This window comes from Pseudomonas sp. PLMAX (assembly GCF_046042685.1).
In the GTDB taxonomy this organism is placed as follows: Bacteria; Pseudomonadota; Gammaproteobacteria; order Pseudomonadales; family Pseudomonadaceae; genus Aquipseudomonas; species Aquipseudomonas putida_AE.
Window position 1 is genome coordinate 3,517,239 of sequence record NZ_CP064949.1, and the last position, 115,343, is coordinate 3,632,581.

91 protein-coding genes, 1 tRNA gene and 5 pseudogenes (2 of these 97 cut by a window edge) are annotated in these 115,343 nt (G+C 60.7%); 45 read left to right on the plus strand and 52 right to left on the minus strand.

Translation table 11 applies throughout. The features are described 5' to 3' along the window. The 4 genes in view from DKB71_RS16220 to glgA are tightly spaced (at most 12 nt apart) and all read right to left on the minus strand, a layout consistent with a single transcriptional unit that may run on beyond the window. Window positions 1-1,670: the 5' portion of a malto-oligosyltrehalose synthase gene (locus tag DKB71_RS16220; protein WP_408601040.1), read on the minus strand. The gene continues 1,105 nt to the left of window position 1, outside the view; only the first 1,670 of its 2,775 coding nucleotides appear in the window; its start codon is at window positions 1,668-1,670; the stop codon falls past the left edge of the window. Then, entirely contained in the window at window positions 1,667-3,745 is a 2,079-nt protein-coding gene (gene malQ / locus DKB71_RS16225) for a 4-alpha-glucanotransferase (RefSeq protein ID WP_323607150.1), read from the minus strand. The genes DKB71_RS16220 and malQ overlap by 4 nt, the downstream gene beginning before the upstream one ends. Continuing rightward, window positions 3,742-5,538 carry a malto-oligosyltrehalose trehalohydrolase gene (gene treZ, locus DKB71_RS16230; protein WP_408601041.1) on the minus strand — a complete coding sequence of 599 codons (1,797 nt, stop codon included), beginning with the start codon at window positions 5,536-5,538 and terminating at the stop codon, window positions 3,742-3,744. Before treZ ends, malQ begins: the two co-directional genes overlap by 4 nt. A 12-nt stretch (window positions 5,539-5,550) precedes the next feature. Then, window positions 5,551-7,137 carry a glycogen synthase GlgA gene (gene glgA, locus DKB71_RS16235; protein WP_274077310.1) on the minus strand — a complete coding sequence of 529 codons (1,587 nt, stop codon included), beginning with the start codon at window positions 7,135-7,137 and terminating at the stop codon, window positions 5,551-5,553. 559 nt (window positions 7,138-7,696) lie between these two features. On the opposite strand from glgA, the gene DKB71_RS16240 reads away from it, so the two are divergent. Together DKB71_RS16240 and nudC are read left to right on the plus strand one after the other, a co-directional pair. Further along, window positions 7,697-8,509, plus strand: a complete 813-nt coding sequence (locus DKB71_RS16240) for a crotonase/enoyl-CoA hydratase family protein (RefSeq protein ID WP_408601042.1) — start codon at window positions 7,697-7,699, stop codon at window positions 8,507-8,509. A gap of 7 nt (window positions 8,510-8,516) precedes the next feature. Continuing rightward, complete coding sequence (gene nudC, locus DKB71_RS16245; RefSeq protein ID WP_408601043.1) at window positions 8,517-9,347, plus strand: NAD(+) diphosphatase; 831 nt, start codon at window positions 8,517-8,519, stop codon at window positions 9,345-9,347. On the opposite strand, the gene DKB71_RS16250 is transcribed toward nudC, so the two are convergent. Genes DKB71_RS16250 through DKB71_RS16265 form a run of 4 tightly spaced genes read right to left on the minus strand, consistent with a single transcriptional unit; the run spans window position 9,315 to window position 11,463 of the window. Next, window positions 9,315-10,094, minus strand: coding sequence for a TSUP family transporter (locus DKB71_RS16250; RefSeq protein WP_274077307.1), 780 nt, complete (start codon window positions 10,092-10,094; stop codon window positions 9,315-9,317). The two genes, nudC and DKB71_RS16250, sit on opposite strands and share 33 nt — an antisense overlap. Window positions 10,095-10,154: 60 nt before the next feature. Next, window positions 10,155-10,331 (minus strand): hypothetical protein, encoded by a 177-nt coding sequence (locus DKB71_RS16255; protein ID WP_408601044.1) that lies wholly within the window; start codon window positions 10,329-10,331, stop codon window positions 10,155-10,157. A 35-nt stretch (window positions 10,332-10,366) separates the two neighbouring features. After that, window positions 10,367-10,843 carry a nuclear transport factor 2 family protein gene (locus DKB71_RS16260; RefSeq protein WP_274077305.1) on the minus strand — a complete coding sequence of 159 codons (477 nt, stop codon included), beginning with the start codon at window positions 10,841-10,843 and terminating at the stop codon, window positions 10,367-10,369. Window positions 10,844-10,899: 56 nt separating this feature from the next. After that, window positions 10,900-11,463 (minus strand): TetR/AcrR family transcriptional regulator, encoded by a 564-nt coding sequence (locus tag DKB71_RS16265; RefSeq protein ID WP_408601045.1) that lies wholly within the window; start codon window positions 11,461-11,463, stop codon window positions 10,900-10,902. A gap of 217 nt (window positions 11,464-11,680) precedes the next feature. Here DKB71_RS16265 and pssA point away from each other — a divergent pair, with 217 nt between their 5' ends. Further along, window positions 11,681-13,024: a CDP-diacylglycerol--serine O-phosphatidyltransferase gene (gene pssA, locus DKB71_RS16270; RefSeq protein WP_274077303.1), complete on the plus strand. Its 1,344-nt coding sequence runs from the start codon at window positions 11,681-11,683 to the stop codon at window positions 13,022-13,024. 120 nt (window positions 13,025-13,144) lie between these two features. Here the strand turns inward: pssA and efeO (DKB71_RS16275) are convergent, their stop codons facing one another. From efeO (DKB71_RS16275) to DKB71_RS16295, 5 genes are all read right to left on the minus strand, one after another. After that, window positions 13,145-13,969 carry an iron uptake system protein EfeO gene (efeO, locus tag DKB71_RS16275; protein ID WP_408601046.1) on the minus strand — a complete coding sequence of 275 codons (825 nt, stop codon included), beginning with the start codon at window positions 13,967-13,969 and terminating at the stop codon, window positions 13,145-13,147. Between the two features lie 27 nt (window positions 13,970-13,996). Then, window positions 13,997-15,295 (minus strand): iron uptake transporter deferrochelatase/peroxidase subunit, encoded by a 1,299-nt coding sequence (gene efeB / locus DKB71_RS16280; protein WP_408601047.1) that lies wholly within the window; start codon window positions 15,293-15,295, stop codon window positions 13,997-13,999. A gap of 18 nt (window positions 15,296-15,313) precedes the next feature. After that, entirely contained in the window at window positions 15,314-16,519 is a 1,206-nt protein-coding gene (efeO, locus tag DKB71_RS16285; protein WP_408601048.1) for an iron uptake system protein EfeO, read from the minus strand. A gap of 102 nt (window positions 16,520-16,621) precedes the next feature. After that, window positions 16,622-17,467 (minus strand): iron uptake transporter permease EfeU, encoded by an 846-nt coding sequence (gene efeU / locus DKB71_RS16290; RefSeq protein WP_408601049.1) that lies wholly within the window; start codon window positions 17,465-17,467, stop codon window positions 16,622-16,624. A 279-nt stretch (window positions 17,468-17,746) separates the two neighbouring features. Continuing rightward, window positions 17,747-18,901 (minus strand): MalY/PatB family protein, encoded by a 1,155-nt coding sequence (locus DKB71_RS16295; protein ID WP_408595844.1) that lies wholly within the window; start codon window positions 18,899-18,901, stop codon window positions 17,747-17,749. A 308-nt stretch (window positions 18,902-19,209) separates the two neighbouring features. Here DKB71_RS16295 and fdnG point away from each other — a divergent pair, with 308 nt between their 5' ends. The 7 genes from fdnG to DKB71_RS16330 all read left to right on the plus strand — a co-directional run bounded on the left by fdnG (window position 19,210) and on the right by DKB71_RS16330 (window position 28,276). Further along, window positions 19,210-22,275 (plus strand): formate dehydrogenase-N subunit alpha, encoded by a 3,066-nt coding sequence (gene fdnG / locus DKB71_RS16300; RefSeq protein ID WP_408595846.1) that lies wholly within the window; start codon window positions 19,210-19,212, stop codon window positions 22,273-22,275. Then, window positions 22,276-23,211, plus strand: a complete 936-nt coding sequence (fdxH, locus tag DKB71_RS16305; RefSeq protein ID WP_408595848.1) for a formate dehydrogenase subunit beta — start codon at window positions 22,276-22,278, stop codon at window positions 23,209-23,211. It begins immediately after the preceding gene. After that, a complete protein-coding gene (locus tag DKB71_RS16310; RefSeq protein WP_274077294.1) occupies window positions 23,208-23,870 on the plus strand; it encodes a formate dehydrogenase subunit gamma in 663 nt (220 codons plus the stop codon). The genes fdxH and DKB71_RS16310 overlap by 4 nt, the downstream gene beginning before the upstream one ends. 4 nt (window positions 23,871-23,874) lie before the next feature. Next, window positions 23,875-24,801, plus strand: a complete 927-nt coding sequence (gene fdhE / locus DKB71_RS16315; protein ID WP_408595851.1) for a formate dehydrogenase accessory protein FdhE — start codon at window positions 23,875-23,877, stop codon at window positions 24,799-24,801. A 45-nt stretch (window positions 24,802-24,846) separates the two neighbouring features. Next, on the plus strand, window positions 24,847-26,265 hold the full coding sequence (gene selA, locus DKB71_RS16320) for an L-seryl-tRNA(Sec) selenium transferase (RefSeq protein WP_408595853.1): 1,419 nt from the start codon (window positions 24,847-24,849) through the stop codon (window positions 26,263-26,265). Between the two features lies 1 nt (window position 26,266). After that, a complete protein-coding gene (gene selB, locus DKB71_RS16325) occupies window positions 26,267-28,174 on the plus strand; it encodes a selenocysteine-specific translation elongation factor (protein WP_408595855.1) in 1,908 nt (635 codons plus the stop codon). Window positions 28,175-28,180: 6 nt separating this feature from the next. Beyond that, window positions 28,181-28,276 (plus strand) — tRNA-Sec (locus DKB71_RS16330). Between the two features lie 42 nt (window positions 28,277-28,318). Here the strand turns inward: DKB71_RS16330 and DKB71_RS16335 are convergent. Further along, entirely contained in the window at window positions 28,319-29,515 is a 1,197-nt protein-coding gene (locus DKB71_RS16335; protein WP_408595857.1) for a sensor histidine kinase, read from the minus strand. Then, on the minus strand, window positions 29,499-30,179 hold the full coding sequence (locus DKB71_RS16340; RefSeq protein WP_408595859.1) for a response regulator transcription factor: 681 nt from the start codon (window positions 30,177-30,179) through the stop codon (window positions 29,499-29,501). The genes DKB71_RS16335 and DKB71_RS16340 overlap by 17 nt, the downstream gene beginning before the upstream one ends. A 104-nt stretch (window positions 30,180-30,283) precedes the next feature. Here DKB71_RS16340 and DKB71_RS16345 point away from each other — a divergent pair, with 104 nt between their 5' ends. From DKB71_RS16345 to DKB71_RS16355, 3 genes are read left to right on the plus strand one after another with little or no spacing between them, the layout of a single operon-like run. Continuing rightward, complete coding sequence (locus DKB71_RS16345) at window positions 30,284-30,658, plus strand: GtrA family protein (protein WP_408595861.1); 375 nt, start codon at window positions 30,284-30,286, stop codon at window positions 30,656-30,658. After that, window positions 30,636-31,598, plus strand: coding sequence for a glycosyltransferase family 2 protein (locus DKB71_RS16350; protein ID WP_408595863.1), 963 nt, complete (start codon window positions 30,636-30,638; stop codon window positions 31,596-31,598). The genes DKB71_RS16345 and DKB71_RS16350 overlap by 23 nt, the downstream gene beginning before the upstream one ends. Beyond that, a complete protein-coding gene (locus DKB71_RS16355; RefSeq protein WP_408595865.1) occupies window positions 31,595-32,980 on the plus strand; it encodes an ArnT family glycosyltransferase in 1,386 nt (461 codons plus the stop codon). The genes DKB71_RS16350 and DKB71_RS16355 overlap by 4 nt, the downstream gene beginning before the upstream one ends. Before the next feature lie 18 nt (window positions 32,981-32,998). Here the strand turns inward: DKB71_RS16355 and phaC are convergent, their stop codons facing one another. Continuing rightward, window positions 32,999-34,702, minus strand: coding sequence for a class I poly(R)-hydroxyalkanoic acid synthase (gene phaC / locus DKB71_RS16360; protein WP_408595867.1), 1,704 nt, complete (start codon window positions 34,700-34,702; stop codon window positions 32,999-33,001). Between the two features lie 273 nt (window positions 34,703-34,975). On the opposite strand from phaC, the gene DKB71_RS16365 reads away from it, so the two are divergent. After that, window positions 34,976-36,034, plus strand: a complete 1,059-nt coding sequence (locus DKB71_RS16365; RefSeq protein WP_408595869.1) for an AraC family transcriptional regulator — start codon at window positions 34,976-34,978, stop codon at window positions 36,032-36,034. Here the strand turns inward: DKB71_RS16365 and DKB71_RS16370 are convergent. Beyond that, window positions 36,024-37,809 (minus strand): annotated as a pseudogene (locus tag DKB71_RS16370) (DUF3141 domain-containing protein). The gene DKB71_RS16365 and the pseudogene DKB71_RS16370 sit on opposite strands and share 11 nt — an antisense overlap. A gap of 256 nt (window positions 37,810-38,065) precedes the next feature. On the opposite strand from DKB71_RS16370, the gene phaP reads away from it, so the two are divergent. Continuing rightward, complete coding sequence (phaP, locus tag DKB71_RS16375) at window positions 38,066-38,647, plus strand: TIGR01841 family phasin (protein WP_408595871.1); 582 nt, start codon at window positions 38,066-38,068, stop codon at window positions 38,645-38,647. 35 nt (window positions 38,648-38,682) lie between these two features. On the opposite strand, the gene phaR is transcribed toward phaP, so the two are convergent. The 6 genes from phaR to DKB71_RS16405 all read right to left on the minus strand — a co-directional run bounded on the left by phaR (window position 38,683) and on the right by DKB71_RS16405 (window position 46,681). Beyond that, on the minus strand, window positions 38,683-39,231 hold the full coding sequence (gene phaR, locus DKB71_RS16380) for a polyhydroxyalkanoate synthesis repressor PhaR (RefSeq protein WP_408595873.1): 549 nt from the start codon (window positions 39,229-39,231) through the stop codon (window positions 38,683-38,685). A 480-nt stretch (window positions 39,232-39,711) separates the two neighbouring features. Then, window positions 39,712-40,980 carry an OprD family porin gene (locus DKB71_RS16385; protein ID WP_408595875.1) on the minus strand — a complete coding sequence of 423 codons (1,269 nt, stop codon included), beginning with the start codon at window positions 40,978-40,980 and terminating at the stop codon, window positions 39,712-39,714. Window positions 40,981-41,106: 126 nt separating this feature from the next. Beyond that, window positions 41,107-42,879, minus strand: a complete 1,773-nt coding sequence (locus DKB71_RS16390) for an acyl-CoA dehydrogenase C-terminal domain-containing protein (RefSeq protein WP_408595877.1) — start codon at window positions 42,877-42,879, stop codon at window positions 41,107-41,109. A 62-nt stretch (window positions 42,880-42,941) separates the two neighbouring features. Continuing rightward, a complete protein-coding gene (locus DKB71_RS16395; protein WP_274075347.1) occupies window positions 42,942-44,612 on the minus strand; it encodes a cation acetate symporter in 1,671 nt (556 codons plus the stop codon). After that, on the minus strand, window positions 44,612-44,938 hold the full coding sequence (locus DKB71_RS16400; protein WP_274075346.1) for a DUF485 domain-containing protein: 327 nt from the start codon (window positions 44,936-44,938) through the stop codon (window positions 44,612-44,614). The genes DKB71_RS16395 and DKB71_RS16400 overlap by 1 nt, the downstream gene beginning before the upstream one ends. Before the next feature lie 120 nt (window positions 44,939-45,058). Further along, window positions 45,059-46,681: an acyl-CoA synthetase gene (locus DKB71_RS16405; RefSeq protein ID WP_274075345.1), complete on the minus strand. Its 1,623-nt coding sequence runs from the start codon at window positions 46,679-46,681 to the stop codon at window positions 45,059-45,061. A gap of 233 nt (window positions 46,682-46,914) precedes the next feature. Between DKB71_RS16405 and DKB71_RS16410 the strand changes: the two genes are divergently transcribed. The 3 genes from DKB71_RS16410 (at window position 46,915) to DKB71_RS16420 (ending at window position 51,001) form a co-directional block, all read left to right on the plus strand. Continuing rightward, window positions 46,915-49,191, plus strand: a complete 2,277-nt coding sequence (locus tag DKB71_RS16410; RefSeq protein WP_408595880.1) for a PAS domain S-box protein — start codon at window positions 46,915-46,917, stop codon at window positions 49,189-49,191. A 4-nt stretch (window positions 49,192-49,195) separates the two neighbouring features. Further along, window positions 49,196-49,831 carry a response regulator transcription factor gene (locus DKB71_RS16415; protein ID WP_274075343.1) on the plus strand — a complete coding sequence of 212 codons (636 nt, stop codon included), beginning with the start codon at window positions 49,196-49,198 and terminating at the stop codon, window positions 49,829-49,831. 75 nt (window positions 49,832-49,906) lie between these two features. Then, window positions 49,907-51,001, plus strand: a complete 1,095-nt coding sequence (locus DKB71_RS16420) for an AI-2E family transporter (RefSeq protein ID WP_274075342.1) — start codon at window positions 49,907-49,909, stop codon at window positions 50,999-51,001. A gap of 44 nt (window positions 51,002-51,045) precedes the next feature. Here the strand turns inward: DKB71_RS16420 and DKB71_RS16425 are convergent, their stop codons facing one another. The 5 genes and pseudogenes from DKB71_RS16425 to DKB71_RS16445 all read right to left on the minus strand — a co-directional run bounded on the left by DKB71_RS16425 (window position 51,046) and on the right by DKB71_RS16445 (window position 56,787). After that, complete coding sequence (locus DKB71_RS16425; protein WP_408595882.1) at window positions 51,046-51,630, minus strand: hypothetical protein; 585 nt, start codon at window positions 51,628-51,630, stop codon at window positions 51,046-51,048. A gap of 131 nt (window positions 51,631-51,761) precedes the next feature. Further along, entirely contained in the window at window positions 51,762-52,205 is a 444-nt protein-coding gene (locus tag DKB71_RS16430; RefSeq protein ID WP_274075340.1) for a hypothetical protein, read from the minus strand. A gap of 140 nt (window positions 52,206-52,345) precedes the next feature. After that, on the minus strand, window positions 52,346-53,926 hold the full coding sequence (locus DKB71_RS16435; RefSeq protein ID WP_408595884.1) for a diguanylate cyclase: 1,581 nt from the start codon (window positions 53,924-53,926) through the stop codon (window positions 52,346-52,348). A gap of 217 nt (window positions 53,927-54,143) precedes the next feature. Continuing rightward, window positions 54,144-54,581 carry a potassium channel family protein gene (locus DKB71_RS16440; RefSeq protein ID WP_408595886.1) on the minus strand — a complete coding sequence of 146 codons (438 nt, stop codon included), beginning with the start codon at window positions 54,579-54,581 and terminating at the stop codon, window positions 54,144-54,146. A gap of 1,320 nt (window positions 54,582-55,901) precedes the next feature. Beyond that, window positions 55,902-56,787 (minus strand): annotated as a pseudogene (locus DKB71_RS16445) (IS110 family transposase). A 728-nt stretch (window positions 56,788-57,515) separates the two neighbouring features. Here DKB71_RS16445 and DKB71_RS16450 point away from each other — a divergent pair. Together DKB71_RS16450 and DKB71_RS16455 are read left to right on the plus strand one after the other, a co-directional pair. Further along, a complete protein-coding gene (locus tag DKB71_RS16450) occupies window positions 57,516-58,115 on the plus strand; it encodes a DUF4157 domain-containing protein (protein WP_408595888.1) in 600 nt (199 codons plus the stop codon). A 78-nt stretch (window positions 58,116-58,193) separates the two neighbouring features. After that, window positions 58,194-59,411: a DUF3422 domain-containing protein gene (locus DKB71_RS16455; protein WP_408595890.1), complete on the plus strand. Its 1,218-nt coding sequence runs from the start codon at window positions 58,194-58,196 to the stop codon at window positions 59,409-59,411. Here DKB71_RS16455 and DKB71_RS16460 read toward each other — a convergent pair. Then, on the minus strand, window positions 59,398-60,396 hold the full coding sequence (locus DKB71_RS16460) for an AraC family transcriptional regulator (protein WP_408595892.1): 999 nt from the start codon (window positions 60,394-60,396) through the stop codon (window positions 59,398-59,400). The genes DKB71_RS16455 and DKB71_RS16460 overlap by 14 nt on opposite strands. Window positions 60,397-60,518: 122 nt before the next feature. Between DKB71_RS16460 and DKB71_RS16465 the strand changes: the two genes are divergently transcribed. Continuing rightward, window positions 60,519-60,920 carry a carboxymuconolactone decarboxylase family protein gene (locus DKB71_RS16465; protein ID WP_274075326.1) on the plus strand — a complete coding sequence of 134 codons (402 nt, stop codon included), beginning with the start codon at window positions 60,519-60,521 and terminating at the stop codon, window positions 60,918-60,920. A 61-nt stretch (window positions 60,921-60,981) separates the two neighbouring features. On the opposite strand, the pseudogene DKB71_RS16470 reads toward DKB71_RS16465, so the two are convergent. From DKB71_RS16470 to DKB71_RS16490, 5 genes and pseudogenes are all read right to left on the minus strand, one after another. Continuing rightward, a pseudogene (locus tag DKB71_RS16470) lies at window positions 60,982-61,454 on the minus strand (putative sulfate exporter family transporter). Window positions 61,455-61,640: 186 nt separating this feature from the next. After that, window positions 61,641-63,338, minus strand: coding sequence for an AMP-binding protein (locus DKB71_RS16475; RefSeq protein ID WP_408595895.1), 1,698 nt, complete (start codon window positions 63,336-63,338; stop codon window positions 61,641-61,643). A 19-nt stretch (window positions 63,339-63,357) separates the two neighbouring features. Then, a complete protein-coding gene (locus DKB71_RS16480) occupies window positions 63,358-63,684 on the minus strand; it encodes a Rieske (2Fe-2S) protein (RefSeq protein WP_408595896.1) in 327 nt (108 codons plus the stop codon). Window positions 63,685-63,744: 60 nt separating this feature from the next. Continuing rightward, window positions 63,745-65,013, minus strand: coding sequence for an MFS transporter (locus DKB71_RS16485; RefSeq protein WP_408601109.1), 1,269 nt, complete (start codon window positions 65,011-65,013; stop codon window positions 63,745-63,747). Between the two features lie 130 nt (window positions 65,014-65,143). Continuing rightward, the gene (locus DKB71_RS16490; protein ID WP_274075323.1) at window positions 65,144-66,199 is read right to left on the minus strand and encodes a 3-keto-5-aminohexanoate cleavage protein; all 1,056 of its coding nucleotides are present in this window, start codon (window positions 66,197-66,199) and stop codon (window positions 65,144-65,146) included. 184 nt (window positions 66,200-66,383) lie between these two features. Here DKB71_RS16490 and DKB71_RS16495 point away from each other — a divergent pair, with 184 nt between their 5' ends. The 7 genes from DKB71_RS16495 to DKB71_RS16525 all read left to right on the plus strand — a co-directional run bounded on the left by DKB71_RS16495 (window position 66,384) and on the right by DKB71_RS16525 (window position 77,382). Continuing rightward, on the plus strand, window positions 66,384-67,406 hold the full coding sequence (locus DKB71_RS16495; RefSeq protein WP_408595898.1) for an AraC family transcriptional regulator: 1,023 nt from the start codon (window positions 66,384-66,386) through the stop codon (window positions 67,404-67,406). Between the two features lie 402 nt (window positions 67,407-67,808). Then, window positions 67,809-69,713, plus strand: a complete 1,905-nt coding sequence (locus DKB71_RS16500) for a DUF1302 domain-containing protein (protein ID WP_408595900.1) — start codon at window positions 67,809-67,811, stop codon at window positions 69,711-69,713. Between the two features lie 35 nt (window positions 69,714-69,748). Continuing rightward, on the plus strand, window positions 69,749-71,107 hold the full coding sequence (locus DKB71_RS16505) for a DUF1329 domain-containing protein (protein WP_274075320.1): 1,359 nt from the start codon (window positions 69,749-69,751) through the stop codon (window positions 71,105-71,107). Between the two features lie 95 nt (window positions 71,108-71,202). Further along, complete coding sequence (locus DKB71_RS16510; protein ID WP_408595903.1) at window positions 71,203-72,279, plus strand: WD40/YVTN/BNR-like repeat-containing protein; 1,077 nt, start codon at window positions 71,203-71,205, stop codon at window positions 72,277-72,279. A gap of 28 nt (window positions 72,280-72,307) precedes the next feature. Further along, window positions 72,308-74,815 (plus strand): efflux RND transporter permease subunit, encoded by a 2,508-nt coding sequence (locus tag DKB71_RS16515; RefSeq protein ID WP_408595905.1) that lies wholly within the window; start codon window positions 72,308-72,310, stop codon window positions 74,813-74,815. Window positions 74,816-74,852: 37 nt separating this feature from the next. Further along, window positions 74,853-76,631, plus strand: a complete 1,779-nt coding sequence (locus tag DKB71_RS16520; protein ID WP_408595907.1) for an acyl-CoA dehydrogenase C-terminal domain-containing protein — start codon at window positions 74,853-74,855, stop codon at window positions 76,629-76,631. A 37-nt stretch (window positions 76,632-76,668) separates the two neighbouring features. Continuing rightward, window positions 76,669-77,382: an NAD(P)H-dependent oxidoreductase gene (locus DKB71_RS16525; protein ID WP_274075317.1), complete on the plus strand. Its 714-nt coding sequence runs from the start codon at window positions 76,669-76,671 to the stop codon at window positions 77,380-77,382. 20 nt (window positions 77,383-77,402) lie between these two features. Here the strand turns inward: DKB71_RS16525 and DKB71_RS16530 are convergent, their stop codons facing one another. Both DKB71_RS16530 and yghU read right to left on the minus strand, forming a co-directional pair. Further along, on the minus strand, window positions 77,403-78,677 hold the full coding sequence (locus DKB71_RS16530) for a flavohemoglobin expression-modulating QEGLA motif protein (RefSeq protein WP_408595909.1): 1,275 nt from the start codon (window positions 78,675-78,677) through the stop codon (window positions 77,403-77,405). Between the two features lie 88 nt (window positions 78,678-78,765). Further along, window positions 78,766-79,605 carry a glutathione-dependent disulfide-bond oxidoreductase gene (yghU, locus tag DKB71_RS16535; RefSeq protein WP_408595911.1) on the minus strand — a complete coding sequence of 280 codons (840 nt, stop codon included), beginning with the start codon at window positions 79,603-79,605 and terminating at the stop codon, window positions 78,766-78,768. A 175-nt stretch (window positions 79,606-79,780) separates the two neighbouring features. Here yghU and DKB71_RS16540 point away from each other — a divergent pair. From DKB71_RS16540 to DKB71_RS16555, 4 genes and pseudogenes are all read left to right on the plus strand, one after another. Continuing rightward, window positions 79,781-80,080: pseudogene (locus tag DKB71_RS16540) on the plus strand (dihydrofolate reductase family protein); the annotation flags it as partial. A 187-nt stretch (window positions 80,081-80,267) separates the two neighbouring features. After that, window positions 80,268-81,584: an alpha/beta hydrolase gene (locus DKB71_RS16545; protein WP_408595913.1), complete on the plus strand. Its 1,317-nt coding sequence runs from the start codon at window positions 80,268-80,270 to the stop codon at window positions 81,582-81,584. Window positions 81,585-81,598: 14 nt separating this feature from the next. Beyond that, a complete protein-coding gene (locus tag DKB71_RS16550; RefSeq protein ID WP_408595915.1) occupies window positions 81,599-82,003 on the plus strand; it encodes a hypothetical protein in 405 nt (134 codons plus the stop codon). Then, the gene (locus DKB71_RS16555; protein ID WP_408595917.1) at window positions 81,987-83,063 is read left to right on the plus strand and encodes an alpha/beta fold hydrolase; all 1,077 of its coding nucleotides are present in this window, start codon (window positions 81,987-81,989) and stop codon (window positions 83,061-83,063) included. Before DKB71_RS16550 ends, DKB71_RS16555 begins: the two co-directional genes overlap by 17 nt. A 193-nt stretch (window positions 83,064-83,256) precedes the next feature. Here the strand turns inward: DKB71_RS16555 and DKB71_RS16560 are convergent, their stop codons facing one another. After that, entirely contained in the window at window positions 83,257-84,579 is a 1,323-nt protein-coding gene (locus DKB71_RS16560; RefSeq protein WP_408595919.1) for a DUF1329 domain-containing protein, read from the minus strand. 427 nt (window positions 84,580-85,006) lie between these two features. Here DKB71_RS16560 and DKB71_RS16565 point away from each other — a divergent pair, with 427 nt between their 5' ends. Genes DKB71_RS16565 through DKB71_RS16575 form a run of 3 tightly spaced genes read left to right on the plus strand, consistent with a single transcriptional unit; the run spans window position 85,007 to window position 86,001 of the window. Continuing rightward, window positions 85,007-85,282 (plus strand): hypothetical protein, encoded by a 276-nt coding sequence (locus DKB71_RS16565; protein ID WP_408595921.1) that lies wholly within the window; start codon window positions 85,007-85,009, stop codon window positions 85,280-85,282. Next, entirely contained in the window at window positions 85,269-85,592 is a 324-nt protein-coding gene (locus DKB71_RS16570) for a hypothetical protein (RefSeq protein ID WP_408595923.1), read from the plus strand. Before DKB71_RS16565 ends, DKB71_RS16570 begins: the two co-directional genes overlap by 14 nt. Further along, window positions 85,540-86,001 carry a zeta toxin family protein gene (locus DKB71_RS16575; RefSeq protein ID WP_408595925.1) on the plus strand — a complete coding sequence of 154 codons (462 nt, stop codon included), beginning with the start codon at window positions 85,540-85,542 and terminating at the stop codon, window positions 85,999-86,001. The genes DKB71_RS16570 and DKB71_RS16575 overlap by 53 nt, the downstream gene beginning before the upstream one ends. A gap of 87 nt (window positions 86,002-86,088) precedes the next feature. Here the strand turns inward: DKB71_RS16575 and DKB71_RS16580 are convergent, their stop codons facing one another. The 3 genes from DKB71_RS16580 to DKB71_RS16590 all read right to left on the minus strand — a co-directional run bounded on the left by DKB71_RS16580 (window position 86,089) and on the right by DKB71_RS16590 (window position 89,749). Continuing rightward, the gene (locus tag DKB71_RS16580) at window positions 86,089-88,245 is read right to left on the minus strand and encodes an ATP-binding protein (protein WP_408595927.1); all 2,157 of its coding nucleotides are present in this window, start codon (window positions 88,243-88,245) and stop codon (window positions 86,089-86,091) included. A gap of 87 nt (window positions 88,246-88,332) precedes the next feature. Next, the gene (locus DKB71_RS16585; protein ID WP_408595929.1) at window positions 88,333-89,298 is read right to left on the minus strand and encodes a ribonuclease Z; all 966 of its coding nucleotides are present in this window, start codon (window positions 89,296-89,298) and stop codon (window positions 88,333-88,335) included. A gap of 10 nt (window positions 89,299-89,308) precedes the next feature. Then, window positions 89,309-89,749 (minus strand): VOC family protein, encoded by a 441-nt coding sequence (locus DKB71_RS16590; RefSeq protein ID WP_408595931.1) that lies wholly within the window; start codon window positions 89,747-89,749, stop codon window positions 89,309-89,311. A gap of 355 nt (window positions 89,750-90,104) precedes the next feature. Here DKB71_RS16590 and DKB71_RS16595 point away from each other — a divergent pair, with 355 nt between their 5' ends. After that, a complete protein-coding gene (locus tag DKB71_RS16595; RefSeq protein WP_408595933.1) occupies window positions 90,105-90,926 on the plus strand; it encodes an SDR family oxidoreductase in 822 nt (273 codons plus the stop codon). Window positions 90,927-91,164: 238 nt separating this feature from the next. Here the strand turns inward: DKB71_RS16595 and DKB71_RS16600 are convergent, their stop codons facing one another. Both DKB71_RS16600 and DKB71_RS16605 read right to left on the minus strand, forming a co-directional pair. Then, a complete protein-coding gene (locus DKB71_RS16600) occupies window positions 91,165-92,952 on the minus strand; it encodes an IlvD/Edd family dehydratase (protein WP_408595935.1) in 1,788 nt (595 codons plus the stop codon). 48 nt (window positions 92,953-93,000) lie between these two features. Continuing rightward, window positions 93,001-94,182: a fumarylacetoacetate hydrolase family protein gene (locus DKB71_RS16605; RefSeq protein ID WP_408595937.1), complete on the minus strand. Its 1,182-nt coding sequence runs from the start codon at window positions 94,180-94,182 to the stop codon at window positions 93,001-93,003. Between the two features lie 112 nt (window positions 94,183-94,294). On the opposite strand from DKB71_RS16605, the gene DKB71_RS16610 reads away from it, so the two are divergent. From DKB71_RS16610 to DKB71_RS16635, 6 genes are all read left to right on the plus strand, one after another. After that, window positions 94,295-95,245 carry a LysR family transcriptional regulator gene (locus DKB71_RS16610; RefSeq protein ID WP_408595939.1) on the plus strand — a complete coding sequence of 317 codons (951 nt, stop codon included), beginning with the start codon at window positions 94,295-94,297 and terminating at the stop codon, window positions 95,243-95,245. A 145-nt stretch (window positions 95,246-95,390) separates the two neighbouring features. Then, window positions 95,391-96,773 carry an MFS transporter gene (locus DKB71_RS16615; protein WP_408595941.1) on the plus strand — a complete coding sequence of 461 codons (1,383 nt, stop codon included), beginning with the start codon at window positions 95,391-95,393 and terminating at the stop codon, window positions 96,771-96,773. After that, complete coding sequence (locus DKB71_RS16620; RefSeq protein WP_408595943.1) at window positions 96,770-97,510, plus strand: SDR family oxidoreductase; 741 nt, start codon at window positions 96,770-96,772, stop codon at window positions 97,508-97,510. The genes DKB71_RS16615 and DKB71_RS16620 overlap by 4 nt, the downstream gene beginning before the upstream one ends. 39 nt (window positions 97,511-97,549) lie before the next feature. Continuing rightward, on the plus strand, window positions 97,550-98,398 hold the full coding sequence (locus tag DKB71_RS16625) for an ureidoglycolate lyase (protein ID WP_408595945.1): 849 nt from the start codon (window positions 97,550-97,552) through the stop codon (window positions 98,396-98,398). A gap of 53 nt (window positions 98,399-98,451) precedes the next feature. Further along, window positions 98,452-98,784, plus strand: coding sequence for a nitroreductase family protein (locus tag DKB71_RS16630; protein ID WP_408595947.1), 333 nt, complete (start codon window positions 98,452-98,454; stop codon window positions 98,782-98,784). A gap of 132 nt (window positions 98,785-98,916) precedes the next feature. Then, window positions 98,917-99,813: a LysR family transcriptional regulator gene (locus DKB71_RS16635; protein ID WP_408595949.1), complete on the plus strand. Its 897-nt coding sequence runs from the start codon at window positions 98,917-98,919 to the stop codon at window positions 99,811-99,813. A 5-nt stretch (window positions 99,814-99,818) separates the two neighbouring features. Here DKB71_RS16635 and DKB71_RS16640 read toward each other — a convergent pair whose 3' ends face one another. The 3 genes from DKB71_RS16640 to DKB71_RS16650 are packed head-to-tail and all read right to left on the minus strand — an operon-like array spanning window position 99,819 to window position 103,975. Further along, window positions 99,819-101,252: an aldehyde dehydrogenase family protein gene (locus DKB71_RS16640; protein ID WP_408595951.1), complete on the minus strand. Its 1,434-nt coding sequence runs from the start codon at window positions 101,250-101,252 to the stop codon at window positions 99,819-99,821. After that, window positions 101,249-102,439 carry an iron-containing alcohol dehydrogenase gene (locus DKB71_RS16645; protein WP_408595953.1) on the minus strand — a complete coding sequence of 397 codons (1,191 nt, stop codon included), beginning with the start codon at window positions 102,437-102,439 and terminating at the stop codon, window positions 101,249-101,251. The genes DKB71_RS16640 and DKB71_RS16645 overlap by 4 nt, the downstream gene beginning before the upstream one ends. 60 nt (window positions 102,440-102,499) lie before the next feature. Beyond that, a complete protein-coding gene (locus tag DKB71_RS16650) occupies window positions 102,500-103,975 on the minus strand; it encodes an APC family permease (protein ID WP_274075298.1) in 1,476 nt (491 codons plus the stop codon). A 346-nt stretch (window positions 103,976-104,321) separates the two neighbouring features. Between DKB71_RS16650 and DKB71_RS16655 the strand changes: the two genes are divergently transcribed. Then, complete coding sequence (locus DKB71_RS16655; protein WP_408595956.1) at window positions 104,322-105,395, plus strand: NAD(P)-dependent alcohol dehydrogenase; 1,074 nt, start codon at window positions 104,322-104,324, stop codon at window positions 105,393-105,395. Between the two features lie 84 nt (window positions 105,396-105,479). Here DKB71_RS16655 and DKB71_RS16660 read toward each other — a convergent pair whose 3' ends face one another. The 3 genes from DKB71_RS16660 to DKB71_RS16670 all read right to left on the minus strand — a co-directional run bounded on the left by DKB71_RS16660 (window position 105,480) and on the right by DKB71_RS16670 (window position 108,172). Beyond that, a complete protein-coding gene (locus DKB71_RS16660) occupies window positions 105,480-106,217 on the minus strand; it encodes a Fic family protein (protein ID WP_408595957.1) in 738 nt (245 codons plus the stop codon). Then, a complete protein-coding gene (locus tag DKB71_RS16665; protein ID WP_408595959.1) occupies window positions 106,165-106,875 on the minus strand; it encodes a hypothetical protein in 711 nt (236 codons plus the stop codon). The genes DKB71_RS16660 and DKB71_RS16665 overlap by 53 nt, the downstream gene beginning before the upstream one ends. 394 nt (window positions 106,876-107,269) lie before the next feature. Further along, entirely contained in the window at window positions 107,270-108,172 is a 903-nt protein-coding gene (locus DKB71_RS16670) for a LysR family transcriptional regulator (RefSeq protein WP_408595961.1), read from the minus strand. Between the two features lie 322 nt (window positions 108,173-108,494). Here DKB71_RS16670 and DKB71_RS16675 point away from each other — a divergent pair, with 322 nt between their 5' ends. Further along, window positions 108,495-109,835 (plus strand): MFS transporter, encoded by a 1,341-nt coding sequence (locus tag DKB71_RS16675; RefSeq protein ID WP_408595963.1) that lies wholly within the window; start codon window positions 108,495-108,497, stop codon window positions 109,833-109,835. 167 nt (window positions 109,836-110,002) lie between these two features. After that, window positions 110,003-111,286 carry a salicylate 1-monooxygenase gene (gene salA / locus DKB71_RS16680; RefSeq protein ID WP_408595965.1) on the plus strand — a complete coding sequence of 428 codons (1,284 nt, stop codon included), beginning with the start codon at window positions 110,003-110,005 and terminating at the stop codon, window positions 111,284-111,286. A 61-nt stretch (window positions 111,287-111,347) separates the two neighbouring features. On the opposite strand, the pseudogene DKB71_RS16685 reads toward salA, so the two are convergent. The 4 genes and pseudogenes from DKB71_RS16685 to copD form a co-directional block, all read right to left on the minus strand. Further along, window positions 111,348-112,701, minus strand: a pseudogene (locus DKB71_RS16685) (OprD family porin). Between the two features lie 245 nt (window positions 112,702-112,946). Beyond that, window positions 112,947-113,588: a 3-oxoacid CoA-transferase subunit B gene (locus DKB71_RS16690; protein ID WP_274075281.1), complete on the minus strand. Its 642-nt coding sequence runs from the start codon at window positions 113,586-113,588 to the stop codon at window positions 112,947-112,949. Between the two features lie 8 nt (window positions 113,589-113,596). Next, a complete protein-coding gene (locus tag DKB71_RS16695) occupies window positions 113,597-114,289 on the minus strand; it encodes a 3-oxoacid CoA-transferase subunit A (protein WP_408595967.1) in 693 nt (230 codons plus the stop codon). A gap of 284 nt (window positions 114,290-114,573) precedes the next feature. After that, a protein-coding gene (gene copD, locus DKB71_RS16700) for a copper homeostasis membrane protein CopD (protein ID WP_408595969.1) crosses the window boundary here: on the minus strand, window positions 114,574-115,343 show its 3' portion. The gene runs 169 nt beyond the window's last position; the window shows 770 of its 939 coding nt (coding positions 170-939); the start codon falls outside the window, past its right edge — the gene reads right to left on this strand; its stop codon occupies window positions 114,574-114,576.

The window sequence follows — 115,343 nt, forward strand, 5'->3', positions numbered from 1 at the left end:
CGCGACAGCAGCACCGCCGAGCGATAGAACGCGGTATCTTCCACGGCCTTCGCCGCGGCAGGTGACGTCAACTGTTGGAATCGCACGCAAGCATGCTTGAGCCGTTTACGCAGGCGACCGGCCGGGCGTTCACGCCAGGCCTCGCCGCCCAGCCAACCTGCCAGGCACTCAAGCACTGGCCAGTCGGCTTCGCTCAGGGTCTGGCGGGCGCCTTCCATGGCCTGCTGGAAAAACACCTCGTCCTGGGTCGAACGCCCCAGGGCACCGATGTAGGTGCGATACACCGAGAAATGCACGATCAGTTCCTGCAACGCCCGACGGATCGCCCCAAGCGTCAAGTCGCGGGTCATCAGGTCATCCCGGGCCACTTGCAACAGGGCCTGGGCGACACTTTCGAAATCCCCGGCGAGCGAACCATTGAGAATCTGCTGGCGCGCCAGTTGTGCTTCCTGGCGGAAGTCAGCCGGGCGCTCGCTGTAGCGCTGCCAGAGTTCGCCAAGGTTTTTTTCACCCTCGGGGTCGTGTTGCAACAGCGACAACTGGTTCATGAATTCGTAGCCGGTGGTGCCATCCACCGACCAGTCGCGGTGCAGGCTTTCGCCTTCGCCAAGGATTTTTTCCACGTAGATCGGCAGGTGCCGGCCCGGTGCCAGGCTGTCGACCCGGCGCCGCAGTTTGCGGCAGTAGCCCCGTGGGTCGGCGAGGCCGTCGATGTGGTCGATGCGCAACCCGTCGACCAGCCCTTGCGCCACCAACTGGAAAATCTTCGCGTGGGTCGCTTCGAACACCGCCGGGCGCTCTACGCGCAAGCCACCCAGCTCGTTGATATCGAAAAAACGCCGCCAGTTGATGTCGTCCGCGGCGGTGCGCCAACTGGCGAGGCGGTAGCTCTGGCGTTCCAGCAAGTCGTGCAAGCGCTGGAAGCCCTCGCTGGTCTTTGAGTCGTAGGCTTGCAGATTGTGTTCAATGGTTTGCAGCATCGCCGGATCGCAGGCCAGTTCCCGTAGCTCCTCTTTTAACGGAATCGCCAGGCTGTAGGCGTCGGTCTGGTAACTCAAGGTGCTGAAACGGTCCGCCAGTAATTTCAGCGGCTCGGCATCGGCCTTGAGCAGTTCGCCGTATTGGCTGGGGCAGATCGGAAAGTGATGATCGTAATGCTCGACGTAAAACGTGCCGCGCTTCACATCGAAACGCAGCGCGAGGGTACCGTCCTGCAAGGCGATGCCGTAGTCGCTGCCGAGGAACGGCAACAGCAACTGACCTTCCATCAAGGGGTCGGGCGAGTGCCACTGGATATCGAAGAACTCGCCGTACGGGCTCAGGCGTCCCCACTCGAGCAAGTCCAGCCACCAGGGATTGTCATTACCGCCGACCGCCATGTGGTTGGAGACGATATCGAGGATCAACCCCATGTTCTGCGCGCGCAGGGCACTGACCAGGCGACGCAATGCCGGTTCACCGCCGAGCTCCGGGTTGACGCTGGTCGGGTCCACCACGTCATAACCGTGCATCGAACCGGCGCGGGCGCTCAGCAGCGGCGAGGCGTAGACATGGCTGATGCCGAGGCGGGCAAAATAGGGCACCAGCGGCACGGCATCGTCGAGGGTGAAGCCTTTATGAAATTGCAGTCGCAGGGTGGCCCGTAGTGGTTCGATGTTGATTTGATTCATTGGTCACGCTCGGCCGCCTGAAGTCGCGCGCAGGCGAGCAGTTCCAGGCGCCGGGCGGCGTCCGGGTCGTCGAGCAGCGCTTCGCTGTACCCGGGCAGCCGTCGCGACCAGTTGGGGTGCGTATCGATGGTGCCGGGCAGGTTGGCCTGCTGTTCGATGCCCAGCGCATCCTCCAGCGGCAGCAGCACCAGCGGCGCGCGGGTGTGGCCGAGGAAACGCACACTGGCGTCGAGCACCTGATCGGTTTCATGGGACTCTTCGCGAAAGTTCTGCGGGTCCTGGCTCAAGGTCCGGCGCAGGCCTTCGCGCTCGCGCTCGCGGTGTTGGCGCCACTCGATTTCGGCACTGGCATCGACCAGGCCGAGGCGGGCGTTCCAGTCGATATCGCGGCCATGCCACCAGCCATTGAGTGTGGGCAGGTCGTGGGTGCTGGTGGTGGCCAGGGCGTTGTCCGGCCAGTCGAGGATCGGTTTGAAGTGGGTGTTGTCCTGTTCGAACAGCAACACGCGCATCCCGAGCATGGCGCGGGCGCTGAGTTTTTCCCGCAGGCCATCGGGCACCGTGCCCAGGTCTTCACCGAGCACAATGGCCTGGTGGCGATGGGACTCGAGGGTCAACAGCCGTAGTAAGTCGTCCAGCGGGTAATACAGGTAGGCGCCATCGGCTGGCGACGCGCCATTGGGGATCACCCACAAGCGCTGCAGGCCCATGACATGGTCGATCCGCAGGCCCCCGGCGTGGGCGAAGTTGGCCCGCAGCATTTCGATGAAAGCGCGAAAGCCATTGCGCACCAGGCCTTCGGGGGAGAAGGCGGAAATGCCCCAACCCTGGCCCGTGCGGTTGAGAATGTCCGGTGGCGCGCCAACGGTGAGGGAGGCGAGCAGTTCGTCCTGGCGACTCCAGGCCTGGCTGCCACCGCCATCGGCACCCACGGCCAGGTCGGCAATCAGGCCAATGCCCATGCCGCTGCTGCGGGCGGCGGCTTGCGCGCGCTCCAGGCACCGGGTGATCAGCCACTGGCAGAAGGCGAAGAAGCCGATGCGTCCGGCATTCTCTTCGGCGAATTCGGCCAGGGCGGCGCTGCGCGGGTTGCGCCACTGCTCCGGCCATTCACGCCAATCGAGGCTTTGCCCTTGGGCCAGGCGTGCCTCTTGAATGGCTTCGAAGCGGCAATGATTTTCCAGCGCTTCACCCCCGGCATGACGAAAGCTGCTGAAGTCGGCGTGCAGCGGATGTTCGCCCTGCACGAAGCCTTCGTACAGCGCCTGTAACAGCCGATGCTTGGCTTCGGCGGCGGTCGGCCAGTCGATCAATGGTAGCTCTTCCAGGTGCTTGAGCTCGGCGGCCAGGCCCGTGGCATCGATTGCGGTGCGCATCGCGCGCTCACCAAGAATCGCTCCCGGCGCGCAATACAGGCTGTTGAGAAACAGACGGCTGGAAGGCGAATAGGGGCTATAGCGGTGGGTGTCGTTGGCGAACATGGCATGCAGTGGACTGATCGCCAGGGCTTCGGCGCCGCGTTCACCGGCCACTCGGGCCAGGTCTTCCAGCGCCTGGGTGTCGCCAAAACCGCCATCGCCGGCACGGCGCAAGGCGTACAGTTGCACGCTCAGGCCCCAGGTACGCGGGATCGGGCTGTCCACGGCATCGCCCACGCTGTAGCAGCGGGCGGGGGCCACGGCCAGGGTAAAGCTCTGACCATCGATGTCGACGTGCTGGTAACCGACCGGAATCAGCCCGGGCAGGACGGCCTCGGCATCCAGTTTCAGACTCAGGTGCGAGCCATCTTCGAGATGGACCTCGCAGGGTGTCAGCGGCTCGAAAAAGTGCGCCAGGTTGAGTCCGACCCCGACATCGGCGGTGATCAGCGGCGGCAGGTGCCGGGTTTCCTGGACCTGTTGCAATTCGACCAGGCTGGCGTCGATTTCCTGGGCGCTGCCGGCCGGGTGGCCGAGACCGGTGAGGACGTTGCGCAGCACTGCGGGGGCGACTTTTTGCGGGCGGCCATTGGCGTCGATCCAGTCGACCGCCAGGCCGGCCCGGGTAGCCAGTATTTCCAGTTGCGCATCACTCATTGGCGCTCTCCATCAAGGGGTAGCAAAGGGGCCGCGGCCGTGAGGCTGACAAGCGCGCAATACGGGGGCAAGGTGCCTTGATCCAGCTGTTGACCGGACCCAGGCGGCTGTTCGAACAGTAAAGAAGCATTGACCGGTGGCGTGTGGCGAATTGGCTTGGCGCTGAGGTTGAGGTCGATGCGCAAGTGGCTGCCATCGCCCAGGCGCCAGGACGCGCTCACCGCTGCGGTGCCGAGCACCTCGGCATCCAGCGCGTGGGTACCGGGCAAAAACGCAATGATATGCCGATGCCGGATCTGCAACAGTTGCCGATAGAAGTCATGGACCGCCGATGGCGTGGTGTAGGCAAGGGCAGGGCGCGATGCTTCGAAAGTCTGTGGTGCGTTGGGATCGGGAATCTGTTCGCGTTTATGCGGGTCGGCAAAGGCGCTGAACGCGGCAAACTCATTGCGCCGTCCTTCGCGCACCAGCCGTGCCAGTTCGCCATGGTGGCTGGTGAAAAACAGGAAGGGTTGTTCGGCGGCAAACTCATCGCCCATGAACATCAGCGGGATCATCGGCGACAGCAGCAACAGCACCGTCGCCGCTTTCAACGCTTCGGGGTGGGCCAGTTGATGCAGGCGCTCGCCAAAGGCGCGGTTGCCGATCTGGTCGTGGTTCTGCAAAAACAGCACGAACGCAGTGGGTGGCAAATGCCCGCTGGGCTCGCCGCGTGACTCGCCGTGGCGGTTGACGTGGCCCTGGAACACAAAGCCCTGGCTCAGGCAGCGGGCCAGTTGTTCGGTGGGGTTTTCGGCATAGTCGGCGTAATAGGCATCGGTCTCGCCGGTCAGCAGCACATGCAGGGCGTTGTGGCCGTCATCGTTCCACTGAGCGTCGTAGCCCTGTTCGAGCAGGCTGGCCTGGTTATGTTCGTTTTCCACCATCAGCCACACATGGCGCGACGGATCGCTCTGCTCGCGCACCCGCTGGGCCAGTTCCTGGAGAAAGTCCGGGTCTTCGATGGCGTGCACCGCGTCCAGGCGCAAGCCGTCGAAACGGTACTCCAGCAGCCACATCAAGGCGTTGTCGATGAAGAAGTCGCGCACCTCGCGCCGACGGAAATCGATGGCTGCTCCCCAAGGCGTGTGCCGGTCTTCACGGAAGAAGCCCTTGGCGTAGCGATGCAGGTAATTGCCATCGGGCCCGAAGTGGTTGTAGACCACGTCGAGAATCACCGCCAGACCGAGGCCATGGGCGGTGTCGATCAGGTGCTTGAGCTGCTCGGGAGAACCATAGGAGGCCTGGGGCGCATACAGCAGCACCCCGTCGTAGCCCCAATTACGCTCGCCGGGAAACTGCGCGATCGGCATCAACTCGATCGCGGTGATCCCAAGCGTGACCAGGTGCGCCAGCTGTTGCTCGACACCCGCGAAGCCGCCGAGCGCACCGACGTGCAGCTCGTAGATCACCGCTTCGTTCCAGGGGCGTCCCAGCCAGGTGGTGTGCCGCCATTGGTAGGCGAGCGGGTCGACCACCACGCTGTACTGGTCAATGTCCCCGGCCTGGGCGCGGGAGGCCGGGTCCGGCACCTCCAGCTCGCCATCGATGTTGTAGCGGTAGCGCGTACCGGCCGGGCAACGGGTGTTGATCACGAACCAGCCGTCGGCCTGGGGCAACAACGGCAAGGACTGTCCATTTTCCAGCTCGACACTGACGTAGAACGCATCGGGAGCCCACAACGCGAATCGCGTGTTTTGCGGGTCCAGTTTGATTGCGCCGTGGGGCCAGGTCTCAAGGGTCCGTAACGGCATCTCTAAAGCCTCTTACTGTTTGTGCGATTTCCCCAAAGCTTTGGCTACAAGCTGTTCGTAGAGTTCAGCGTAAGGTTCGACCGCCTTGCACCAGTTGAACGGTGCGGCCATGGCGCGGCAGCGCATGGCGTTCAGCAGGCCGGGGAATTCGAAGACCTTGAACGCGCGGCTCAGGGCTTCCTGATAGCTCTCCACCGTCGATTCATCGAACAGGAAGCCGGTCACGCCGTCTTCAATGGTGTCCGCCAGGCCGCCGGTATTGCGCGCCACCGGCAACGAGCCGAAGCGCTGGGCGTACATCTGGCTCAGGCCGCACGGTTCATAGCGCGACGGCATCAACAGGAAATCGCTGCCGGCAAACATCCGCCGGGCATCGGTTTCATTGAAGCCGATGCGCACGCCGATCTGCCCGGGGAAACGCAGGGCCAGTTCGCGCATGGCCTGCTCTTCTTCCGGCTCGCCACGGCCGATGATTGCGATCTGGCCACCGGATTTGACGATGTATTCGGAGACCGCTTCGGTCAGGTCGAGGCCTTTCTGGTAAACCAGGCGCGAGACCACGGCGAACAGCGGGCCTTCGCTGTCCTGAAGACCGAACAACTGGCGGACATGGGCGGCGTTGACCGCCTTGCCGTCCCAATCACCGATTTTGAAGGGGCAGAACAAGTGCGGGTCGGTGGCCGCATCCCAACTTTCATCGATGCCGTTGGGAATGCCGCTGAGCAGGCCTTGCTGGGTCTTGGCGGCGAGAAAACCGTCCAGACCGCAGCCGAAGTCCGGGGTGGTGATTTCCTGGGCGTAGGTGGCGCTGACCGTGGTGATGTGGCTCGAATAGGCCATGCCGGCCTTGAGGAACGACATCTTGCCGTAGAACTCCATGCCTTCCTGTTGCAAGGCGTGCTGCGGAATGCCCAGCTCGGGGCAGGACCCCAGGCTCGTCACGCCCTGGTACGCCAGGTTATGAATGGTGAACAGGGTAGGCGTGCGCTGGCCGCGCCAGTGCATATAGGCAGGGGCCAGGCCAGCCGGCCAGTCATGGGCGTGCACCAGGTCCGGGCACCAGTGGATTTGTGCGAGGTTGGCGGCGATATCGGCGGCCGCCAGGCCCAGGCGGGCGAAACGGATATGGTTGTCCGGCCAGTCGCGGCCGTTGTTGGCGCCATAGGGCGAACCTTCGCGCTCGTAGAGCTCAGGGCAGATCAACACATAAATGACCAGGCCGTCGGGCATGTCCATGCGCCCGATCTTGCACGGCGGGAGCGCCGCGTGACCGCCGAGTTCACCGATGATGTGAATCGGGTTTTCACTGTGCATCACCTGCGGATAGCCAGGGATCAGTACCCGCACATCGTGCAGATGCGCCATGGCCCGCGGCAGTGCGGCGGAAACGTCGCCCAGGCCACCGGTTTTCACCAGGTCGGCAATCTCGGAGGTGACGAACAACACTTTCTTCTTGTTGGGATTCTGGCTGGCCACCGGTGTCAGCGTCCTGGTCCCGGTAACGCTGATCGGTTGCGCGCTGGGAGCACTCACGGCGCTCGATTCGCCGACCTGCTGATGAGCCAGCTCTCCCTGAACATCCAAAGCCGCACTAATCATATGAATCTCCCGTGTTGTTGATCTAATTCTCAGGTCTGGCAAACGGTGTTTCGTGGCCAATGGGTGTGGCCATGCGCAAAAGCGCTACGCGTCGGCGAGCAAGCGCTCCCCAAATGCGTTGAGGCAGTATGGGTGAATTAACCATTGCAAGGATTGCACCAGTCGCAACGCACCTACCTTTCACTCGACCGGACACGTGGGGCAAAAGTTTCCACTTTTTTTTCACTTTGTGACCGACCGGTCTCCTCCGCGAAAATCAGTCTAGGCCAGAACTTAGAGCGGTAAAGCGCTGATGGCAAAATTGTTCGACAATCGGTTGATTTAGGTACGAACGTGCCGGATACCGGTGCGAACGCACCGACGAAGTGCAGGTTTTTATGCGTTTTGGCCTCAAAAAGTCACGTAGCAGTCATATGGATGTGCGTAGCGTCGCGGTGCGCAAGCACTGTTATGGTGCGCTCGCCCGCGTCCCGCTTTTGGCCGAACCACTGCCTTACCGCCAGCCGTGGTGCCTTGTTATAGTTCGGGCTCTTTTTTTGCCCGGTAAAGGATCACTAGCATGTCTCAGTACACAGCGTTCAACGTCGAACTGGTGGATAAAGTTGCCCATGTGCAGATCAACCGCCCGGAAAAGATCAACTCGATGAACGCTGCCTTCTGGACCGAGATCATCGAGATCTTCCAGTGGATCGACGACACCGACGAAGTTCGGGTGGTGGTGATCAGTGGCGCCGGCAAGCATTTCTCCTCCGGCATCGACCTGATGATGCTGGCCGGCGTAGCCAATGAGTTGGGCAAGGACGTGGGGCGCAATGCGCGCTTGCTGCGGCGCAAGATCCTCAACCTGCAGGCTTCCTTCAATGCGGTCGACCATTGCCGCAAACCGGTGCTTGCGGCCATCCAGGGTTATTGCCTGGGCGGCGCCATCGACCTGATCGCCGCTTGCGACATGCGCTATGCCGCCGAAGACGCACAATTCTCGATCAAGGAAATCGACATCGGCATGGCCGCCGACGTCGGCACGCTGCAACGCTTGCCGCGGATCATCGGGGACGGCATGCTGCGTGAACTGGCTTACACTGGTCGCACTTTCGGCGCCGAAGAAGCACGGGGCATGGGCCTGGTCAATCGCGTCTACAGCGATACCGCCAGCCTGCTCGACGGCGTCATGGGCATTGCCCGGGAGATTGCGAGCAAGTCGCCGATTGCCATTACTGGCACCAAGGAGATGATCAGCTACATGCGCGATCATCGCATCGACGACGGCCTGGAATACGTCGCCACCTGGAACGCCGCCATGCTGCAATCCACCGATCTGCGCGTGGCCATGGCCGCCCATATGAGCAAACAGAAACCCGAATTTCTGGATTGAGTGAAAAATGACTCCACGCTGGACCACGGCAGTACTGGACACCGACCAACCCGGCGGCTGGGCGGTAGCGCGCAGCCACGAAGGCTTTTTGTTCGATGACAACGGCGCACTGTTCCCGCGCGAATGGCTCAAGCGCCAGGACCTGCCGATACTCGCCGAGCACGGCATCGGCCATCTGGATGGCGAGCCGGTCTACTTGCTGGAGTTGCGCGCCCCCGGCGATGTGCCGGGCTGCGGCTGGAAAGGCTTGCGGGCGTTCATGCTCGAGGGCGATCACACGCTGTTCAAGGTACTGGGCTACGCCGCGCAGATCGGCACCTGGGCCCGCGAGCACCGTTTTTGCGGCAACTGCGGCCAGGCCATGACCCAGGTGCCGCGCGAGCGGGCGATGTATTGCCAGCCGTGTGACTTGCGCAGCTACCCGCGGATTTCCCCAAGCATGATCGTGCTGGTGACCCGTGGCGATGAAGTGCTACTGGCACGCTCGCCACGTTTTGTCGCCGGGGTCTACAGCACGTTGGCGGGGTTCGCCGAGCCTGGCGAATCGGCGGAGGATTGCCTGATTCGCGAGGTGCGTGAAGAAGTGCAGATCGAGGTGAAGAACATCCAGTACCTGGGCAGCCAGTGCTGGCCGTTCCCGCACTCGATGATGCTCGGCTTCCATGCCGAATACGCCGGTGGCGAGATCGTCTGCCAGGAGGACGAGATCGAAGACGCCCAGTGGTTCAACGTAAACGAGCTGCCGCCGTTGCCGGCGTCACGCTCGATTGCCCGTTACCTGATCGACGTCTATGTGGCGCGGCGCTTAGGCCACGCTGAACCAGTGTTGCCAGGCTAGCCGTACGGTCAGGCCCAGCACCACGGTGATGAACACCGGACGAATGAACTTCGCGCCGCCGCTGATGGCGGTGCGAGCGCCGAAGAAAGCCCCGACCATCACCGACAGGCCCATGCAGAGGCCAATGATCCAGTCCACTTGCCCGGAAAACACAAACACCGACAGCGCCGCAATGTTGCTGACAAAGTTCATGCTGCGCGCCACGCCGCTGGCCTTGACCAGATCGATCGGGTACATCAGCAGGCTGCTGACGGTCCAGAACGCTCCGGTGCCGGGGCCGGCCACGCCATCGTAGAAACCCAGGGTGAAGCCTTGGGTCGATTGCCACTTTTTCCTGATCGGCGCGTCGCTGTCCAGCGGCGCTTTCGGCGTGCCGCCAAACAACAGGTAAAGCCCGCAGGCAAACACGATCACAGGCAGCATCTTGTTCAGCCATTCCGCCGGCAGATAATGCGCGACCACAGCGCCGGTCAGCGCGCCGACCAGGGTGCCGACGATGGCGTGCATCCACTGCCGGGGGTGGAACAGCTTGCGGCGGTAGAAGGTGAAGCTGGCCGTGGCCGAGCCGAAGGTCGAGCTGAGTTTGTTGGTGCCCAGCACCAGGTGCGGTGGCAGGCCGGCGGTGAGCAAGGCCGGGGTGGTCAACAGCCCGCCACCGCCGGCGATGGCGTCGATGAAACCGGCAATGAAAGCGACAAAGGCCAGGATGGCCAGGGTGGTAAGGTCAACGCTGAGTTCGAAAGGCATGGAATCGGCTTAATCGGCGGGGGCAGCAAAGGGCTGCGGGGAAGGGCCGGTATCTTACCTTTATCCAACTCTGGCTGCGACCTGGCTGGCCCCTTTTAGCTTGAACTGTTGCTGTGCCAACAGCGCAGCAGCAAATTGCGCCTGAAACACCCAAATCGTTGTAGGAGCGAGCTTGCTCGCGATGGACTGGAAAACGCCGCGTTTAGCCAGAAAGCGCGCGTTATCGTTGACGTTCATCGCGAGCAAGCTCGCTCCTACAAGGGGGGGCGGTGTTACAGGCCGAGGTCCGACAGGCTCGGGTGATCGTCAGGCCGACGGCCCAGCGGCCAGTGGAACTTGCGCTCGCTTTCCTTGATCGGCATGTCGTTGATGCAGGCGAAGCGCCGGGCCATCAGACCGTCCTCGTTGAACTCCCAGTTTTCATTGCCGTAGGAGCGGAACCAGTTGCCCGAATCGTCGTGCCATTCATAGGCATATCGCACGGCGATGCGGTTGTCGGTGAAGGCCCAGAGTTCCTTGATCAGGCGATAGTCCAGTTCCTTCGCCCATTTGCGCGTCAGGAAGCCCTTGGCTTCTTCTCGGTTGTTGGCGAACTCGGCGCGGTTGCGCCATTTCGTGTCCAGGGTGTAGGCCAGCGATACACGTTCCGGATCGCGGGAGTTCCAGCCATCTTCGGCCAGGCGCACTTTTTCGATGGCCGATTCACGGGTAAATGGCGGCAATGGCGGACGGACTTCGGCGTTAGACATTTCATGTCTCCTGGTAAGTTAAAGTTCAAACAAGTTGTCGGTACCTGATGTTGTACTTACAGGTCCAATAACTTTCGCGCCATGCATTGCGCATTATCGGCGGCACTGTAGTCACCCATGACAAGTGCGACGGTGATGGCTCCGTCGATCAGGATCAGCAGCTGCCTGGCCAGCATCTGCGGATCCTCGGCGCCATATTCGGTACACAGCTCGCACACGTAGTCGAGCAGCTTCTGTTTGTGGTCTTTGGCGACCAGGCGAACCGGGTCTTGCGGGTCGCCGGTTTCGCCGCTGGTGTTGATGAATGCACAGCCGCGGAAGCCTTCGCAGGCGAACCAGGCCTTGAGCACGGTAAACAGGTTGAGCAAGCGCTCGGCCGGGGTGGGTGCCTGGCCGACTTCGCTTCTGTACCAGTGCATCCAGCGTTGGTCCCGGCGTTGCAGGGCAGCGACGACCAGCTCCTCCTTGTTGGCGAAGTAGCGGTAGATACTCTTTCTGGAGACGCCGGCGGTTTTCACCAGGAGATCCATGCCAGTGGCGGAAATGCCACTTTTGTAGATCAACTTTTCGGTGACATCCAGGATGATGTCGCGGGTGTCATTGCTATTGATTTCGTTCATGCGGCCAACAGTAGAACGACCGTTCTCCTTGGTCAAATGTTATTTTTGCGGTGTTCATTAAAAAGCCTTCGCTGGCAAGCCAGCTCCTACAGGGTAGTGCGACCAAACTGTAGGAGCTGGCTTGCCAGCGAAGGCGTCCGATCAGACACCAACAAGACCCAAACCGAACGATGGTGTAAGCTCTCAAGCTCTTCGGATTCGACCCATTGCGAGCCCTATGCCGTCGCTTTTCAAACGCTCCCTGCTGCCCAAACTGCGCAGTTTTCCGCTGACCGCCGATGCCGTCACCATCCTCTCTGGCGCCGCCGAGTTCCGTCGTTGCCTGCTGGAAAAAATCGCCAGCGCCACCCAGCGCATCTATATCGTCGCGCTGTACCTGCAACAGGACGAGGCCGGCCAGGAAATTCTCGATGCCTTGCACGCAGCCAAACTGGCGCGTCCGCACCTGGACGTGGTGGTGGTCGTTGACTGGCTGCGCGCCCAGCGCGGGCTGATCGGTGCCGGCAAGCAGCCGGGCAACTCGGCCTGGTATCAGGAAATGACCCGCACCCGTGAAAGCGTCGTGCCGGTGTATGGCGTACCGGTGCAGACCCGCGAGCTGTTCGGCGTGCTGCACCTGAAGGGTTTTGTCATCGATGACTGCGTGCTCTACAGCGGTGCGAGCCTGAATAACGTCTACCTGCACCAGTTCGACAAGTACCGTTACGACCGTTACCACCTGCTGCACAACCGCGCCTTGGCCGACTCGATGCATCACCTGGTGCAACACGGCCTGGTGGCCTCCAAGGCGGTGCATCGGCTGGACCTGCCAAACCTGCCGACCACCCGCAGCCTGCGCAATGACATCGGCGACCTGCGTAGCCGCCTCAAGCACGCGGCCTACGACACCACCCAGGGCTCTACGGATAAAAGTGGATTGTCGGTCAGCCCGTTACTGGGCGTCGGCAAGAACAACCCGTTGAGTCGGGTGATCATCGAGCTGATCGCCAGCGCCCGGCATCAGCTGACCATCTGCACGCCTTACTTCAACCTGCCATTGGCGGTGACCCGGGAGATCAATCGGGCGCTGGCCAGGGGGGTGAAGATCGACATCGTGGTCGGTGACAAGACCGCCAACGATTTCTACATCCCGCCGAGCGAACCGTTCAAGGTGATTTCGGCGCTGCCGTATCTGTACGAGATCAGCCTGCGCCGTTTTGCCAAGCGGCATCAGCGCAACATCGACAGCGGCCAGTTGAACCTGCACCTGTGGAAGGACGGCGACAACACTTATCACCTCAAGGGCATGTGGGTCGATCAGCGCTACACCCTTCTGACCGGCAATAACCTCAACCCGCGAGCGTTCCGTCTCGACCTGGAAAACGCCTTGCTGATCGACGATCCGCACAACGAATTGCTGGAACCGCGTCGCACGGAGCTTGCGCAGATTTTCCAGCACACCCGGCGTATCGAGCGCTACCAGGACCTGCAAACCCTGCCGGATTACCCGGCGGGGGTGGCGAAGTTTCTCAAGCGGGTGAGCAGGGTGAGGGTAGAGCGGTTGCTTTACCGCATTCTTTAAGGCCGAAAAAAGCTTCGCTGGCAAGCCAGCTCCTACAGGGTTTAATGTCGATCTCATAATTTTGCGTCGACTCGGAACCCTGTAGGAGCTGGCTTGCCAGCGAAAGCGTCCGCCCAGACGCTACAACAACCCCAACTTTCCCCGCAACGTCGACAAATCCTCAGCCAGCGTATTCACCGGCCCAACCAACGCCTTGCGATCATTTTCCTTCACCTTGTCGTAAGTCTCGAAACCGCCATCCTGGGTTTTGTACTTCGCCAGGATCTTGTCCACCGTGGCAAAGTTCTTATCGACCTTGGCCACAAACGCCGAGTCCTGCTGCTCGATCTGCGCCCGGAACAGGTCGACGATCTTCTTCGCCCCGTCGATATTGCCCTGGAAGTCATAAAGGTCGGTGTGGCTGTAGCGGTCTTCCTCGCCGGAGATCTTGGTCGCGGCGACTTCTTCAAGCAGGGCCGCGGCGCCGCCGACGACTTTTTCCGGCGGGAAGGTCAGGCCGGCGACGCGGGTTTGCAGGTCTTCGACGTCCTTGTTCAAGCCATCGGAGAGTTCCCCCAGGCCCTGGGTGCTGTTTTGCGAGAACAGCGAGTACTCGATGCGGTGGAAGCCGGTGAAGTCTTCGGCTGTCACGCCTTTTTCGTGGTCGTCGACGCGGGAGTCGATCGAGGCATCGAGGTCACTGAACAGCTCGGCGATCGGCTCGATCGACTCGTAGTAGACGCGCGTCGGCGCATAGAGTTTTTTCGCGGTCGCCAGGTCGCCTTTTTTCACCGCGTCAGTGAACTGGCGGGTGTGGCTGGCCAGTTCATCCAGTTGCTCGGTGACGTAGATCTTGTAGTCCGAAATCGGCTGCACCAACTCCAGCGGCGCCGTTGCCGCGAATGCCGAAAGCGGGGAGTTGAGCAAGCCTAGGGTCAGCAATAACGCGAGTGGCGACTTTTTCATGGGGCGGTTCCGTCGGGGTTGTGGTGGTCAGATTGTTGTTTTGGCTTGTGTGGCTTCAAGCAGCGAGCGGCCCAGGAAATCCTGGTCACCGGTGACACCCGGCAGGGTGAAGAAGTATCCGCCGCCGACTGGCTTGAGGTATTCCTCCAGCGGTTCGCCGTTGAGTCGGGTTTGCACGGCAATGAAGCCTTTCTCCAGATCGGCCTGGTAACAGATGAAGAGCAGACCCATGTCGAGTTGGCCGTTCTTGTTTACACCGTTGGAATAGTTGAACGGCCGGCGCAGGATCAGGTTGGCCTGGCTCGCGGCGGTGCGCGGGTTGGCCAGGCGGATATGCGCGTCGAGCCGGGTCAGCTTGCCTTGGGGGTCCTTGCCATAGTCGGGGACTTGCGATTCATGCTGGCCGCCCATGGGCGCACCGCTGGCCTTGACCCGGCCCAGAATGCTTTCCTGTTCCTGCAGCGGCGTACGGTCCCAGCGCTCGACGAAGTTGCGGATAATCCGCACCGCCTGATAGCTGCCATTGGCCGCCCAGGCCGGCTCGTCGCTGCCGGGCTGAACCCAGACGATGCGGTCCATGGCTTGGGCATTGTTGGAATCGGGGTTGGCCGAGCCGTCGCGAAAACCCAGGAAGTTGCGCCCGCTCTGTGCCGGCATACCCGGTTTGGCCGGGGCCTGAGGCGGCACACTGCCTTCCTGCTTCCAGCGCACCAGGAGCAAGTCCGGCAGGTTTTTCACGATGTCACGCAGGGCGTGGATGTTGGTATCGGCGGTGTTGGCGCAGAACTGGATGCTCAGGTCGCCGTGGCAGCAATCGGCTTCCAGCGCATCGTTGGGGAAGCCGACCATCCGGATCAAACGCGTGGGCTTGACGTCGCTCAGGCCGAAACGCTCGTCGAACAGCGATGCGCCCACAGACACGGTGATGGTCAGGTTATCCGGCGTGACCACCGGCCCCAGGATCCCCGAATCGACCGGGGGCAGTTTCGGATCGACCTGGGTCACCGGGCCGCCCTTCATCAAAAAAGCAATGCGTTGGTTCAGGGTGCGAAACAGCCGCTCCAGGTCCTCGCGATCGCTGGCCAGCACTTCGAAGGCCACCAGCATGCCGGACGCCGGGCGTGGGGTGACGATGCCGCTCTGGTGTTTGCCATGGAAATCATGGCGGTCATGGGTGCGCTCGCTGCTGGGCGCCTCGGTCACTTGCGCGGGGCTGGCGGCCATGGCGGGGCAGCTCAAGGCTGCACCTGCCAGTGCGACACCGGCGGCGCCCATGCTCATCAGGACCCGGCGGCGCTGAAGGTTGAATTGCTCTGGATCGTTCATCTGAAAGTCGTCTTCTGCTTACAGGCCGGAAAGGCCAAGGGCGGGGTCTATGGCATCGAGTGCGGCGGCCAGTGCCTTGGCCTTGTCGGCGATCTGTTGGCGTTGTTCGGCGCTGACGCTGTCGTAGCTGGCATAACCGCCGCCGATCTTGAAGCCGTTGAGTTCGCCATCGAAGTCGGCCAGGGCACTGTCGATGTTTGCCAGCAGTGGCGCGGCGGATTTGCCCAGCAATGGGCGCAGCAGCTCGACCACTTTGCGGCTGGCATCAAGGTTGCCGGCGAAGCCGTTGAGATCGCTGTGGCTGTAACGCTCCTCTTCGCCCGTGTTGGCTCGCACCTGTGCGATGTTGTCGAGATTGCGTACCACGATGCTCACCAGTTGCTCCGGCGCCAGGGACTGGGCCAGTAACTGTTGCTTGAGCGCCGTGACGTCCGTATGCAGGCGCTGGGCAAGCGGTGCAAGGCCGTCGAGGTTGCGTTGCTCGAACAACGCATATTCGAGGCGATGGAAGCCCACGAAACCCGGATCCTGTTCGCGCTTTTCGAAGTAGTCCGCACGGGCGTTGATCGCGTTGTCCAATTGCCCCAGGCGTTGAGCGGCGGGCGCCAGTCTCTGATATGCAGCGCGCGCGGGCAGGTACAGCGCCTGCGCCTGTTCGAGGTCGCCGGCCCCAATGGCTTGCTCCAGCGCCGCGACGGCCTTGATCAGCGCCGTACCCTGACTGCTCAGGTACACGCGGTACTCCGACAGCGGCCCGACAAACGCCAGTAAGGCAGGCCCGGCCTTGGCGGCGGCTTCCGACGCCGCCGTCGGGGTAACGTGCAGCGTGCCGCGCGGGTTGCTCAGCAGGCCGCAAGTGATGGTGTAATCGCCGGGCAGCAGGTTGGCGTTGATCACCTGGCTCAGTCCCGGCGCGATGTTTTCCCGTTCCTCGATCACCAGCACACCGTCGAGGATTTCCCATTCGACGGCGCGATCGGAACGGTTGACGATGCGAAAGCTGGAACGCCCGGCCGGCACCGTCAGGGCGTTCGGCTCGCAGCTGTGGCCGGCAATGGTCACCAGCACCTGGTCATGGTTGGCCTGGCGTTCGCGCTTGGCCGCGGCCAATTGCGCGGCATAGTAGAACAGGCCGGCGGCGGCGATCATCACGATCACCGAACCGGCCACCGCCCAGCGCAAGGCTCGGGGTGGGGAGACCTGGGGTGGAGTTTGATCTGGCATGGTTGCCCTTACTGACTGGAAGCGGGGGAATGGACTAACCCTGTAGGAGCGAGCTTGCTCGCGAAAAACCATTGGGCGCCGTTGGAAATCTGGTTTGGCGCGTTATCGTTCACGACCATCGCGAGCAAGCTCGCTCCTACAGGGGCGCGGTGCAGGCATGAAGAACATGACCGCCGCCACCAGCAGATAAATCAGATAGGCCCCGAGGGTGCTGACGGTCGGGGCGTCCTGGTAACCGAACATCCCGGCCAGCACCGAGCCCAGTGGGCCGTCCATCGGCAGCGAGGTGCTGAAATCGAAGAGCACGGTTTGCCAGTGATTCCAGATCCCGGCCTCATGCAGCGCCTGCACCGAGTTGGCCAGGATTCCCGCCGCCACCACGAGGATGAACAGCCCGGTCCAGCGGAAAAACGCACCGAGATTGAGGCGCATGCTGCCGCTGTAAATCAGGAAACCGACGACGATGGCCAGCACCAGGCCGAGCAGGGCGCCCAAGGGTGCCGCCGGGCCTTCGCTTTGCTGGAACACCGCGAGCAGGAAAAACACCGTCTCCAGGCCTTCGCGGGCCACGGCGAAAAACACCATGGCGATCAGCGCGAACACCTGGTTCCGGGTGCCGGCCAACGCGTGATCGAGGGAAACGTGCAGCGAGTGCTTGATCGAACGCGCCACTTTGCGCATCCAGAACACCATGGAACTGAGAATGCCGACCGCTACCAAGCCGACCAGACCCTCAAACAGCTCCTGCTGCTTCTGCGGAAACTCGGCGCTGACCAACTCCAGGCCACCGCCCACCAACAGCGCGAGGGCGGCGGCGAGGAACACCCCGATCCACACCGCGGGCATCCATTGGCCGCGGCCGGTCTGCTTGAGATAACTGCCGATAATGCCGACGATCAACGCGGCTTCAATGCCTTCGCGCAGCATGATCAGGAAAGGAACGAGCATTCAGCACCGTGGGGAATTAGATAGGGTGCTAAGTTGTAACATAATGACACCCATTCCCATATGGGAGTGATTGACAGTTACCTGAACCTAAGCTGAACGATCTTGAAGATCTTCACGCTGGAGGTGGAGCCTTGGGTGTTGCATCAGGTTTTAGGCGCCGCTTTGTAGGGCGAGCTTGCTCGCGATGGTCGCCAACGATAACGCGTGCTGTCGATGGACGCGTTGCCCGGACGATCATCGCGAGCAAGCTCGCTCCTACAGGGTTTTGGTGCAGCTTGATCAGCCGTTACGATGCCGCAAACTACGCTCCATCCGCGCAATCCCTTCCTCCAGCAATGACCGCGGGCAGCCGAAGTTCAGGCGCACGAACTGTTTGCAGTCATCGCCGAAATCCAGGCCGGGGCTCAGACCGACCTTGGCCTGTTCGAGGAAGAACTGTTGCGGGTTATCCAGCCCCAGCGCTGAGCAATCGAGCCAGGCCAGGTAAGTGCTTTGCGGCACGTTCAGGGTGATGCCCGGCAAACGGCTGCGCACGGCGTCGACCAGGTAATCGCGGTTGGCCTGCAGGTAGTCTTTCAATGCGGCGAGCCACGGCGCGGCTTCGCTGTAGGCGACGCGGGTGGCTTCCATGCCCAGCGGGTTGACGCTGTCGACCATGCCGCAACGGGCATGATTGACCTTCTCGCGCAGGTGGCGGTCCTGGATGATCATGAACGAGGTCTTCATGCCGGCGATGTTGTAGGCCTTGCTGGCCGACATCAACGTGATGGTGCGCTGGGCGATTTGCGGGCTCAGGGACGCCATCGGCAAGTGCTGGCGACCGTCGAAGCACAGTTCGGCGTGGATCTCGTCGGAAATGATCCAGGCCTCGTTGGCCAGGCAGATGTCGGCAATGGCCAGCAGTTCTTCGCGGTCGAACGTTTTGCCCAACGGGTTGTGCGGGTTGCTCAGCAGCAGCGCGCCGCCGCCTTGCAGGGACTCGTTCAAGGTCGACAGTGGCGTGGCGTAGGTGCCGTCCGGCTGCGGGTCGAAGGTCAGTTCGACCTTGTTCAGGCCCCAATGGCCTGGCGCGTGACGCAGGGGCGGGTAGTTCGGCACTTGCACGACCACGTTCTGTGCCGGCTGTACCAGCGCCTTGAGCGCCATGTTGAAGCCCGACTCGACGCCCGGCAGGAAGATCAGCTCCTGCGGCTCGACACGCCAGGCGTACTTGTTCCACAAATCGGCCACGATGGCTTCGCGCAAATCGTCCTTGGCCATGCTGTAGCCGAGCAGCGGGTGTTCCAGGCGCTTTTGCAGGGCCTGGACGATCACCGGCGGCGCGGCGAAATCCATGTCGGCGACCCACATCGGCAGCACGTCGGCCGGGTAGCGGCTCCATTTGGTGCTGCCAGTGTCGTGGCGATCGAACACCTGATCAAAATCGAAAGTCATGCGCAAATCTCATAAAGGCCGGGTAATCATGGTGGCCATGATAAGCGCCAATCCCTGTGGGAGCGAGCGGGACCTGTAGGAGCTGCCGCAGGCTGCGATCTTTTGATCTTGCTTTAAAAAAATCAAAAGATCGCAGCCTCGCTGCACTCGGCAGCTCCTACAGGGGGCGCGTCGCCCGACGGTCGGTTCTCATGGTGAATTCGACAGCCTTGTCTAAAATTCAAGAGGCGGTAGCCAGACTGCCGCCACCGTGATTGTCCAGAAAAACCCGCCAAAGCAGCGGATTTCCACCTGATCAGGAGTGCACGATGGACCTCAGCCGTCGTCAGTTCTTCAAGGTCGCCGGTATCGGCCTTGCAGGCTCGAGCCTGGGCGCGTTGGGCATGGCCCCGACTGCCGCCTTCGCCGAGCAGGTGCGCCACTTCAAGCTCGCCCACACCCATGAAACCCGTAACACCTGCCCGTATTGCTCGGTCGGTTGCGGGTTGATCATGTACAGCCAGGGCGATACTGCCAAGAACGTCGCGCAAAACATCATCCATATCGAAGGCGACGCCGACCACCCGGTCAACCGCGGCACCCTGTGCCCCAAAGGCGCAGGTTTGCTCGACTTCATTCACAGCCCCGGCCGCCTGCAATACCCGCAGGTGCGCAAGCCCGGCAGCAGTGAGTGGACGCGCATTTCCTGGGATGAAGCGCTCGATCGCGTCGCCGACCTGATGAAGGCCGACCGCGACGCCAACTTCATCGAGAAGAACGACCAGGGCCAGACGGTCAACCGCTGGCTCACCACGGGTTTTCTCGCGGCATCGGCGGCGTCCAACGAAGCGGGCTACATCACCCACAAGGTGGTGCGAAGCCTCGGCATGCTGGGGTTCGATAACCAGGCGCGTGTCTGACACGGCCCGACGGTGGCAAGTCTTGCCCCGACGTACGGCCGTGGAGCCATGACCAACCACTGGACCGATATCGCCAACGCGAACTTGGTCCTGGTGATGGGCGGCAACGCAGCAGAAGCGCACCCATGTGGCTTCAAATGGGTGACCGAAGCCAAGGCGCACAACAAGGCGCGGCTGATTGTGGTCGACCCGCGTTTTACCCGGACCGCCTCGGTGGCCGATTATTACGCGCCGATCCGCACCGGTACCGACATCGCCTTCATGGGCGGGTTGATCAATTACCTGCTGACCGAGGACAAGATCCAGCACGAATACGTGCGCAACTACACCGACGTATCGTTCATCGTCAAGGCCGGCTATGGCTTCGAGGACGGGATTTTCAGTGGCTATGACGCGGCCAAGCGTACGTACACGGACAAGTCCGGCTGGGGCTATGAACTCGGTGAAGACGGTTTTGCCAAAGTCGACCCGACCTTGCAGGACCCGCGCTGCGTCTATCAACTGATGAAGCAGCATTACAGCCGTTACAACATCGAACTGGCGAGCCAGATTTGCGGCATGCCGGTCGATGCGATGCAGAAAATCTGGGAGGAGATCGCCACTTGCTCGACGCCGGGCAAGACCATGACCATCCTCTATGCCCTGGGTTGGACCCAGCACTCGATTGGCGCGCAGATCATCCGCAGCGCGGCGATGGTGCAACTGTTGCTGGGCAACGTCGGCATGCCGGGCGGGGGCGTGAATGCCTTGCGCGGGCATTCCAACATTCAGGGCCTGACCGACCTGGGCCTGTTGTCCAACGCGCTGCCGGGTTATCTCACGCTGGCCGGCGATGCCGAGCAGGACTACAACGCCTACATCCTCAAGCGCACGCAGAAACCGCTGCGGCCCGGGCAACTGTCCTACTGGCAGAACTACAGCAAATTCCACGTGAGCCTGATGAAAGCCTGGTACGGCGCCAATGCCACACTGGAAAATAATTGGGCGTACGACTATCTGCCGAAACTGGACATTCCCAACTACGACATCCTCAAGGTGTTCGACCTGATGGGCCAGGGCAAGGTCAACGGCTATATGTGCCAGGGCTTCAACCCGATTGCGGCGTTGCCGGACAAGAACCGCGTGATGGCCGCGCTGGCCAAGCTCAAGTGGCTGGTGGTGATGGATCCGCTGGCCACCGAAACCTCGGAGTTCTGGCAAAAGGTCGGGCCATACAACGACGTCAACAGCGCCGACATCCAGACCGAAGTGATTCGCCTGCCCACCACCTGTTTTGCCGAGGAAGACGGCTCGCTGGTCAACAGCAGTCGCTGGTTGCAATGGCACTGGAAGGGCGCCGACGGCCCTGGGGAGGCGTACACCGACATCCGTATAATGAGCGAGCTGTTCCTGCGCCTGCGCCAGCGCTATCAGGCCGATGGCGGGGCCTATCCCGACCCGCTGCTGAAACTGTCGTGGCCGTACAAGGTGCCCGACGAACCGTCACCGGAAGAACTGGCCAAGGAGGTCAACGGCTACGCTGTCACCGACTTTACCGACGCCACGGGGGCGCTGATCAAGGGCAATACGCAACTGGCCGGGTTCGGCCAGCTCAAGGACGACGGCGGCACGGCGTCCGGTTGCTGGATTTTCTGTGGCAGCTGGACCGAAACCGGCAATCAGATGGCCCGGCGCGACAACAACGACCCCTATGGCATGCACCAGCACCAGGGTTGGGCCTGGGCCTGGCCGGCGAACCGGCGGATTCTCTACAACCGCGCTTCGGCCGACCCGCAAGGCAAGCCCTGGGACGAGAAAAAGCGCCTGGTGTGGTGGAACGGCAAAGCCTGGGCCGGTACCGATGTACCGGACTTCAAGGCTGACGTAGCGCCGGAAGCGGGGATGAATCCATTCATCATGAACCCCGAAGGCGTGGCGCGGTTCTTCGCCGTCGACAAGATGAACGAGGGCCCATTCCCCGAGCACTACGAGCCGTTCGAGACACCGATCGGCATCAACCCGCTGCACCCGCAGAACAAGAAAGCCACCAGCAACCCGGCGGCGCGGATCTTCGATTCGGTCTGGGACACCCTCGGCGTGGCCAAGGACTACCCGTACGCCGCCACCAGCTACCGGCTGACCGAGCATTTCCACTTCTGGAGCAAGCACTGCAAGCTCAACGCGATCTCCCAGCCCGAGCAGTTCGTCGAGATCGGCGAAGTGCTGGCCAGGGAAAAAGGCATCGTCGCCGGCGACCGGGTGCGGGTCAGCAGCAAGCGTGGCTTCATCGAAGCGGTGGCGGTGGTGACCAAGCGGATTCGTCCGCTGCAGGTCAACAACCAGGTGGTGCACCAGATCGGTATCCCGTTGCACTGGGGCTTCACCGGGCTCACGCGCCACGGCTACCTGACCAACACCCTGGTGCCGTTCCTCGGCGATGGCAACACCCAGACCCCGGAATCCAAGTCATTCCTGGTCAACGTGGAGAAAGTCTAAATGGCCAGCCAAGACATCATTGCCCGCTCGGCCACCACCACCGTGCCCCCATCGGTACGCGACCAGGAGGAAGTCGCCAAGCTGATCGACACCACCAAGTGCATTGGCTGCAAGGCCTGCCAGGTCGCCTGCTCGGAATGGAACGAGCTGCGCGACGAGGTCGGCCACAACCTTGGTACCTACGACAACCCCCAGGACCTGACTGCAGAAACCTGGACCCTGATGCGTTTCACCGAGCACGAAACCGACGCCGGCAACCTCGAATGGCTGATCCGCAAGGACGGCTGCATGCACTGCGCCGAACCCGGTTGCCTGGCCGCGTGCCCCAGTCCCGGGGCGATCATCAAGCACGCCAACGGCATTGTCGATTTCAACCAGGATCACTGCATCGGCTGCGGCTACTGCATCACCGGTTGCCCGTTCAACATTCCGCGCATCTCGCAAAAGGACCACAAGGCTTACAAATGCACCCTGTGCTCGGATCGGGTGGCGGTGGGGCTGGAACCGGCCTGCGTGAAAACCTGTCCGACCGGCGCCATCGTGTTCGGCTCCAAGCAGGACATGAAGGAACACGCCGCCGAACGCATCGTCGACCTCAAGAGTCGCGGCTTCGACAACGCCGGGCTGTACGACCCTGCCGGTGTCGGCGGCACTCACGTGATGTATGTGTTGCACCACGCCGACACGCCGAAGCTGTACGCCGGCCTGCCGAGCGATCCAGTGATCAGCCCGTTGGTCGATCTGTGGAAAGGTGTGAGCAAACCCCTGGGCCTGTTGGCCATGGGGCTGGCGGTCCTGGCCGGCTTTTTCCACTACGTGCGTGTCGGGCCACAAGTGGTCGAGGAGGATGAACTGCCGCCGCGGGGCGATCCTGCCGTACATGAAGTCGATCCGACGGTGCACACCTATGATCCGAAGCGGGAGGACAGGCCATGATCCGCAAACAGATCCTGCGCTATACCGCCAACCAGCGCACCAACCACTGGCTGGTGGCGATCCTGTTTTTCATGGCGGGGCTGTCCGGGCTGGCGCTGTTTCATCCGGCGCTGTTCTGGCTGAGCCACCTGTTCGGCGGCGGGCCCTGGACGCGCATCCTGCACCCGTTCATGGGCGTGGTGATGTTCGTGCTGTTCCTCGGGTTGGTGGTGCAGTTCTGGCGCGCCAACTACTTCATCGACAACGATCGCCTGTGGCTGCGGCGCATCGACCGGGTGATGAAAAACGAAGAGGAGGGCGTGCCTCCCATCGGCAAGTACAACCCCGGGCAGAAGCTGCTGTTCTGGACTTTACTGCTGTGCATGTTGGGACTGCTGTTCACGGGGCTGGTGATCTGGCGCGCGTATTTCAGCGAGTACTTCGGCATCACCACGATTCGCTGGGCGATGCTGCTGCACGCGCTGGCGGGTTTCGTGCTGATCCTCTGCATCATCGTGCACATCTACGCCGGCATCTGGATCAAGGGCTCGGTCAACGCCATGCTGCATGGCTGGGTCAGCCGCGCCTGGGCCAGGAAACATCACGAACTCTGGTACCGCGAAGTGACCCGTGACGACGAGCGTCCGCGTCCCGACCCACCGCTGGGCAAAAAAGGATAACGATTTGGCCACCATCCTGGAGCCGGGACAGATCGAAGCGGCGGCGACATCGCCGCCGTTTCTGCACCTTCCACCGCAAAACCTGTTCGCCTTGCGCGCGCTGCGCCTGGAGCGCCTTGCCGAAGGGCATCCGCTGGCCGATTACCTGCGCCTGGTCGCGGGGTTGTGCAACGTACAGCAGCAGCTGATGGACGATCCACCCGCGGCGGCAGTGCCGGACCCGCAACGCATCCGCCTGTGCCTGGAGCATGGCCTGCCGCCGTTTGCCGCCGACAGCCTGGTGCGCGAGGACGCGTGGCTGGCGTATCTGCAGGGGCTGTTGCAGCACTATCAGCCACCGCCACAACCGGCGGTGGAAAACGCCGTGGCCACCTTGCGTGAGGCCAACGTCGGGCAACTCAAGGCCTGGGCCATTGCCCTGGTCAGCGGGCAGTTCGCCTTGCTGGCGGCGGCGCTGGTGCCATTTCTGGGTGCCGCCTTGCAAGTCGCCTGGAGCCATTGGTTGCTGAGTACAAAGGACCTCACGTTGAAACCCGGCAACAGCCTCAACCAATGCCCGGCTTGCGGTTCACCGGCCATGGCCGGGGTGATCCGCCATCGCGGCAAATACAACGGCTTGCGCTACCTGGTGTGCTCGCTGTGTGCCTGCGAATGGCATGTGGTGCGGGTCAAGTGCGTGTATTGCGAGCAGAGCAAAGGCTTGCAATACGTGAGCCTCGACAGCGACCGCCACGCCGCGGACAAGGCACCGCTGCGCGCGGAAACCTGCCCTGGTTGCCACAGTTATCTCAAGCAGCTTTATCTCGAATGCGACGCCGAAGCCGAAGCCTTGTCCGCCGACCTGAGCAGCCTGATCCTCGACATGCGCCTGGAGCAGGAGGGCTTTGTGCGTCCTGCGCCCAATCTGTTGCTGGCACCCGGGGGCGACTGAAGCGAGCGTCTACACTCAGGCGGTCAACCTTTGCCGGAGCGCCTGATGTCCGCCCGATCTGCCAGCCAAGCCTTGCGATTGCCTTCGATCGACAGCCTGCTCCGCCATCCGGCCTGCCAGTCGCTGGCCGAACGTTATGGGCGCGACGCCTTGCTCGCCAGCCTGCGCCAGTTGCTCGATGATTTGCGCGAACCGGTCCTGGCAGGACTTCTCAACGAGGTCGAACTTACCCCGCACGTGTTGGCGGGCAGGGCGGGCGAGCGTCTGGCCAGCCAGCACCGCAGCCACGTGCGCCGGGTGTTCAACCTCACCGGCACGGTCCTGCACACCAACCTGGGCCGCGCTTTGTTGCCGGAGGAAGCCATCGACGCCGTGCGAATGGCCGCGCGCTATCCGTTAAACCTGGAATTCGACCTGGACAGCGGCAAGCGCGGCGACCGCGACGACCTGATCGAGGGCCTGATCCGCGAGCTGACCGGCGCCGAAGCGGTGACCGTGGTCAACAACAATGCCGCCGCGGTGCTGCTGACCCTCAACAGCCTGGGCGCCCGCAAGGAAGGCATCATCTCCCGGGGCGAGCTGATCGAAATCGGCGGCGCCTTTCGCATCCCTGACATCATGGCGCGGGCCGGAGTGAAACTGGTCGAGGTCGGCACCACCAACCGCACCCACGCCCGCGACTACGAAGCCGTCATCGGCCCGCGCAGCGGCTTGATCATGCGGGTGCATGCGAGCAACTACAGCATCGAGGGTTTCACCACCCGGGTGCCGACCGCCGAGCTGGCGCAACTGGCGCACCAACATGGCTTGCCGCTGCTCGAAGACCTCGGCAGCGGCAGCCTGCTGGACCTGACCCGCTGGGGCTTGCCGGCCGAACCAACGGTGCGCCAGGCCCTGCTCGATGGTGCGGACATCGTCACCTTCAGCGGCGACAAGTTGCTCGGTGGCCCGCAAGCCGGGTTGATTGTCGGGCGCAAGGCGTTGATCACGCGGATCAAGAAAAACCCGCTCAAACGTGCGCTGCGGGTCGACAAGCTGACTCTGGCAGCACTCGAAGCGGTGTTGGGGCTGTACCGCAACCCGGATCGACTGGCTGAGCGCCTGCCGAGCCTGCGCCTGCTGACGCGTCCGCAGGCCGACATCCTCGCCCAGGCTGAACGTCTGCAACCGTCATTGGCACGGGTGTTGGGCGCTCATTGGAGTGTCAGCGCAGTGCCGGCGCTGGGCATGATCGGCAGCGGCAGCCAACCGGTGGCGCGCTTGCCCAGTGCCGCGCTGTGCCTGCGCCCTTTAACCTCCAAACGTCTGCGCGGGCGAAGCCTGCTTGGGCTCGAAGAAGCGCTGCGCGCCTTGCCGATCCCGGTGCTCGGGCGCATCGACGACGACGCCTTGTGGCTGGACCTGCGGCAACTGGACGACGAACTGGCCTGGCTGGCGCAACTCGATCAATTGCAGGTGACCTGAGATGATCGTCGGCACTGCCGGGCACATCGACCATGGCAAGACCGCATTGCTCGAGGCACTGACCGGGCAGGCCGGTGATCGACGCCGCGAAGAGCGCGAACGCGGCATGACCATCGACCTCGGCTACCTTTACGCCGCCCTCGAGCCGGGCGCGGCCCTCACCGGTTTTATCGACGTACCCGGGCATGAACGCTTCACCCACAACATGCTCGCCGGCGCACAGGGCATCGACCTGGTGTTGCTGGTGGTAGCCGCCGACGACGGCGTGATGCCGCAGACCCGGGAACACCTGGCCATCGTCGAACTGTTGGGCATTCCCCGCGCACTCGTGGCGATCAGCAAATGCGACCGGGTCGAAGCAGATCGAGTGCAAGAGGTACGCGAGCAAATCCAGTCCTTGCTGGCGCCCGGGCCCTATGTCGATGCACCGTTGATCACGCTGTCGAGCGTGACCGGGCAGGGCATCGACACCCTGCGCCAGGCTTTGCTCGATGCCCAGCGTGAGGTGCGGCAACGCAGCCTCGCTGGTGGCTTTCGCCTGGCGATCGATCGGGCATTCAGCGTCGCAGGCGCCGGGATCGTGGTCACCGGCACGGCGCTGTCCGGCGAGGTGGCGGTGGGCGATACGCTGTTGCTCGGTCCCCTCGGCAAACCCGTGCGGGTGCGTGGCCTGCATGCACAGAATCAAGCCGCCGAACGTGCGACCGCAGGACAGCGCGTTGCCTTGAACCTGAGCGCGGATCGCCTGGCGCTGGAGCAGATTCATCGCGGCCAGTGGCTGTCGACGCAGTGGCTGTACGCACCGACGCAGCGCCTGGATATCGACCTGCGGTTGTTGCCCGGGGAGCCTCGCGCCTTCGAGCATTTTCAACCTGTGCATGTGCATATCGGCACTCAAGACGTGACCGGGCGCGTGGCCCTGCTGGAGGGCTCCAGCCTGGCGCCGGGTGAGCGGATGTTCGCGCAGATCCTGCTCAATGCGCCGGTGCAGGCCGTGAAGGGCGATCCGCTGATCCTGCGTGACCAGAGCGCGCAACGGACCCTGGGCGGCGGTCGAGTGCTCGATCCGTTCGCACCGAGCCGACAACGGCGCAGTCCCGAGCGACTGGCGCAGCTACAGGCGTTGCGGGCGAGCACTGGCCTGGAAGCCGTCATGCCGACACTGCTGGCCAACAGTGACAGCGGGCTTGACCTGCAACGCCTGGAACGCCAGTTCAACCATCCGCGGGCAAACTGGGTGCTGCCGGATGACGTGCGCCTGATCGACACCCGCCAGGGTCCGCTGTTGTTCAGCGCCGGCCGCTGGCAGGCCTTGAAAGCGCAGGTGCTGGAACATCTGGCGCGCTTTCACCAATTGGAGCCGGACCAGATGGGGCCGGACCGCGATCGCCTGCGTCGATTCAGCGGCACGGCACTCGATCGCCCGTCCTTCATCAGCCTGCTCGACGAATTGCTGGCCGATGGGGTCATCACTACCAGCGGGCCATGGCTGCATCTGCCCAGTCATCAAGTGCGTTTGAGTGAAGAGGACGAAGCCCTTTGGCAACAGTTGCAGCCGCGGTTCGACGCCGCCGGGTTCAATTCGCCGTGGGTGCGCGAACTGGGTCATGATGAGGCCACCGTGCGCTTGCTGTTGCGCAAGATGGCCCGGCTGGGGCTGCTGCATCAAGTGGTCCGCGACCTGTTTTACACCGATGCGGTGATCCGGCGATTGGCGGCTATGCTCATGCAACTGGCCGAGGATAACCCGGTGATCCAGGTGTCGGCGTTTCGCGATGCGGTGGGACTGGGGCGCAAGCGCAGTATCCAGATTCTCGAATATTTCGATCGGCTCGGGCTGACCCGGCGTTTTGGCGACAGGCGCCACATCCGCCCGGACAATGCCCTGGCCCGGTCCACGGATCATTGATTTTTTGGAAGGTAATCGCGCCCGGTGGCGCGGCCGGGCTTCAAACCCGGTTGGGGACGGCATCCGTTCCCGGGCAGGTTCGACTCCGGCTACCTTCCGCCAGTTTCCCTGGCTCGCGCAAAACTTTGGGGTGAGCATCCAGCGCTAGCCAAGTTGGCTTATTTTAGCGGAGTAAACTGTCGAGGTAGAGCGTATGTGCAAGCTCCAGCCGGCATATCGGCATATCCTCGAAACGATTTCCAGGCCGAATCCATATCCCGCAACTGATTCAACTTCAGTGAGTGTATTTGAAATAACCAGGCTGTTCTGGTTGGCGGCAATCAGCAGGCGCTGTCCGCCGTGCTGGATGGCGTTGTTGATGAGGTTGTGAATCAAGCTTTTCAGCAGTATTGGGTCGGCGCTGATCATCAGGTCCTGTTTTACCTGAAGCTGGACACTCATCGAGTCGATTTTCGGTTGGTGTCGCAGCAGTGCGTCGTTCAGCAGTTGTTGTAGATTAATGTTGGCGCATTTTTGACCGATCTTCTCGCGGCTTAGACAAAGGAACAGTTCAATCAAATCTTCCATGTCTCTTGATGCCTGCTGCAGGCGTTCAAGATTGCGCGCCTTTTTTATCTCGTCGCAGCCGGGCAATTTAATGACAGCCAGGGAGTTTCTGATAATGCTCAGCGGAGTTCTTAACTCATGGCTCACATGTCGGGTGAAGGCTTGCTCTCTATCCAGTGTATTTTCCAGGCGTTCAAGTGCTCCACTGATCACTCGGCTTAGAACACCTACTTCATCCTTGCGATGATTGCTTTCGAGCTGTTTGGTCTTGAGGGGGTGTCGGGACAGATCCTTGGCTAACTGCACAACCGGCGCGGATATGATTCGCGCCATGACAATCGCAACTACTGCGCCCGCTATTATAATGAGTCCGGCCAGTGCCCAGAGCAGACTGATTGTTGTTGGCGCAAAGCTGTCCAGGGAACTCATTTTGGACTCGTCAAGTATCATGTAGATCTTGTTGGCTGTGCCCGGCATTTTTTTGATGAGAACGTGCGTATCGCCGATTTCGTGCAGTCCCTCGCTTAGTGGTTTGGCAAAGTCTGGCAATTCGAGGCTATCCCCCCAGAACGTCTGCAGATAACTTGTATTGGGTAACGGTGTAGCGCTTGCGTCTTGCACGTACTCGCGCTCAAACGCCTCAAATTCACGCTTCAGGTAATGTTTGACGATGTAGTCCTCTGTCATCGAGATCGAGGCCCAGATCAACACGCTGTAGATGATCGCAACGAGGGTAGAAAAGGGGATCAGTATGGAGAGGATCCGGACAAAAAAGGAATTAGTGGGGGATCGCAAGCCGGTATCCTTTTCCGTGGAGGGTGACCAGTGAGTGATCCAGGTTCAGCTTGGCGAGTAGCCGTCTGAGGCGGTAGATGTGGGTGCGCAGTGGGTCGCTCTCGGGTGGGTCTGAATCAGGCCATATCGCGAGTTCAAGCTGTCTTCTGCTGAGGGGGCCGGGAGCTGCCTCGACAAGCATCTTCAATATTCGAAACTGTATATCGGGAAGTTGGGTCCGCAGCTCTCCACGACTGACCATGAACGTTGCTTCAGTCAACTCCAGGTCCCCGCACATTATCGGAGTCGAACGCGGCCCGGGTCGTTGCCGGCGTAATAATGCGTTGATCCTGAGCCTGAGTTCTTCAGGTTCAAATGGCTTCACCAGATAGTCGTCAGCACCCGCCTCGAACCCGTCCCGCTTGTCAGCCAAGGTGTCGCGGGCCGTCAGGAATATGATGGGCACGGTATTGCCTTGTTCCCGGATCCGCCTGCAGGTGTCGAACCCGTTCAGTCGCGGCATCGTGACATCCAGAATGATGGCGGCGTAATGATTGGACTTCAACAATTCCAGGCAGGATCGCCCATCGTAGGCATGATCTATATCGATTTCGAACTCCGAAAGATAGTCGCATAGTGTGCCGGCCAACGCGACGTCGTCTTCAACCAATAATATTTCATGCATGGACAATGCTCGCGTTAATGCTTGTCAGGCATTGTACTGAGTAAAGTGTGAACCGATTGTGAATGTGATAATCCGTTCACACGGGGCCGTGTAATGTTGGCTGCATGAATACATTACTGTTTCCCCGTTACCTGATATCTGGTTTGACTGCGACAACAGTGCATTTTGCACTCTTGCTCCTTCTAGCGCCAGTTTTCGGCGGGTTGCTCAGTAGCACCATTGGCGCGATAGCGGGCGCTGTCGTCAACTACTGGATCCTCAAGGCCTGGGTGTTCCGCAACAGAACAGCCCGGCCCGTCAACTACGCGGCTTTGTGTGTAGTGAGTGTTGCCTTCAATGCACTGTTCATGGCCGTGATTTTAAGGCTGGGGGCAGGTGTATTGCCCGCCCAGATACTGTCTTCTCTGCTGGTAATGATCGTAAATTTTACAATTTCTAACAATTGGATATTCAAATATGCAGCAACCACACTCAAGTAGCCCGCCTTGTTATGACTTGACGGTAATTATTCCTTGTTTTGAAGAAGAAGATGTATTGCCGATATTTCATCGGCGAATCACTGATGTAGTGCGTGAATTAAACATGCGAATCGGACTGCTTTATGTAAATGATGGCAGTGCGGATAACACCTCTGATCTGCTTGATGAGTTTGCGCGCGAACCGGATGTGCGTTGTTTACACCTGAGTCGAAACTTTGGCAAGGAGGCCGCCATGTGGGCGGGAATGGAACACGCAAACGCTCGTGCCATTATCTTCATCGATGCGGATCTCCAGGATCCTCCAGAGTTGATCCCTTCAATGATCGTGCATTGGGTGGCGGGTTACGACGTTGTCAATATGCAGCGCAGAAAGCGTGACAGTGATTCCTGGCTGAAACGAACAACCGCTACTGCCTACTATCGGATCATGCGTGTATTGGTGAAGGATTTCTCTTTCCCCTCGCAAGTCAGCGATTTCCGGCTGTTAGGCAGCGCGCCGCTGGCAGCGCTCATCGAACTGAAGGAAAGGTCTCGGGTTCTGAAAGGGCTGGCCGGGTGGATTGGGTTCAAGAGTATTTGTTTGCAATATGATCGCGAGGGTAGGGAAGCGGGAAAGACCAAGTGGAATATGCCAAACCTCCTGGGTCTGGCCATCGACTCTTCACTTTCATTTTCACACAGCCCGCTGCGCTGGTTCAGCTATTGCGCCGCCCTGGTCATGACGATGTCCGTTATCGCTTTTGTCGGTGCCTTGTTAACGGGCAATGTGGGTTATGAGAACTTCATCCTTGTTGTACTGGCATTGATGACTTGCGGTATCGCCTTGGTTGGGGAGTATGTCGGGATTCTGAAAGTGGAGGCAAAGGGCAGGCCGCATTATTTTCTGAGAAAGTCGACTTCCCGGATTGCGGATAGTGCCCTGCGGGAGCGGTCGGCATGACTCAGGTTGATCAGAACCGCTTGTTATGGTTGATCCTGGTTGCCATCTGTCTTGCCAGGCTGGCGGGATTGGCGTTTTACCCGTTGATGGATACGTCGGAGGCGCGTTATGCGGAGGTCGCTCGCAAGATGGTGACCCTCGATGACTGGATCACCCCGATGTTTGATCATGGCGTTCCGTTCTGGGGTAAGCCACCCCTGTCGTTCTGGACCCAGGCGCTGAGCATGAAAATTCTGGGTGTGGGTGAGTTTGCCAGCCGTTTTCCTGCCTGGCTCATTCACGTCGCAACCTGTGCGGTGATCCTGAAGTTCTGTCGCGAAGAGCGCGACCTGAGGACAGGTTTGATCGCTTCGATCATCTATTCCAGTTGCGCGCTCGGCTTTATAGCGAGTGGGGTTGTCCTGACTGACCCTGCGCTGAGTTTCGCCATGGTGATTTCTGCGTATGGCTTGTGGAGAGGGGTTACTTATCATGACCTGACCTGGGCCAGAATCGGGTTTATAGGCTTGGGTTTGGGCATGTTGGCCAAAGGCCCCTTATCCATTGTTCTGGTGGGTATGCTGGCAATGGTGTGGGCGGCTTCGACTCGGAACTGGAAACGTTTTCTTCATCTACCCTGGTTGTCCGGCTTGATTCTGCTGGCCGCGGTGTCTGTGCCTTGGTATTACCTGGCTGAAAACAAGACCCCGGGATTCTTGAATTACTTCTTTGTTGGGGAACACTGGAGTCGATACGTCATTTCGAAATGGCAGGGTGACCTTTATGGCAGTGCCCATGCAGAAACATTAGGGACGATCTGGATATATCTGATCGGTAGTCTGTTTCCATGGACGCTCTGCCTGTGGATGCTGCACAAGGCGCGCAATCGCTATGGCTGGAACCCTGATTTCTACACCTTCCTTTGGGGATGGGCGCTGGCAACCCCGCTGTTTTTTACCTTGGCGGGCAATATCCTCTGGACCTATGTGTTGCCTGCATTACCCGCCTGGGCCATCTTGTTGGCCGAGAGCATTTCAATGTACAAGCGCCAGACCATCATCTACCTGTTGTCAGCTTGCCTGCCAATAACGGGTGGGGCCCTGGTGCTGCAAGGGTCCCTGAGTGAAAGGCCGCAGAACCAGCGGGAGATCGTCAGCCTGTGGAACGAGCACAGTGCGGATGCGCCCGGAGAGTTGTTCTACCTGGACAGAAGATCCTACTCGGCAGAATTCTACAGTGCCGGTGCTGCCAGGCGCGTTGGAAGTATCGACGCGTTGCCTGGCGATGGCAGGTTTTACCTCTCCTTGCGCTTGCGCAACCTGTCCGAGGGATTGTTGCAAGAGCGCGGTTGTGAGGAATTGGGGCAGGCGAATGAGAGCCTGCTGCTCAGGTGTGGTCTGTAGGATCAGGTCGCTCGCTGCTCATTGCATCACATACCGCCCCGGTGCCGGTTCCAGCGCCGGGTATTGCGCATTGCCGGCGCTCGGTACCGATGCTTCGCGTTCTCCGGCATGCTCGGCCAGCCAGGTGAACCAGTCATTCCACCAGCTACCGGAATGCTGCTCGGCATTGTTGAACCAGGTGTCCGGGTCTTGCGTCAGGTGGTCGTTGGTCCAGTAGTGGCGTTTTTCCCTGGCGGGTGGGTTGATCACCCCGGCGATATGCCCCGAGGCGCCGAGAACGAAGCGTTTGCTGCCGCTGAGCAACCCGGTGCTGGCATAAGCGCTCTTCCAGGGCACGATGTGGTCGTCATGGGTGGCGAGGATGTAGGCCGGCGCATCGATGGCGCGCAGGTCCAGCTTCACCCCGCAGCAGTCCAGTTCGCCGGATTTCAGGTCGTTCTGCAAATAGGTGTGGCGCAGGTACCAGCAGTACATCGGCCCCGGCAGGTTGGTGCTGTCGTTGTTCCAGAACAGCAGGTCCAGCGCGTTCGGTTTCTGGCCCTTGAGGTACTTGTCGACGTTGTAGTTCCACCACAGATCGTTCGGGCGCAGCAGCGAGAAGGTGTTGCCCATGTCCTCGCCCTTGAACAGGCCGATGGGGCCGTCGATTCCGCCGATGGTGCGTTCGCGGTGGGCCACCAGTTGTTCGTCGACGAAGATGTCGATGGGGCCGGTGTCGAGGTAATCGAGGAAGGTGGTCAACAGGCTCACGCTGGCGATGGCCTTGTCGCCACGTGCCGCCAGGACCGCCAGCGCCGAGCTGAGCAGCGTGCCGCCGATGCAGAACCCCACGCAGTTGGGGCGCTCTTGGCCACTGATTTCGCGGGTCACTCGCAGGCCCTTGATGATGCCATTCTCGATCAGGTCGTCCCAGGTGGTGCCGGCGTGGGCCTGGTCGAAGTTGCGCCACGACATCAGGAACACCGGATGGCCTTGCTGCAACAGATGGCGAACCATCGAGTTGTCCGGGCGCAGGTCGAGGATGTAGTACTTGTTGATGGACGGCGGCACGATGAAAACCGGGCGTTGATACTGGGTTTCGGTTTGCGGGTGGTACTGGATCAGCTGGAACAGTTCATTTTCGAATACGACTTTTCCAGGGGTGCTGGCCAGGTCTTCACCGACCTTGAAGGCACCGCTGTCGCACTGGCGCATCTTGCCTTCCTGCAGGTCGCTCGCCAGGTGCAACAGGCCCGTGAGCAGGCTGCCACCGCGGGTATCGACGACGCGCTGCAGGGCATCGGGATTGCTCGCCAGAAAGTTGCTGGGCGCGCCGGCGGCAATGGCTTGCTCCACCAGATACAGCAGGCGCTGGCGCGGTTTTTTGTCCTTGATCGGCAACTGGTCGAGCAGTTTGAGCAAAAACCCGGCGTTGAGCAGGTAGAACGCGGCGAGGGAGCCAAACAGTGGAGTGCTCCAGTTGCCGCTGGCGAAACGTCGATCATCGAAGGTGAACGGCTGTCCGGTCAGCAGCTGCTGGCCGAGTCCGGCCCATTGCGCTTGATAGTCGGACTGAAGGCTGTCCAGGGTTTCCCGGGGCAAGTCGAACCAGTCGTTGTACGGCTGCCCGGTAAACCAGGGATTGCTGCTGACCCAGAGGCGTAATTGTTGCACTGCAAAGGAGGCGACGAACGGGATCTGGCCAGACCAGAAAGTGTTGAAGTTTTGCGTGTTGTTGTCCATGGAGCTCCTTGCCCGCAGAGAAAGAACGGGCAGTATTGTTTTGCGCTGCAAGAAGCGGAGTGTTGGGCATTGGCGAGCGTTGCGGAAGTGTTGCGGGGTGACTGTTCGGTGTCCAACGGTGCCACGCCCGGTCACCGGTCGGATGCAGCGCAAAACACCGATAAACCAAACCTGTATCAATACTTCAAAATGAGCGGACACTCAGTATTCACCAAGCCGCAATCAGTCGTGCTCCGGGCAGGATGTCCGCTTTCAGTCGTCATCGAGGACGCCATGTTCAGAATGAGTTCAGGCTACGCCAACGTACTGGTCACTACGCTCTCGGCCGAGGGGCTGGATGTCGCCAGTCTGTGTCGGGAAGCCGGGTTGGACCTGGAACTCGCCAACACGCCCGGGGCGCGGTGCGAGAGAAGGGTGCTCTATCGCCTGTGGCAACTGGCCGCGCAAGCCGCAGGGGATCCGGACATCGGCCTCAAGGCCTATGGGCATTTCCATCCCGGCACCTTTCAGATCGTCGGCTACACGATGATGTCGAGCCTCAACCTTAAACTGGCACTTGAACGCCTGGTGCGCTTCAGTCCATTGATCGGCACCGGCTTCAGCCTTTTTTTCGTCCCGGAACAGGAGCATTTCCGCCTGGCCTCGCTCGATCACCAACAACCGGGCTCGATCAAGCCACGCCAGTATGTGGATGCGGGGTTGGCGTCCCTGCTGGGTTTTTGCCGTTGGCTGGGAGACGGCAAGCTGCCGCAACCCTTGAGTGTGGAATTCAGCTATCCGGAACCTGCGGACACCTCGGAGCATCGACGCTTGTTCGGTTGCGACCTGCAATTCGGCTCGGCCTACGACAGCATCCTGTTCGACGGTCAGGAGATCCTGCGGCCACTGAGCATGGCCAACGAGGCGCTGGCGGTGCTGCATGACAGCTTTGCCGAGGCGCAGCTGGACCTGTTGTCCGGTTCTTCCATCGTCGGCAGGCTCCGCGCACTGATCACCGAGCGCTTGAGTCATGGCCAGGGACAATGCGACATGGAGTCGATCGCCGGCGCCATGAACATCAGCAAACGAACGCTGCAACGCGCACTGGAAAAGGACGGCACGCAATTCAAGGACGTGCAGAACCTGGTACGACGAGAGTTGGCCGACTTCTACCTGCGCCATTCTCACTTCAACATGAAGAATGTCGCGTATCTCCTTGGTTTTCATGACCACAGCAGTTTCAACAAGGCGTGCAGCCGCTGGTTTGGCATGACCCCCGGCCAGTATCGCGCCGATGAGTCATGTGCTGTGCCGCTCACCTCTCACCCTGAGGTAGTGCTCGTCAATGCTTGAGCTGCAGGCTGCCGAGCACGCCATAGACACCATAGAAACACAGTTCCTGAGTCGCATCGCGCAGATCGCGGTAGCCGTTAAGGGCATCGTGGACCTGCTTGGAAAACAACGCCTGCCAGGCCAGCAACGGGTTGTCCGGGCTGGCGGGCTGACGATCATGGCGCACCTGCGCGGCGCTATCGGCCAGCCACCCCAGCCCCGGGTTGGCGCTGCTCCACAGCACCTGCTGTTGCTGGAAGGGATGGGCCTTGCGCAACAGTTCGGCAGTGGGCTCGTTGATCAGCTGACGTAACCATGGCCGGACAAAGCCGTCATACAGGTTGTTGTTGATCGCGGACGTGCGATCGACCAGGGCGAATTCGCGATCGTCATCGCGCTGCGGCGCAACGTCGCCATGGATGTCGGTTATGCGCCGGCTTTCGAAGCGCACGGAGTAGGGGGCTTGCGCGTCTTGCGGCAAGTCATCGATCAGCATTTCATACAGCCCGGCCGGCAGCGCATTGATGGACTCGACCGCGCCCAGCAACTGACGGTGCTCGCGCCGCGCCACTTCGCCGGAAACGAAGATGCCCAGGTGACCGATGGTGGCATGGCGTAGATACACGATAGTGCGCCCGGCGCGGTGCAGAGCCAGGTCGGTTGGGTAGACGTCGGCGATCCAGTCGAGGGCCTGTTGCGGTGAGGTGATGTTGTCACCATAGGAACAAAACACCACCACCGGGACTTCTATGCGCTTGAGATCGAGCCCGTTGCTCTTGCGTCCGGGGCCGCCGGACAAGCGATTGCCGATGAACAGGTCGTCGACGATCATCTCGATCTCCTCGCCATTGAGCAGGGTCGGGCTGCCCCACCAACGCTCGAAATCGAGAAACCGGGGCGCTTCGCTGTCGACTTCGCTGAACAGGTGGTAATACTTGCCCCACCAGCCAGGTGCCATCGAAACGATCATTGCCCAGGTCGCTGCCCAGGCGCGCCATCCAGCCACCGCCCAGCAGACCGCCGGTGTAGCGCAGCGGATTGCGCCCGTTGACGCCAGCCCAGTATGACAACGGCGCGCCGTTGACGATGATCAGGCCCGGCAACTCCGGCCGCTCCGCCGCCAGGCCCATCAGCGCCCAGCCTGCCTGGCAATTGCCGATTACCACGGGTTTGGCGCTGTGTGGATGGCGCTCACTGACCACTTCGATAAATCGCGCCTGGGCGCTGACGATGTCCGCCAGCGTCTGCCCGGGTGCAGGGGCATGGCTGAAGGCGATGAAGTAGGTGGGGTGACCGGCGCGCAGGCTCTCGCCGATGACCGAATCCTGTTTGAATCCACCAATGCCGGCGCCGTGGCCGCCACGGGGGTCGATGATGATGACTGGCCGCTGCTTACTGTCGACGGGTTGCCCGGGGCCCGGGACAATCTGCAGCAGCGAGTAGTTGACCGGTCGCGACAGGTCCATGCCGTCGACCAGGGTCTGATGATCGAACTTCAACAGCAACGGATACCCGGCACGTTCGTGGGCCAGCGAGTTGTCGCCGCGCTGCCGCAAGGTATCCCAGAACAATACGCTGCGCTGGCCGAGATCCGTGAGGTACTCCTGCCAGTCAGCGGCACTGGGTTGCCCGAGTGGCCCAAGGCTCGAGGCTGCATAGGTCGTTGCATGGCGTTTGTGCATGGCGTCGAGGATGTTGCGGACATTGAGGCGCTGCAGATGATTGAGGTGGTCGAACGGACCCGCAACGGTGCAAAACGGTTTATTGTGCGGCGCGGTAATTTCTTCCTGGCCCATCATGATCTCCTGATGCCTTACACGGGGAACGGTTGTTGCCAAGCTCGTCGATTAAGCGGGCTTTGGTGCGTGACCGTCTGAGTTGAGGAGTCTAGCGCTAACAGGCGTGGGGTGGGCAAGGTTTATTTTGCACCGCACAAAATAAGCATTGCCAAACTTTTTTGTGCGCTGCAATATGAAGTCCAGCGCGATGACTGCCGGATCGCTGTCGCGTCCTCAGGTCCCTTCGGGGCCTTTCAGTACCAGGAGTTCAAGCATGTCTTTTTTCAACCCGGAAAAACTGCAAACCGTCCAGAAAGCCAACCTCGATCTTTTGCAGCAGATCAGCGGCAAAGTCTTCGCCAGCGTTGAGCAGCTGAGCCAGTTGCAGTTCAAGGCACTGCGTGAGTCCACCGAAGAGCAATTCGAAGGTGTGCGCAAACTGCTGGCCGTGCGCGATCCCCAGGGCTTCGCCGATTTGCAGGCATCTTTCAGCCAGCCGGGCGCACAGACCGAACGCCTGGCCGAGTTCAACCGTCAGGTGCAGGCACTGATCGTGGGCACCCAGTCGGACATCGCCCAATTGACGTCGAATCAGGTCGAGGCGGGTACTGCGCAGGTTCAGGAATTTGTAGAAGAGATCAGCAAGAACGCACCGGCCGGTTCCGAGCCTGTGGTGGCGGCATTCAAATCGGGCCTGGCGAATGCCGGTACGGTGTTTGAAAGCGCGCAAAAAACCGCAAAACAGGCGACAGAGGCCGCTCAGGGTAATTTTGACAGCGCCTCCGCCGCCGCTGCGGACGCTGTTGCGAAGGCTGCTCCGCAAGCAAGTAACAAGGCCACCAACGGTAACAAGTAAGTCAAATCAGTAAGGCTGCACCGATGGCGATGGGTTTATTCCCCATCGCCATTTTTTTTGTCGCTGCCATCGGTAGTCGGCTTGGCGCCAAACAGGCCGAACATGTTCTGCGTATTCAGGTAAAGCGCCTTGGACTGGTCGACGTACTGGCGCATCAGGTCCTGCATCACCGGCGCCTGCTGGTGCATGAAGGTACTCCAGGCTTCGGACGACTGCGCGCCCGTCTGCGACTGGATGTCGATCACGGTCTGGATGCTCTTGTCGAGGTAGCTGCCGAGTACGCCCTGGTAAGGGCCGTAGAACTGGATGATCCCCATCAGCATTTCGCTGGTGAAGATCGGCTCACCGCCGCTTTCGGCTTCCAGGATGACTTGCAGCAGGATGCTGCGAGTCAGGTCTTCGCCACTCTTGGCGTCCACCACCTGGAACGCGACTTTATCGACGACCAGCTGGCGTATGTCCGCCAGGGTCAGGTGGCTGCTGGTGTGGGTGTCGTAGAGGCGGCGATTGGGGTACTTCTTGATCAGGCGGGGTGTGGGGTCGGTCATGCGGGGTGTCTCGTGGCGAGCCAGGTTTGCAGGCATCTTAACCTACTATGGCCACCGCCGCGGATGTACCCGATCCACTGTAGGAGCTGGCTTGCCAGCGATGGAGGTCAACGATGACGCGGGAAGCCTGACACCCCGCGGCGCCCTTAGCCCGATCCACCGTAGGAGCAAGCTTGCTCGCGATGGAGGTCAACGATAACGCGGGAAGCCTGACACCCCGCGGCGCCCTTAGTTTTTTCGCTGGCAAGCCAGCTCCTACAGTGGATCGGGTGCGGCCGTGGGAGATGGGTTGGTTGTGAGGTCGCCTTCGCTGGCAAGCCAGCTCCTACAGTGGATCGGGTACGGCCGTGGGAGAAGGGTCGGTTGTGAGTGGATCGGGTACGGCCGTGGGAGATGGGGAGATTGTGAGGCCGCCATCGCCGGCAAGCCGGCTCCTACAGGGTAACGTGTGCGTTGAAGTTACATATCATCCAGTAGGAGCTGCCGCAGGCTGCGATCTTTTGATCTTGATTAGGCTTACCAGATCGGCAACGTATAGCTGACGATCAGGCGGTTTTCATCCAGGTCGCTGCCAAAGTTGGTCGAGCGAACCGTCGCGTTACGCCATTTCACGCCGACGTTTTTCAACGCACCGCTTTGCACCACATATCCAATGTCGGTATCGCGCTCCCATTCCTTGCCCTCGGGACGGTTGTTGCCCAGGTCAATGTTGTCGCCGGTGAGGTAGCGGGTCATGAAGGTCAGGCCGGGCACGCCCATGGCCGCGAAGTTGTAGTCGTAGCGCGCCTGCCAGGACTGTTCGTCCTTGCTGGCGAAGTCGCCGATCTGCACGAAGTTCACCAGGAACGCGTCGGCACCGTTGATGTAGGCGAAACCGGTGTCGCCGCTCATGCCTTGATAGCCAAGGCCGAAGGCATGCCCGCCGAGGCTGTAGGTGAACATGGCACCAATCGCGTTGTTGTCGACATTGCTGCCGCCATCGTCGGTAGAACGGGCGTAACGCAGGTCGGTCTTCAATGACTGGCCGCTGGTCACCGGCAACACGTAGGTCAGGTTGACCATGTGCTGGTCGTAGAAATTGTCGAGATGGCCGTAGGCGTAGCCGGTGGCGAGGTTGCCGGTCCACTTGTAGTTCAGGCTGGCGAAATCGAAGCTGTCGCTGGTGACATGGCGGGACGTGATGCCCTTGGCGCCGGTGCGGGTGATGCCCATGTCCTCGTAGTCCGAGGAGTCGCGCTGGTTGACCTGCGTCAGCCGACCGGCATCCACGGTCAGGCCTTCGAGTTCGAGCGAGGTCAACTGACCGCCCTTGAAGGTTTGTGGCAACAGCCGTGAATCGTTGGCCAGTACCGTCGGCAGCTTGGGCAGCAGCGTGCCGAGCTTCAGCGTACTTTTCGAAGCGCGCAGTTTGGCTGTCAGGCCCAGCTCGCCGTATTCGTCCTGGGCACCTTTGCTGGTGTCGCTGTGGCGTTTGAGCAGGCCGGAACCGGCGCGATCAGGGCTGGAATCGAGCTTGACCCCGAGCAGGCCGATGGCGTCGAAACCGACGCCGATCAAACCTTCGGTAAAGCCTGACTCATAGCGCAGCAGGAACCCCTGGGCCCATTCCTCCTGTTTCGATTGGGCGGCGTTGGTCTGACGATAATCCCGGTTGAAGTAAAAGTTGCGCAGTTCCAGGCTGGCCTTGCTGTCCTTGATGAAGTCAGCAGAAGCAGGCGCCGTGAGGCTGATGACGCCGCCGGCCAACAGGAGACGGGTAGCGAGAATACGAGTGCTGCGGTCCATGGTGAAGCCCCTTGGTTTTTATTTTTGAAATGACGGGCACAGCAGCCCCTGCCGCAATGGCAAGGGCTCGGGAAGTAAAAACCGCGACGCCAAAAGAGAGGAGCCGACGCCGCGGTGGTTCAATCGTCAGAACTGTTCGGCCGACAGGCCATACAGCGAGGCGCTGCCAGCACGAATGGATTGCTCCAGGCCGAGGATGCGTGGCAACAGGCGGTGGATGTAGAAGTCGGCGGTGGCGATTTTCGCACCGTAGAAACTGTCGTCCGCGCTGCGTTTCTGCCCGGCAACCTGGGCCATGCGCGCCCACAGCCAGGCGTAGGCGACGTATCCGAACAGGTGCAGATACTCCACCGAGGCGGCGCCGACTTCGTTGCGGTTGGTGGCGGCCCGATCCTGCAGCCAGTCGCTGATGTCCTCCAGCCGTTGCACGGCATCGAGCAGTTGTGTGGCATAGGGGGCATCGGGCCGGGCGGCGAAGCGGCGAATCTCGCCGGTGAACTGGCGCAGCGCGAGACCTTTGTCGGCGAGCACTTTGCGCCCGAGCAGGTCCAGCGCCTGGATGCCGTTGGTGCCTTCGTAGATCTGCGCGATGCGCACATCGCGAACCAATTGTTCCTGGCCCCACTCACGAATGTAGCCATGCCCGCCGAACACCTGCTGGCCGTGGATGCAGCTTTCCAGGCCGGTATCGGTGAAAAATGCCTTGGCCACCGGTGTCAGCAGCGCGACCAGGTCCTGTGCGCTTTCCCGTTCCCCGATATCGTCGGAAAACTTCGCCAGGTCAAGTTGTTGCCCGACATAACTGGCGAACGCGCGACCCCCTTCGGTCATGGCCTTCATGCTCAGCAGCATGCGGCGCACGTCGGGGTGAACGATGATCGGGTCGGCCACTTTGCCCGGCGCCATGGCGCCTGTCGGCGAGCGGCTCTGAAGGCGTTCGCGGGCGTACGCCACGGCGCTCTGATAGGACGCTTCGGCACAGCCGATACCCTGGATGCCGATGGACAGGCGTTCGTAATTCATCATGGTGAACATCGCCGCCAGGCCCTTGTTCTCCTCGCCGACCAGCCAGCCGCTGGCGCCGTCGAAGTTCATCACGCAGGTCGCCGAAGCCTTGATCCCCATCTTGTGTTCAATCGAGCCGCAACTCACTGCGTTGGCAGCACCGAGGGAACCGTCGGCATTGACCAGCACTTTGGGCACGACAAACAGCGAAATACCTTTCGGGCCCGCAGGTGCATCCGGCAGTTTGGCCAGCACCAGGTGCACGATGTTCTCGGTCAGGTCCTGATCGCCGCCGGTGATGAACATCTTGCTGCCGGTGATCTGGTAGCTGCCGTCAGCCTGAGGCTCGGCACGGGTGCGGATCAGTCCCAGGTCGGTGCCGGCATGGGCTTCGGTCAGGCACATGGAACCGGCCCAGCGGCCTTCATACATCGGCGGCAGGTAGAGGTTTTTCAGGGTCTCGCTGGCATGGGCATCCAGCGCCAGGCAGGCGCCGGAACTCAATGCCGAATACAGCGCAAAACTCGAGTTGGCGCCGTAGAGCATCTCTTCGAACTGCACCGCCAGCATCTTCGGCATGCCCATGCCGCCGAACCCGGCGTTGCCGGACAGCCCGACCCAGCCGCCTTCGATGTAGGTGGCGTAGGCCTGTTTGAATCCAGCAGGCGTGGTGACACGACCTGCATGCCACTGCGCGCCTTCTTCGTCGCCGCTGCGATTCAAGGGCGCAATCAACTGCGAGGTGACTTTCGCCGCCTCCTCGAGAATGGCGTCCGCGGTATCGGCGTCGACACTGTCGGCCAGGGCCGGCAGGCGCGCCCACAAGGCCGGGGCGTCAAAGACTTCATGCAGGACAAAGCGCAGGTCGCGCAGCGGGGCTTTGAAATCGGGCATAACGTGAACCTCAAAAGGACGGTTGTGCGATGGGCACGGCAGCGAATGCCGTGCCCTTGCAATCAATGACTGGAAGCGCTGGCGGCACCCAGGCCGGTCTGCGCGCGCACGAACTGGTCGGCGTAGGCGTCACGTTCCTTCTCGGCGCGCACGCTGCGGTCGAGCCGGGACACCACGACAATCACCAGGAACGCCAGCGGCATGGAGAACAGGGCAGGGTGGTCATATGGGAAAATGGCGTGGGTATTGCCAAGCACCGTGACCCAGACCGCAGGCGACAGGATCACCAGCACCAGTGCGCAGATCAGGCCGGCGAAGCCGCCGATGATCGCGCCTTTGGTTGTAAGCCCTTTCCAGTACATGGCCATGATCAGCACCGGGAAGTTGGTCGAGGCGGCAATGCCGAAGGTCAGGCCCACGAGGAACGCGACGTTCATCTTCTCGAACAGGATGCCCAGCAGGATCGCGATGATGCCCAGACCCACGGTCGCCATGCGCGTGACGCGCATTTCCTGTTTCTCGCTGGCCTTGCCTTTCTTGAACACGGTGGCGTAGAGGTCGTGGGAAATCGCCGAAGCACCGGCCAGCGCCAGCCCGGAGACCACCGCGAGGATGGTGGCGAACGCCACAGCCGCGAGGAAACCGAAGAACAGGTTGCCGCCGACCGCCTTGGCCAGGTGCATGGCAACCATGTTGCCGCCGCCGATCAGGGCGCCGCCAACTTCACCGTTGACGTAGTACTGCGGATCGGTACCGATGATCACCATCGCGGCAAAACCGAGGGTGCAGACCACGAGGAAGAAGAAGCCGATGAAGCCGGTGGCATAGAACACCGACTTGCGGGCTTCCTTGGCATTGGGCACGGTGAAAAAACGCATCAGGATGTGCGGCAGGCCGGCGATGCCGAACACCAGGCCCAGGGACATCGACGCGGTGTTGATCGGGTCGGCGAGCATCGAGCCCGGCCCCATGATGTTCCAGCCACTGGCGTGGGCCTGGACGGCCTTGTCGGCCAGGGTCTCGTAGCTGAAACCAAACTGCGACATCGCCATGACCGCAAGCGTGGTGCCGCCGGCCAGCAACAGCACGGCCTTGATGATCTGTACCCAGGTGGTCGCGATCATGCCACCGAAGATCACGTAGACCAGCATCAACGCACCGACGATCACCACGGCTACCGGGTAGTCGAGGCCGAACAGCAGCTTGATCAACTGACCCGCGCCGACCATCTGCACGATCAGGTAGCAGCACACCACGGTCAACGAGCCGAAGGCCGCGAAGATCCGCACCTTGTTCTGATCCAGTCGATAGGAAACGATGTCGGCGAAGGTATAGCGCCCCAGGTTGCGCAGACGCTCGGCCATCAGGAAGGTGATGATCGGCCAGCCGACGAAGAAACCGATGGTATAGATGAAGCCGTCGTAGCCCTTGGCAAACACCAGGCTGGAAAGCCCCAGCAGGGTGGCCGCGGACATATAGTCACCGGCAATCGCCAGGCCGTTCTGGAACCCGGTGATACCACCGCCCGCCGTATAGAAATCGGAGGTGGACTTGGTCTGGCGCGCAGCCCACCAGGTGATGGCCAGCGTGCCCAGCACGAAGACGAAGAACATGCCGATGGCATTCAGGTTCAGCGGTTGTTTTTCCACCGCGCCCAGCGCGGGCGCGGCAATGGCGACGGAAACAGGCAACAGGCCGGCAGCGGCGAGGGCAAGCGTACGGAACAGGTTCATCACTTGCTCTCCTCGAGAATGGCGGCGCCCAGTGCGTCGAAGCGGGTGTTGGCGCTGTACACGTACCAGCCGGTCAACAACCAGGAAAACACGATGATCGCCGCGCCAACCGGCATCCCCAGCGTCAACATCCGATGTTCCCCAAGCGGCGCATGCAGCCACTGCGGGGCAAAGGCGACAATCAGCATGAACAGGTAATAAATGCCCAGCACGGCGGCGCTCAACGACCAGGCCAGGCGGGACCGGCTGCTCACCAGTTGGAGGAATTTCGGATTGCCGCGAATGCGTTCGCAGCGTTGCGTATCGGTTGAATGGATGTCGGTCATCGCTAGCTCCACTTTGTTCTTGTTATCGGTCTGTGGGGGCCGGGCAGCCGAATTCGGCGTGCACGAGCCCGAGGCGGCAGGTCAATCACCTGCCACCGTGGGGTACAACGTGGTTTTCGGTTAGAGCGCCTTGGCCCGGTCGCGCAGCACGTACTTCTGCACCTTGCCGGTGGACGTCTTCGGCAACAGGGTGAAGATCACGGTGCGTGGTACCTTGAATCCGGCCAGGTGTTCGCGACAGAAACTGATGATGTCGGCTTCGCGAACGTCCTGGTGATCGGCCTTCAAGGTGACGAAGGCGCAGGGCGTTTCGCCCCATTTCTCATCGGGGCGGGCGACCACGGCCGCTTCCATCACGCCCGGGTGCCGGTAGAGCACGCCTTCGAGCTCGATGGTGGAGATGTTCTCGCCGCCGGAGATGATGATGTCCTTGAGCCGGTCCTTGATCTCGACGTAACCATCGGGATGACAGACCGCCAGGTCGCCGGTGTGGAACCAGCCGCCTTCGAACGCTTCGGCGGTGGCGGTCGGGTTCTTCAGGTAGCCCTTCATCACGGTGTTGCCGCGCATGAAGATCTCACCGATGGTCTGGCCGTCACGCGGGGTGGGCTCCAGCGTCGTCGAGTCGCCGACCATCACGCCTTCGAGCGTCGTGTAGCGCACGCCCTGGCGGGACTTGATCTGCGCCCGCTCATCCAGGGGCAGCTCATCCCATTCCGCGTGCCAGGCGCACAGCGTCACCGGGCCATAGGTTTCGGTCAGGCCATAGACGTGAGTGACCTGGATGCCCATCTCTTCCACGGCGCCGATCACTTTGGCCGGCGGTGCCGCGCCGGCGACCATGGCGTTGACCGGGTGATCGATGGCCGCTTTCGCCGACTCCGGCATGTTCACCAGGGCATTGAGCACGATCGGCGCGCCGCACAGGTGAGTGACCTGGTGCTCGCGGATCAGCGTGAGGATTTTCTGTGGGTCGACCCGGCGCAGGAACACATGCACACCGGCCATGGCGGTAATGGTCCAGGGGTAGCACCAGCCGTTGCAATGGAACATTGGCAGGGTCCAGAGGTACACCGGATGGTTGCCCATGGCCCAGGTCATCTGGTTGCCCAAGGCGTTAAGGTACGCGCCGCGGTGGTGGTAAACCACGCCCTTGGGGTTGCCGGTGGTGCCGGAGGTGTAGTTCAGCGAGATGGCTTGCCATTCATTGACTGGCCACTTCCAGTCGAAGGCAGGGTCACCTTCGGCCAGCAACGCTTCGTAGTCCAGGTCGCTGACGGCCTGGCCTTCGCCGTATTCCGGGTCATTGACGTCGATCACCAGGGGCGGGTGATCCAGCATGCCGATGGCTGCGTGAATCACGCTGTGGAACTCGCGGTCGGTAATCAGCACCTTGGCCTCGCCGTGCTGCAGCATGAAGGCGATGGCTTCGGCATCCAGGCGCACGTTGAGCGGGTTGAGCACGGCGCCGATCATCGGCACGCCGAAGTGCACTTCAAGCATTTCCGGAATATTGGGCAGCATCACTGCCACGGTGTCGTCCTTGCCGATACCGCGCCCGGCCAAAGCCGAGGCCAGGCGCCGACAACGGGTATAGGTCTGCGCCCAGGTGCGGCGGATCGAGCCGTGGATGACGGCGGGGTAGTCCGGGTAGACGTTGGCGGTGCGCTCGATGAAGCTGAGCGGAGACAGGGCAATATGGTTGACAGCCGAAGGGCCTAGCCCTTGTTCATAGATCGACATGTACGGGTACTCGGTGGCTGATTGTTAGCTCTATGGGAGCCCCTGCGGTGTACGCGCCGGGGTCGCCTTTTTTATGTCCGGTTTACTTTATATAACATTCATCCATTGGTATGGAAGTACAACCTAAGCAATATAGTAAATGTACTATATTCAATTAGTCCGGTACCAAATCACTTGCCCCCGGACTTCCTTAGCCGGTATATGCTTGGATTTATTGAAGAAGTGGACCGGCAATGACCCTGACTCCCGTTCGACTGCACAGCTGGTTGCGCCTGCAACGTGAAGGCGTGTCCCTGGCTGCCCGGGCCGACGCGCTGTGTCATGCGCTGCAGGATTGCCCGGAAGTGCAGCGGGCGGTTTACTTGAGTTGGCAGCCCAATGCGCGGATCTACAGCCATGAGGGGGCGGCCCAGCATTTCCCGCCGGGCCTGGGCGACCCGGCGCTGGCCAGCGATCAGTTATTGTTCGAGCAGCTGATCGAGGCCGGGCGCCTGGACCTGGCGCAAGTCAGGCAATTGGACTGCTGGCTGGCCGGTCGCCTGCGCCGAGCCGCCATCAGCCATGGCCAGGTATTCGACCTGGCCTTGCAGCCGGGGCAGGCGGGATTGCTGCTGGTGGAAGTGTGCGAGGGGGTGAGTCTTGACTGGCTGGGCTGGGTGCGGGATTTGCTGACGACGCTGTTGAGCAGCGTCAACGGCATGCTCCGCGGCTCGCCGCTACTGGGCCACGATCCACAACCGAGCCTGTTGCTCGATGCACAGGGCCGACCGCTGGAGTTCAATGCGGCGCTGTTGGCCCTGCTGGCCGAGAAGCCACTGCCTGATGTATTGGGTTTTTTGCCAGTCAATCATCGGGTGCTGGTGCGCGCCTGTCTGGATCAGCAACGGGCCATCGAAGGTGTCGAGGCTCAGTTCGAAACGCAGATCCTGATCTGGACATTCATTCCCGACCCGCAGGACAACCGCGTGCTCGCCCGTTGCCGCGACGCCACGACCCAGGTCCTGGCGGAACGAGAAGCGACCACCGCACGCCGGCTTTACCGGCTGATCATCGAAAACACCACCGACCTGATTTCCCGCCACACCCCGGACGGGCGTTTCCTCGATGCATCGCCCGCGTCCTGGACCCTGCTCGGCTACTGGCCGGAGGAATTGCGCGGGCAAATGGCCCAGGGCCTGTTCCATGGCCAGGATCTGGCCGGCCTGATGCAACGTGCACGGGATGCGCTGGAACAGGATGGCTATCACACCATGACCTATCGCATCCGCCATCGCGACGGCCATTACCTGTGGTTCGAATCCGCCAGCCGGGCGATCCGCGAAACCTATACCGGGGCGGTGGTCGAAGTGGTGAGCGTCTCCCGGGACATCACGGCCCGGGTGCTCGCCGAGGAGAACAAACGACGCCTGGCCGAAGTGGTCGAGGCCAACATCGATCCGGTGTTGTTCATCGCTCCCGAGGGCCTGGTCACTTACCTCAATCCCGCCGCGCGCCGCATCCTCGGGATTAATGAGCAGCAATCCATGCCGGCCCTGGCCGATCTGTTCGCCAGCGGCGACCTTGCGCGCCTGCAACGGGATGGCTGGAGCAGCGCCGAGCGCGATGGCGTCTGGAGCACCGATGCGCGTCTGCAACCACCAGGCGGCGGTACGTCCGTGCCGGTATCGCTGGTGTTACTGGCCCACCGTTCCGCCGGCGGCGAGCGTTATTACTCGCTGGTGGCGCGGGACATGACCGAACGGGAACTGCGCGAAGCGCAACAGCGCCGCCATCAAGACGAACTGGCCCACACCGCGCGCCTGGTCACACTCGGTGAACTGGCCTCGGGCATCGCCCACGAAATCAACCAGCCGCTGGCTGCCGTGGTGAATTACGCCAACGCCAGCCAACGCTATCTACAAACACTGGGTTCCAATCCGCAGGCCGCCGTCCGGGTGGCGCAAGGCCTGGAACGCATCACCCATCACGCCACCCACGCCTCCGAAGTGATCCGCCGGTTACGCTCGTTTTTGCGCAAGGGCCAGCGGCGCATGCAGGCGCTGAACCTGACCGACATTGCCCGCGAAGCCGTGCGTTTATGCGCGTGGGAGGCCAGTCATTGCGAAGTGACAATCGAGGATCGACTGCCGGATAATCTGCCGCCGGTGTATGCCGACCGCGTGTTGCTGGAACAGGTGCTGCTCAATCTGTTGCGCAATGCCATCGACGCCAACCGTGACCAGCATCCGCACGAGCCTTCGCTGATCGTAATGGCGGTGGAGCAGGGCAGTGGCGCCACCGTGGAAATCAGTGTGCAAGACCAGGGCCCGGGCGTCAGCGAGCCCGAGCTCGAGCAGATATTCACCCCGTTCTATACCAGCAAGCCCGATGGCCTGGGGCTCGGGTTGTCCATGAGCCGCAGCATCATCGAAGGTTTCGGCGGCGAACTGAATGCCCGGCGCCAGCCTGTCGGGCTGCTGATGTGTTGCCGATTGCCGCTGGCCGGCCCAACAAAACAACAACAGGAATGACGTAATGGCAGGTGTGGCGGAGCACGTGGTGTATGTGGTCGACGATGACCAGGGAATGCTCGATTCGACGGTCTGGTTATTGGAGTCGGTCGGCCTTACAGCCCTGCCGTTTACCAGTGGTATCGAGTTTCTCGAGGCCTGCGATGCCAGTCTGGATGCCTGCGTGCTGCTCGACGTGCGCATGCCCGGCATGGGCGGGTTGAACGTGCAGGAGGAAATGCGCGTACGCCAGCTGAATCTGCCGATCATCTTTGTCAGCGGGCACGCCGATGTGCCCATCGTGGTCCGTGCGTTCAAGGCCGGTGCCCATGATTTCATCGAGAAGCCCTATAACGAGCAGTTGCTACTGGACAGCGTGCAACAGGCGCTGGGCAATTGCGCCGCGCAACGCTGCGGCAATCAGGGCCAGGAGGCGTTGCAGGCCCGCTTGCTCACGCTGACGCCGCGAGAGCGGGACGTCATGCTGCCATTGGTGCAGGGCTACACCACCCGTGAAATCGCCGAGCAACTGGGGGTCAGTGCCAAAACCGTCGATCTGTATCGCTCTCGCGTCATGAAACGCATGCAGGCCAACACACTGCCGGACCTGGTGGGCATGGCGATTGCGGCAGACTTGGTGGATCCACTTAAACTGCGTTGATCCTTCACGTTGTGAATTGTGCGTCTATGCTGGGCTAACCGGTTTTCCTTCCCAGTGAACTGTCAGGAGACGTCCATGGTACCCATGCCGCTGTCAGAGAAGGCCTTGTCCCGCGGGTTGCTCGATATTTTGATCCGCGCCGGACTGATTGTCGTGCTGGTGCTGTTCTGCTTTGAGATTTTTCGCCCGTTTCGCGACTTGATGCTGTGGTCGGTGATCCTGGCGATCACCCTCTACCCCTTGCAACAACGGCTCCGGGGACCGATGGGAGAAAAGGACGGACGTATTGCGACGCTGATCGTGCTGGTGGCCATCGCCATTCTCATGGTCCCGATCTACCTGTTGGGCACCTCGATTGCCGACTCGGTCGAAAATGCCATGACCGTGGTCCGGGACGAAGGCATCCGCATTCCGCCTCCGTCCGATTCCGTTGCCAGCTGGCCACTGGTGGGTAAACCGCTGTCGGCGCTGTGGCTGCAGGCGTCTACCGACCTTCCCGGACTGACGTCGAAGTACATTCCGCAAATCAAGGACGTCAGCCTGTCGGTACTGGGCAAGGTGGCCGGCGTCGGCATGGGCTTGCTGATGTTCATCGTCGCGCTGATCCTCGCCGGGATCTTCATGGCCTATGGCGAAGCGGGTAGCCGCGCCTCGGTGCAGATCGCCTCGCGGATCAGCGGACCTGAAAAAGGTCCCCAAGTGGCCACCTTGTGCACCGCAACCATCCGCGCCGTGGCGCTCGGGGTGGTCGGCATCGCGTTCATCCAGATGCTGCTGGTGGGGCTCGGGTTCGTGTTCAAGGGGGTTCCCGGCGCCGGGTTGCTGGCATTGGCGGTGCTGCTGCTGGGCATCATGCAGCTGCCGGCAACCTTGATCACAGTGCCGGTCATTGCCTTTGTCATCGCGACCGAAGGGGCCAATACCGTGACCATCATCTTCTCCATCTATGTCTTCGTCGCGGGCCTGGTGGACAACGTGCTCAAGCCGTTGATGCTGGGGCGCGGGGTCGACGTGCCGATGCCGGTGATATTGATCGGGGCCTTGGGCGGGATGGTCACCGGCGGCATCCTGGGCTTGTTCATCGGCCCGGTGGTGCTGGCGGTGGGTTACCAGTTGTTCTGGCAGTGGGTGCAGGATCCGCCGCCGCCGGTGGTGGAAGAACGACTGTAGACAGGATCGAAAAGGGACCGGCGCGCCGTCGGCCGGTTCCTGCTTCAGAATCCGAGGTAACAGCAGTAGACAAGGGCCAATGCGGCGGCGACACCGAAGGCCCCCAGCGCCTTGATGGTCAAGGGGTGCGTGGACTCGGGGTTGATCACGGGCTGCAGGCGGGGATCCGAGACGGCCACCGGTTGATAGGGCCCGCGCATGATTGCCAGGTAGGTGTAGCGCAACCCGATCAACAGGAACAGGCTCGCCAGGCTGAGGAGCAGGGTGGCGAAGGTCGCAGGTCCGGCCGCCGCTTTCCCGTGGTCATTTTCGCAGGCCGCGCTGTCGACTTCCACGACACTGATTTGCCCATGATCGGTCGAAGGCCGTACGCCCTCATTGAGCAGCCCGGCCTGTTGCACCAGGTCCAGGGTCTGGTACTGCCAGAGCGTCGTTGATCCTTCCCGGCAGTAGGTGAACGTCCCGGGGCTTTGGGCGGCGACGATGCACGCGTCGTCGATCCCACGCTTCTTGAGGGTTTCCATGGCGGTGCGGGAGAAGTCCAGATCGAGCACCGGCGCAATCCCCGTGGCGCAAACCGCGCCCGAGACCAGCAGACTCCCCACAACGCCGATAGTTGAAGTTTTCAAGGCTGGACTTCCTGGTTTTTATTGGCTTTTTGTCAGGGACGCGGAGCTTGAATGAACCTGCCAGTAGTGGAGTCTAGAACGCGTTAGTCACTTTGATAAGCATGCGCATTTAAAAATTTGAATTGGCCAGGCTAATCGCAGTCATCGGCAACGGCCTTCTCGGCACGCTGGATTTCCTGCTTGATGTCGGTGGTGATGCGCTGTTCCTTGCGTTCCTGGACGAGGAACTTCTGCTCACCCCGGGATTTGACCTCTGCGTCTTCAGCATGGATCTGCTTTTCGATGGCGGCAGAATGCTGGTCGATCACGGCATCGACCTCTGCTTCGTTTTTTGCCGTATCCAGCGCCGACACCAGTTTGCCGGCCTCGGCCTTTTCGGCTTCGGCATAGGCCTCGACCGACAACCCGGCGGCCAGGGCCCGCGCCTGTACTTCCAGGTCCTTGAGGTGCTGGCGCGCTAAGGTACAGACCGCTTCCTGACGCTCGCTCTGCAGCGTTTTCCAAGTGTTCAGTCCATAGACAGCGGTACCGATGACGACGACGGTAACAGCGACCCCCAGTAACTTGGCTTTCATTCCATCCCCTCAAGTGGCCACGAAACAGCCTTTGGCAATGATTGCCCGAATCCGTTCGGGGAATGAAAAGCGTAGCAGACTGGGTGGCACCCAAGTGCCATCTGGTTCGCAAGAAAGGCTTTGCAGGAGAAAGTTCGCGCTTACGCAGGGTTACTTTCGCTTGACGGGTTGGCGGCGCACCAGCGATTTCGCCCCTGACGTTTCGCCGCGTAAAGCAGGGCGTCAGCGGCTTTGATCAGGGTGGCCGGCGTCACGTCCTCGACGTTCGGCCGATGGGTGGTGATACCCGCACTGGCCGTGACCCTGCCCAGGGGATGGGCGTTGTGCTCGATGTCCATTGATCGAATGGCCTGCAGGATCTCTTCGGCGACCTGGGCTGCGCCCGCGCCATCGGTATTGGGAAGCAGCACGGTAAATTCCTCGCCACCGTAGCGGACGGCCAGGTCCCCGGGTCTTTTGACCGCCTGCTGGATCGCGGCGCCTACCGCACCCAGGCAATCATCGCCGGCGGCGTGGCCGTAGCTGTCGTTATAGCGCTTGAAGTAATCGACATCGAGCATGATCAGTGACAGCGAGGAGCCCTGGCGTGCAGCCAGGCGGATCTCCTCCGGCAGCGCAGTGTCCAGGCGGCGACGATTGCCAAGGCCGGTCAGGCTGTCTGTCAGCGCCATGTCGCGCATGGCCTGGTGCGCGTGACGCAACTTTCTTTCCGTCACCATTCGCTGGCGCAACTGACTCAAGACGATGATCCCGAACACCGCGAGCACCCCGATCAGCACCACCAGCACCCAGCCGGTTTTCAGCAGATCGCGACGCCAGGGGGCGATGATCGAATCCCGGGACAGTCCTGCTTCCACCACCAACGGGTAGGTGGTCAAGGCCCGGTAACCGTACAGACGCTCGGTGTCGTCCACGACGGCCTTGACTTCGGCGATGCCCTGGTTGGCATTGGGCAGGTAACGCTGGAAAATCTCGCTGCCCGCCAGGCTCTTGCCGACCACGGAGGCAATGAAGGGTCGGCGAACCAGGATTGTGCCGCTGCGGGTGGCCAGCACCAGGGCACCCTTGTCATCGATCTTGAAGTCGCCGTAGTAGTCGACGAAGTAGCTGACCTTGATCGTTCCCAGCAGAACGCCAGCGAAGGTGCCATCTGGATTGTTCAGGCGCCGGGAGATGGGGATGATCAGGTCGTTGGTTGATCTACTGGTGACTACCTCGCCGATGCGCACGTTTTTATCCGTGTGCGTGCGGTGATACTGGAAGTAATCGCGGTCGGCGTTGTTCACCAGCTCCGGCGTTGCGTCCTTGTCTGTCACGATCCATTGCCCGTCAGGGCCGTAGATGAACAGGCCATGCAGCTGCGGCATGATGTTCGATTGCTGGACCAACAGTTTGTGGATACGCGGGACGTCGATGTTCTGCAAGCCGTCACCTTCGACCCGTTCGCCGAGCGCGGCGGTCAGCACGTCCACTTGGCGAATGGCATCTTCGGCGTGCTGCGCCGTGGCTCGCGCCAGGTTCGTCACCGAGTCGCGCGCAGAGGCGAAGGCTGACCGGTAATCACGCCACGTCCGCCAACCCTCAACCGCGATAAAGGCCAGGACCACCACCAGCATGAAGCTCACCGTGAGCCGGAAGACCGCCCCAGCTCGCAGCGTTCTCGCAGAGACAGTTTCAACGCCGCCATCAACCAGGGTTGGTGGATGCTTGCGTCCAGGCATCAACTTCTCCTTTTGCGAGCGATCTGGGCTCGCCGAACGCAACCTGGGCTATACAATGCCGACAAATGACAGGATAACCAGGACGATTACGACGGCACCAACGATGTAGATAATATTGTTCATGGGGACCACCTCTGTCTCTCAAGGGAATGCGACACCGGGGTGTCTAGTACAAATGACACCTGCGGTCGTACATGCGTTCCGCAATCGGCCACCATCAGTCCTTGAGATCGTCCCGGGTTCTCGTGTGAGCCTGTTGGTAGATGTGGTTGACCATCGCGAAGAACAGGCCCGTGGATAACCCGCACATGAGGATGCCGATCAAGCCTTCGATCGGCGCGAGCAAGCGCCAGGGCGTTGCCAGCACCACCTCTCCGTAGCCAATCGTCGCGTAGGTGACTGCCGAGAAGTAGAGTGCCGTTTCGAGATCGGGCAGGCATTGCTGCCACAGATAAAAGGCGGCCCAGATCGAAATTTCCGCCAGGTGCAGAATCACCAGGTAGACCGCCACCCAGGCCAGCCTCCAGCTGATGGCCCAGAGTTGCGTCGCAGCCTTGCGGCGATCCAGAAGCCTGAGCATCAGCGCGATGCCGACGGCGTGCACGATCACCGTACTGACCGCCAGCCCCCAGGCGAAAAGGATGTTTGAAGACATGGGTGTTCCTCCGTCGACATCGACCCAGGCACCCGGGAGTTGCAGCAATGGGGTGCCGCTTGACTCTAGTCGATGGACGGCTGGGCAACCAGCGAGCTCAACCAATGTTGGCCAGAAGTCAAGGACCACTTCCTAGTAGCGTGAGGTCGTTATCGCTGGCAAGCCAGCTCCTACAGGATTTGCGGTGTGTGTTGGATTGGTGGTTTGACACAGATCTGTAGGAGCCGGCTTGCTGGCGATGGCGTCGGTGGGATCGCCTTCGCTGGCAAGCCAGCTCCTACAGGATTTGCGGTGTGTGTTGGATTGGTGGTTTGACACAGATCTGTAGGAGCCGGCTTGCTGGCGATGGCGTCGCTGGGATCGCCTTCGCTGGCAAGCCAGCTCCTACAGGATTTGCGGTGTGTGTTGGATTGGTGGTTTGACACCGATCTGTAGGAGCCGGCTTGCTGGCGCTGGCGTCGTTGGGATCGCCTTCGCTGGCAAGCCAGCTCCTACAGGATTTGCGGTGTGTGTTGATTGGTGGTTACCGACTGCAGGAGCCGGCTTGCTGGCGATGGCTGCTGGACGCTCGCTGGCAAGCCAGCTCCTACAGGATTTGCGGTGTGTTGATTTGTGACGAGATCTATAGGAGCCGGCTTGCTGGCGATGGCGTCGGTGGATCGCTCGCTGGCAGCCCTCCCAGGATTTGCGGTGTGTGTTGATTGGTGGTTTGATACCGATTCGTGTGGAGCCGGCTTGCTGGCGATGGCGTCGCTGGATCGCCTTCGCTGGCAAGCCAGCTCCTACAGGATTTGGTGTGTGTTGATATGGACGTGACATGAGTGGAGCCGGCTTGCTGGCGATGGCGCGGTGGACGCCCGCCGCGGCTCCTACAGGATTTGCGGTGTGTTGACGACGTGACACCGACTGTAGGAGCCGGCTTGCTGGCGATGGCGTCGCTGATCGCCTGCTGGCAAGCCAGTCCTACAGGACCGGTGTGTGTTGATTGGTGGTTTGACACCGATCTGTAGGAGCCGGCTGGCGCTGGCGTCGTTGATCGCCTTCGCTGGCAAGCCGCTCCTATGTGGACTCGCCCCACTGTTCACCTGCTTTTAAACCGTCGCCCTGTTGCATCATGATAAGGCCTATTCGTAGCCGTCCGGCTTCAAAATTGGAGCTCGTGTAGCCGATAATTCAGCCTCGAAGGCCGTAGAGCTAGGCATAATCACGCCGGACCTGGTCAATTTTTTTCAAAGGGTCGGACAGTTCGGTGGCAGAACTCTGTCGCTCAGTGGCTATCGTTGCCTGCTGGCCATCTCCGGCGTGGCGACGATAGTCTGGTCATTCTAGAAGCACCCAGACGATTCGCAGGTTGCGGTTAGCCTGATCGCAGCTTCTTACGACCAACCGCTCATCCAGTGCAACAAGCGGCGGTCATCGGGTTGTTGGAATCAGGTCGTAGTTGTTGCAGCACCGCGTGGGCCTTGATCATCAGGCGAATAAGCATACCGCTTGGTCATGTCCCCCAGCTGGATCTTTTCCCCGCTGCTGTGCTGGTCAGGCACCATGCCAAAGTACGCGGCAACCGGGCATTGGAAACGCTCAGGCTTGCCTTCCACCAGGGCCGTGGCTGTGACTGCCGATGCCGGCACAGTCATCAGTCGCTTCGCCGTCATGTCGGCGTTCACTTCCAGGCGTCCTGTCATACGCTGATGCCGCCCAAATGGCGCTCGGCCAGCAGTCGGTCGATCAGCACGGCAGGGCCGCCGCTGGGTAGCCTTCCAGCACCTGCGGAATTTTCTGGCTGATCGCAACATCGCCTGCCGGCACACTGTGCCGAGCAGCAGGCCGCGCATCTGATTACTGACGGCCGCGCCGACGCACATAGCCCTGACGGCGCGATGCACGCTGCATGGCCAGCGCCGCGACGCTTTTGACCGTACCGCAGTTTTCATCGCACCAGCCTGCAGAATCGCCAACCATCGTTGCGATCATTTTTGGCCCGCTGCGATGTTTGGCCACCAAACCGGCTGGACCGCCGAATTACCTTGGTCTTGCAGTTGCCGGCCCAGGCTTGAGCACCCGGACCGGTTCCATCAAAACCACAACATGAGGCGGCAACTTGGAGAACGGAACGCCTCGCGACTTGATCCGTTGCCGAAGCGCACCTGGCCGAGAACATCTTCACCGGCGACCTGAAAACCTGCTTGGCCAGATCGACCGCCAAGTAGCCGACAAATCGGTAGCAGGATTGATCAATCGAACTATGCTGGACTCGCCCTCGCGTCGTTGGCTGTTTAGACTGCCACCGTGGCGCATTGACGCCTGGCTGGGCGAGTCCATCCAATAGGATTGCGGTGTGTGTGGATGAGACACCGATCTGGAGCCGCCTGGCGATGTCGTGCGCCTCGCTGGCCCTCAAGACGGTGTGTTGATTGGTGGTTTGACACCGATCGTGAGCCGGTTTGCTGGCGATGGCGTTGGGATCGCCTTCCGGCGTCAGCCCAGGATTTGCGGTGTGTTGGATATGTGACGTCATTGGTGGAGCCGGCTTGTGATGGCGTCGTTGGGATCGCCTCGCTGGCAAGCCAGCTCCTACAGGATTTGGGGTGTGTTGATTGGGGCCCGATCTGTGGAGCCGGTTGGCGCTGGCGTCGTTGGGATCGCCTGCCGGCGCCAGCCCTACAGGATTTGCGGTGTGCGATATGACGACAGATCTGGGAGCCGGTTTGCTGGCGATGGCGTCGGGGACGCCTGCTGGAAGCCAGCCCTACAGGATTTGCGGTGTGTGTTGATTGGGGTTTGACACGATCGAGATGTGCTGGCGATGGCGTCGGTGGACGCCATCGCCAGCAAGCCGGCGCCTTCAGTAGTGGATCGGGTACGGCCGTGAGCGATTGAGTAGAATTCAGTATTCTTGAGGTGATTGCCAACTTCGACAGGTAGTAAAAACCCTTGGCTGAACATTCCGCTTTCTCGCCATGGCTCGCGCTGTTGCTTCTTTGTCTGACATTTGAGTTGCCAGCCCAGACCAGCGCCTGCCCGGCCGGCGAGAAGCAGGTGTGCCTGGACGGCTGCATCTGCCTGCCGGACGTGTGGCAGTTGCCTGATGAAATCTACCAGATCGCGGCACCGGCCCTGGCGCTGTGGCTGACCCAGGCCCGCGCCGAAGCTGCCAACGCCGGCATCCAACCCATTCCACCGCAGATCCGTTTACAACTGCTGCGCTGGTACGACCCTGGCGTCCTCGATGCCGCGCGCTACAAAGTCAGCGACAACGGCCAGTTCAGCGCCGCCACCGCCATGCTGCAAAACCCCGACGTCGGTGCCGTGACATTGATCGACATCATCCTCTTTCGCGACGCCGAAACCGCCGAACAGAACGTCGCGCTCTGGGCCCACGAATTGAAGCATGTGCAGCAGTACCAGGAATGGGGGGTAGACGGATTTTCCCAGCGCTATACACAGGACTTCAATGCCGTGGAGGCGCCGGCTTATGCCATACAGGCCGAGGTCAGGCGGGCGGTGCGGGATCAGAAACAGGTGTCGCCTTGAAAGATCGCAGCCTGCGGTAGTGACTCGTGGGGCCATGAACCTGTCCCACCCAAAACAACTCCAACACGGTCCTACCCCATGCACCCGCTACGTCAAAGCCTGCACAACGAACTGCACGCGCGCCCGTCACTGTATTTCGATGAACCGGCCCATGTGTTTCACCTGGCTTTCCTCGGCAGCGAACAGGTGTGCAATGCCTTTCTTCAGGAGTGCTGCCTGGCCGGCCTCGATCTGACTGCCGTCCAGGGCATTACCCAGCTCGACGGCCACGCGCTGAAATGGGAGCGCCATGCCGAGTTTTTCACCCTGACCCTGGTGGTCACTTCCTCCAGCGATGAGCTGTCCTGGACGGCGCTGCCCGACGTACTGGCGCAAAAAATCCAGGCGCATTTGCCGGCGCTGATCAATTCGGTGCAGATCGTGGTACGCGGTGAAGCGCAGCTGGAGCTGTCCCGTTACGGCTTCAAGGACCCGTGCGGTTCCTGCGTGGGGGGTGGCGATGCGGTGGACTGGAGCGATTTTCGGATCAGCGAGGATGGCAGCAACCACCTGTTGTTCATCAACCGGCGCCTGAACGCGTACCGCCAGGGGCGGATGATCCGCCGCCTGCTGGAAATCGAGACCTACCGGATGATGGCCTCGTTATCCCTGACCATGGCCAAGGAAGTGAGCGCGCTGCTGGATGTCTTTGACAAGACCCTGGTCACCCTCTCGGAACGTAACGCCGACCCCGACGGCAGTAATGCCAAAGCCCTGCTGGCGGATATTTCCAACCTGTCTGCCCAGGTGGTCAGCAGCACCGCGAAAACCCGCCACCGCTTCAGTGCCACCCAGGCCTATGCCCAGTTGGTGTTCGAGCGCCTGGGTGAATTGCGCGAAAGTCATGTGGGTGATTGCCAGCGCCTTGGCGTGTTCATCGAACGCCGCTTCAAGCCCACCGTCCGGTACTGCACCGCCACCGAGCAGCGACTGGAGCATCTGGCCGAAAGCGTGGCCAACCTGGGCGATCTGCTGCAGGCACGGGTCCAGGTCGAAATGGAAGAACAGAACTCGGAAATCCTCAAGAGCCTGAACGCCCGCGCCGACGCGCAGATCAAGATCCAACGCGCCGTGGAAGGCCTGTCGATCATTGCCATCAGCTACTACCTGCTCAGTCTCCTCAAGCTCGGTTACTCGGGGCTGCACCTGCTCGGCGTCGAGCTGACCCCGCGCGAGGCCATGTTCGCCATGGCGCCGCTAGCGATCGGGATTCTTGCGTGGATCATCCTTCATATCAAAAAAGTCAAAGAGCATTGAAACGCCGAAAGGATGACGGACTGCAGGCGAACAGCCGACTGAACCAGCGGGAGAAGGCGCTCAATTCGGAAAAGCCGAGGACTCCGGCAATTTCGCTCAAGGGATGGTGGGGGTTTGCCAGGTAACGGGTCGCCAGTTCCCTGCGCACTTGATCCAGCAGCGAAGAAAACGTTGCACCCTCGCGCGTCAGTTGCCGGTGCAGCGTCCGGCGGTCACGTCCAAGGTGGGCCGCCACCTGTTCTACGGAGCACCGCCCGGTAGGCAGCAGGGTCCAGATCATCTGGTGCACCTGTTCCAGCACGGCGGTCCTGGAATCTTCGTGAATGCTTTTCAGGTACTGATGAACGTGCCGGGCCATTTCCGGATCGGCACTGGGCAGGGCGCGATCCAGATCACTGCTGCGACAGACAATGCCATCGAGCAAGCAGTTGAACTGTACCGCGGTACCAAACACACGCTGATGCCGGCCATCTTCCCGTGGCGCGCAGTGGCGAAAACACACGGCGGTTGGGTGCCAGTGGTCGCCCAGCAAGGTCTTGAGCATCCGGTGAGTCACCGCTACCGCCAACTCTACGGACTGGCGTACGAACAAGTGGCTCACGGTCACCAGTTCAAGCCGCAGCACCGCCACGCCGGCGTTTTCTTCGATCTCCAGGACCAGCCCCTGATTGTGCAGATAAAGAAATTCCTGAAGCGCTTTCAAGGCCGAGCGCAGGGTTGGCTCGCGCCACAGCAGTGCCAGGGGCCCGAGATTGGAGGCTTTGCGACTTTCGGCCAGGCGCAGGCCGAAATCTTCCACGCCGGCTTGCCGCGCCGAACTGTCCAGCAACCGCGCCACCGCATCGATGGAAATTTTCAGGTCTGGCTGCAGCAAGCAGCGCGGATCAAGACCGACAGCACGCAATTGCTGCATGGGATCGACGTTCATCGAGCGGGCAATTTCCGCGTAATTAGTGAGGCTGGCACTGCGAACAAGACCTTTCATTGAGGCGTTACCCATACGTTGCACATGTCCCGAGATGTCATGCCCGTGCCCCCTGGAGTCAATACGAGGGGCACTGGAATGCTTAGAGTTGAAAGCAACCACTCAACCTTGAGGAACTGCAGATGAACGAAGATCAAACCCGGACCGACACCCCAACCTGCGATGCCATGCGTGAAACCGGCAACTGGAATCCCGCTTGGGACTCACTGACCGAGCTGGATGCGCAATGGGTGGAAAAATTCTTCGGCATGGCCACACACCCGATACGCAAAGGGGTACTGGAACCCAAGACCTTCGAATTGATCGCCATCGCCGTCGATGCCTCCTGTACCCACATGTATGCCCCGGGCGTGCGTCGCCACATCCGCAAGGCACTGGAACTGGGTGTCACCATCGAGGAAATCCTCGCGGTGCTGCAGTTGACCTCGATACTGGGCATCCACAGCATGGCGCTCGGCGCACCGATCCTCATCGAGGAAGCCAAAAGACTCGCCGACGAGGGACCGGTACAAGGCACATTCTGAAATCATCAAGACTCCTCCTGTTCTGATGCGAAGGCCGGATCGGCCTTCGCTGATCCGCGCTTTACAATCCCCAGTGCAGCAACAGCAGCACCAACCCGACCAGAAACACGGTTTCCCCCACCATCAGCAGGATCGGCTTGAGGCCGATCGTGGCGAGCTCCTTGAGCTGCGTCTTCATGCCCAGGGCGCTGATGGAGATCACCAGGCACCAGCGCGACAGTTCGTTGACGAGGCCTTGCACCGCCGGCGCGATCCAGCCGGTGCTGTTGATACAGGCCAGGAGCAGGAAGCCCACGGCGAACATGGGCAGCAGCGGAGGGCACTTGCCAGTGGCGTCCGCGCCCTGTGCACGAACTTGCCATCGCCTGCCAGAAAATTCATCGCGATACCGAGCAGCAGCGCGAACAGCATCACCGGTGCGCCATAGTGCTCGGCGAGGAAGGTCGCCGCGATGGCAACGATCACGCTGACGAAAAAACCCGGCGCAAGGTCGAGTGCGCGGGTGTGAATATTGACGAGAGCGATAGAGCTCATGGAGTTTTGTCCTCGCAGGCGATGCCATGGGGAGGTGAGCAACTGCCAGTGCGGCAGATGATTCACTCTAAGGCGATGGCCGCTGGAGAACTTCTCATTTGATGCCAGCGACCTTTCAATTGATGCCAGATTCGGCCGCTGGATTGCCGGGTCAAGCAGGGCGCCATGGACCCGGCGTAGCGTCGTTCATCCGACCAGGATCGATTCAGGCGAACTGCCCGCGGTGGCGAGTACGCGCAAGTCCTTGCGCAATATCTTGCCCACCGTGGACTTGGGCAGTGCCGTCAGGAACCGCACCTGGCGCGGTACCTTGTAGGCCGCAAGGTGTGCGCGGCAGTGCTGGACCAGCGTGGCTTCGTCGAGTGTGACGTTGGCCGCCTTGACGACGTAAAGGCAAACGGATTCACCACTGCGCTCATCCGGCATGCCGATCACCGCGCATTCGCTGACGCCTGGGCAACTGGCGACAACGACCTCCACTTCGTTGGGGTAGACGTTGAAACCCGAGACAATGATCAAGTCCTTTTTGCGATCGACGATCTTGAGCAAACCATCGTTGGCAAAGATGCCAATGTCTCCGGTGCGAAAGTAACCATCGGCGGTAAACGCCTTGGCATTGGCAGTGGGTTTTTGCCAGTAACCGGACATGATCTGCGGCCCCTTGGCGCAAATTTCCCCGGCCTCGCCGAGGGTGGCGGGTTGATCATCGTCCTTGAGCAGCACGATGTCGGTCGAAGGCAGGGGCAAGCCCACAGCCGCCGAAAACTGGCTGCGTCCCATGACGTTCAGGCACAAGATGGCCGACGTCTCGGAGAGGCCGTAGCCTTCGAGGATTTCCTGCCCGGTGATGGTCTTCCACTGTGTGGAGGTGGCCGGCAGAACCGCCGCGCCGCCGCCAATGGCCAGGCGCAGGCGCGAGAAATCCACTTCACCGATGCGCGGGTGGCGGACCAGCGCGCCATACAGCGTATTGACCCCGGTCAACAGCGTCGGCCGGGCGTTGATCAGTGTGTCGACCAGGTCATCGCTGTTACGCGCATCGGGGACCAGCCAGTTCTCGGCGCCGGCCGAAAAACCGATCAGCAGATTGATCGTCAGGGCGAACACGTGGAACAGCGGTAGCGCTGTCACCACCACGTTGGCACCCTCGGTGTCGAACATGTCAGGCAGAAAAGCACGCGCCTGCAGGATGTTGGCGATCAGATTGCGGTGTGACAGCGCCGCACCTTTCGAGGGGCCCGTGGTACCCCCGGTGTACTGCAGAAAGAGCAAGTCGTCGCCCGTCAGCTCGACCGGTGTCAACGCCAGCTGGCCGCCCTCGTGCAGGGCATCGGTGAAACGCGTTATCGGAAAGGCCGGCGATGAGGGGAGGTCGAACTCGCCGTTCCCCACGGGCCCGTCCAGGGTGTCGCCGGGGTGGACCACGATGACTTTCCTGATGGTGGTGCTGACCAGTATCGATTCCAGTGTAGGGAGGGCACTGGCGATGATGACAATGGTCTGGACCCCGGCGTCATTGAGCTGGTGCAAGAGCTCCTGCGGGGTGTACGTCGGGTTGACATTAACCTGGGCTGCACCGGCCCGCAGGATACCGAACATGGCGACTGGAAACGCCGGGATATTGGGCAGCATGACCGCGATACGATCCCCGCGCTGCACGCCCAGGTGCTGCAGGTAGGCAGCCATTGCGCGTGACTGCTGGTCTACATCGCCATAGCTGAGTGAACGCTTGAAGCAGTGGAATGCGGTGTGGCTGGCATAACGCTGCATGGCCAGTTCGGCCATGGCGACAACGGTAGGACAGGCATCCGGGTCGATATCGGCAGGTACGCGGGCGTCGTAACTCTGTTGCCAATGACGAGGGGGAGTGAAGGGTGTGGTCATGATCAACCTGCTATTGAAGTTATGGGTGGCGGGTGATGGGTTGGGGCAGAGTGATACGAATGCGTTCGTCGACGACCTCTACCGGATAGGCGCGCACGTTCATGCCACCACCGCGCATGCAGCCAGTGGCGAGGTCGAAGCTCAGGCCATGGGCGGGGCATCGCACGAAGCGACCCTCGAGTTTGCCGAACAACAGCGAGGCGCCGCTGTGGGGGCAACTGTCGTCGATGGCGTAAATCTGGCCATCGATGTTGAACACTGCGATATCGATGCCGTCGGATCGCACGCGAGCGCGCTTGCCGATGCCCAGGTCAACGGAACCGGGCACATCCAGGGTATGCGTCATGTTTTGCCTCCAGAGTGTGGCGGGGCTTGGCCGGCGACTGGCGCTTGCGATGGCGCCCGATCAGGAACAGGGTTGCGGGCAGATGCGCTCAAGATCAGTGCGATAGTTGCGAACCCCGACCATCAGCACCAACGCGGCGGCAATCCCCGCCAGGGGCAGCAGTTGCAGGGCCGAGGCCAGGCCAATGCGATCGGCGAGCAAGCCGGTGACGAAAGGGCCCGGGGCCATGCCCAGCAGGTTGTTGGCAATGGCCAGTGTGGCCATGGCGGTGCTGTGCAGGGCCGGCGGCGTCAGGTCGGCGACCATGGTGCCGGAGGGGCCGACGATGCCGCCGCCCACGAACATCGCCAGGCCGATCATCACCAGTTGAGCAATACCCACCGGCAGCGCAAAGGCCAGGGTCAACAGCGCACTGCAGAGCAGGCAATAGCCCATGGTCAAGCGGATCTTGCGGGTTGGCGAACCGTTGCAAAGCCGGTCGGCGATGGCGCCGCACAGTGGCATGCCGACCGCCGTGCAAAGCATGAAGAGGGCGGCGATGGCACCGGCGCTGGTCAGCGGCATGTCGTAGAAGCGATTCAGATAGCTGGGCAACCACGTCAGCAAGGCGGCGATGGCGAACAACTGCAGGCCGCTACCGATGTAGATGCTCAGCACCGACGACGTCGAGAACAGGCTGCTGAGTGGAGGATGAGCCTTGGCCGGGCTCGAGCCCGAGCGAGTGCGTGGCGATTCAAGGCGGCCAGGGCGCACGACCAACGCGTACACGACCGTCAGCCCAATGCCATAGATGGCCATGCCCACAAAGGACGCTCGCCAGCCAAAATGGCTCGCGAGCACTCCGCCAAGGCCAATGCCGAGCACGGAACCGACCATGCTCCCGGCCAGGAAGGCCCCCGTGACCGTGGACCGCTGCTGCGGTGGAAAGATGCTCAGCACCACGGCCAGTCCGACGCTGCCATAGGCCGCTTCGCCGACGCCGATGAAGAAGCGCGCGACGAACATTTCCTGATAGTCGGAGGCGAAACCGCACATCAGGGTGGCCAGGCTCCAGATCGCCGCCATCAGAATCAGGCTGCGGATGCGTCCCAGGCGATCGGCGACCACCGACAGCGGAAAGGCCAGCACACCGACGGCAATGGCGACGACGCCGGACAGCGCGCCCAGCTCGGAATCGGAGAGGCCCCATTCGGCCTTGAGCTGCGGAAAAACCACCGTCAGCACCTGCCGCGACATGAAGTCTGACAGCAGCAGGCCGAAGGTGAGGGCGAAGACCACCCAGGCGTAGGGCCTTGCGACGCGTCGCCAGGTGTCACTGCGTACTTCCATTGGTGCATGCAAAGTCACGGAGTCTTTCCTCTTGTTACGGCCGCGTGCAATTCGCAGCTCTTGAAATGACGTGTTGCGGGGTTTGCGGGACGCACGCCGGTCTGGCAAGCGTGCCCCCCGCAGGGTGAGCTCAGCCGAATTGGGTAAAGCCTTTCTGACCGGATTGACGGTTCGGCGCAAAGCCGTTCTCGGCCAGCGTCTCGTCGGCGTCCTTGTAGAACGTGCCGATCTTGTAGATCTCGCGGGCTTCTTTGCCATTGGCCACTTCGCGCCCCATTTCCCGGGAAATGCGCACCAGTTGCTCGATCTGCTCGACGTTGCTCATCTTGCGATCACGGCCCTGGGTCCAAAGGTTGTCCTCGGTGCCGCAACGCACATGCATGCCCATGGCAATCGCCATCACGTTCAGCGGCAAGACATTGAGCATGGCGGTTTCCAGAGTCAGCACGGCACCGTCCGGACAGGCACGCACGAAGTTCGCCAGGTTGTAGAGGTTGGGCGCGTCGGAGCCACCACCAATCGCCACCCAGGTCAGGACCAACGGCACGTTGCAGACGCCACGGCGCATCATGCGCTCGACCGTTTCGAACGAGGGGATGTTGCCGAGCTGGAATTGCGTCTGAATGCCAGCTGCCGAGAGGCGCTTGATGTGCTCTTCAACCCATTCCGGGCCGGCCGGAATGGTCATTTCGCGGTAGGCGCGATAGATCTCTGGCGTGGCAATGCTGGTGCCGGCAAGATCGGCCTCGCACATCTGCTCGACGATGTTCATCTGGTTGCTGTTGATGGCAATCGTCACCTGGTCGGGCTTGGGCGAGAGTTCGGCAAGCATGTGACGGGTGTCATCGGAGAGCCATTTGGCGACGTCGCTATCACCCTCCGGGGCGAAGGAAATCGAGCCACCGACCTGAATGATCATGTCCGGTACCGCTTCTCGTACGCCGGCGATCAGTTCATTGAACTTGGACAGTCGCTTGGAGCCTTTACCATCGAGCTCACGGACATGCAGGTGAAGCACAGTAGCGCCGGCGTTGTAGCAGTCGACCGCCATCTGCACCTGCTCTGCCATGGTGACGGGGATGTCTTCCGGGAAGTCCGAAGGCATCCACTCCGGCGCGTAGGGAGCAACGGTGATGACGAGCTTCTGTTGATTTTCGGGGTGCAGGGATCCGTCGAGAAAGTTCATGCATGACTCCAATCTGTTGTTGTTTTTGTGACGCGGGTTTATGGCTTTCACTCTGGGCCAGCTGACCGCTGCAAACTTCTCATGTCATGCCAAAAAGCTTTCATTTCGTGCCAGGAACCGCGGTGCTGGCAATCGGTGCCATATAATCGATTGCAGGCGGTAAACATCAGGCAGGGGAGATGAGATGGACGCGTTCGTAAGAGCTGCAACGCTCAAGCACTACATGGAGGTGGCGCAGACTCTGGCTCTGAATCCCGGCGAGATGCTGCGTGACGTCGGCTTGCTGCCAACCCTGCTCGACGACCCGGAATCCTTGCTGCCGCTGGATGCGGCGCTCAGGCTGCTGGAGAATTCCGCCGAGCGTTCAGCGTGCCCGACCTTTGGCTTGCGCATGGCACAAGCGCGGCGCATGTCGGATATCGGAGTGGTCAGTTTGCTGCTCAGCCATCAGCGCACGCTGCGGGACATGTTGCTGACCAGTATCGAGTATCGGCACCTGCTCAACCGGACGCTGGCCATGAACCTGGAGACCACGGGCAATATGGTGCTGATCCGCGAGGAGATCATGGCAGAGGCGGGCATGCCCAAGCGTCAAGCCACCGAACTGGCCATTGGTATCCTGCACCGTACGTGCAAGTCGGTCATGGGCAACCAGTGGAATCCGCAGAGTGTTCATTTCAGCCATGAAGCGCCGGCAAGCGCGCATGAACACACGCGATTCTTCCGCTGCCGGGTGGTGTTCGACGCCGAATTCGATGGCATCTTTTGCAGTAAAGAGGACATCGATCAACTCAACCCACAGGCCGACCTGGCGATGGCCGGCTATGCCCGTCAGTTCATGGACTCGATGGCAGGCGCCAACGAACGCTCGGTGATTTTCGACGTGCGCAAGGCGATCTATCTGTTGATGCCGGTTGGACGCGCCACTATCCATCAGGTGGCTTACGCCCAAGCGGTCAGCGTGCGAACCCTGCAACGGGAACTCGACGAAGAAGGCCTGACATTTTCCGCGTTGCTCAATGCGGTACGTCGCGAACTGGCGCTGCGCTACATGGAAAACCGCAACTATTCCCTGCAGCGTGTGGGGATGATGCTCGGTTATACCGTTCCCACCTCATTCACGCGCTGGTTCTGCGCCGAATTCGGCTGTGCACCACGGGAATGGCGCAACCGCAACAAACAGCTCGCCAGCGATTCCTCCACCTGACCGCTCGATGTCCCACTGTAGGAGCCGGCTTGCCGGCGAAGGCGTCCTGACAGCCAACCAATCTCTCGCGGCTGTCCCCAATCAACTGTAGGAGCCGGCTTGCCGGCGAAGGCGTCCTGACAGCCAACCAATCTCTCGCGGCTGTATCCCATCCACAGGTCTTGCGAATGCCGCTCGATGATGGGGCGACCGGCCGGCCTGACCGGTTTTAACGACCGCCTGTCCGGCGTCCCGAAATGTCAAACCCATGCCCCGGCAAGTCAATCCGGTTCACAGCGATTTTCTTAAAGTGAATTCCGGGATCAGCGCTAACCCCACCCGTAGCACGACCCCCAATTACCCGTCGTCAGCCGCCATGGCTGACGCCAAGCCACAACAAAAACAATAAAGGTGTATCACCCGATGAAGAGTCGCAATCTCCTGTCTGCGCGACGCCAATTGCTCGCCACGGCTATCCTGGCCTCGAGCCTGCCGGCTGCCCACGCTTTCGAGCTGGATACCGGTAGCGAGGACTGGTCGGTCCGTTTCGACAACACCGTCAAGTACAACTATGGCGTGCGGACGGAAAGTGCCGACACGCGCATCCTGGGTACGCCCAACAGTAACGACGGTGATTACAACTTCCGCAAGTCCGGCACCAACATCACCAACCGTGTCGACCTCCTGACCGAGCTGGATGTGGTCTACCAGAACAAGACCGGTTTTCGTGTCAGCACGGCGAGCTGGTACGACAAGGCGTATGAAAATACCGGTTCGAACGCCAACCCGTTCCCCAATGGCAACGACGATTATTCTTCGATCGCCGGGTTTGGCGGTCGTCCAGGCGCGCCGGCCGTGTTTGGCAGCCCGCACCTGAGCAACTATGCCCAGCGCTACTACAACGGGCCGTCCGGTGAAGTGCTCGATGCCTTCGTGTTCTACAACACCCAGGTGGGCGACGATTCCCAGCTCAGTATCAAGGCTGGCCAGCACAACGTGTTCTGGGGCGAGACGGTACTCAGTCCGGTGCATTCGCTGAGCTATGGCCAGGCGTCCCTCGACCTGGCAAAGGCGGCCGCATCGCCCGGTACCGAAGCCAAGGAGCTGTTCGTTCCACGCAACCAGATCTCCACGACCTTTACCCTCAACCCCGAACTGACCTTCGGCGCCCAGTATTTCCTCGATTGGGAAGGCGCGCGCTTGCCTGAGGCCGGGACCTTCTACAGTGGGTCCGACGTGGTGGGCTTCGGCGCTCAGTCATTCCTCCTGGGGCATACCGGCGGTGCGGGACTGGCGGGGCCGAACGGCACGCTGACCACCGTTCGACGCGGGCATGACTACACCCCGGACAACCGCGGGGACTGGGGCCTGATGCTCAAATGGTCGCCCGAGTGGCTGGACGGAACCCTGGGTGCCTACTATCGCAAGACTTCGGACATCCTCCCGCAAGCTGTTCTCGACACCCGAGGCTTGACCAGTGTCGGGGGAGTGGCAGGGCTGCGTAACTCGATCGGCACCGCCACCTATGAATTCGCTTATGGCGATGACATCGACATCTACGGCCTGAGCCTGTCCAAGGAAGTGGGCGGCGTCAGCATCGGCAGTGATTTGAACATTCGCCACAACATGCCGCTGGCCAGCATTCCGGCAATCATCAGCGCCGCAGGGCCTGGCGGGTTGCAGGCCGGGCTTGGCTTGCTGCCGGCGCGTAATCCGGGTACCGGCGTGATCACTGATGTGCCACGCGACGGTGACAGCCTGGCCGCCACGGGCGACACACTGCACTGGACCATCAACGGCCTGGTCGCCATCGCCGACACGCCGCTGTTCGATTCGGCGACCCTGTTGGGCGAGCTGTATTACAGCAACCTGTTGAGCCTCGATAGCAAGAACAAGGCGCTCTACAAGGGCGAAGACACCTATCGCGGTGTCGACAAGCCGACCCGCGACAACTGGGGCATTGCCGTCAACTTCACGCCGACCTGGTACCAGGTGCTTCCCGGTGTGGACCTGAGCGCGCCGATGTCGGTCAACGTCGGTATCGACGGTGTTTCGCCTGTGGTAGCGGGCGGTGCGGAAGATGCCGGCAACTATGCGGTCGGAGTGAGCGCGGCCATCTACAACAAGTACTACGTCGACCTCAAGTACGTCGACGCCTTTGGCAAAACCACCGACTGCAACGACGGCGCCACCGATGGTGCGACCCCTAACGCCCTTGATGGCACGCAGCGGTACACCTGCTATGCGGGCGGTCTTGCCTCGGCCTCCGGTTCCGGTGCCACCGAGGACCGGGGCGCGGTTTACCTGACCCTGAAAACCACCTTCTGATTCAACCAGCCTCGCGAAAGCAGGAGAACAATAAGATGAAATTCGCCTATACCCTGATGGCCGCTTCTCTGGCCCTGGCCCTTGCCGGGCCTGCCCACGCCGCCGTCGATGCCTCTGAAGCCGCCAAACTGGGTAACCAGTTGACCCAGGTCGGCGCCGAAAAAGCCGGTAATGCCGACGGTTCCATTCCGGCCTATCAAGGTGGCCTGAGCACGCCCCCGGCCGGCTTCAAGGCGGGCGACAAATTGCGCCCAGACCCTTTCGCTGCCGAAAAGCCGCTGCTGGTGATCGATGGCAAGAACGTCGACCAGTACAAGGGCCAACTGACCGCGGTGACCGCCGAGCTGGCCAAACGTTATCCCAGCTTCAAAATCGAGGTTTTCCCGACCCACCGCACTGCCGCGTTGCCTAAAGGCGTGCTGGACAATACGGTAAAAAATGCCACGGCGGCACGCTCCACCGAAGGCGGCAATTCCATCGAAAATGCGCTGCCAGGCATTCCATTCCCGATCCCCAAGACCGGTGCCGAGGCGATCTGGAACCACTTGCTGCGTTATCAGGGCGTCAACCTGCAGACCAAGTACGACAACTGGAATGTCGACTCCGCCGGCGTCGCCAGCCTGGCCACCACCGGTATCGCCCAGATCAACTATGCCGCCTATGACGACCTGGCCAAACCGCTGGCCGCCGCAGACACCTATTACCAGATCAAGCTGGCCTTCACCGGTCCTGCCCGTCGTGCCGGCGAGGCTGTGTTGGTGCGCGATGCGGTCAATCCGCTGGAGCAACCGCGCCGTGGCTGGCAATACCTGCCGGGCCAGCGCCGCGTGAAGCTGGCGCCGAGCCTGGCCTACGACACGCCTAACCCGGGCAGCGCGGGCGCCTCGACCTGGGATGATTCCTTTGTGTTCAACGGTGCCCTGGACCGCTTCGACTGGAAGCTGGTCGGCAAGCAGGAAATGATCGTTCCGTACAACACTTACCGTGTGACCTATCAGAACGATCTGAAGCCGATGATGACCCCCAACCACTTGGCGCCCGAGTTCGTGCGCTGGGAAAAACACCGGGTGTGGGTGGTCGAGGCGACCCTCAAGCCAGGCGCCCGGCACATTTACGCCAAGCGCCGCTTCTACCTGGATGAGGACAGCTGGGTCGCCCTGGCATCCGACCAATACGACGCGAACGGCCAGCTCTACCGCGGCGTCTTCACCTTCCTCAGCCAAAGCTACGACCAGCAAGTGCCGGATGCCTCGCCTTACCTGAGCTATGACCTGGTCGGTGGCACCTACAGCGCCGTCGGCTTTCCAGGCCCCTACGGCGGCATCAAGTACAGCGAGGCGCTGAGCAAGACCCAGTGGTCTCCTGAATCGCTGGCGGGTTCCGGTATCCGCTGACAGCTTCGCCGCTACTGCCGATTGCTGATCGCGCAGTTTTTGCGCCGGGTCGTACCCAGGTACCACCCGGCGCCTTTTTGCCAAGAGGGCGCAACATGGGCTCCTGTAACAAGAAGATCGCGCCACGGGTGCTGGGGATGCTGCTGGTATTGCTGCAGGGCGGCGCGCAGGCATCATCCTACGTTGACGTGCTGGACCTGCCGGCGCAGTCGAGTGCGCTGGTGCAGCGCAGCCCCTTGCTCGGGGTGACCCAGGCAGGGCAGCGCCTGGTCACAGTGGGCCAGCGTGGCCATATCCTTTATTCAGATGACGCCGGCCTGCGCTGGCAGCAAGCCGACGTGCCGGTCAGCTCTGACCTCACGGCGGTGAGTTTCCCTTCGGCAACCCACGGCTGGGCGGTCGGCAATGACGGCGTGGTGTTGCACAGCAGCGATGCCGGCGTCACCTGGACCCGGCGACTCGATGGCCGCCAGATCGGCGAGCTGATGCTCAAGCACTACAGCGCCCTGGCCAAGGCCGAGCCGCAGGTCGAGCAATGGGCCCTGTTGGCCGCCGACGGCCAGCGGCTGATGGAGGAGGGTGCCGACAAACCGCTGCTTGACGTCTGGTTCGCCAACGACAAGGTCGGCTATGTGGTCGGCGTGTTCAACCTGATCCTGCGCACCGAAGACGGCGGCCATTCCTGGACCCCATTCCAGGATCGTACCGACAACCCGCAAGGTTTCCACCTCAACGCCATCACCTCCACCGGCGATGCGCTGTACATCGCCGGCGAACAAGGCCTGCTGCTCAAATGGGATGACGCCCGCCAGCGTTTCATGGCACTGCAGACGCCTTATGAGGGCAGCTTTTTCGGTGTGGTCGGCCAGCCCGGCGAAGTACTCGCCTATGGCCTGCGCGGTCATGTGTATCGCAGCGCCGATGGCGGGCTCAGCTGGACCCGGCTCGACAACGACCTGCAGGTCAGCGTCACCGCTGCCACGCTTGACGTCGACGGCCGCTTCCGGCTGTTCACCCAGGCCGGGCACATGCTCATGAGCCGAGGGGGTAATGCCCCGCTGCAACTGATGCCGCAAGCCCAACAGTCACCGGTGGCCGGTGCCGCATTGGCCGTCAATGGTGCGCTGGTGCTGGTTGGCGGTCGTGGTGTGCGTACGCTGCCCGTCGAATAACGATAAGAACCAGAGTGAGTACCCAGACATGGGCAATTTGAAGCAAGACACCCTGCCGGTGATCCGCGAACTGCCGGACTTCGACCGGCGCTCCGGCAATCTGCTGGAACGGCTGGTGTTCAACCATCGACCGCTGTTCATGCTGCTCATGGCCCTGGCCACCGTGGTCCTGGGCTACATGGCCATGACCCGCCTGGAACTGCGCCCCAGCTTCGAAAAGATGATTCCGCAGAGCCAGCCCTACATCCAGAATTACCTGGAGAACCGCCAGTCGCTGCGCGGCCTGGGCAACTCGGTGCGGGTGGTGGTGGAAAACACCCGGGGCGACATCTTCGATCCGCACTACCTGACGGTCCTCAAGCAGGTCAATGACGAGCTGTTTCTCATGCAGGGCGTCGACCGCGCCTGGATGAAATCGCTGTGGAGTTCGGCGGTGCGCTGGACCGAAGTCACCGAGCAAGGCTTCCAGGGCGGCCCGGTGATGCCTGACAGTTATCAGGGTTCTGCGTCGGACATCGAGCAACTGCGCCAGAACATCAACCGTGCCGGCATCGTCGGCAGCCTGGTGGCCAGCGACTACAAGTCGAGCATGCTGATCGTGCCGCTGTTGGACAAGGCCACGGCCACCGGCCAGGGCATCAACTACCACGCCTTTTCCCGCCAGCTCGAAGAGCGCTTGCGCGACAGGATCGAGTTCGCCAGCGACGCCGTGCACAAGGCCGGGGAGGAGGGCAAAGGTCAATACAAGATCCGTGTGATCGGTTTCGCCAAATTGATGGGCGACCTGATCGACGGCCTGATCCAGGTGATGATGTTCTTCGGCCTGGCCGTGGTCACCTCGCTGCTGATCATCTACGCCTACACCCGGTGCGTGCGCAGTACCTTGCTGGTGGTCGGCTGCTCGTTGATTGCGGTGGTCTGGCAACTGGGCATTGTCGCCTGGCTGGGTTATGCCATCGACCCGTATTCGGTGCTGGTGCCATTCCTGATCTTCGCCATCGGCGTGTCCCACGCGGCGCAGAAAATGAACGGCATCATGCAGGACATTGCCCGTGGCACGCATAAGCTGATCGCCGCGCGCTATACGTTTCGCCGTCTGTTCATCGCTGGTGTCACCGCGTTGCTGGCCGATGCCGTGGGCTTCGCCGTGTTGATGCTGATCGATATCCCGGTGATCCAGGACCTGGCGATCACTGCCAGCATCGGTGTGGCGGTGCTGATTTTTACTTCCTTGCTACTGATGCCGGTGGCGCTGTCCTATATCGGCGTCGGGCGCAAGGCCGCGGAGCGCGCACTGAAGATCGACACCCGTGCCGCCGAACATCGTGGCTTCGGCAGGTTGTGGGACCTGCTCGACCGTTTCACCACGCGCAAGTGGGCCACCGGCACCGTGCTGGTCGCCGTGTTGCTGGGCATCGGCGGCTTCATGGTCAGCCTGCAACTGAAAATCGGCGACCTCGACAGCGGGGCGCCGGAATTGCGCGCCGACTCGCGCTATAACCGCGACAACGCCTACATCACCAGCCACTACGCACTATCCAGCGATCAGTTCGCGGTGATGATCAAGACCGCGCCGGAAGGCTGCCTGGACTACAAGACCCTGATCCTGGCCGACCGCCTGGCCTGGAAGCTGCAGCAGCACCCGGGGGTGCAGACCACCGTGTCACTGGTCAATGCCGTGCGCCAGATCACCGCCGGCACCTACGAAGGCAACCCCAAGCTCAACAACATCCAGCGCAATCAAAACGTGCTGAACTACGCCGCGCAACAGGCCTCGGTCAACGCCCCGGAGCTGTTCAATACCGACTGCTCGCTGATGCCGGTGATCGCCTACCTCAAGGATCACAAGGCCGAGACCCTCGACGCCGTGGTGGCGATCGCCGAGCAGTTCGCCAGGGAAAACAGCAGCGAGGATCGCCAGTTCCTGTTGGCCGCCGGCAACGCCGGCATCGAAGCGGCCACCAACATCGTGGTGCGCGAGGCCAACCGCACCATGCTGCTGTACGTCTACCTGGCGGTGACGCTGTTCTGCCTGATCACCTTCCGCAGCTGGCGCGCCACGCTGGTGGCGCTGCTGCCGCTGGTGCTGACCTCGATTCTTTGCGAAGCCTTGATGGTGGCCATGGGCATCGGCGTGAAGGTGGCGACCTTGCCGGTGATTGCCCTGGGCGTAGGGATCGGGGTGGACTACGCCTTGTACCTGCTCAGCGTGCAACTGCAGTACCAGCGCCAGGGACTGTCGCTGTCCGAGGCCTATCGCAAGGCCGTGGCCTTCACCGGCCGGGTGGTCGGGCTGGTCGGTATCACCCTGGCCGCCGGCGTAGTGTGCTGGGTCTGGTCGCCAATCAAGTTCCAGGCCGACATGGGCATCCTGCTGACCTTCATGTTCCTGTGGAACATGCTTGGGGCGCTGATCCTGATTCCGGCGCTGTCGTATTTCCTTTTGAACGGCGATCGGCGCCGCCAGGAAGCGGTAGTCCAGGGTCAAGTCACCGGCCTCAAGCCTCACTACGATACGGGCACTTCCGAATCCTGAATCTGCACTGTCCAATTTTCAAGCGAGCGATTTCATCATGGCTGACTACAAAGCACCCCTGCGCGATATGCGTTTTGTTCTGAATGAAGTGTTCGAGGTTTCCAGGCTTTGGGCGCAACTGCCAGCCCTGGCCAATGTGGTGGACGAAGACACCGCCAGCACCATTCTCGAAGAAGCCGGCAAAGTCATCGCCGGTACCATTGCCCCGCTGAACCGCAGCGGCGATGAACAAGGCTGCTCCTGGGCCGACGGCGCGGTGCAGACCCCCAAGGGCTTCCCGGAGGCCTACCAGACCTACGCCGCTGGCGGCTGGACCAGCGTCGGTGGCGACGAACGGTTCGGGGGCATGGGCATGCCCAAGGTGATTTGCGCCCAGGTCGAAGAAATGCTCAACTCGGCCAACCTGTCTTTCGGCCTGTATCCGATGCTGACCGCTGGCGCCTGCCTGTCGATCAACGCCCACGCCAGCGAAGAACTGAAGGCTGCGTACCTGCCGAACATGTACGCCGGTGTCTGGGCCGGTTCCATGTGCCTGACCGAGCCCCACGCCGGTACCGACCTGGGCATCATCCGTACCAGGGCCGAGCCGCAGGCCGATGGCAGCTACAAGGTCAGCGGCACCAAGATCTTCATCACTGGCGGTGAGCACGACCTCACTGAAAACATCATTCACCTGGTGCTGGCCAGGCTGCCGGATGCTCCGCCAGGACCCAAAGGCATTTCGCTGTTCCTGGTACCGAAATTCCTGGTCGATGCCAACGGTGCGTTGGGCGCGCGCAACAGCCTGTCCTGCGGCTCGATCGAGCACAAGATGGGCATCAAGGCCTCGGCCACCTGCGTGATGAATTTCGACGGCGCCACCGGCTACATCATCGATGCGCCGAACAAGGGCCTGGCAGCGATGTTCACCATGATGAACTATGAACGCCTGGGCGTCGGGATCCAGGGCCTGTCCCTCGGTGAACGCTCCTATCAGAACGCCGTCGAGTACGCCCGCGACCGAATCCAGAGCCGGGCGCCAACCGGCCCGGCCGATCCGGACAAGCTCGCCGACCCGATCATCGTGCACCCGGACGTGCGTCGCATGTTGCTGACCATGAAAGCGTTGAACGAAGGCGGCCGCGCGTTCTCCAGCTACGTCGCCCTGCAACTCGATAGCGCAAAATTCAGCGAAGACGCCGCCACCCGCCAACACGCGCAAGCACTGGTGGTCCTGCTGACGCCGGTGGCCAAGGCGTTCCTCACCGACATGGGGCTGGAAACCACGGTGCATGGACAGCAGATCTTCGGCGGTCATGGTTTTATCCGTGAATGGGGCCAGGAACAGCTGATCCGCGACTGCCGCATCACCCAGATCTACGAAGGCACCAATGGCATCCAGGCACTCGACCTGCTGGGTCGTAAAGTACTCGGCAGTGGCGGGGCGTACTACCACCTGTTCGCTGACGAAATTCGGCAATTCACCGCGTCGGTCGGCGCTGACCTGATGGAGTTCACCCAACCGCTGAACGCCGCTGTGCAGACCCTCGACGAACTGACCGCATGGCTACTGGATCGGGCGGCATCCAACCCGAATGAAATCGGTGCGGCGTCAGTCGAGTACCTGCACGTATTGGGCTACACCGCTTACGCCTACATGTGGGCGCTGATGGCGCGTACCGCGATGCAAAAGCAGGACCAGGATGTTTTTTACCGGACCAAACTGGGAACTGCGCGCTTCTTCTTCGCTCGCCTGTTGCCTCGGGTCCACTCCCTGGCCGCTGCGGTCAGGGCCGGTAGCGAGAGCCTGTTCCTGCTCGATGCCGATCAATTCTGACGTGACGAACCCATCAACCCCATTTCAAGGAACCTCCATGAACGTTTTAATCGTGCATGCCCATCCCGAACCGAAATCCTTTACCGCGGCGCTGCGCGACCAGGCGGTCGAGACCTTGCAGGCGCAAGGGCATCAAGTCCGGGTATCCGACCTCTACGCGATGAACTGGAACCCGGTGGCCAGTGCCGAGGACTTCTGCGTCAGGGAGAATCCCGAATACCTGGTCTACGCCCTCGAGCAACGACGCAACAGCAAGGAGCAGACCCTCGCCGCCGATATCCAGCAGGAGCTGGACAAACTGTTGTGGGCAGACCTGCTGATCCTCAATTTCCCTATCTACTGGTTCTCCACGCCGGCGATTCTCAAGGGCTGGATTGACCGGGTGCTGGTATCCGGCATCTGCTACGGCGGCAAGCGCTTCTATGATCAAGGCGGCCTGAGCGGCAAGAAAGCCCTGGTGACGGTGACCCTGGGCGGGCGTGAACACATGTTCGGCGAGGAAGCCATCCATGGTCCCCTGGAAGACATGTTGCGCCCGCTGTTGCGCGGGACGCTGGCCTATGTCGGGCTGGAGGTGCTGCCGCCTTTTGTCGGCTGGCACGTGCCGTACATCAGCGCTGAAGACCGACAGGCATTTTTGCTCAGCTATCGCCAGCGCCTGGAAAATATCGAAGCGGATGAGCCCATCCAATACCCACGCTTGAGTCAGTTCGATGATCGGCTGTATCCGCTCCAACCCATTACCTTGTGATGCCTGGACTGCAGATTCGCCTAGGCGCTGGCATCGGCTTCATGCCCATCGGCGAAGGCCATTAGCACGTCCAGATCAAGCACATCCAGCTTGATTCGCGAGATAAACGCCGAGAACGCCAGGTTGGCGGCGAGCAGGCGCAGGTCGCAGGCCCAGGGCGGCACATGGACCGGTGCCCGGAGCCAGCCGGACTCGAACAGCGGGGCCAGGCGTACGGTGTCCCCCAGGCTCAGGCGCCCGGCGAACAGATAGCCGACCAGCTCCGGTCGGTTGTCACGGATGGCGATGCGCAGCAAGGTGTGCACGCCGAGCAGACCAGTCAGGTAGGCCGCGTCCTTGGTGAACGCCGAACCGCCGCGCAGGTCGGCGCCGCGAAATACCCGCTGGGTCGAACGGAAGGACTCTTCCTGGGTCTGACCGGCAGCGAGAAAACCTTCGAACACCTGGATGAAATCGGCGCCATCGAGCGCCTGTTGCACCGCGAGCACGCGCAAGGCCAGGCGACGCAGGCGGTTGATGTCCATGCTGCCGGTGAACAGCTCGGCCAGGGTGGCGATGCCTTCCTGGGTCTGGGTGGTACGCGGCGCGCCCAGGCCAAGGCTCTTGAGGTTCGATTGCAGCGCGCCGTTCTGCGCCGTGGCCACATGCACGAACGCCTCGTGCTGCAACAGCTGGTTCTTGTCCAGTTCGGAAAACAGCGCGCTGGCCCGCAGGCGGATGCGGCTCATGCCGGCGATGGCCTTGGCCGCCAGGGTCGGATCGAGCAGCACGGTGATCCGGCCGGGACCGAAGAAGCGGTCCAGTTCCGGCTGCATCCAGGCCGCGAAGGCTTCGGCCGGAATCTCCGCCGGGCTCGGCGGGATTCGCGCACCGCCAATAAGGGCGTCGGTGGTGTTGAGGAAGAAGTTCGCCGCGTCCAGCATGCTCAGGTTCAGATTCGGGTAGGAGAAGTCCGGGCGCCGGTACAGCGCCGACGAATACTGAGTGAAGGCGGGCGTGCCAATGGCTCCGAGCATGTGCCCGGCCGTGGCGTAACTGCGCGCAGTCATGGCCAGGTGGCGCCCGGCCGGATGGCCCACATCGCAGCGGTCGATAAAGCCTTCGAGCGCGTCAATGTCGGCGCTGTGATCACGCGGTTGCAGTTGGACCCTGGGCAACTCGGGCTGCCCGGCGCGCCAACTCGCCAGGAACGCTTCCTCGACCCCATCCGGCCAGGACAGGGCGTCCAGCACGCGAATCTTGCGCACAAGGCCAGGCAGGGCGGCATCGAGTTCGGACAGGGGCAGGCTGCTCACGAAGACCTCCTCAGGAAAAGAAGCTCAATCGTAGAAGCTTAGCCGGTGTCGAGACGTCACGGGGCAGGGCTGAAACCAACTACGGTCTTCAGCCCAAATCTTGCGCCTGATGCCGCTCAGGCACCTGCGTCGCCTCATCCCCCCACGTCCGATTGACCCGCTGACCACGAATGACCGCCGGCCGCTTGGCGATTTCTTCCGCCCAGCGCTGCACGTGGGTGTATTGGTGGGCCGATAGAAACTCGGCCGCCGAGTACACGTTGTCGCGCACCAACTGGCCGTACCAGGGCCAGACCGCGATGTCGGCGATCGTGTAGTGGTCACCTGCCAGGTAGGGACTCTCGGCAAGACGACGGTCGAGGACATCCAGCTGACGTTTGGTCTCCATGGTGAAGCGGTTGATCGGGTATTCGAATTTCTCTGGCGCATAGGCATAGAAATGCCCGAAGCCGCCGCCCAGATAAGGTGCCGAACCCATTTGCCAGAACAGCCAGTTCAGGGTTTCGGTGCGTCCAGCGAGGTCGGTGGGCAGGAAGGCGGCGAACTTTTCTGCGAGGTAAAGCAGGATCGAACCGGATTCGAACACGCGGATCGGCGGCTCGGCGCTGCGGTCCAGCAGTGCCGGGATCTTCGAATTCGGGTTGATCTCGACGAAGCCGCTGGAAAACTGATCGCCCTCGCCGATGCGGATCAGCCAGGCGTCGTACTCGGCACCGACATGCCCAAGCGCCAACAGCTCCTCGAGCATGATGGTCACCTTCACGCCATTGGGCGTGGCCAGCGAATACAGCTGCAACGGATGCTTGCCGGTCGGCAGCGTCTTGTCATGGGTCGGGCCGGCAACCGGGCGGTTGATACTGGCGAACTGGCCGCCGGACGGCGCGTTGTGTTTCCAGACCTTGGGCGGAACATAAGACGCTTTGCTCACGAGATGGACCCCATTGTTTGTAGTGATGACATTGACCGCTTGCGATCGCGTTGGGGTAAAACAGTATGTCGCGCAAGCAATACGAGCAACTGCCGTCGATTTCGCAGAGTCCCGTTCGACTATGGGTCAGGGAATGCATTGGGGTCGATGTTCCCTGAACGAGGACTAATCAGGGCACAACAGCCAAGCACTGCAGGGCAACCTCGTCGACGCCATACGCGCGCTCAAGCAACAGGACGGCGCCCACCTGTTGACCCAGGGCAGCGCTGATCTGGTGCGCCAATTGCTGGCAGCCGGATTGGTGGACGAGCTTCGGCTGATGACGTTTCCCATCGTCCTCGGGAACGGCAAGCGCCTGTTCGACGACAAGGCGCAAGCCTCGGCGTTCACGCTGGAGCATTCGACCTGCACGCCCGGGGGTGTGTTGATCGGCCGTTACGTGCGCAGTGGCGAGGTGCGCACGGGATCGTTCTGATCCCGTACCTGGGCGCAAAGACACTCCAGGATGCTTTTGCACACCGTTGACAGGTAGGGAGCCGGCTCGCTGCTGTGGGGTAGGGCTCGTTGCTTTACCCCCCATCATGGGTAGCGACCGAAACCCTGCTTGCTTCGTAAGCTATCGCTGATGCGCGGTACATGGATTCCGTGCGAACGGAGCGGCAATGAAAATCAACAAAAAACTACAGGCGAGTCCTGAGCGACAGGCCATCGGCATGCCCCGTGTGTTGCGCGCACACCAGCCCGATCGAGAGGCGCGTGCCTTCTTGCGGCTGGCCAATTTTTCCATGTATTTGCGCCCCGCAGAGGATTACTCGCTGTCAAGGCTACGCCAGGGCTGGCGATTGACGGCGCTTGCTCTGGGGCGCAACCCGCCGGTGAGCTCGGTGACCGAGAAAATGATCGACGGGCCCGGTGGCGCAATAGCGGTACGCGTCTTCAAACCTGACCATGGAGAGCAGTTGCTGCCGGCGTTCATGTGGTTTTTTGGCGGCGGCTTCATCATCGGCGATCTGGACACAGCCGATGGCATCTGCCGCAGCATTGCTCTGGCCGCCAACTGCATCGTCATTGCCGTGCGCTATCGCCTGGCGCCGGAGCACGATTTGTCTGCCGGCCGCGCCGATGCCCTTGCAGCGCTCGACTGGGTGGCAAAAAACGGTGCGCAATGGGGTATCGATACCAGCCGCCTGGCGATTGGCGGTGATTCGGCGGGCGGCAATCTCTGCGCCGCAGTTGCCCAGGAAAGCCTGCGCCGCGGTGGCCCGGCGCTGAGCTTGCAAGTGCTGGTTTACCCGGCAACCGAGCTGGTGGACAAATTCCCTTCCTACGCGCAAAACGCGTTCGGTCGCACGCTGCTGACCGACCACGCGGTGCAATGGATCGAGAAGACCCTGGCCCCGTCGCTCGGCACGCTGGACCTGCTCGATCCCTGGTATTCGCCACGCCGAAATCCGGACATGCGCGGCCTGGCACCGGCAGTCATCGTCAGTGCCGGTTTCGATCCGATCCGCGACGATGGCCTGGACTATGCGGCCCGCCTGCGCGCTGCCGATGTGCCGGTGGAACTGTTGCACTACCGGGGACAGTTCCACGGGTTCCTCAATTTCGATTCAGTCAACGGTGCCAGCCGCGATGCACTGCAACGTATCGGCGATGCGCTGGCGAGTGCGTTTGCCCGGCAACCGGCCGCGGACAGGACGATCGAGATCGCCGACCGAATGCCACGCCGACATTCGCGCCTGCTCGCCACCGCCGACGAAGTGGCGACTTATACCCTGACCACCTGGGTTGTCACCGAACGGTGGGGGAGCACCTTGCTGCGATTGCTCACGCCAAAGGCGGCCAGCGCCTGCCGGCTGCTGATCAAGCCCTGGCTCCTGCCCACTGTAATCATTCGGCGCAAAGCCATTTCAGGCCTTGATCGGCTGTGCGCACGCCAAACCTTTCCCACAGAAAAAAACTGCACTGTGAACCCTTGATCGAGGAGTACGTCATGGCATTACCTGATCCGTTCAAACTGTATCGTGAAGCGATCACCCGCTTCGAAAACGGCATCAATGCCTTGGCCGCCCGCAATATCGATTCAAAAGAGCTTGGCGTGGTGATCGACCAATATTCCAGGGTCACGCTCGGATTGCAGCATCTGTCGCAGGCTTCGCTGGAGCTTTTGTACAAGCGCCTGGATCTGCCCAGCCGCAACGAAGTCAACGCCCTTGCCGCTTCCTTGCGGAGTGTGGAAGACAAGCTCGACCAATTGCTTCCCACCCCGACCAGTACGGCCATTGCACCACGCCCACCCCGCACGCGACGTCCATTGGCTGAAGTGCACCCAATGCCGCTCAAGCCAGCATCCAAACGTAAAAGAAAGGAAGGAGTTGGCGATGACTCGGCCGCATGACGACAGGGGCACCGGCATGTCGCTGGTCGATAGACTGCGCTCAGAGGTGAGCATGATGGTCCAGCGCAGCCGCAACGCAGTGGAATATCTCAGCACGCCGCCGCCGGCCGTTGGTTTGTCGCCCAAGACGCTGCTGCACCGTCGCGGCACTTTGTGCCTGTACCACTATCATGCGACCTCTGACGAGATCTACCGCGTGCCGCTGTTGTTCGTCATGGCGACGACCAGCAAGGCCGCCATCTTCGACCTGACGAAGGGGCAGAGCCTGATCGAGTTTCTTCTGGCCCGCGGTTACGACGTCTATGTCATGGACTGGCATGCGCCGAGCCAGGAAGAATCCCATCTGAAGCTCGAGCATTACGTGCTCGACTTCATTCCCGATTGTATCCGCCGAGTGCAACAAGACTCGGGCGTGGAAGACATCACGCTGATCGGCTACTGCATGGGGGGTGTCCTGTCGGCCCTCTACGCCGCACTGCATCCCGGTGGGCCGCTGAAGAACCTGGTGTGTTTCACCACGCCCATCGACTGGACGAAGATGCCCCTGGCCAAACAACGTCACTTCAAGGCTGAGCGCTTGATCGATGCCACGGGCCTTGTCCCGCCACAGGCCATCATCAAGGCCATTGAACTGCATCGCCCCGCAGGCAAAATCGCCGGCCAGGCCAGGCTCCTGGACAACCTGTGGAATGAAGACTACGTCAAGGGTTACCGGATGATGGCGCGTTTCAATGACGAGACCTTGCCGCTTCCCGGCGATTATTTCCGGCAGATCCATCAGGAACTGGGGCAAAGGAATTCGCTGTACGAAGGTGGCTTGCGTATCAGTGGCCAAGCGGTGGATTTGAAGAAAATCGAGGTCTCGCTGCTGCACGTCATCGCGCAATACGACTCCCTGGTACCACCGGACTGCGCGCAGCCTTTGGTGGCCCGCGCAGGTTCACGCGACAAGGAAGAACTGATGCTGCCGGGCGGTCATGTCAGCCTGGTGGCGGGGCCGGCCGCAGTCAAGCGGATGTGGCCCAAGCTTGATCAATGGTTGGGCGGGCGATCCGTTTGATCCTGTAGATACTCTGTTCCCGGTCAAGCTTTCAGCAGGTGTTTTCGCGGCTGTTCCCGATCCACTGTGGGAGCCAGCCTGCTGGCGATGGTATTCCAGGCGCCAAGTGGCGTCGGCTGAACCTTTATCGCCAGCAGGCTGGCTCCCACAGGGTTCGGCGGCGGTCGACAGAGGGGGACGATTCACCGCGAACCTAGCGAATACCGGTCCCCGCCATGGACTCCGGCACCCACTGCGCCGTCGACAGCGGCTCGATGTAGCGGATGCCGCCATGGGGACCGACCACGCCATTGATGTTGTAGGTGCCACGCGACAGGTCGTACGTCATGAAAGGGGTCGCATCCGGGACCTGCTTGTCATAGCTCTGGCTGAAGAAAGCGAAGGAACCGCGATACAGCTGGCCACGGGTGTCGTACTGATCGGACGCCACCGCGGCCCAGGTATCTTCATCGAGGTAAAAACGGCGCTTCTGGTAGATGTGCCTGGCACCGGGCTTGAGGTTGCCCTCCACGACGTAGACCCGGTGTTTTTCCCAGCGTACGTAGTCCGGGGAAATGAAATCGGGGGTGGTCAGCGATTTGGCGTCGCGAGCGTAGGTGAGCTTGTAGGTGTTGTAGGGCACGATCATTTCCCGCTTGCCGACCAGCGTCCAGTCGTACAGCTCCAGTGCTCGGGCGGTGCCGGGGTTGGGGGTGTCGTAGGCCAGGATCGAAATCTGTTTGACCCGACGCTGTGCCGGCATGTACTGCCAGGCACGACCGGGAAACTCCTTGGGATTGGTCGCGTTCTTGAGCATGATCGATTCACCGGCGCGGCGTGCAGGCCCGGTATAGGACAGTTTCAACTGATAATAAATGTCCGAGCTGTTGAACGGCTTCGACATGTTCTCGTAGATCGGAAACGAGACGAATGCCTCACCGGTGACCGCCAGGCTCGGTACGCCTGCCGTGTCGACGCTCCAGGAGTCGTACTTGGAATGGATGTTCACACCCTGGTAGCGCAGCAGGAAGTTCCACATCGCCTCGGCGCCCGATTTCGGGATCGGGAACGGCACCCCGGGCATCACATTGTCGATGGCGGTCCCGCCGTTGAGGGTCCTGGCGTTGGTGGCATTGGTGCGGCTATTGTCCAGGACCGCCTGGGGCAGCGATGCCGTGCGGTGGGTCGGGTACACGTCGACGCGAAAACCAGGGTAGCGCCGGGCCAACTCCAGGGTGGTGGCGGTCAGCATGCCCTTGTAGGCGTCAACGTTCTTGCCGTTGATCACCAGCAGCGGTTTTTCATGGGCAAAGGGGTCAGGGCGCATGCTGTCGCCGGCCTTGAAACTGGCGGGGGCAGTGGTCAGGCCACCGCTGTAGGGCGGAATGGAGCCATCGGCATTGCCGGCCTTTTCAGCACCCACCGACGTCAGGCTGGTGCCCAGGCGGGCGGCTTCCTGACTCGATACATAGGCATGAGCATCGATGGCCAGCGCCATGAGGGGGATGGCGGCCAGCAGGCTTTTCACGGATTTCATATTGTTATTCTCCTGCCTGGCGTACCAGGCAACTCGTGACTCAGGGGTCGCGGAGGGATCCGTCGACTCAATTGCCAGAGACTTTTTAGTACCCCCATTAAAAAGCCCCCGATTCGGGGGCGCTTCGCATTTGACGACAGTTGCTTGACTATTCATGACAGAGCCGCAGGCTTGCCAAGGAGGCGCAGAGGTTGACTAGCTCACGTATCTCTCGGACTTTGCCTACAACCTAACGAGAATTACCTGCTATCCGGATCTAGATGAAAAGGAGACAGTAATCGCACCTGTATGCCCCGTGGCTCGTAAAGCATGATCCTGCAACCGCTTTGCCATCAGCTCCTTTGTCCCTTTTTCCTGTCGTGAACGCGTAAAGGCGGTATGATTTAAGCAGGAAGTACCAGAGCAACAATTCGTACGGAGATTCCCGATGATTGTGACAACTAAAACGCTCTCGGACCAAGAAATGGACGTTCTTGAGCGCGAGGTGCCTGACCTGGCCAAGATGGCTACCATGACTGCTTATGCTCGTGCATTGTTGGTGAGCAGTAGCGTGCTTCGCGTGGATTCTGGGGATTTGGTGCGGGTGTCGCCGGATGGGAACAAGGTTTTTGTTGCCAAAGCAAAGCCACGTCGCAAGGTCAAATTGGGTGAAGTAATTACAGTGCGCCGCGTAGAAGGTAAAGCGGCACTTGGTCGTGCCTAGACTCCGGGTTTTTGCGGGGCCAAACGGCTCAGGAAAGAGCACGATCAAGGATGTCATCGATCCCGCTCTAATTAAAACCTACGTGAATGCAGATGAGCTGGAAAAAGAAGCGAAAGCTACTGGCTTTATCGATCTGACCGCGTTTGACGTCCAGACAACTTTACCCGAGCTACTATTTTTTCATGCCGAGCATTACCTCATCAGAAACAAAAAACTGAATGATCAGGTTGAAAAAATAGGAATGCAAGGCTCGAAAGTTGATTATCGAAATGTGGCTAATCAATTCCTACTTTGCATCCGTGATCTCTGATTTCCTGCGACAACGTCTGTTGGAAAAAGGGGTAAGTTTTACCTTCGAGATGGTAATGTCGCACCGCAGTAAGGTCGACTTCATGAGGTCGGCACAAGCTCTTGGCTACCGGATATACCTTTACTTTGTTTCTACGGAAAATCCGGAAATCAACATCGACCGTGTGGAGATCAGGGTGCGAGAGGGTGGTCATCCCGTAGCTCCCGATAGGGTGAGAGATCGGTATCACAAATCTCTAGCATTACTTCCAGAAGCCATTGCAGTAAGCAACCGGGCGTACATCTTTGATAACTCTGGTACCAGCGCAGTTCTACTCGCGGAAGTAACTGACGGGATCAGTCTTGAGTACGGTACCGAAGAAATCCCTGATTGGTTCTTTGAATCTTACGTCGATAAAGTGGAAGGCTGATCGGCGTTCCAAGCTCGCTCACGGCGAGCTCCAAGGGCCTCCATCCGCAACCGGTACCTCGTCCAGATCTAAGGTATTGCCACTCCCTCAGGATCGAATCAGCGCATGCACGCGTGAACTGAGTTCATTCAAGCTGAAGGGTTTGGCCAGGACCCGCGTGGTTGCATCGACCGACACCAGGTTGGAGCCGCCCGCGAAACCGGTGATGAAGAGCACCTTGAGCCGAGGGTGTTTGAGCTTGAGTTCGGCGGCCAGGCTGATGCCGTTCATCATGCCTGGCAAGCCGATATCGGTCAGGAGTAAATCCAGGTGTTCCAGTTTTTCCGCCTGGTTGATCGCGGACACACTGTCCACGGCTTCCACGACGCGGTATCCGGTTTCGCTCAAAAGCTCAGAGGCCATTTGGCGTACGGCCGCTTCGTCGTCCACCAACAATATGATTTCGTTGTGACCGGTGGTCTCCGTGGTTTGGGAGGTGTCCGAACGGGTCCCGATCTCGACCGGCTGTGAATCATCGACGGGAAAATACAGGGTCACAGAGGTTCCCACACCGACCTTGCTGTGAACGCGCACCTGGCCCCCCGATTGCTGGGTAAACCCATAAATCATCGAAAGGCCAAGCCCGGTGCCTTCGCCAATTTTCTTGGTGGTGAAAAACGGATCGAAAATACGCGACAGGATGTCCGGATTGATGCCCGTGCCGGAGTCCGTGACGGAAATGCTCACATAGGATCCTGGCGGCATCATTTTGTCGGATGACGACGCTGGATCAATGACGCAGCGGTCGACCAGAAGATCCAGCCTGCCACCGTTGGGCATTGCATCCCGCGCGTTGATCGCGAGATTGAGAAGTGCATTTTCCAGCTGGTTGAGATCGCACTTGATACGGTCATTGGCCTTGAATGAACACTCAACTGCGATGCTCGGGCCCACTGAACGCCGGATCATGTCTTCCAGATCCGCCACGACCTTGCGAGGTTCGAGCAGTTCGGGATCGAGTGATTGCTGCCTTGAAAATGCCAGCAAGCGTTGCGTCAAAGCGGCAGCGCGGGAGGCGGAGGTCATGGCGATGGCGTTGTATCGGTTCAATTCCTCGTAGCGCCCGGCATCGATTCGCCGTTGCATCAGCTCCAGGTTACCGATGATGCCAGCCAACAGATTATTGAAATCATGGGCGATTCCGCCGGTGAGCTGGCCTACCGCTTCCATTTTCTGACTTTGCCGAAGCTTGAGTTCGGCCATCGCGCGTTCGTGTTGTTCGGCTTCAAGCTGCTGGGTGCGTTGAACGATGCGATCCTCGAGCAGGTCGTTCCAGTCACGCAATGCGCTCTCCAACTGAACGCGATCGTCGATGTCGTCAATGGTGCCGTACCATTGTTCGCAGCGTCCGTCGATGCCGAAACTGCACAGCGCGCGGACTCTGAACCATCGGTAATCTGCCGTGTGTTTGCGCAATCGAATTTGCGAGTCGAAAGGCTGCAAGGTGGTCAATGATTGATCCCAAAGCAGGATCAACGACGCTTTGTCTTCAGGGTGAACCGCATTGGCCCATTCACGCCCTAACGTTTGCTCAGGGGTCAGGCCGGTGTATTCAAACCAGCGCTGATCAATGGAAATAAGGTCGCCATGGGTGTCCGCCGTCCAGGGCCAGAGTGGATTGAGCTCGGCAGCTATGCGGTAGTGCCGCTCGCTTTCACGCAGTTTTTTCTCGGTCAAATGCATGGACAGCATGGTTTTGAAGCGCTTCAACACTGCCCCAAGCAGGTTGCTGTAGCCCCGAAGAAAATCGATATCGCTTTCGGTGAACTCGCGGGGAACCCGACTATCGACTTCAAAGATGCCGAAAGGGCGCTCTCCATCGGCACCCTGGACAAGCACGTTGACGAAGGCTTTTACCCCGTTGGCTAGTTGAAAGTCGTGATAGCGAAAACGCGTTTCCGAGGATATGTCCGTCGATATCACCGGGCCGTTGGTGTCCAGGGAATGCCGCTCCGGGCTCCCTTCGCCGGCCTGTACCCGAACTTTTCCGACCACATCGGGTGCCCAGCCCACACCATTGCGCACCAGGAAGGTGATGCCGTCTTCCTGCAGGAGCATGAATTTGGCCATGTTGGTTTGGAGGGCATCGCCGACCAAACGACATGCCTCGTTGAGAATGTGCTCCAGGTCATCTGACGCCAAGGCCAGTTCGCCAAATGTGGCGAGCACTTTGCGCTGGCGCAGAAGTGTATCCTCGGTTGCCATGTCGTCACCTATGGGCGTTTTAGTATCCGAGGATCGCGGGTTCGCCGAGGTTCAACCGATTTGATCAAACGCAGTCACATCGGTTTGTTACCTGCCCAAGACAACGTTCAACCTGCCGTCCCGGTCGAGGTGATAACGCTGCAGATCCCGCGCCAGGAACAGCTCGCCGGTGAAGTGCGCTGCCGCTTCCTGTTGTACATCCTCGATGCACGGACTTCGCTCGGGATTGTTCTGGTAGCGTGCACTGAAGTGGGTAAGCACCAGGTTGGGAATGCCTGCCGACTCGGCAAAACGCGCCACGGCGGCGGCACTGCTGTGCCCGTAATGCTCGTGCGCGTGATCGATCAGGGCCTGGGTGAAGGTCGCTTCATGGACCAGCACATTAGCGCCGGCGGCCACTTGCGCCAGCAGTTCAGGGCTATCGTTATCGCCGCAGATGATAAAGCGCTGAGCGGGGCGCCAAGGGCGCAGGTATTGCTCGGCATGAAATATTCGTCCGGCGTGCTCGATCTCGCGTCCGTGGGCCAACTCGCCCCACAGGGGGCCACGGGGAATACCTTCTGCTTCCAGGCGTTGGATATCCAGGCGCGGATTGGGATCAGCTTCGTCAAATACATAGCCATGGCAGGGAACACGATGGGAGAGGGCAACGGTATTGACCTGAACCTTGCCGTTTTGCCAGCCACTGAAAGTTTCGCTCGCATGCAGGTGCAATTCGAAGGGTAGCCAGGATTTGCTGACGGCGAGGCTCAGGCGCACCCAGGGATGAAGCGCAGCGGGCGATACAATGTCCAGGGGCTCGACTCGACCGGACATGCCGGCACTGGCCAACAAACCGGGTAGGCCGAAGCAATGATCGCCATGTACATGGGTGATGAAACACCCACGCAGCTCGTGCAAAGACAGCGAGGTGCGCATCACCTGGTGTTGCGTGGCTTCACCGCAATCCACCAGATACCAGCCTTTGCCTGATGATTCGATAAGGGCTGTGCCGCTCACATTGCGACTGCGGGTGGGAACGCCTGAGGATGTGCCAAGAAAAATCAGATCCATGGTCGATCCTTTATTCAGGCATTAACTTCTCGGCCAGCCCGACGATGAGGCCCTCGGGCCCACGGATATAGGCGAGCCGGTACGATGCCTCGTACTGCATCTGGCCAATGACTTCTGCGCCATGGGCCTGCATCCGCGCAACGACAGCATCGATGCCATCGACGGCGAACATGATGCGGCGAAGACCCAGCGCGTTCACTGGCGTATTCACGGGCCCGAACCTGACTGCGTCGGGCGTGTGGAACTTGTCCAGTTCAACTCCCTGCCCATCGGCTGTGCGCAGCATAGCGAGGGTGGCTCGCACGTTTTCAAGCCCTATGAGCTTGCCGATAGCAGGCCCTTCAACGGTGGTCTGGCCCTCAAGCTCGAGGCCCAACCCGATAAAAAACGCCTTCACCGCTTCGAGATCGTCGACAACGATCAGCACGTTGTCCATTCGCTTGACTGTCATGGCCTTCGCTCCCTTTTTTGTACTGTGTCGCATATTTGGGGGAATTGGCGTCCGGATTGACCCGAGCAAATGATTATAGCGAGCAAACAGCCTGCCCGAGATCTGCCCTTGTCGGCGAACGCCGAACCTGCGGCCGACAGAGATCCAATGTAGGAGCGAGCTTGCTCGCGATGGTCGTCAACGAAGGCGCGTGCTTCCCGGGTGAATGCGGCGCTCTGAAGTTCTTCGCGAGCAAGCTCGCTCCTACAGGAGAGGTGCGCAGTGCATATCGCTGTTGGCGATGAGCAGGGTGGCGTTTGCCGAGGCAGTCTATACTCGGGGTCGATTTGGCAACCAGGTGGGGGCATCCGCTTTCATGACCGGTAAACTCACTTCCAAGACCGCGATCGTCACCGGTGCCGCCCAAGGGATTGGCGCAGCGATTGTGCGACTCTTCGCGCAAGAGGATTGTTTTGTCTACGTCACCGATATCAATGACGAGCTCGGCAAGACCCTTGCAGATTCACTCGGTGATCGCGCCAGCTATCTGCGCCTTGATGTGCGCAGCGAAGAAGATTGGCGGCGAGTGACGACGCAAATCCTCGAGGAACGCGGCAGGCTCGACATCCTGGTGAACAATGCAGGCATCACCGGATTTGAGCACGGCGCCGTACGGCATGACCCGGAGCATGCGCGCCTGGAAGACTGGCACGCCGTGCACCAGACCAATCTCGATGGCGTGTTCCTGGGTTGCAAGTACGCCATTCGCTCCATGCGGCCTCAAGGAACCGGTTCCATTATCAACATCTCCTCTCGATCGGGCCTGGTTGGCATTCCGGGTGCGGCGGCCTATGCGTCGTCCAAGGGTGCTGTGCGTAATCACACCAAGACGGTGGCGCTGTACTGCGCTGAGCAAGGACTCACCGTGCGCTGCAACTCGATTCATCCAGCGGCCATCCTCACACCCATGTGGGAGCCCATGTTGGGCACGGGCACCGATCGTCAGGCGCAAATGGATGCGCTGGTTCAAGATACACCGCTCAGGCGGTTCGGCATGCCCGAAGAGGTTGCAGCGGTGGCATTGTTGCTGGCCTCGGATGAGGCGACGTATGTCACCGGCAGCGAGTTCAATATCGACGGCGGGCTCTTGGCAGGCACGGCTGCGACGCCTGCCGCAGGGGATGATGCAGGGGCGTAGGTGCGGGTTCGCACGCGAGTAACCTGAGGGCGCCTCGGGGTGTCAGGTTTCCCGCGTTATCGTTGACTTCCATCGCGAGCAAGCTTGCTCCTACAGGGCGTGCCCTGAGCCTGTCCGTCATCCTGTGAGTGTCTCCATCGGCGACTCTACCAACGTTTGTCCGCGCCGGGTTAAAGCCTGCCTGGACGCCATCGCCGGCAGGCCAGCTGCCTAAGTAGCTCGAGTACAACCACAGCCATCAGTGCGAATGCCGTGGCTCGCCACCACTGCGGGCGATGACCCGTAAATGCAGGGTGGCCGGCTCCAGGCAGCCGCCCGTGGAGAGCTGGCCGACCAGTTGCCGGTACAGCTCTTGCCAAGGGGTTTGCGAGGGCGGGATGTTCGGCGTCCACTCTGCGCGGCGGCGGGCCATTTCGGCTTCGTCGACCAGCAGGTTGACCGAGCGCGCGTTGAGGTCCACGCGCAGGCGGTCGTTGGTTTTCAGCAACGCCAGGCCACCGCCCACGGCGGCCTCCGGCGACATGTTGAGGATCGAAGGGCTGGCTGACGTACCGCTCTGGCGGCCGTCGCCAAGGCAGGGCAGGGAGTCGATGCCTTGCTTGATCAGCGCTGCCGGCGGGGCCATGTTCACGACTTCAGCACTGCCCGGGTAGCCCACGGTGCCTGCGCCTCGAATGACCAGGATGCAACGCTCATCGATGTCCAGCGCCGGGTCATCGATGCGGGCGTGATAATCCTCCGGCCCTTCGAACACGATCGCCCGCGCTTCGAAGCTGTTTTCCGCGCCTGGCTCGGACAGGTAGGTCTTGCGAAACGCTTCACCCACCACCGACATCTTCATGATCGCACTGTCGAAGAAGTTACCGCTGAGCACAATGAAACCTGCTCGGTATTTGAGCGGCGTTTCAAAGGGGTAGATCACGTCGGCGTTACTGGTCAGCGTGCTGCTGACGATTTCGCCGATGCTCTTGCCGCTGACCGTGGTGCAGTCTTCGTGCAGGCGCCCGGCTTTCTGCAGTTCATGCATGACCGCCGGAACACCGCCGGCACGATGGAAACCTTCGCCCAGGTACTTGCCGGCCGGCATGCAGTTGACCAGCAAGGGGACGTCTTCACCGATGCGTTGCCAGTCATCTAGGCTCAGCTCGACGCCCATATGGCGGGCGATGGCGATCAGGTGAGGCGGGCAGTTACTCGATGCCCCCAGTGCCGAAGCCACGGCGATTGCATTTTCGAAGGCTTCACGGGTCATGATCTGCGATGGACGCACATCCTGCAGTACCAGTTCGCAGATGCGCTTGCCGGTGGCGTAGGCCATTTGTCCACGCTCACGATAGGGCGCCGGAATACTCGCGCAACCCGGCAACGACATGCCCAAGGCTTCAGCCAGGGCATTCATCGACAAGGCGGTACCCATGGTGTTGCAGTGACCCACCGAGGGCGATGCCGCTGTGGTCATTTCCATGAAGCCTTCGTAGTCGATTTCCCCGGCGGCCATCAGGTTGCGCGCATGCCAGAGCACGGTGCCAGAGCCGATCAGTTCACCCTTGTGGTGGCCATCGAGCATCGGTCCGCCAGACAGGACAATGGAGGGAAGATCCGTGGTCGCGGCGGCCATCAGGCAGGCCGGGGTGGTCTTGTCGCAACCGGTGGTGAGCACGACACCATCGAGTGGATAGCCGTGGAGAATCTCCACCAGCCCCAGGTAGGCCAGGTTACGGTCGAGTGCGGCCGTAGGCCTGCGTGATTGTTCGGCGATGGGGTGGACGGGGAATTCCATGGGAATGCCGCCGGCATCGCGAATGCCCGCCTTGACCCGCTGCGCGAGTTCCAGATGATGGCGGTTGCAAGGGGTCAGGTCGCTGCCAGTCTGGGCGATGCCAATGATCGGGCGGCCCGATTGCAGCTCTTCTCGGGTCATGCCGTAGTTCATGTAGCGTTCGACATACAGGGCAGTCATGTCGGCGTGGGCAGGGTCGTTGAACCATTGTTCGCTGCGCAGGCGACGACCAGGGGTATCACTCATGATTCATTTCTCTCTTGTCATTGGATGAATCGACAATCTGGTGTGGCTTCAGCGTGCAAGCAGTCCTCGGGCGGCCAGGTTACGCAGCAAGGCACCCACGCCAAAGGTCCATGGCGCTGCCTCGGAACTGTGGGTCACCTGGTTGTGCAGGCTGCCAAGCAAGGGGCTGCTGATACTGACCCGGTCACCGAGTTTGTGGGTGAAACCGCTGCCGGCATGATCGCGATCTGCGGTAGGGGCGAACAGCGTACCGAGGAACAGCAGGAAACCATCGGGATACTGGTGATTGGCGTTGAGGGTCTGGCCGGCCAGGTCTTGCGGGTCCCGGCTGATCTGACTCATGGAGCTCGATCCGTGCATCCGGTAACCGTCCTCACCTTGTACCTCAAGGTCGACCACGCAGGCGCGGACATCGTCCAGGCTGAAGTGCTCGTCGAACAGGCGGATGAAAGGCCCGATCGAGCAGGATGCATTGTTGTCCTTGGCCTTGCTCAGCAACAGCGCACTACGGCCTTCGAAGTCCCGCAGGTTGACGTCGTTGCCTAGGGTCGCACCGTGAATCTGCCCGCGGCTGTTCACCGCCAGCACCACTTCCGGTTCCGGGTTGTTCCACTGCGAACCCGGGTGAATGCCAATCCGGCTGCCGCTGCCGACAGAGGCCAGCACCGGTGCCTTGGTGAAGATCTCCGCGTCCGGACCGATACCCACTTCCAGATACTGCGACCACATGTCCTGTTCGATAAGAAAGGCTTTCAAGCGCATGGCCTGCTCGGAGCCTGGAACGATCGAGCGCAGGTTGTTGCCGATCACCCCGTGCACGGTGGCCCGCACGGCTTCAGCCTTGGCGGCATCACCACCGGCCTGCTCCTCGATCACACGCTCGATCATGCTGGCGGCGAAGGTCACGCCGGCAGCCTTGATCACTTGCAAATCCAGGGGCGGTAGCAAGTACGGTCTGGATGGATCGGCGTCGGGCCCCGTGTTGGCCAGCAGGGCTTCGACGCTGGCGATGAAAATGCCGGGCGCGTCGCGTACTGCCGAAAGGGGAGCATCGGATTCCAGCAAGTCACTCAAAGTCGCGAAATGCTCCGACAGGTCGAATACGCCGTCGGCGCGCAGGACGATTGGCGAAGGTCCGGCGATTCGTCCTGGTACCCAGGCACGGCCAATCAGGGTTCCGGCTACACCATCGGCTGGCAGGGTGTTTTCGGGGGTAAGCATTAGCGACATGGCAGTCTTCCTGGTTCGTAAAGACTTCACGCTAGGGCGCGCAGCCGATAAACTCCAATGAGATAATTTCAATAATTGATAACGTACAGTTATCGCCTGGCGAGGTGTGCCCATGTCGGAACTATCATTCACCCACTTTTGCGGATGGCTCAAATTCAGGCATTTGCAGCTGATCGACACCTTGGGGCGCACCCGCAACATGCACCTGGCGGCGCAACAGATGAATCTCAGCCAGCCGGCCATCAGCAAGATGCTCAAGGAAATCGAAAGCCTGCTCGGCTTTGCGTTATTCGAACGCCTGCCGCGTAGCATGCCACCCACGGCACTGGGAGAGCATGTGCTGCGCTATGCGCAGATTGCCCTGAATGACGCGCGCTCGTTCGTCGAACAAATCAGCAGCCTGCGCGAAGGCGGTCATGGCTACCTCAGGATCGGCGGTATTTTCGCCGCCACCGCCGTGGCGTTGCCCGAAGCCATCTTGCAGATCAAGGAACGCTGGCCATTGCTGTCGATCGAGGTGGTGGAGCAAACCAGTAACCACCTGATGAAAATGCTCGAAGAAAAGAAACTCGACCTGGCCATCGCCCGTTTCACCGATCAAAGCCAGCAGCAGCATTACGACTTCCAGCCACTGGCGCCCGAACCGTTCTGCATCGTGGTCAACGACCGACACCCGCTGGCCGCTGCCGGCCCCCTCTCATTGCAGCAATTGGTGGACTTGCCGTGGATTCTCTACCCGGTGGGCACACCCATTCGCGGCCGCATGGAACTGGCGTTCGCCGAAGCTGGCGTGGGAATGCCGCGAAACACCGTCGACACCATCTCCATGCAGACCTTCCTGCAGGTGCTGCAACGCGGGCCCATGATCGGAATGCTGCCCAACGCCATGGTCAATCCGCTCCTCGAGAGCGGCCAGCTCAAGATCCTGGATACGCCGTTGCACCTGGTGCCGCAGGATTACGGCATCCTCACGCGCAAGGGCGAGCAGCTGGTGGGGGCGGCCCTGGAGTTTGCCGAGATATTGAAGGACAACGCCCGGCTGGCCCGGGATCCGACCAGTTGAAAACGGCGACGTTTGCAGGCGTTTTCGATAACAGATCGTTATCGGTTAATCCGAAAATGCCATTGGGAATGAATCGATTCGCGCCAGTAAAGTGACCCCGTCGATAAAAACAATCAGGCGTGTCCACATGCCCAGGGGTTACCTCATGCAAACGATATCCGAGCAGATACCTGCGCAGGCGCAAGCCAGCGAGCTCGACTTTGAAGACCGAACCTACCGCAAGGTCATCTGGCGCATACTTCCCGTCCTGCTCCTGTGTTACATGGCCGCGTACCTGGACCGGGTCAACATCGGCTTTGCCAAGCTCGACATGCTCAACGAGCTGCAGTTCAGCAATACCGTCTATGCCTTGGGCGCCAGCATGTTCTTCTGGGGGTACTTCCTCTTTGAAGTGCCGAGCAATCTGTTGCTGCATCGCTACGGCGCACGCTTCTGGATCGCCCGCATCATGTTGACCTGGGCCGTGATCTCCATGGCCGTGGCATTCACCGTGCCATTGGCGGGCTTCTTCCACATCGAGTCGAGCACCATGTTCTACGTGCTGCGCTTCCTGCTGGGGATCTGTGAAGCCGGTTTCTTCCCCGGTGTGATTCTCTACCTCAACTACTGGTTTCCGACCCATCGGCAAAGCCGGGTGATGTCCGGGTTCCTGATGGCGATGCCGATCAGCCTGACCCTGGGCGGCATTCTGTCCGGCTGGTTGATGAACAGCATGCAAGGCGTGCACGGCATGTCCGGCTGGCAATGGATGCTGATCATCGAAGGCATTCCTTCGGTGATCATGGCGTTCGTCGTGATCGCCTGCCTGGCCAACAACATCGACTCCGCCAAATGGCTGTCCGCTGCGGAGAAAGCCTTGCTCAAGGCCAATCTGCAAACCGATAACCAGGGCAAGGCCTCGCGCCTGAGCGAAGTGTTCTTCAATCCGCGGGTGTGGCTGTTGGTGCTGATCCTGCTGACCTTCAACACCGGCTTCTACGGACTGGCGTTCTGGATGCCCTCGATCATCAAGAGCACCGGTATCACCAACAGCTTGCACATTGGCTTCCTGACCGCCATTCCCTATGCCGTGGCCGTCGTGGCCATGCTGCTCAACGCCCGCCACTCCAACCGCACCGGCGAGCGCCGCATGCACGCCGCGATTCCTGCGTTCATCGGTGGCGTCGGCCTGATCCTCAGCGCCTTCTTTGCCGACAATCTGGTGCTGTCGGTGTTCTTCCTCAGCATCGCCGCTTCCGGGATTCTCAGCCTGATGCCGATTTTCTGGACCCTGCCGGGGACCGTGCTGTCGGGAGTCGCGGCGGCTGCCGGCATCGGCATGATCAACGCCATCGGCAATCTGTCCGGCTTCACCGGTTCGATGATCACGGCCGTGGCGGAGAACCTCACCGGCAACATCAACAACGGTACCTATGTCCTGGCGCTGTGCCTGTTCGTCAGCGGCGGGCTGATCCTTGCCATTCCCGCATCGATGCTCGGCCGAACCCCTAAAACCGCGACCATCAACGCGAAGCTGGAGACGGCATGAACCTGCAGAACAAACGAGTGCTGATCACAGCCGCGCGGCAGGGAATCGGCCTGGCCAGCGCCAAGGCCTTTGCCCAGGCCGGCGCCGAGGTGTTTGCCACGGACATCGATATCCGCGGGCTGGCGGGCGTTGAAGGCATCACCGCCATCACCCTGGACGTCACCTCAGCCAGTGCCATCAGCGAAACCAGCGAGCGTATCGGTGGACTGGACGTGTTGTTCAACTGCGCGGGGTATGTGGCCAGCGGTAATATCCTGGAGTGTGACGAAGCGTCCTGGGCGCGCTCGATGGACATCAATGTCACGGCCATGTACCGGATGATTCGCGCCTTTCTGCCGGGTATGCTGGAACGGGGCGGCGGATCGATCATCAACATGTCTTCGGTGGTATCGAGCGTCAAGGGCGTGCCCAACCGCTTTGCCTATGCTGCCAGCAAGGCGGCCGTGGTGGGGCTGACGAAAGCCGTTGCCGCTGACTTTATCGGCCAGGGCATTCGCTGCAATGCGATTTGCCCTGGCACCGTGGAATCGCCGTCGCTGCGCCAGCGCATTGCCGCCCAGGCCGTGCAGCAGGGCGTCGACGAAGCACAGGTGTTTCAGCAATTTCTCGAGCGCCAACCCATGGGTCGAATCGGCAGCGCCGAAGAGATTGCCCGGTTGGCTCTGTACCTGGGCAGTGATGCGTCGACCTACACCACCGGTGGCGTGCACGTCATCGATGGCGGCATGAGCATCTGAAACCCGGTTTGCACTTTTCAGTTTAAGCAGGAGAAGCACATGAAACTGTTGCGTTATGGCGAAAAAGGTTCGGAGAAGCCCGGCCTGCTGGATGCCGACAATCAGGTCCGCGATCTCTCGGGCCACGTGGCGGATATCGCCGGGCCGGCCCTGAGTCCTGAAAGCCTGGCGACGCTAGCCGCGATCGATCCGGCCAGCCTGCCGATCGTTGCCGGGCAGCCGCGGATTGGCGCTTGCGTAGGGCAGGTCGGGAAATTCATCTGCATCGGCCTGAACTACGCCGACCATGCGGCCGAGTCGAACATGGAAGTGCCCAAGGAGCCGATCATCTTCAACAAATGGACCAGCGCCATCTGCGGTCCGAACGACAACCTCGAGATCCCGCGGGGCTCGCTCAAGACGGATTGGGAAGTGGAGCTCGGCGTGGTCATCGGCAAAGGCGGGCGCTACATCGATGAAGCCAACGCCATGGAGCATGTCGCCGGCTACTGCGTGATCAACGATGTCTCGGAGCGTGAATGGCAACTGGAGCGTGGCGGTACCTGGGACAAGGGCAAAGGCTTCGATACGTTCGGCCCACTCGGCCCGTGGCTGGTCACCCGCGATGAAGTTGCCGACCCCCATGTGCTGGACCTGTGGCTGGAGGTCGACGGACACCGCTACCAACAAGGCAACACGCGCACGCTGATCTTCAATGTGCCGCAATTGATTGCCTACCTGAGCCGCTGCATGAGCCTGCAACCGGGCGATGTGATTTCCACCGGCACGCCACCGGGTGTCGGCTTGGGCATCAAGCCACAGCCGGTGTTCCTGCGTGCGGGGCAGACGGTTCGGCTGGGCATCACGGGGTTGGGCGAGCAGCGACAAGTGACCGTGCAAGCGGATTGAAGTGTCGACAAACAGACCCTCCTGGAACGCAAATGGTTTGATAGCAACCTTGGATGCAAGGGTGGGGCAACCCGGATTCACTGTTCGACGCGCCGCATGTCGCGATCATTACCAGTGATCGCACACTGGGTACTTATGGTGCAGTCGATTGCGGCGGCTACGTAGCCAACCTGCTGCTGGCCGCCGAGGCACTGGGCCTGGGGATCATTGCCCAGGCCGCGCTGGCCAGCCACGCCGGGTTTGTGCGTCGACATTTCGGCATCGACGAGGACCGGCTCGTGGTCTGTGGTGTTTCCTTTGGGTATGCCGACCACGATTCACCTGCCAATGGCTTCTACACGACGCGAGCACCCGCGCAGGAGACGCTGCTGTGGCATGACAGCTGAGATCGATTCGAGACGCGTTTTCGAGCTTTTGCACAAACTTTGATTGACGCGCAACAGGCCCCGATCGTTGAATGGCCTTCTTCCATTGGCGCCGGACAACGCGCGCCCCTTCAACTGAAAGCGAGATCATCGGTGCTCAGAAATGTGACGGACATGGATCTGCGCCTGTTGCGCATTTTCTCCATCGTCGTGAAGTGCGGTGGATTTACGGCTGCGCAGGCCGAGTTGAACATGAGCCAGTCCAACATCAGCACGCACATTTCAAGCCTGGAAAAACGCCTCGGTTATCGCATCTGCGAGCGCGGCAAGGGCGGGTTTCGCTTGACCGAAAAAGGCCAGCGGATACTCAAGGCTTCGTCAGCGTTGTTCGGCGCGGTAGATGCATTTCGCGACGAGGCACAGGACCTGGCCGGGCGCCTGGTGGGTGATCTGTATCTCGGCCTGGCGGATAACATCGCGACCTTGCCCACCGCCCGGATCGATGCGGCCATCGGCCGTTTTTATCAGCGCGACCACGACATGCACGTGCACATCTTCGTCAATTCGCCCACGGAGCTTGAGTTGGCGGTCATCGATGGGCAACTGGACCTGGCGATTTCCTATTTCAGCCGGCCGTTGCCGACGCTGGCCTACCAGCCGTTGTACAAGGAAGAAATCGGCATTTTCTGCGGGGATAGGCACCCGCTGTTCTCGGTCGATGCGCCCACTGTCGAACAACTGCAGGCCAGTGACTGGATCAGGCATGGTTTCCTGCCGGCCGACCAGGTCCTGCCGGTGACGCCCGAGCGCGCTTCAGCCACCGCCCATCATATGGAAGCGGTGGCCCATGGCGTACTGGCCGGGACACACCTGGGGTATCTCCCGGCCCATTACGCCCGGCCCTGGCTGGCGAGCGGACAAATGCGCGCGTTGCAGCCGGCGACGCTGCGCTACGAGGTACAACACAGCATGATCACCCACGTCGGTCACCCGCAAAGCGAAGCCGTGCGTGCCTTCATCGATGACTTGCTGGCCGAGCACAACCTCTAAGCCTGTCAGCCAAGACAGCGGGTGATGTGTTTGACCGACTGATAGGCGGCCAGGCCCCACGGGCCCAGCTCACGACCGATGCCGCTGCCCTTGGTGCCGCCCCAGGACGTCTCGACGAACACCGCCTGGATCGAGTTGATCCAGACGTGGCCGACTTCCAGCGCCTGGGCGACCCGTTCGGCGCGAACCAGATCGGCGCTGATGACGGTAGCCACCAGGCCAAAGCGGCTGTCGTTGGCCACTGCCAGTGCTTCTTGCTCCGTTGAGAAGCGACGGGTACACAACACCGGGCCGAAAATCTCTTCGGTCCACAAGCGGCTGGTCACCGGCACGTCCGCATAGAGGGTCGGGTTGACGAACCAGCCCGGGTCACGCTGCACGTCGCCGCCGGTCACGCAGTGCAAGCCTTCGCTGCGAGCGATAGCAAAGTATTCCGACACTTTGGACCATTGCGCCTGACTGGTGAGTGGGCCCATGTCGACTTCGCCGTTCAGCGGATTGCCGACCCGCAGTGTTTCGAATGCGCTCTTCAGGCGCAGTATCAGTGCATCGGCGATGCTGTCCTGGACGAGCAGACGGGAGGTCGCCGAGCACATTTGCCCGGCATTCCAGCAGATACCGGCGACGATCCATTCAACGGCCTGATCGAGGTCGCAATCGTCGAAAACGACAATCGCGGACTTGCCACCCAGCTCAAGCGTCAGAGGGCGGCAATGGGCAGCGGAGCTGCGCATGACCTGGCTGCCGACGGCGTTGCTGCCGGTGAACGACAGCTTGTCGAGACCGGCATGGTTGCTCAGCGCTGCGCCGACTTCGGCTTTACCGCCGACGATGTTCAGCACGCCCGCGGGCAGGCCCAGCGCGTCGGCTATGTGGCCGTAGGCCTGCTCGATCAACGGCGTGATCTCCGACGGCTTGAGCACCACCGTGCAACCGGCGGCCAGTGCCGGTGCGAGCTTCCAGGCACTGGTGACCAACGGGAAGTTCCACGGCACGATCAAGCCCACCACACCCACCGGCTCAAGGCGCGTGTAGGCATTGAAACCCGGTACGGCCAGCGGCACATCACGGTCCTGCCGGGCATCGAGTCCTTCAGCCAAGCCTGCGTAATAGTGAAACGTAGCAACGGCATCGTCGATGTCCACCACCGCTTCATGGCGGGGTTTACCGTTGTTCTGCATCTGCAGCGCGATCAGTGCTTCGCGGCGCGTTTCGATCTGTTCGGCAAAACCATTCAAATAAGCTGCGCGCTGCGAGCCACTGAGGTTGCGCCAGCCGGGGAGTGCCTGGCGCGCGGCGGCAATGGCTTGATCGACTTGCGCGGCACTCGCTGCAGTCAGCTCGGCAAAGGGTTGGCCCAGTGCCGGGTCGAAGACGGTGATGCAGTCGAAACCCTCACCGGCCATCCAACGGCCGTCGATGTAATGGGCGGCGGTCATGGTCGTACTCCCTGAAGCACGCCCTGTACAGCGTTGCGGAAAATCTGGCTGTAGTCGTCAGCACTGAGGACGCAGGCATTGGTGTCCGATGAAGAAATGTCGGCCAGCGCCTGTTCTCCCACCCAGGACGCGGCGTCGGCATCAAGACCGATTTCAGCCAATGAGTGAGGAATGCCGAGGCGTTTGCGCAGGTCCAGCACCCAATCGAGAAAGCCGTCGAAATCCGCTTGTGGCAACTCCAGGTAGCGCGCCAGGCGCGCGATGTCCGGGGCAATCGTTTCCCGGTTGGCCATCAGCACATAGGGCAGGAGGATCGCGTTCAACAAGCCGTGGTGCTTGTGATAGCGGGCGCCCAGTGGATGGGCGAGGGCGTGCACACCGCCCAGGCCTTTCTGAAAGGCCACGGCAGCCATGGCGGAAGCCACGAGCATGCCTTCGCGCGCGACCATGTCCTGGCCATCGGCATGGGCATTGATCAAGTGCTGCTGGATCAGGCGAATGCCCTCCACCGCAACGCCAGAAGACATCGGGTGATACAGGGGCGAGCAAAAGGCTTCAATGTGATGGGTCAAAGCGTCCATGCCCGTGGCCGCCGTCAGGGTGGGCGGCAGGCCTCGGGTCAGAATCGGATCGAGGATCACGGTGGCCGGGAGCAGTTCCGGGTGGCTGATCACCCGTTTGACGTTCTCTTCGCTCTGGGTCAACACGGCTTCGCGGCCGAGTTCCGAACCCGTGCCAGCAGTGGTCGGCAAGGCAATCAAAGGTGGCAACCCCAGGCGCGGAAAGTCCGCCAGTGTCGGATAGTTGGCAATGACCTGCGACCATTCGAACCGTTGCAGTCCTTGCCCGTCGACGGCCGCCAGGCTGATGCCCTTGGCGGCATCCATCGCGCTACCGCCGCCCAGGGCGATCAGTGAGTCATGCTTGCCGGCCTTGAACGCAGCAACGCCTTGGGCCACGTCCGCCATGCTCGGGTTGCTGGCGACTTCGCTGAACACGCTGAACGGTATATCGGCCTGGGTCAGGTGAGCCTTGAGCAGCACCAAGGGTTCCAGGGACAACATGCCAGGGTCGGTGACCAGCAAGGGATTGCGCATGCCCAGCAAGGTGCAGCGCTCTGCCAATGCATCGAGCGCACTCGGTCCGCAGAAAATATCCGTGGGGTAATTCCAATAGTGAAGGGACATCTGAAACTCCAGATCGGCAAGGCGCAGGGTGGGTGCGCCTTGCTTGGCAAGACAAGGGCGTTATTGAACGTGCAGGTGGGGGCTGACGGTGCGTTGATAGGGTTTGGCGTAGACCATGTAGATCAGGCCCAGTACCGCCAGGATCGAGAACACCAGGATCACCGCCCACACCTGAAACCATGGCGCACCGGGTGGGGCGAGGGATTCCCGTGGCCAGGCCACGTTAATGCTTTCGAACACCAGCCAGAAAAACGCGGCGAGGTTGATTGGCACACCCCAGCGGCCGAGGCTGAACACGCCAGGCTCGGCTTTCCATTTACCGCTCAGGCGAGCGAGCAGGGCGCAGGTGACCACGATCAGGAACACCACGAAGAAACCGCCGCTGCCAAACGCGATCAGGGTGCCGACGGCCGTTGCGTTCAAGCCCAGGGCCAGGCCGAAGCTGGCAAACAGCGTGCTGAACAGCATGGCGGCAAAGGGCACTTTGCGCTTGTCCACGCGGCGCAACAGCTTTGATGCGGGCAGGATCGAGTCCCGTGCCATGCCAAATACGGCGCGGCCGATGTAGGTCTGCACAGAGACGACGCAGGCGATGAACGCGACCAGCACGATGCCCACGAACGGCCGTTCCGACCAGGCGCCAAAGGCATCGACGACAGCAGGCGTGACCGGGTCGACGACCTGGCCGGACACCATCGCCGCCGTGTCGGTGTAGGACAGGGTGACGGCGAACGCAGTCAGCATCACGGTCAGCCCGACCAGAATCATCGAGCGCAAGATGGCCCGTGGGGTCGATGTGCGGGCGTCGGCGGTTTCCTCGGACACTTGCGAGCAGGCATCAAAACCGAGGAACGCCCATCCACCCACGGCCATGGCTGTCAGGAAGCCCGACAGGTAGGAACCGTCGGAACCCTGCGTAGACGTCAGGCCTTCAAACACCAGCGACAACGAATGGTTGCGGAAGAACAGCAGCAACAATACGCCGATGCCAATGGAGGCAATCGCCTCGGCGATGATGCCGGCATTGACGAAATACTTGAGCGGGTTGATCCCGAACAGATTCACCCCAAGACCCAGCAGCAACAACACTGCACCACTGAACACCTGGGCGTTGGCGGAAGGCGGTAAGCCTGTGAAAAACAGCCACAGCCAGAACCCGCCCAAATAGGCCACGGTGGTTAACGAGGCCAGTGCGGATGCCAGGTACATGAAGCCGGTAAACCACGCCCAGCGATCGCCCGCCAGGCGCTTGACCCATTGGTAGCAACCGCCGGCAAGCGGGTACTGCGAGGCCAGCTCGGCATAGACCAGGGCCACCAGCAATTGCAACGCCAGGCACAACGGCACGATCCAGACCCATGAGGGCCCGACACTCATGGCACCCAGCGACATGACCGAATAGATCCCGACCACGGGTGAAACCGTGGCGAAGCCGACCGAAAATGATGACCACAGAGACAGCCCCCGATGCAGCTCCTGGGCATAGCCCTGGCTGTGCAGCAGGTGTTCATCGGCGCTTTGCCGTGTAGATGACATAGGAATTCCTTGAGTCGGCAGACACATTTATTTTTAGGATCGCCTTGTTCGTCCAGGCGTACCGACGAATCGAGCTCCTTCGGGAAAGGAGTGACAAGGAGCTTAAAGCGGGGAAACATCAAAGAAAATTCATATGTATTGAGGCTGACATCTGGATTTATTGATGTATTGGAAAGCCATTCCGATACCTCTGCGCCTCCCCTGTAGGAGCGTGGCTTGCCCGCGATGAACGATAACGCGGTGTAGCTGAGGGCATACAGCACGTGATCAACCTTTGATCCGGCAATCCGTCAGCCTCGCGATTTCGTGCTGAACTCAATCGCAGCACTGATCAGGAGGGATCACCATGGCCACCATGAAAGCCGCAGTATTCGTCGAGAAAAACCGGATTGTGCTCGAGGACAAACCCATCCCCGAAGTCGGCCCGCTCGATGCCCTGGTTCGCATAACCACCACCACGATCTGCGGCACCGACGTGCATATCCTGCGTGGCGAATACCCTGTCGCCAAAGGCCTGACAGTGGGCCACGAGCCAGTCGGCGTCATCGAACGACTGGGCTCGCAGGTGCGCGGTTTTGCCGAAGGCCAGCGAGTGATCGCGGGCGCAATCACCCCCAGCGGGCAAAGTTACGCCTGCCTGTGCGGCTGCGGTTCACAGGATGGCCCGGACACCCGTCACGGCTTTCGGGCCACCGGTGGCTGGAAGTTCGGCAATATCATCGATGGTTGCCAGGCTGAATACGTATTGGTGCCGGATGCGTTGGCCAATCTGTGCCCGATACCGGACGGCCTCAGCGACGAACAGGTGCTGATGTGCCCGGACATCATGTCCACCGGCTTTTCCGGGGCCGAGCGAGGCGGGGTGGAAATTGGCGATACTGTCGCGGTGTTCGCGCTGGGGCCTATCGGGCTCTGCGCGGTGGCCGGCGCACGCCTTAAAGGCGCGACCACAATCATCGGCGTCGATGCGGTCGCCGAACGCATGACCGTCGCCAAACAACTGGGTGCAACCCATGTGGTCAATTTCAAGGACGGCGATGTGGTTGAACAGATCATGGCCCTGACCGATGGGCGTGGTGTCGATGTCTCCATCGAGGCATTGGGCACCCAGGGTACGTTTGAGTCGGCACTGCGGGTTTTGCGTCCGGGTGGTCGGCTTTCCAGCCTGGGGGTTTACTCCAGCGACCTGCGCATTCCGCTGGACGCTTTCGCTGCCGGTCTGGGCGACTACAGCATCATCACGACCTTGTGCCCCGGCGGCAAAGAACGCATGCGGCGCTTGATGGCGGTGGTGGAAAGTGGCGGGGTGGATCTATCGCCACTGGTGACCCATCGGTACAAGCTGGATGACATTGAAGCGGCGTATGAGTTGTTTGCTCATCAGAGGGATGGGGTGATGAAGGTGGCGATTACTCCGTAGAGCCGATTGCTGGAGAATCGCTTCCGCGTTTTGGTTAGATAAAAGCCGCAGCCAGATGACGGTCTGCAGCATTGAGCATACCGATTAATTGGTATACTCCCCTCGCGAGCGCTTAGCTTCTTCATAGGCCATAATTGCTGCCTGATCATCAGCTTTATAAGAAATGTCCGCAGCGCTATTGTTTCCTTGTCCGTCCAGTCCGGGCATGTCCAGCAGTCGATTGAGCAGATCATCGTGCGAGGCTGTTTGGCATATGAGCGGAATCAAATAGCTATCGAGATGTTTCCCTGCGGGATTGTCCAACTCATACGTTAGCGCAGTTAGATAGCTGGATTTGTTGGAGTTAACCCAGTCGATTGAGAAACCTGCTCGACGACACAGTTCGCTGTGAATCAAAAGCATGGTTCGACCATTACCATCCAGAAAGGGGTGCCCCCAAGCGAATGCCCCCATTATCTCACCGGGACGAGCACGGATGATATGAATATCATTTCCCATTTCTAATCCCCACTCGACCGCACGCCGGCACAACTCAGAAGCTTCAAATTGTATAGCGCCTCCTTTGCTCACTAGTCGCGCCACATTAAGCGTATGCCTGTCCTGTCCCGCCCAAGGGTAGAATTCTTCGAATAATATTTTGTGTACACTGAGAAAGTCCTCATAGCGGATATGGCCTTTCACATTAAAAAGATAGCGCAAGGCCTTCTCGATATTGGATTCAAAGAAAACATGTTCCAGTCGCTTCAATATATCCAGATCTTTTATGCGCTCAATGTTGCGCAGATAACCGCGGGTCTCGAAGTCCCCGAATGGGTCGAACATTACTTGCATCCTTTAAATAATTGCTCAGCAGTCGGGCTAGTTGCTTTGCGTTGATCAGGTTTTTTTTCTTTAGCGTAACCAGAAGTTTTTCAGTTGCGTCAAGCCTTATGTCATCGCCAGCCATTCTCGTGACGGCCTCAGCAAATTCATCGAGTCCAGTTCTCTGGTGTTTTATATTGTAGTGCTCAGCCAATCGCTCAATGTAGTTGCGCACATCTGACTTTGGAAGGTCATCAACATCAACAGGTAATTTCCATTCATCCTTGTGATGGTGAGTTTGCAAATGTCTACTGTGGGCGTAACAAATGGGTATGCCATGGAGTATTAGTTTTCGTGAGATACGAGTGTTTTTGGTATAAACAACACAGACTGTATCGTTGTTGCGCTTTTCAATTTCAGCTTTCCAAAGGGGCTCGCCAAGCCTTTTGAATAACGATTCGACCAGAATCAATATATAATCACTGGATGAGTCAGGGGGCGAATGAGTTGTTTTCTCGTAAATACCTTTGCCAACCCTGTCTAAATAGCCGCTGGTTACCAGATTTCTTAAGGCTTCTGTAACTTGTGTGCGTCCGCCAAATTTGTCGAATTCGCAACGAAGAATTATGCACTTCTGTGTTCGTTGAATTTTATGTAGGATTTTCTCTTTTGTCTCCATGGTGCTTCTCCAAGGATGGCAATATGAGATCTATTTTATTATAAAGTTCTATTGGTTTCAAGTTGTATTTGATTTTGCTGGAGCTTTGTGCTAATTCCGCTTGACCTATAAAATTTACTTGAAATTTATTCAATGGATGGTGTTTAAACTTAAATAATGGAAATTATTGTATGTTTACTTTTCGTAGCAGTGAGCAATCCGTCGACGTCCACGACACGCATCGAAGTTCCTCTACCACTCAAACTAGACCAATCCTCCAGACGGGCCGAGCGCATCCCTAGTGTTTTACTGGATTGAGATCGCCCAAACGCAGACAGTCCGCTATTCAACAAATACTATACGGTCATAAGGCACGACATTTCTGTTGGCGTCAGAGCTCCTCGCATCTAGGTGCCTAATCGGAAAACAACTCGAACATCAGCTGACGCAGCCAGCGATTGGCGGGATCCTTGTTATAGCGTGCATGCCAGAACAGGTTGATTTCGATGTTGGGCAGTTCTACCGGCGTCGGCAGCACCGTGAGCCCGAAGGGATGTTCGCAACTGCTGGCGAATCGTTCAGGCACCGTTGCCATCAAGTCGGTGCGTTGCAGGATGTGGCCTACTGCGACGAAATGGGGGACCTCCAGGCGTATATTTCGCTCGATGCCGGCCCGCGCCAGGAACGTATCGACTTCGCCGTGCCCGGTGTTCGCCGCTACGACGCGAACGTGGTCATAACTGCAATAACGCTCCAGGGTCAGCGGTTCCCGGGTAGCGGGGTGGTCCTTGCGGCACATGCAGACATAACGATGGTGAAACAGGCGCTGCTGGAAAAATCCGGCCTGCAGGTGCGGCAGTAATCCGACGGCGAGGTCGATCGCCCCGTTCTGCAAGCCTTCGGCCAGGGTATCGGAGGTGTTGCGCAGGGTACTGATCGAGCAACCCGAGGCACGTTCAGCCAGGGCGTCCATCAGCCGCGGCATGAAGTAGATTTCGCCAATGTCGGTCATCGCCATGGTAAAGCGGCGATTGCCGTTGAGCGGGTCGAAGGTGTCCTGGCGGTTAAGCGCATCACGCAAGGTCTGAATGGCCATGGCGACCGGTTCAGCCAGCTGCTGGGCGTAGGGGGTGGGCTCCATGCCTTGATAGGTCCGAACGAACAGTTCGTCGTTCAAGGTGATACGCAGTCGCTTGAGCGCGTTGCTGACAGCGGGCTGGGTCAGGTCGAGATGATCCGCCGCCGTCGATACCCGGCGATCGATCAGCAGTTGGTTGAAGACCAGCAGAAGGTTGAGATCAATTTCACGTAATTCCATATCGCCTCATGCAGATTGCGCGCTCATGTGGGCAAAGATTTTCGCCCGTGGATGGCTCTGCACCGCTCTGAAATCACCGCTGCAAGCGCCAAAGCCTAACAAGTGCCAGACCGTCGCGTCCATCGTGGGATCGATGGGACTTTGCTCTCCTTCGATCTTTATTCACGTTCGAAATACTGCGTATTCGCCTGGCTGCATTTATCAGGGTTGATGGTTTGCCCATGATCGACTCCATGCCCAATTTTGCACGTTCTGGGCACCGCGCTATTCCCGGAGGCGACAGATCCTCCGGCTCTATAACAATGACAAGAAGAGCGATGCCATGCGTACGATAGATGTATCGGCCCTGATTGACGGGGCACGTTTCAATACCTTCCATGCGCGCGTGCTGTTCTGGTGCGCGCTGATCATCATTTTCGACGGTTACGATCTGGTCATCTATGGGGTCGTGCTGCCCTCATTGATGGCCGAGTGGGGCCTCAGTTCATTGCAGGCTGGGGCGCTGGGCAGTTGCGCGCTGGTGGGCATGATGCTGGGGGCGTTGTTCTTCGGTTCGTTGTCGGATCGGATAGGCCGACGCAAAACCATCATGATGTGCGTCGCCATCTTCAGCGGGGTCACGGCCATCAATGCCCTGGCCCAGAGCCCCGAGGCGTTTGCGATATGCCGGTTCATCGCCGGCCTGGGCATCGGCGGGGTGATGCCCAACGTCGTGGCGTTGATGAACGAGTACGCGCCGAAGAAATCGCGCAGCACCCTGGTCGCAATCATGTTCAGTGGTTACTCGTTTGGCGGAATGCTCTCGGCGAGCCTGGGCATGGTGCTGATCCCGCAGTGGGGATGGCAGGCCGTGTTCTATGTCGCGCTGATTCCGCTGTTGGCCTTGCCGTTGCTGATACGCCAATTGCCCGAGTCGATGGATTTCCTGCTGCGCACCGGACAGACCGTCAAGGCGCAACACCTGCTGGCACAAGCCGCGCCGTCTTATCAACCAGGCGCCAGTGACCAGTTGACCCAGAGGGTCGCCAAAGGCACGAGTGTGTCGATTGCGCAGCTGTTCCAGGACGGGCGTAAGGTGAACACCTTCATGCTGTGGCTGGCGTTTTTCTGTTGCCTGCTGATGGTGTATGCACTGAGCTCGTGGCTGCCCAAACTCATGACTGCCGCAGGCTATGGACTGAACTCCAGCCTGGCGTTCCTGCTGGTACTGAACCTCGGTGCGATCATCGGCGCGGTCGCTGGCGGATGGCTGGGGGACCGGATTGGCATTGCCAAGGTCCTGTTCGCCTTCTTCACCTGTGGCGCCTTGGCCCTGAGCCTGTTGGCGCTCAAGGCGCCGTTACCGGTGCTTTATCTGCTCATTGCCATCGCCGGGGCGTGCACCATTGGCACGCAGATCCTGGCCAACGCCTGCACGGTGCAGTATTACCCCGCACACATACGCTCTACGGGGCTGGGATGGGCGATGGGCATCGGGCGCACCGGCGCCATCATCGGTCCCTTGCTGGGCGGCGCGCTGCACGCCTCGTCACTGCCGCTGCAGGCGAGCTTCCTCATCTTTGCCGTACCAGGACTCATAGGCGCGATCGCTATTTTGGTCTTTCTCATGCAGACCGCTTCAAGCCGTCAGGCGGATTCATCCCGGCAAACCGTGTCGCAGTAACGAAGGCCAGAGCCCACGGAGGGGCGCACTGGCCAATGCCTGCTCGTGTACAAAAGGAATATTCATACCCGTGATGAAATGTATGGCAGTTGCGGTATTTATCAATAGCGCTCGGATAGCGATGATCTGGCTACACCAATAACAATCAGCCTCATGGGTAACTTGCTATGCGTACTTCTCAATCCAAACTGCAAATCGGCATTGTTGGCGGCGGTATTGCCGGCGTGGCCCTGGCCCTGGACCTGTGCCGTCATTCCCACCTGAGCGTGCAGTTGTTCGAATCGGCGCCTGCCTTTGGCGAGGTGGGGGCAGGTGTTTCATTCGGCGCCAATGCCGTGCGCGCCATCGCGGGCCTGGGTATTGCCGAACCCTACCGCAAGATTGCCGACCAGACCCAGGACCCTTGGCAGGACATCTGGTTCGAATGGCGTCGGGGTGAAGATGCCGGTTATCTGGGCGCCAGCCTGGCTGAAGGGGTAGGGCAGTCGTCGGTACACCGTGCCGACTTCCTCGACGCGCTGGCCAGCCAATTGCCCGAAGGCATCGCCCGGTTCGGCAAGCGTGCCGTCAGCGTGGAGCAGGATGGCGACCAGGCTCGCGTACTGTTCACCGACGGCACCGAGCATCGCTGCGACCTGTTGATCGCCGCAGACGGCATCAAGTCTTCCATTCGCGATCATGTGCTCAACGGTCTTGGCCAACCGCTGGTGGCACCGCGTTTCAGCGGTACCTGCGCCTACCGCGGGATGATCGACAGCGAACAGCTGCGTGCAGCGTACCGGGCTCGCGGGGTCGATGAGCACTTGATCGATGTCCCGCAGATGTATCTGGGACTGGATGCCCATATCCTCACATTCCCGGTCAAACAAGGCCGCCTTATCAATGTCGTGGCCTTCATCTCCGATCGCAGCCACCCTGATCCGACCTGGCCAAGCGATGCTCCTTGGGTGCGCAATGCCAGCCAGGAAGAAATGCTCTCTGCCTTCAATCACTGGGGAGATGCTGCCCGGGTGCTGCTCGAATGCATTCCGGCACCGACCCTCTGGGCGCTGCATGAACTCGACGAGTTGCCTTGCTACGTGCACGACCGCGTAGGGCTGATCGGCGATGCCGCGCACGCTATGTTGCCGCACCAGGGCGCTGGCGCTGGCCAGGGCCTGGAAGACGCCTGGCTGCTGGCGAGGCTGCTGGCCGATCCGCAGGTTCTGGACAGCCAGCCACAAGCGGTGCTCGCGGCTTACGACGCCATCCGTCGTCCCCGTGCCTGCCGCGTGCAGCGCACCTCCTGGGAAGCGGGGGAGCTGTATGAACTGCGTGACCCGGCGGTAGCCAACGACGAACAACTGCTGGGCAAGACCCTCGCCCAGCGGTTCGACTGGCTGTGGAACCACGACATGCAGGCCGACCTGCAAGAGGCGCGTGCCCAATTAGGTTGGCGAGCAGTCGCCTGATGAGTTGAGACGTGGATGCAAACGGACGACTGAACGGAACCACAGGTTGTCCCTGAGCTGTTTAAAACCGCTCAAACCTGAGCGGGTATTCGATCACAATGTAGAGCCTGTCGATGTCACCGCCGCCTTGGGCGCTGTTTGCCCGATGGACCACGTGGGACAGCTGCACAGACAAGTCCTTGGCCGGCCCTGACTGCAGCACATACCGAAGATCGATATCGCGCTCCCAGTGTCGTCCACCATCGCCTTGTTGAGGAACGTACTCTCCAGTCGATTCGTCGAAAGGGTTATAGCCTCCCGCCTTGGGGCGCGTGGGTTCCGTCGATACCGCGCCCGTTGACATAACGCGTCATGAATTTCAATCCAGGTATGCCGTAGCTGCCCAGGTCGAGGTCATAACGGGCCTGCCAGGAACGTTCATGGGGGCCATTGAAGTCGGCATACTTGATCGAATTGGCAAGGTAGATGGAGTCGCCGCCGACAAAATCGAACGGTGTGTCGCCGTTGATCTTTTGGTAGGCGAGGGTGAAACCATGGCCTGCGGCGGTGTATTTGCCAGCCAGGCTGTAGGCAGTGTTATCAATGGCACCGGCCACCGACTCGCCATAATCCCTGGTGTGGTAAACGTTGCCGTCGACGAATACGCCGGACTGCTTCAGGTGCAAGTTGCCATAGTATTGGTGCCAGGTGTCACTCAGCTGTGAGACATAAAGCGCACCCCCTATCGGGCGTTCTTCAAACAGGTTGGCGCCAATGAAATCGATGCCGCCCGTTCGGGTACTCACACCGTAACCTGCGAAATCGCCTTTACTGGTCGATGCGTCCTGGTTCTTGAAAGCCGTGAAGTGACCTGCCAGCAAGTGCATGTCATCGATTTCCCGGCTATCCAATAGCAGGCCGGTGGCGTACTCGGGTTGCAGGCGCTTGTCCGCCGTGTCGAATACCGGCGTTTCCACGGTCATTTCACCGAACGACAAGGTGGTGCGAGAGGTGCGCAGCTTGAGGGCGCCGCCACCACTGGAATAATCGTCTTCGCTACGTCCCTCTTGGTCGAGTGGCAGTAATCCCGTCCCGGAATGCCCCTTGCCACCGTCGAGCTTCAATCCGAGAAACCCATGGGCATCGATGCCAAAACCAATCGCACCGGAGGTAAATCCGGACTCGAACGACGTAATGAACCCTTGGGCCCATTCCTGGGTGTAGTTTTTGCCTGAAGGCGAAGGTGAGCGATAGTCATTGCTCAAGTAAAAGTTTCGACTGAGCACTTCAAGTGAAGAGCCTTCTTGAAACCCTTGTGACGGTTGCGCCGCTTGCGACGCCAAGGCTGTTCCACTGGGGGTGCAGGTGACCAGAACAAGCGCGCAAGCGACTCGCAGCTCTTGAGCGGCAAACAGGGCTTTCGATGCAACCAGCATGGGTCAGCTCACTGGCTGGGGTTGGCGGCGCGACCCACTCATTTTAGCCTGTGTTGTATTCATCGCTTGCATGTCCATCGCCTCACGGAAGTCGAAGAGATGGTCGCGCATTTTGGAAAGGGAGAATTGGATAGACGTGCGGTTTTTTGCATTGCTGCGCGCGCATTGGCAATGATTCGCCGGCTAGCGCTTCGCAACCACGACCGCTGGAAAGTTGCGCCGTTGCAAACGGCGCAATCGATCTGTTATCGAATCAACGGCACGCCACTGAGCGTTTGCAAGTCTTCAAAGCTGATATCGGCAACAATCTCCCGGACCTTCAAGCCGTCTGAAGTGACGTCCAGAATAGCCAGGTCGGTATAAATCCGCGTCACGCAGCCAATGCCGGTCAGGGGGTAGGTGCATTGCGGCACCAATTTGCTTTCGCCGGTCTTGGTCAGGTGATCCATCATGACGAACACCTGGCGTGCGCCTGTCGCCAGGTCCATCGCGCCACCCACGGCCGGGATGGAACCTTCGGCGCCGGTGTGCCAGTTGGCGAGGTCACCGTTGACCGCGACCTGGAAGGCGCCCAGCACGGCAATATCGATGTGCCCACCGCGCATCATCGAGAACGAATCGGCGTGGTGAAAATAGGCGCCACCGGCCAGCAGCGTCACGTGCTGTTTGCCCGCGTTGATCAGGTCATCGTCTTCCTCACCCGGTGCAGGGCTTGGGCCCATGCCCAGTACACCGTTTTCACTGTGCAGGAACACTTCCTTGTCACCCAGGTAGTTGGCCACCAGCGTGGGTACGCCAATGCCCAGGTTCACGTAGGAACCTTCAAGGATATCGTCGGCCACACGTTGGGCCATTTCGCTACGCGATAGTTTTTTCATGACAGTCATGGCGGGCCTCAGTTGACGTTGGCGTTCGAGTAAGTGGCGCGCGGCACGGCGACCACGCGCTGGACGAAGATCCCCGGGGTGATGATGTGTTCCGGGTCCAGCTCTCCCAACTCGACGATCTGATTGACCTGGGCGATAGTGTTTTTCGCTGCCATGGCCATGATCGGTCCAAAATTACGCGCAGCCTTGCGATAGGTGAGATTGCCCCAGCGATCGCCTTTTTCCGCCTTGATCAGTGCAACGTCGGCGTGCAACGGCATTTCCAGCACATAGTTGCGACCGTCGATCACCCGGGTTTCCTTGCCTTCGGCCAGCAGCGTGCCATAACCGGTCGGCGAATAAAACGCACCGATGCCAGAGCCTGCCGCACGAATACGTTCGGCCAGGTTGCCTTGCGGTACGACCTCAAGCTGCACCTTTGCGGCCAGGTAGAGTTCGTCGAAAACATAGGAATCGGACTGGCGTGGAAACGAGCAGATCACCTTGGCAACGCGCCCGGCCTTGAGCAATGCGGCCAGGCCGATTTCACCGTTGCCGGCATTGTTGCTGATGATGGTCAGGTCGCGAGCGCCCGAAGCGATCACGCCATCTACCAACTGCGACGGCATCCCGGCAGTGCCGAAGCCACCGACCATGATGACCGAACCATCGGCAATGCCGTCCAGTGCGGCAGCGACGGATTCAAATGTTTTATTGATCAAGGCGTACTCCTGTTTTTATTCGGCTGAACAGAATGATCCAAGGGAAAACCGCGTGAATCACGGTTAATGCAATGGAGCATAGGGTGCCAAACAATGGGTCGAGGAGGGTGCCCCGAGACGCGATGTCGTGCGATTAACGAACACAAATCGATTATCGAACACAGCGTTGAATGGTCATTCGAAAGTTGGATCTGCGTGCAGGGTACTGTGGAGAGGACGCCCAGCCAAGGCTGGGCGTCATTAGACCCAGCCCGTATGGTGACTCCTGGCAAGGCCTTCACGGCCTACTCAGATGTCATCTCCATCTCCGGGCTGAGTGTGCCGAGCCAGGCGACCAGGCCCATGATGATGACCGCGACCGAAAGCTCCAGCATCATGCTGCGCCGCAAGGCGTTGATGGCAACGGTTTGAGCACCTGCCTGAAGGGATCGCTCGAGCAGCGGGCTCAGGTGAAAACGGTTAACCGCCGCAAACACCAGCATCCCGGCAAACAAGATTACCTTCAACGACAGCAAGGCCCCGTATGTGCTGGATGTCAACGACTCGAATGCTGGCCCGACAACCATCAGATAGTTGACGATTCCGGTGACCGCCAGGGTTACGACGATCAGCGTCCCTGCGGATTCGAACCCCGTCAGTGTTCGAGCCAGCAACCTTGCCTGCCGGTCGCCTGTCAGGTTGGTTGAGCGCAATAACAGCGCGAAGGCGGCGAGCGCGCCCAGCCAGCTGCCTGCACCCAGAAGATGGACAATATCGCTGGCGAGGTGCAGGTAGCGTCGGCGGCCTTCATCCATGGCGCCATGCCCGGTCCAGGCCAGCGTCGCCAGGGCGACGGCCCCGCACAGTGTGACCAGCCAGAGGCTCAATGTCGGGGCTCGTCGATTGAGAGCGGTGGCGAGGACCGCCACCGTCAACGAGGCAATCCGAACCATCCAGGTCAACCCGACGTCAGTCTCCATCAGCATCATCTGCAGAATGTGTTGATGCAGTTCCATGACGCTGGCCATGCCGCTCATCGTCTTGGCCATGTGCAGCATGGCCGCCATCGATAGCA

Bases quoted from the DNA above. Each gene is read 5' to 3' on its own strand.
- malQ (WP_323607150.1), bottom strand. From the start codon at position 3,745: ATGAGTGATGCGCAACTGGAAATACTGGCTACCCGGGCCGGCCTGGCG.
- treZ (WP_408601041.1), bottom strand. From the start codon at position 5,538: ATGCCGTTACGGACCCTTGAGACCTGGCCCCACGGCGCAATCAAACTG.
- glgA (WP_274077310.1), bottom strand. From the start codon at position 7,137: ATGATTAGTGCGGCTTTGGATGTTCAGGGAGAGCTGGCTCATCAGCAG.
- DKB71_RS16240 (WP_408601042.1), top strand. From the start codon at position 7,697: ATGTCTCAGTACACAGCGTTCAACGTCGAACTGGTGGATAAAGTTGCC.
- nudC (WP_408601043.1), top strand. From the start codon at position 8,517: ATGACTCCACGCTGGACCACGGCAGTACTGGACACCGACCAACCCGGC.
- DKB71_RS16250 (WP_274077307.1), bottom strand. From the start codon at position 10,094: ATGCCTTTCGAACTCAGCGTTGACCTTACCACCCTGGCCATCCTGGCC.
- DKB71_RS16255 (WP_408601044.1), bottom strand. From the start codon at position 10,331: ATGAACGTCAACGATAACGCGCGCTTTCTGGCTAAACGCGGCGTTTTC.
- DKB71_RS16260 (WP_274077305.1), bottom strand. From the start codon at position 10,843: ATGTCTAACGCCGAAGTCCGTCCGCCATTGCCGCCATTTACCCGTGAA.
- DKB71_RS16265 (WP_408601045.1), bottom strand. From the start codon at position 11,463: ATGAACGAAATCAATAGCAATGACACCCGCGACATCATCCTGGATGTC.
- pssA (WP_274077303.1), top strand. From the start codon at position 11,681: ATGCCGTCGCTTTTCAAACGCTCCCTGCTGCCCAAACTGCGCAGTTTT.
- efeO (WP_408601046.1), bottom strand. From the start codon at position 13,969: ATGAAAAAGTCGCCACTCGCGTTATTGCTGACCCTAGGCTTGCTCAAC.
- efeB (WP_408601047.1), bottom strand. From the start codon at position 15,295: ATGAACGATCCAGAGCAATTCAACCTTCAGCGCCGCCGGGTCCTGATG.
- efeO (WP_408601048.1), bottom strand. From the start codon at position 16,519: ATGCCAGATCAAACTCCACCCCAGGTCTCCCCACCCCGAGCCTTGCGC.
- efeU (WP_408601049.1), bottom strand. From the start codon at position 17,467: ATGCTCGTTCCTTTCCTGATCATGCTGCGCGAAGGCATTGAAGCCGCG.
- DKB71_RS16295 (WP_408595844.1), bottom strand. From the start codon at position 18,901: ATGACTTTCGATTTTGATCAGGTGTTCGATCGCCACGACACTGGCAGC.
- fdxH (WP_408595848.1), top strand. From the start codon at position 22,276: ATGGCCAGCCAAGACATCATTGCCCGCTCGGCCACCACCACCGTGCCC.
- DKB71_RS16310 (WP_274077294.1), top strand. From the start codon at position 23,208: ATGATCCGCAAACAGATCCTGCGCTATACCGCCAACCAGCGCACCAAC.
- selA (WP_408595853.1), top strand. From the start codon at position 24,847: ATGTCCGCCCGATCTGCCAGCCAAGCCTTGCGATTGCCTTCGATCGAC.
- selB (WP_408595855.1), top strand. From the start codon at position 26,267: ATGATCGTCGGCACTGCCGGGCACATCGACCATGGCAAGACCGCATTG.
- DKB71_RS16340 (WP_408595859.1), bottom strand. From the start codon at position 30,179: ATGCATGAAATATTATTGGTTGAAGACGACGTCGCGTTGGCCGGCACA.
- DKB71_RS16345 (WP_408595861.1), top strand. From the start codon at position 30,284: ATGAATACATTACTGTTTCCCCGTTACCTGATATCTGGTTTGACTGCG.
- DKB71_RS16350 (WP_408595863.1), top strand. From the start codon at position 30,636: ATGCAGCAACCACACTCAAGTAGCCCGCCTTGTTATGACTTGACGGTA.
- DKB71_RS16355 (WP_408595865.1), top strand. From the start codon at position 31,595: ATGACTCAGGTTGATCAGAACCGCTTGTTATGGTTGATCCTGGTTGCC.
- phaC (WP_408595867.1), bottom strand. From the start codon at position 34,702: ATGGACAACAACACGCAAAACTTCAACACTTTCTGGTCTGGCCAGATC.
- DKB71_RS16365 (WP_408595869.1), top strand. From the start codon at position 34,976: ATGTTCAGAATGAGTTCAGGCTACGCCAACGTACTGGTCACTACGCTC.
- phaP (WP_408595871.1), top strand. From the start codon at position 38,066: ATGTCTTTTTTCAACCCGGAAAAACTGCAAACCGTCCAGAAAGCCAAC.
- phaR (WP_408595873.1), bottom strand. From the start codon at position 39,231: ATGCCTGCAAACCTGGCTCGCCACGAGACACCCCGCATGACCGACCCC.
- DKB71_RS16385 (WP_408595875.1), bottom strand. From the start codon at position 40,980: ATGGACCGCAGCACTCGTATTCTCGCTACCCGTCTCCTGTTGGCCGGC.
- DKB71_RS16390 (WP_408595877.1), bottom strand. From the start codon at position 42,879: ATGCCCGATTTCAAAGCCCCGCTGCGCGACCTGCGCTTTGTCCTGCAT.
- DKB71_RS16395 (WP_274075347.1), bottom strand. From the start codon at position 44,612: ATGAACCTGTTCCGTACGCTTGCCCTCGCCGCTGCCGGCCTGTTGCCT.
- DKB71_RS16400 (WP_274075346.1), bottom strand. From the start codon at position 44,938: ATGACCGACATCCATTCAACCGATACGCAACGCTGCGAACGCATTCGC.
- DKB71_RS16405 (WP_274075345.1), bottom strand. From the start codon at position 46,681: ATGTCGATCTATGAACAAGGGCTAGGCCCTTCGGCTGTCAACCATATT.
- DKB71_RS16410 (WP_408595880.1), top strand. From the start codon at position 46,915: ATGACCCTGACTCCCGTTCGACTGCACAGCTGGTTGCGCCTGCAACGT.
- DKB71_RS16415 (WP_274075343.1), top strand. From the start codon at position 49,196: ATGGCAGGTGTGGCGGAGCACGTGGTGTATGTGGTCGACGATGACCAG.
- DKB71_RS16420 (WP_274075342.1), top strand. From the start codon at position 49,907: ATGGTACCCATGCCGCTGTCAGAGAAGGCCTTGTCCCGCGGGTTGCTC.
- DKB71_RS16430 (WP_274075340.1), bottom strand. From the start codon at position 52,205: ATGAAAGCCAAGTTACTGGGGGTCGCTGTTACCGTCGTCGTCATCGGT.
- DKB71_RS16435 (WP_408595884.1), bottom strand. From the start codon at position 53,926: ATGCCTGGACGCAAGCATCCACCAACCCTGGTTGATGGCGGCGTTGAA.
- DKB71_RS16440 (WP_408595886.1), bottom strand. From the start codon at position 54,581: ATGTCTTCAAACATCCTTTTCGCCTGGGGGCTGGCGGTCAGTACGGTG.
- DKB71_RS16455 (WP_408595890.1), top strand. From the start codon at position 58,194: ATGCACCCGCTACGTCAAAGCCTGCACAACGAACTGCACGCGCGCCCG.
- DKB71_RS16460 (WP_408595892.1), bottom strand. From the start codon at position 60,396: ATGAAAGGTCTTGTTCGCAGTGCCAGCCTCACTAATTACGCGGAAATT.
- DKB71_RS16465 (WP_274075326.1), top strand. From the start codon at position 60,519: ATGAACGAAGATCAAACCCGGACCGACACCCCAACCTGCGATGCCATG.
- DKB71_RS16475 (WP_408595895.1), bottom strand. From the start codon at position 63,338: ATGACCACACCCTTCACTCCCCCTCGTCATTGGCAACAGAGTTACGAC.
- DKB71_RS16480 (WP_408595896.1), bottom strand. From the start codon at position 63,684: ATGACGCATACCCTGGATGTGCCCGGTTCCGTTGACCTGGGCATCGGC.
- DKB71_RS16485 (WP_408601109.1), bottom strand. From the start codon at position 65,013: ATGGAAGTACGCAGTGACACCTGGCGACGCGTCGCAAGGCCCTACGCC.
- DKB71_RS16490 (WP_274075323.1), bottom strand. From the start codon at position 66,199: ATGAACTTTCTCGACGGATCCCTGCACCCCGAAAATCAACAGAAGCTC.
- DKB71_RS16495 (WP_408595898.1), top strand. From the start codon at position 66,384: ATGGACGCGTTCGTAAGAGCTGCAACGCTCAAGCACTACATGGAGGTG.
- DKB71_RS16500 (WP_408595900.1), top strand. From the start codon at position 67,809: ATGAAGAGTCGCAATCTCCTGTCTGCGCGACGCCAATTGCTCGCCACG.
- DKB71_RS16505 (WP_274075320.1), top strand. From the start codon at position 69,749: ATGAAATTCGCCTATACCCTGATGGCCGCTTCTCTGGCCCTGGCCCTT.
- DKB71_RS16510 (WP_408595903.1), top strand. From the start codon at position 71,203: ATGGGCTCCTGTAACAAGAAGATCGCGCCACGGGTGCTGGGGATGCTG.
- DKB71_RS16515 (WP_408595905.1), top strand. From the start codon at position 72,308: ATGGGCAATTTGAAGCAAGACACCCTGCCGGTGATCCGCGAACTGCCG.
- DKB71_RS16520 (WP_408595907.1), top strand. From the start codon at position 74,853: ATGGCTGACTACAAAGCACCCCTGCGCGATATGCGTTTTGTTCTGAAT.
- DKB71_RS16525 (WP_274075317.1), top strand. From the start codon at position 76,669: ATGAACGTTTTAATCGTGCATGCCCATCCCGAACCGAAATCCTTTACC.
- DKB71_RS16545 (WP_408595913.1), top strand. From the start codon at position 80,268: ATGAAAATCAACAAAAAACTACAGGCGAGTCCTGAGCGACAGGCCATC.
- DKB71_RS16550 (WP_408595915.1), top strand. From the start codon at position 81,599: ATGGCATTACCTGATCCGTTCAAACTGTATCGTGAAGCGATCACCCGC.
- DKB71_RS16555 (WP_408595917.1), top strand. From the start codon at position 81,987: ATGACTCGGCCGCATGACGACAGGGGCACCGGCATGTCGCTGGTCGAT.
- DKB71_RS16560 (WP_408595919.1), bottom strand. From the start codon at position 84,579: ATGAAATCCGTGAAAAGCCTGCTGGCCGCCATCCCCCTCATGGCGCTG.
- DKB71_RS16565 (WP_408595921.1), top strand. From the start codon at position 85,007: ATGATTGTGACAACTAAAACGCTCTCGGACCAAGAAATGGACGTTCTT.
- DKB71_RS16580 (WP_408595927.1), bottom strand. From the start codon at position 88,245: ATGGCAACCGAGGATACACTTCTGCGCCAGCGCAAAGTGCTCGCCACA.
- DKB71_RS16585 (WP_408595929.1), bottom strand. From the start codon at position 89,298: ATGGATCTGATTTTTCTTGGCACATCCTCAGGCGTTCCCACCCGCAGT.
- DKB71_RS16590 (WP_408595931.1), bottom strand. From the start codon at position 89,749: ATGACAGTCAAGCGAATGGACAACGTGCTGATCGTTGTCGACGATCTC.
- DKB71_RS16595 (WP_408595933.1), top strand. From the start codon at position 90,105: ATGACCGGTAAACTCACTTCCAAGACCGCGATCGTCACCGGTGCCGCC.
- DKB71_RS16600 (WP_408595935.1), bottom strand. From the start codon at position 92,952: ATGAGTGATACCCCTGGTCGTCGCCTGCGCAGCGAACAATGGTTCAAC.
- DKB71_RS16605 (WP_408595937.1), bottom strand. From the start codon at position 94,182: ATGTCGCTAATGCTTACCCCCGAAAACACCCTGCCAGCCGATGGTGTA.
- DKB71_RS16610 (WP_408595939.1), top strand. From the start codon at position 94,295: ATGTCGGAACTATCATTCACCCACTTTTGCGGATGGCTCAAATTCAGG.
- DKB71_RS16615 (WP_408595941.1), top strand. From the start codon at position 95,391: ATGCAAACGATATCCGAGCAGATACCTGCGCAGGCGCAAGCCAGCGAG.
- DKB71_RS16620 (WP_408595943.1), top strand. From the start codon at position 96,770: ATGAACCTGCAGAACAAACGAGTGCTGATCACAGCCGCGCGGCAGGGA.
- DKB71_RS16625 (WP_408595945.1), top strand. From the start codon at position 97,550: ATGAAACTGTTGCGTTATGGCGAAAAAGGTTCGGAGAAGCCCGGCCTG.
- DKB71_RS16630 (WP_408595947.1), top strand. From the start codon at position 98,452: ATGCAAGGGTGGGGCAACCCGGATTCACTGTTCGACGCGCCGCATGTC.
- DKB71_RS16640 (WP_408595951.1), bottom strand. From the start codon at position 101,252: ATGACCGCCGCCCATTACATCGACGGCCGTTGGATGGCCGGTGAGGGT.
- DKB71_RS16645 (WP_408595953.1), bottom strand. From the start codon at position 102,439: ATGTCCCTTCACTATTGGAATTACCCCACGGATATTTTCTGCGGACCG.
- DKB71_RS16650 (WP_274075298.1), bottom strand. From the start codon at position 103,975: ATGTCATCTACACGGCAAAGCGCCGATGAACACCTGCTGCACAGCCAG.
- DKB71_RS16655 (WP_408595956.1), top strand. From the start codon at position 104,322: ATGGCCACCATGAAAGCCGCAGTATTCGTCGAGAAAAACCGGATTGTG.
- DKB71_RS16660 (WP_408595957.1), bottom strand. From the start codon at position 106,217: ATGTTCGACCCATTCGGGGACTTCGAGACCCGCGGTTATCTGCGCAAC.
- DKB71_RS16665 (WP_408595959.1), bottom strand. From the start codon at position 106,875: ATGGAGACAAAAGAGAAAATCCTACATAAAATTCAACGAACACAGAAG.
- DKB71_RS16670 (WP_408595961.1), bottom strand. From the start codon at position 108,172: ATGGAATTACGTGAAATTGATCTCAACCTTCTGCTGGTCTTCAACCAA.
- DKB71_RS16675 (WP_408595963.1), top strand. From the start codon at position 108,495: ATGCGTACGATAGATGTATCGGCCCTGATTGACGGGGCACGTTTCAAT.
- salA (WP_408595965.1), top strand. From the start codon at position 110,003: ATGCGTACTTCTCAATCCAAACTGCAAATCGGCATTGTTGGCGGCGGT.
- DKB71_RS16690 (WP_274075281.1), bottom strand. From the start codon at position 113,588: ATGACTGTCATGAAAAAACTATCGCGTAGCGAAATGGCCCAACGTGTG.